Genomic DNA, 115,343 nt, shown 5'->3' with positions numbered 1-115,343 from the left:
AGCAGCGTGGGACATATAAAGCTTTTTTATTATTCAACAATTCATCAGCTAAGCTAATACCAACATTACCAGCACCAATAATAGCTATCTTAATCTTCTGGGTATCACTAATTTGTTCTGTTCTTACTCTTTTACCAGCAACGATACGAATACAGAAACGTAAGAACCTTCCTATTTTATTATCTGCTCCACCAAACTTATATGCATATCTATATAGCATTCTAATAGAAAGAGAGCCTAAACAGTTCATTGAACAAAATGCTACTAACTGAATAAATGGAATATGTGGAATTGGAAGAAGACGTTCAATAAATAGGTAAAGAATTCCACTAATAGTGTCACAGATTAATAACCTGATGTAGCATTGTATTCCACCATAACGCCATATTTGGCGATATATTTTTCCAACAAATCTTGTTGAAAATATTAATACTAAAGCTAAACCAAATTGATAGAGGAATCCATTTCTAGATAAATAAGAAGCTCCCTTATACCACCAAAATAGAGCAAATGCTACCAATGAAAAAATTATTAAATCATAAAATGCTAATGACAATCTGATTTTCTTATTACCCATTTCTCCCCCAATTAGCATGTTGGTAATAATTACATGAAAAATAAATATTTACAATATATATTTATATAGAAATTAAAACGATTACCAATCTAAATTATTAAAAATGATAAACTCTTATCATTAGGGTATACCTCCCCCTTACCCCAAAATAAGAAAAAAATATCCCTCGGGGCAAAAATAATGGACGAACCGATATTTATTTTTATTAATTGGTAAAAATCCCATCCCCTCAGTATTTGTGTTAATTCTACCATTTAAAATTATTTATGTACACTATGAAACATATTAAGGTATACATAGGTTACACTTATATTTTATAACATTAGCTTAGTTTATTAATATCGATCTCATGTAAAATACAGGATAACGGCTTATTAAGTATTAGCTTAGCTTCACAAAGATTAAAAATAGTAAGGCCACAATTCTTTTTAGCATTACACCTTAATCTATATAGTAAATCCTTCCCTTCTGGAATATTTAATAATAGAGGAATAAGATCATTATTCTTAAACTCACATAGAGGAGTTTTAAAAGTATATTTACTATTATCAATTTTATAAATCTCTCTTTCTAAATCAAGGAATGACCAATTAATAATACTTAAGCACTTATCTAAAGCTCTTAAGGTAATATTATAGCAATCTACTTTATAATTAATTCTATAAGCCTTTTTCCATAGATGGTTACTGTGATGCTTATTTTTTAATTTCTTTGCATTTAATCTAAATAAAGTTACTAAAAAACTATTAATAGCTTTTATTTCCGATAACAAACTTTCATATAAATTGCTTAGATCCATAGCCTTCCCTTGCAATTCTGTTAATTTCTTAACAGTAGAACACATCCCTAAGAGTAGTTTTTACTCTTAAGCCAATTACTAAAGGATCCTTGAACGTATATAGTGTACCACTAATTCATTATATTGCAACATAAATTAAAATTAGAGGGCCCCCTTTTTATAAAAAATTACTCTCCAACTTATATGTGTACAAGATTAATTTCCTCATATCAATCTATAGCAAAGGAGGATAATTGATATGAAAAAACTATTAATTATCATTTTAACAATCGTATCACTGGTAGCTCTTGCCAGTTGTAACATTCCAATCCCTGAACCTCCAGTACCAGACGAGATAAAAGATGTACTAGAGCAGGAACCGGCTATAAATCAAATAGACAAAGTGCTAGATAAGATTTTTATTGCAGATGGTTCCCCTGTAGCGTTAGAAGGATATCCAGTTATAAGTTTTAAAATATTAAAGGACATAAGTTATAATTATACGCTGGAAGTTCAAGATGAAGGAAATAGACATTCTATTTCAATAACTATTGAAAATAACAAATATTATTGTGGTGATTTTGAATTAAAAATTAAAGAAGAATTAGATACCATTAATATTACTATTGGCGGAAAAGTGTATGGACCAGCAGAATAAGCTAAAAAAGATTATTCTTACCCTTACCTTTGTAGTAATACTCTTTATCGCAGTTTACTTGCTAGGAATATTTAATAAGGTTACAGATCCTAATCCTCCACAGTTTAAGGAGGAAGAGAAGAGTGGGTGGTACCCCACTCTCTCAGCCTCCTACTGGGTGGTAGATGAAGTGAGTAAGAATACTAGGATAAGAGAATTTTCTTATTCAACTATTAGTGCTATTCAATTCTCAGAATATGATGGCTTTAATGATTTAACACTTACTCTAAAGGGTGAAGAGATTAACTACTTTGGAACTATTACAAAGGGAGATAACACTTTATTACTAGATGTTGATGGAGCAATACTTGAGCTCTGGTATAGCGTTAGTGAAAGTAATACCTACCCTACTGTAACGATTAAGGGAAAAGAAGAAAAGTTATTCTTTGTAAAAGAGGAATAAAGTAAGCTTGATGGGAGACGATGAATCGTCTCTCATCTGCTTTAAAAAATTCGTTTAATAATCTTTTTTGAAAGCTTCGGAGCAAAATAGAAAAACCGAAATAATATACTATAAGGGAAAGCAGAATGAATTAACATTTTCCTTTCACTATCAAGCCAATTATCAATTAACTCATTTTTCTCTTTTAAATATATATGAGCCATAATTGCAACAAACCCAGTTGTTGCATAAGAAAGCTTAATAAGACTTGGGTAATTATTATTAATAAATTGAAGTTGCTCAGATCTCAGAATAAAAAAATCATTAATCTTTTTATCATTACACCACCACTTATTTGATATACTCCCATTCCTAAGCTCATAGTTATATGTAATATTACTAGAAATATAGATAGTATTTGCTTTATCAAAGATTTTGTATGTAGTACCTACATCCTCAAATACCATACCTTCTGGATATTTAATATTATCAAATAACTCTCTCTTATAAGCCTTATTCCAAGCAAGACTATTAATATATCCATCGATTAGAGTTCCCTTTAAAGCTTCTTCTTTAGAAATGATTCTTGATTTCTTACAATGCTTCTTTATTATCTTATTTGTATCAACAAAAATATTATTAAAGCCGAAGATTACTACATCTGCATTATGATTAAGAAAACCATCAACACCAACTGAACAAAAATCAGAAGTAACATAATCATCACTATCTACAAAGAAAATATATTCACCCTTAGAAAGCTTAAGCCCTGCGTTCCTTGCCGATGATAATCCACCATTTTCTTTATTTATAAGCTTTATTCTAGAATCTCTATTTAAATATTCTCTACATATAGCTTCACTACTATCGGTAGAACCATCGTTAACTAAGATTATCTCAATATTTTGATATTGCTGGCCAGTTAAACTATCAATACAACGTGGAAGTAATGCTTCCACGTTATATATAGGAACTATTATGGAACAAAGAGGTTCTCTCATTTCTTTGCAACAACCTTTTCCTTTATTTTATAAATCATTATCAACCAAGATGGAAGAACAAATAGTGTTGCAATCATCGCAGCAGTTAATGCGAGGAACATTAAAGCTCCAAAGAATTTTATTGGATTAAAGGAAGCAAAGAGTAGCATTACTAATCCAGCATCAACACTTACAGTAGTAAGTATTATTGGTCTTCCAGTATCAATAATATTCTGTTTAACTGCATCAATATAATTTTCATTAGGATTTTCTTTTCTTCTACTCTTCAGCCTTAATAAGAAGTGAATAGCATCATCAACACCAGTTCCTATTGCCACCGATGAAAATCCTATAGTTACCATATCAAAAGGAAGATTAAATAACCACATAAATACATAATTAATCATAACTGCAGTTAAGACAGGAATTAAAGCTGAAATACCAGATGAAAGGCTTACACATGCACATGATGCAAAAATCAAAATTAGTACCATCGAAATAAGTGTTGCCTTATTTTGATCTTCAATTATCATTTCGCTAGCCTTAAGTCCGCTTGAAGCTCCAGACCAAATCATACTAGTTGTTCCCTCAGGAAGCATATACCTATAGTAATCAAGAGTTTGTTCAATTCTTTTAGCACTAGCATTAGTTTGAATATCCTGTTCAACATAATCATAGTGTCTCATGGAAAGTGTAATTTCACTTCCATCATCACTGATGATAAAATTAAGAACATCAGAGCCAATTTGAGCTTTAATTTGCTTTAAAGTCCTTGAAAGATAATTTATTAAGCCCGCATTATCAGGAATACCCTTTTCACCATTATAGGTTTCATTTAAGAAGCTTACATATTGGCTAAAAGATAAAACCTGTACTAAATCTGGATTAGCAGCCATTACAGCACTTTCATATGCATAGATTAGCTTTAAGTTTTCAGACTTTAAGAAGAAATTTGCCTCATTATTTGGGGCTTTGATTGTTAGATAGTAAGGATCAGTTCCTCCTAATGTTTTAGCAAAATATATTGTATCCTGAACTATAGGATCACTAGATGGGAAATAGTTCATATAGTTTGAATCAAAGCTCATATCATCCTTTATCGCAAAGAAGAAAATTGTTAATAATACAATAACAATAAGCATTACCCACCAATATTTTACTATAAAGCTTGCACACTTACCTATGAGCTTATTTAAAACACCATTACTAATTTTCTTAACACTCTTCTGCTTAGGAGGCTTTGCAAGAGATAATATAGCTGGAATATATGTAAAGGATAAAATAGCACAGATTAATACACCGAAGGATATTGTAATACCGAACTCTCTAAAGAACTGCATTCTACAAATTAACTGTGATAGGAATCCTGAAACTGTAGTCATCATTGCAAAGAAAATAGTCTTAGTTATCTTTGAATAGTGTTTTGGTAAGGCTTCTTTATCATCCATCGCTTTAAAGTACTCACTAATCATATGGATTGAGTAGGAAGAACCAAAGGTAAGTACTAGGCATGGGGTTAAAATAGTTACAATAGTAAGATTGTAACCATACATAGCCATTATCCCTAAAGTCCAAATAATACCCATCAAAGATAGAGATGCTGGTATCAGCATTGATTTAATAGTTCTAAAGGAGAAGAAGAAAACAACCAATATAGCTATAAAGCACAAAACTGCAAGAACTATTAAATCTGTATTGATATACTTATATACTGCATTAGTTAATAGTCCTCCTCCATTAAGTGCAACACGTCCATATTGCCTTAATGGATTTACTATTGTATCAAGCTCTGCAATGGAAGCTTCATTTAGCCCTCGAGCACGATAATAAATCATTATTGTTGTGCCATCAGAGGAGTAAAGATAGTCCTTAGCCACGCTATCATTCATTAATCTTCTCTTAAAGACTTCAACATCATCATCTGTCCAAATCTCTCCAGCCTTTACTGGAGCAATTGGAACTAAACTAAGTCTTGTACCCTTTTTCTCAACAGTTACATAGTCAAAAGGTGATAGGCACTGACCAATTTCCCAACGCTTAGAAAGATTATCTCTAACCTCATAAATAGCATTTAGAACCTCGGTAGTAAACATATTTTCAGAAGAGAAAATTATTACATAGCCATCCCAATAACCTGTATTATTATCTCTATCCGTTGGATAAATATAATCAGGAATCTCCTTTTCCTCATACGGAATAGGATTGATGAATTCACCATCATCAAAGGTATTAGGATTTCTTTGATACTCTACAACTTCCCCTTTTTCAGGAATTTGAGTAATTGTGCCAATCTTTTTTAATTTTAAATATTCTTCCGGCTTATCTTTGGGAGTGAGAACAAACACAGGTGGATCTGCTTCACCTGCAAAAGCAAATATATTAGCATCAATTCTTACATCCTTAGCATGATAAGCAAAAAAAGCAGTAATAACTAATAGTAAAAAGATTACAAGCTTCGCATGCTTTATAATAAGCTTCATTAAGGACTCAATAATATTAAATTCTCTTCTCATATTTATGAGGATAAATTAATAAATTGGCAAAAACAATATATAAATTAAATCCTGATTTGTCATTTTTTTAAATATAGTTATAATTACTCAATAGGAGCATTAATGAAAGTTATTTGTATCTATGCTAATCGTGGGGAAGAATATAAAGCTACAGCTGAATTAATTTGTAATGAATTAATAAAAGCAGGTCATCAAGCTGTAGTTGAAGAGCTATTTGATTACTTAGATATAAAATGGCTAGATACATTTCTTAGTTTTACTATAAAACTCTTTTCAAAGCTAAGATTTAATAACCAAATTAAATCAAGTTCACGTGAGCTTGATACCTTATTAAAATTTGCAAAAAAACACGGTTATCGCGCTTTTCAATCAAATCTAGAGGAAGCTCCTACAGATTTATTTATCTGCATCCATCCATATACAAGTCAGTTAATTACAGCCTTAAGGGATAAAACTAACATTACTGACATATCTGTTTACTACTATGAAACAAGATTCTTTTCTCTAAGTAAGAGAGCTATAAATAATGATTTAGATAAGTTCTTTATCTCAACTAATAAAGGGAAAGAAGAAGCACTTGCTTTAGGTCAAAAGAAAGAAACAATATCTTTTGCTCCTATTATATCTGCATATATATACACCTTAAATGTTAATAAAGTAGAGCGAAAAGATAATAGGATAAAAATACTCTACGATACTAAGGATGATAAAATTAATCTTTCTAAGCTAATAAGAAAAGATATTAATGCAGATTTTCTTTTAATTAATTGTAGTCAAGAGAAATTTAAGAAAATAAATGCTGAAGCATCTAAATGCAAAAATTTAAAGCTTTATTCCTCTAATAATAGTAATAAATTTGATTTATTTTCGAGTGTCGATATCATTATTGGACCACCAGATAGAAAGAGTATGCTAATTGCTCTCTATTATAATAAAGCTTATTTCTTAACAGAGAAAAAGAAAAAAGCAGCAGATATTACAGATTATCTTTTAGCAAATAAGCTTGGGCTTGTATTATCAAATAATAATGATAAGCAAGCTGAAGAGATAAAAACCTATTTAAAAGAGTATGATCCAAGTAGAGCTAATAACTTAAATTTTAATTTAGAAGAATTCATACAAGAGCTTTCAAATTAAGTCTAACTTTATTTTAATAATTTTGTATGTTACCATTTTCTAGGGGACAGCTAATGGGATATTTATGGCATGTAAAAAACTGGTTTCGTGTTGGTAAGAATTTTTCTTGGAAGCTATCATTTAATACCTTAGCAGGCTTTATTGGCTTAAATGATAATTTAAGAAATAGCTTCTTAGTTAAATGTGCCGATAAAAAGCATGAAATAATATTATCTTTCCTAGAAACAGAATTTAAAGAGCTTATAGATAAATATAAAAACATCCCAGAACCAGAAGAAAAGAATAAAGAAAATATAATATGGATTTTATGGTGGCAAGGACTAGAAAATGCTCCCCCATTAGTTAAAGCTTGTATCAATAGCTCAATTAAACATAAAGGAAGTGCTAAAGTAATTTTAATTACAAAAGATAATATTGATTCCTATATAAAGGTTCCACAATATATAATCGACCTACAAAGCTCTGGAAAAATGTCTATGGCAAATATGACAGATTTAATTAGAGTCATGCTATTAAGTAAATATGGTGGTATATGGCTTGATTCAACTATATTTACTTCAAATGAAATACCATCTTCATTCTTTGATTTACCATTCTATTCTCTGCATACAAAATACGATCATAATTGCTATGTACAGCATAACCTTTACCATATTTTTATTTTAGGAAGTGCACCTAATGGTAAACTAACTTCTTTTGTAAGAGATCTTTTTCTTGAATACTGGAAAAGATTTGATTACATCATCGACTATTTCCTTCTTGATTACACATTAATGGTTGCTTACAGAAACTTTCCTGATATCAAAGCAGAGATTGATACCTTACCATATTCTAGTGAACGACTATATGATTTAGTTACAATTTTATCTAAAAAGTATGATAAAAACTATTTTGATACTTTAATGAATGAGTGTCTTTTCTCAAAGCTAGACTGGCATAAAAACTATAAAGTAGTAAAAAATGGTAAAGAAACCTATTATTCACACCTTATTGGCAAAGTCTAAAGCTCAATAATTACTTTATATAATAAGTTGTAATATGATATCATTTTTCATTAGGAATACATTATGAATAGTAGAAAAAAGATGAGAGGTGGACCAAAAAAATTTAAGAAATTAGAGCTTTACTCTCGTATATCTTTTTTATATCTCAATAAAGCGTTTAAAAATCCTTTAATATTAAAGGTTGCAGAAAGAAAGCATAAGCTTGTTTTTAAATTTTTAGAAAAAGAACAAGCTGATGTGATAGCAAAATACAAAAATCTTAAAGAAAAAAAACATGATGAAGTAGGAGTAAGATATATTTGGACACTTTGGTGGCAAGGAGAAGACCTTGCACCAGAGGTTGTAAAACTATGCCTTAATCAATTAAAAGAGAATTCTAATGGAGCTAAGGTTGTACTTATTACTAAAGATAACTATAAGGATTATATCGAGCTTCCACCATATATCTTAGAGAAGAGAGAAAAAGGATATATAACCTTTCAACAGCTTTCAGATATTATTCGCTTTACACTACTTGAAAAGTATGGAGGTCTTTGGCTCGATTCGACAATATATACCTCAAAACCAATACCAAAGGAATACTTTGATTATCCTTTTTTCTCGCAGCATACAAAATGGGCTGATACCTGCTTTGTGCAGCACAATTTATGGCATGGATTCTGTATTGGTAGTAAAAAAGGAGGAAAGCTAGTTTCTTTTGCTAAAGAAATGTTCTTTGACTATTGGGAGAATCATGATGTGATAGTTGATTATTTAATGATTGACTACATCCTTATGATTGCATATAACCACTTTAATGACATAAAAGAGGAAATAGATAGCCTTCCTTACTCTAGTGAGAGACTCTATGAGTTAGTCACTATATTAAATAATGAATATGATGAAAAATACTTTAATTCTTTAATGGAGGAATGTATCTTTTCAAAGCTTGATTGGCATAAAGAATATAAATTATCTATCAAAGGGAAGGAAACCTATTACTCACATATTGTCAATTTACAATAATTTTGATTAATTAGTTTTATTAATTATGGATAAGAAAGAAGCTAGGAATCTAAAAAGAATAGAGAAATCAAAGATAAATACTACCGTTGCACTCTTTACAAATATAGTAATGGGTGTATTATCTTTTGCAGAAAGAACAGTATTTAACCATTTCTTCACAGAGGATTATCTAGGCTTATATAGCTTCAATAATAATATAATTGGTATTCTTACACTATTTGAGCTTGGCTTAGCATCTGCTGTTGCTTATGCACTATATGCGCCACTTGAATATAATAATAAAGAACAAATAACGGCTATAATGAAATTCTTTAGAAATGCATATTTCATTATAGGTTCTTTAATTCTTATTTCAGGCTTAATCTTATTACCTATACTACCTAGAATTATTAAGACTACAGTAGAGATTTCTCATGTACAAATCTATTTTGTACTATTTTTAATTGGAAATGTATCAAGCTATTATATTAACTACAAAAATATATTATTTAATGCCAATCAGGAACAATACAAGGTCACAATGGTGACTAATATTTCCTGGACTGTATTATATTTAGTTGAAATATTAATTGCTGTTTTTACACAAAGCTTCTTACTTTATTCAATTGCTATAATGATTGCTAACCTAATTAAGAACTTCGTTCTAAATATATTAGCAAGACGAGAGTATCCTTATTTAAACTTCAAAGATAAAAATATTAAGCTCGATTCATCAATAAAAAACAAAATAATAAAAAACACTAAAGGACTTATTCTTACTAGAGTAGGTATTGCAATGGTATCATGTACCGATTCAATGCTTATTTCAGCTCTTGTAGGAACTGCAACCTTAGGAAAGTATTCTAACTACCAAATTATATATTTAGGTCTTCTAACCTTAGCTATTTTACTTCCACAGAATATTACAGCAAGTATAGGAAATGCAGGTGTTACTGAATCAAAAAGAACTATGAGTAGAGGTTTTTCAATCTTAGATTTATCATCCTTTTTTATCTATTCTGCATTTGCTATCATGCTATTAAATGTAGTAAATCCAATTGTTTCAACATTCTTTGGTGAAAATAGAACCCTACCTCTATCTACTGTTGCTATAATATGTGTTAATTTTTATTTCCAAGCAATGAGAGAGCTAATACTCTCATATAAATCATCATTAGGCTTATATTGGGAAGATAGAAAAAGACCATTGATTGAGGGCATAACTAATCTAATTACATCGATAGTTTTTGGTTATTTCTGGGGCTTGAATGGTATTTTGATTGGCACAATGATTACATCTATATTTGTTAATTTTATGCTTGAACCGGTAGTAATATTCCACTATGGATTTACGCGCTCAGCATATGGCTTTTATTTTTCTAATACCCTTAGATTTATCTTAGTTATTATAATTGCAATTATTACATATTATATTAATGCTAAAATAAATATTAGTAGCTATATTAATGCAACTCTTTCTATTGGAACCTTTAAATTAAATCTAGGCTCATTTGTTGAAATTATTTTCAATGCTATAGTTTCACTTGCTATTACAAATGGCATATATATCTTAATTTTTAGAAAAACAGAAAGTGCTGCAATAATTAAAAAGACATTGATGAAGAGAAAATAATTACTATTTACAATATTCTTCCATAAGACATTCAACATGCTTTGTTACTGACTCTGTATCAAAGCCTGCTAAATATGCATCTTTATATCTATCGGCTCTATTATTTTTTACTTTTAGCATCATCTCAATAGTATTAGCCCAATTACAATAATTTGATTCTTTTTCTTCTATTGGTAAAAAGGTTACCCAATCACCAATTTTTATTAATCTTGGTACAGTATCACTAGCTAAAGAAGGAAGCCCAGATATTTGAGCTTCTAGCCCTGTTAAGCCAAAGCCTTCTGCTTTACTTGGAAATAAAAGAATATCAAAGGCACTATATATATCAGAAATATCATCCCTATTTCCTAAGTGAATATAGCTTTCTTCTAATCCTAACGCTTTAACTCGTTTATTAATATTCTCTAACTCATATTCCATACTAACCCCACCAGCTAAGATAAACTTAGAATTAGGATTTAGCTTACGATATTTATCAAACACATTAAGAGCAAATGGGATATTCTTTATAGGATCTATACGAGCAACCATTCCAACGGCTATAGTATCATTACTTAAATTAAGTTCTTTTCGAATCTTTATTCGATTTTCTTCATTAAATTTAAAGTAATCGATATCTACAGAGTTCTTTATAATCTCAAAGTTATCACCGTTTTTAAACATAAAGTGACCTGCTGGCTCTGAGACGGCCCATTTCTTTACTTTTAAATAGTGAAGCTTTTGCTTCAAGTAAAAGCCTGTAATTGGCGTAAACATAGTCATATACCATGGCATTGAATAAGCTGCACAATGGCTATGTATAATTATTTCTTTAAAGCCTCCTCTTTTCTTTACTAAATTTAGAGGAAGAAATATTGGATTAGAGGTATGAAATATTAATAAATCATATTCTCCATAGTGATCTTTTAAAAAGCTTTTCCAAGCTTTTCTATTTGGTAAATAGTATACAACAGAGCCATTAGAATTAAGCTCATCCTCATATGCAATTCGCCCATGCTTATAATGGTATATTAAGTCAACATGAATTTTATTTTTATCAAAGGTTCTAACCTGGTTCATAATATAATTTACTATTCCACCACCAGAATAGGAACCCATTCCAAAAACTAAAACTTTAATCACTATAGCTCATCCCTTAATTAAATCTTTTTCCATGCTTAAGCGCTCTATTTCAATGCTGTTATACATAAGAAATACTATAAAGGCATAGGGTATAAATGAAGAGAAGGTGTAAGACTCAAATAAATCACTTACTAATAGTCCTAATAGGAAAGCGAAAAAGAATGAAACTCTTTTTATTGATTCTGTGTCTTTTGATGTAAAAATAATTTTTAAAGAATTAATAATAGTAAAAATGATAATAGCTAGGTAAATAAGAAATGAAGGTATACCATGAATTGTCATCAAACCAATATAGACACTATGTTGATGATAATAATAAGTACCTAAATCACTTATCGTTTTTTGATGGAAAGTATCATTATTAACACCAGTTATAGGGCTTTCTGAAATTAAATCAAAGCAAGCTTCCCAAAGAGTAAGTCTACCAGAACTAATTCTATCTATTATATTTCTTATTGATCCAGAGCTTTCATCAACTACATTACGCTTTATTATAAAGCTAAATACTATTCCTACAATTAGTAAGCTAATTAGAATAAATAATACTAAAATAAATAATTTATTAAATTTCTTTCCAAACACAAAGAAAGCATAATATGCTAACATAACTATAATAAATGTTGCAAGTAAAGTTAGGGGAGTTCTACTTTCCGTTTTAATTAATGTAAAGATATTAATTAAATCACATAATAATACAATTAAATTAATTAATGATATTTTATTTTTTTTGTTAATTAACCAATAGGATCCAATTATAGATACACAAGCACATGAAGCAAGAGCATTTCTATTAATTGTAATTCCATCTAGATTATTATCTCTAAAAATCACTATTAAAGAAAAAATACTTAGTAAAGTTGAGCATACTAAGCACACATAAAAATTATATGTAAGGGACTTTATATTATCCTCTTTATCATTAAGGAAAAAGGAAAAGAAATAACAAAGTAAGAAGCAAGCGATTGCCATATAGCAGTCAAAGGAAGAGAAATTTGCATTGATTACATCTGTAAGTAGCATATAACCAAATAAAATAATAAATGCAGTAGGCATAAAGGATAGCTTAAACTTCTTATATATACCAGATAACAGGAAAAGCATAATTGCTATTCCTATAAGGAAATAAGAATAAATAACTAGCTTTTCTGCATATATTTTTAAAGTGCACAAATAGAAATTAAACATAATAATACATTGTGCAATGATATACAGATTTACATTTATTTTTTTATTAAGCATATTAGTCATACCCCCTGTCAAACTATATATGAATAAAATAATTATTGCTATAAGTAATTATCACTATCAAGAGCTAAAGAATCTTAATAATGTATCCAATGTAAGGCTTAAGATTATTTTTATCTACCCAAACCTTCAATAAGCGTTCAGATAAGAAACCAAATATTCTTTTTTGATAATTATCACGATTTGAGATATCTACCCTCTTTTCTACTTCAAATAGGATATCAAATAACCACTTTGAATATGAATCAAAAATATCCTTAGAGGTATATATCATATTAGCTAAGTAGAAGCTATCACTATTAAGGCAGCTATTAAATGCTTCTAAATAATCAGGATATATTTCTGCAATTACATCCCTAGTACACATTAAATCAGATAAAATATGCTGAGAAGCATAATAATCATATCCAGAACATCCTTTATGAATATGCTCTCCTACTATTAAATCATAGTTATCTAATATCCTTTCTATCTTTTCTTTTTTCAAAATAAAAGGATACTTTTTAACTGTGTAGCTTAAAGCCTCACTTAGATATCGATGTTTAGTAAAATAGCGTCTATAATGACAGAGTCCTTTGATATCGGCATTTGAATATTTCCAAATATGATACATAGCAGTAAGCTCACAAAAGGATGCATTCTTATTTGAAATATTGTCTTTAAACATATCATCTGTTAATGGAAGAAAATGATCTTTTCCTGCGGCTCCAGCTTGTATCATTTTATATATATTATCTTTTGGAATAAGCTTACAAGGCTTATGTGTTATTACAAATATTTCTGTCGACTTCAAGTTGTACTCCAGTAACATTAATTAAGTATATTTACTAATACTTTCTCAATATGCTTTATTTCTTTTTCCATAACAAAGCCATTACTAATAATGGCATCGTATCCTAATTCTCTATCAATTTTTGCATTTTTTATATCTTTTAGAGCATCAAGCCAAAGAGGAATAGATTCATCATTAATAGGTAGGAATTTACAATACTCATTTACACAAACTTGCTTTGATATCTTATCACTAAATAAACAAGGGAGTCCTGAGTCTTGAGCTTCAACTCCAACTATTGGTAATCCTTCATAAAGGCTTGGTAAGATGAATACATCCATCGCTTGATAAAGTCTATCAGCATCATTCCTAGGACCAAGAAAGATTACTCTATCAGATATATTATTTTCAGCTATTTCCTTTTTAACACTATTTACAATAGCTTCATTTAATAAAGGTCCTGCTAATAATAGCTTCGCATCTTTATCTATCTTAGAGTATTGAATAAAAATTTTAATCAAGTATTCATGATTTTTTTGAGGATCAAATCTTCCAATATGACCAATGCAATAATCAGAGCTATGTAATCCTAGCTCCTTTCTAACACACTCTCTTACACTATTTGAAAATTTAAATTTCTCAGCATTTATACCATTCTTGATAAACTCATATTGCTTATTTTTCCCAAACATCCATTCAGCTGCTCTATCAGAGCATGCCCAACGAATAATCGGGAGATGAGAGAGCTTAAAACGTTCATATTTCATTGTAAGAGGTATTATTGGTTTTAAAAAGCTTGGAAGATCGACAAAGCCATTATGACTATGTACGATTACAGCCTTAAAGCCACCATATTTACAGCAAACTCTTATTTGATGAAAATATGGTGCAATAATATTAAATATTATCGCATCATATCTTCCCCTATTCTTCTTAAGAAAATCCTTCCACTGTTTTTTTCCATGAAGGTGATAAATGTTACTTCCTTCGGCCAATATCTCTTCTTGGAATGCAATATCATCTCTTACCTGGTCATTAATAAAATCTATGTGAAAAATACTTTTATCGATATTTCTAAATACACTTCTGATGTAGGTTTCAACACCACCTACATTGAATGACATTCCACTAATTAAGATTTTATATGATTTACTATCCAAAATTCATCTCCATGAGAAATACAAACAAATTATAACATGTTTGATTACTAATATGTATATAGTATTTAATTACAAATAGAGTAACATAAGTTCTGAAATAAAATAATTTTATTATTTTCTTTTAAGATTTAGGGCATAATTATGAGTAGATCTTTTATGAATTTACAATTTTTATTTATTGAAAGAGCTTGATTAACTCGCTTAAAATACTACAGAATTGTTCACATTCTTAAAAGATAATGTTAATATTGTTACTACTGTCTGTTTGGAGTGTTTAATTAGTTAATGAGAATTGCTTTTGGCTTTGACATCTTTTATCCAGAAACAAATGGTGTCATAACAACTACAATAAATTTAGCTAACAACTTGGTGGCCCTAGGCCATGAAGTTTACTTCTTTGTACCTGAAGATAAACAATTCACAGATACAGTAATAGAGAATAATATTCATATTATTCGTGTTAAGGCTCTTTCAACACCAATATATAAGGGAATTAAAGTATTACCAGTTCAGAGCTGGTACTTAAAGAAATATTTCTTAAAGTATAAATTTGATGTCATCCATTGCACCTCTCCATGGCTTGTGTGTCAAGCGATGAACCATTGTGCAAGAAGAATGCACATTCCTGTATTAGCAACTCATCATACTTTAATTGATAACCCTATTTATATTAAATACGCACTTAAGAGCACTGCTCTTGCTAACATTGCTCAAAAACCAATTTGGCCAATTGTCTTTGATCCATTCTTCCGCTTAGTTTGGATGGTAACAGCTCCTAATAAGGAAACCTGTAAGAATATTAAGGAACATCTTCCAGATTTAGAGGTTAGATATGTATCTAACGGTATTGAAATTGAAAGATTTAAGAAAACTCCATCAGGAACTCCATTAAAGGAAGTACCAGAGGGCTTTATCGATGAAAATACCTTTATATACATCGGAAGGCTTGGATATGAGAAAGCAATCGATGTAGCCATTAAAGGCTTTGCTAAGGCAATAGAGAAAAACCCAAAGCTAAAGTTCTTAATTATTGGTGAAGGACCAGCTCATAAGGAGCTCATCGAGCTTGTACAAGAATTAAACTTAGATGAAAAGAATATTTATTTTACAGGCTTAATTGATAACCACCGTCTAATTGACAGTGGAGTATTAAAAAAGGCAGTTGCCTTTATTACTGCTTCCCTCTCAGAGAACCAAGCAATAACAGTAATAGAAGCTCTATGCTCTGGATGTCCTGTAATATGTGCTAACGTCTTTAATATGACAGCCCTAGTAGATAAAGACTCTGGATGGTACTTTGAAGGTGGAAACATCGATGATTTAGCAGAAAAGATACTTTATGTTTCATCACACAGAGAAGAAAGAGACCAAAAGAGTGCTAATGCAATTAAATCAATCGATAAGTATGATGGAAAAAAGATTGCAAAAGAGTTCGAAAGCATTTATCTTGAACTTATAGAAAAAAAGAAACAGGGCTTTTATGTAGTAGACGGAGAAAAGAAAGCTATCCAATACGAAAATAATTAGTCCCAAGGAGAACTGATGCATTTCTTATGCGTATATGTTGATGGTGGAAAAGGCCATTACATCCCTGCAAAAGCAGTTCAAGAACAGCTTATCGCCATAGGTCATGAGGCAACATTAATTGAGTTCTTTGATTTATTTAAAATCAAATGGATCGGAAGGATTAATAAAAAGGTTTGGCGCTTAATGCTACGTTCTCCAAAAATAGAGAACAATCTTTCAAAACACAATGACCAAGATTCAAATGGAATGGAAATAGCAAGCAAGGCTGTAAAGTTTTGCTTGAAAAGAAGCTTTAAAAAAACAATAAAGAAATTAAACCCTGATTTAATTTTCACAACACACCCATATCCAGATGTATTTATATCTGAGATGGTAGACAAGCTAGGCTTAAACATCCCTGTTACCTACTATGCAACAGATGTATTCTCAGCACCTGTTGCTACGATTTGTAATAAGCTAACTAAATACTATATTTCAACACGCGAAGGCTTAGAGATAGTTAAAGGCTTAGGACAAGCTGAGAGCACTCTTGAATTAGCACCATTTCCTCTTCAAAAATCTTGTGCTGAAAATACTATTAAAAGCAAAGCAGAGGCTAGAAGATTATTAAATCTAAAGGAAGATATATTTACTCTCCAGATTAACTATGGTGGTGAGGGACTTGGTACTAACTCATTATTAAAGTCTTTAGAGTATATTAATACTGAGCTTCAGGTTGTAATTCTAGGAGGCATGAAGGAGACTACAAAGGATAGCTTAAGATTAATTAGTGCTAAGCTTCCTGAGAATATTCATGTCCACATTGTAGGCTTTACAGATAAAGTAAATCTATATGCAATAGCATCAGATATAATCGCGGGTAGAGCAGGAATTAATACAATATTAGAGGCTTTCTACTTAAGAAGACCATTCCTAATTACAGAGCTTGTATATACTGTAAAGGCTAGCGCAGCATATATTGAAAAATATAATGTTGGTTGGAATGCTCACTTAGATCCAGAGAAGCAATTTGAGATTATAAAGAGCTGTATCAATGATAAATCGATCTTAGAGTCAATGGATAAGAACTTTGATTTAATTCCAATAGAATATGGCGCAGATAAATTAGCAAAACGATTAATAGATTTGGTAAAATAAAGCTAATATGTATGATTATTTAATAGTTGGTTCAGGTTTATTTGGTTCTGTATTTGCTCATGAAGCAAAAAAGAAAGGCTATAAATGCTTAGTAGTAGAAAAGAGAAACCATATTGGTGGTAACATCTACACATATGAAAAGGATGGAATAAACATCCATAAATATGGTGCTCATATCTTCCATACCTCAAGCCAAGAGGCTTGGGATTACATTAATCAATTTGCAAGCTTTAATAACTTTATTAACTCCCCTATTGCTAACTATAAGGAAGAAATATATAACCTACCTTTTAATATGAATACCTTCTCTAGGATGTGGAATATAAAAACTCCTAAGGAAGCTCAGGAAATTATTAGTAAGCAAAGAAGTGAAATTAAAGAAATTAATAACCTTGAGGACCAAGCTATTAGCTTGGTGGGTCATGATATATATGAAAAGCTTATTAAGGGTTATACAGAAAAGCAGTGGGGACGCTCATGTAGTGAGTTACCACCAGAGATAATAAAGAGACTTCCTGTAAGATATACCTATGATAACAACTACTTTAATGACCGCTATCAAGGAATTCCAATTGGTGGGTACACACAGATTATTGAAAAGCTTTTAGATGGTATTGAAGTACGATTAAATACAGATTTCTGTAAGGCTAAGGAAGAGCTATCAAAGCTTGCAAAGAAAATTCTATACACAGGTGCTCTTGATGCTTACTTCGACTACTCTCTTGGGTACCTTCAATATCGAAGTGAAAGATTTGAGCTTGAAAGAGTTGAAGAAGAGAACTATCAAGGTGTTGCTGTAGTTAACTATACAGAGAGAGAAATTCCATATACAAGAATAATTGAGCATAAGCACTTTGAGAAAAGCTCCTCTCCTGTAACTTATATTAGTAAAGAGTACCCTGTTGACTACAAGGAAACTGGAGAGCCTTATTATCCAATTAATGATAAAGCTAACATGGAGCTTTATAATAAATATAAAGAATTAGCTAAAACAGATGAGAAGCTAATATTAGGTGGTCGCTTAGCCCTCTATAGCTACTTCGATATGGATAAAACTATTTTAGCTTCTTTAGAGCTTTCAAAAAACAGCCTCAAATGAGGCTGCTTTATTTATATACTCCATTTAACTCCAAATGCACATTGTGGTAAGAACCTAAACTCTGTGTTATTCATTAAGTCCCACCTTCCTTGTACACTTAATCCACCATATATACTTACTATTTCTGTGTAATACCAATTTACTATGTTATCCCACTGTAGATATAAGTACTTCTTACTTACTGGTGTTATTAATTGATCTGTATAAGCTCTATCATTTGATACCTTAATAGTAATATTAGACTTTAGCTCTATATTCTTTTTATAGAAATCAAAATCACTTCCAAGTGTAAGAGCTATTACACCAGGGCCGCCCTTATAGCCAGCCCACTCAAGATCTCCTTGTGTTAATCTTCTCCAATAGCCTAATGCCCAATCGTAATTATTCTCTTTTTCTCCATTTGTAGTTTTATAATTCAAATAGAGTACAGATGATGTATATACTGCTTCTGCCCAGAAATCCACATCAAAATCTTCAAAGGATTTCAAGTATGATGCTCCTATCATTTCACCGATTGCATTTGGTAAAGTTGAGCCAGTCTCAAATATTGTCCTAAATTGGTCAACAACAAGCTGTATATGTAATTCTAATCTTGGAAGTGGTACATATTCAAATTCAAATCCCATTATGTTATTTGCTTCATCATAGTTATTAACTGTTGTCTCTGTGGTTTCTTCATAATTAAATAAGTTATGAGACATAAATACTGGGAATAAATATCTGAAATCAAATGGATTATCTGTATAAATAACATTTCCAAGATTAAATGCAACTCTAAAATCATCTTCTAATATTGCATCAAATCGGTTCATGATTCTTATTTGCTGTTTAGGCCCACTATATCGTGTATGCTCAATTATACCATTCTTATTCTGTGAGTCGAAGTGAGTTAAGTTCAATGAATATGTAAAAGGCTTTGTAAAGAACGAGAAATCCATTGCTTCTTGGAATCTATAGTTATCACCAACTACTAGGTTAGCAGTTCTACTACTACCCATTTGCTGCCTAGTTCTTCCTATTACAACATTCATCCATCTTCCACCAATTGCTCCTCTTGCAACAGATGGAGTCTCTCCATATACAGATATTCTATTATCATTAATAGAATGAATAATATTATTTCGATAATCAATAAGGAAGGAAAAGGATGATAAAGGAATGCCTTTAATAACAGAATAACTACCCTCCTCTTCAGTAACTCCTATTGCACTAGTACTCATTAATTCAAAGCTAGTCTCTAAAAATGCAGAATCTCCATATTCAAACTCTAATCCAAAGTAAACTAAAGGATCTTGATCATTAAATGGAATAAAGAATTCCTTTTGCTCAATCTTTTCATAGTCCTTTGAGTAGAATATTTGAGGTGAGATTGCAAGGTCATAATCAAATGAGAAATCATCATTTGATTTTAGCTCTTGATTCACACTATCTAATAGAGCTTTATAGTGGCTATCAAGCTTATTTACATCTATTCGCTCTATAGCCATTTTAAGCTCATCTGCTGTTATTGGAGTTGCTGAGGATGGTCCTACTACTCCTGATACTCTACAAAGTGTAACTACATCCTTATATACAGGAGAGAAAGCATCATATAGCTTTTGATTACCTGCAAATAGACTCACACCTATAACTAACAAAAAAATAACTGTTAATAATTTCCTATTCACACAATGAATATAATATTTAGCATTAAAGAATTCAATTGCAAAGCTTAAAACAATTACTTTTAATTAAAGACAAAAACAGCCTCAAATGAGGCTGCTTTATTTATATACTCCATTTAACACCAAATGCACATTGTGGTAAGAACCTAAACTCTGTGTTATTCATTAAGTCCCACCTTCCTTGTACACTTAATCCACCATATATACTTAATTTTTCTGTGTAATACCAATTAACTATGTTATCCCACTGTAGATATAAGTACTTATTACTTATTGGTGTTATTAATTGATCTGTATATGCTCTATCATTTGATACCTTAATAGTAATATTAGACTTTAGCTCTATATTCTTTTTATAGAAATCAAAATCACTTCCAAGAGTAAGAGCTATTACTCCAGGGCCGCCCTTATAACCTGACCACTCAAGATCTCCTTGAGTTAACCTTCTCCAATAGCCTAATGCCCAATTATAGTTATTTTGTTTTTCTCCATTTGTAGTTTTATAATTTAAATAAAGTACAGGTGATGTATATACTGCTTCTGCCCAGAAATCTACATCAAAATCTTCAAAGGATTTTAAATATGAAGCTCCTATCATCCCACCAATTGCATTAGGTACACTTGAACCATTCTCAAAAACTGTCTTAAATTGGTCAACAACAAGCTGCATATGTAATTCTAATCTTGGAAGTGGGACATATTCGAATTCAAATCCCATTATATTATTTGCTTCATCATAGTTATGTTTTGTTGTCTCTGTAGTTTCTTCATAATTAAATAAGTTATGAGACATAAATACTGGGAATAAATATCTAAAATCAAATGGATTATCTGTGTAAATAACATTTCCAAGATTTAATGCAAATCTAAAGTTATCGATTAGTGTTGCATCAAATCGATGCATTATTCTTATTTGCTGTTTTGGCCCACTATATCTTGTATGATCTACTATTCCATTCTTATTCTGTGAGTCAAAGTGAGTTAAGTTCAATGAATATGTAAAAGGCTTTGCAAAGAATGAGAAATCCATTGCTTCTTGGAATCTATAGTTATCACCAATAACTAGGTTAGCAGTTCTACTGCTACCCATTTGTTGTTTAGTTCTTCCTATTACAACATTCATCCATCTTCCACCTATTGCGCCTCTTGCAATAGCAGGGAAATCAACATAGTTTGGGATTCTATGGTTTAAATCATTTGATAAAGTTAATTTTCCTGATCTATAGTCTATGATAAACCCAAAGGAAGACAAAGGAATACCAGGAATAACAGAATAACCATTCTCAGTTTCTATTACACCCATAGGAGTATTATTCATAAACTCAAAAGCTGTTTCAAAGAATGCAGAATCCCCATATTCTAGATTTAACCCTAAATCTAATAATGCATCTTGCTCATTAAAAGGGATGAAGAAATCTTTTGGTTCAATTTTCTCATAGTCCTTTGAATAAAATATTTGAGGAGAGAGCGAAATATCATAACCAAAGGAGAAATCATCATTTGATTTTAATTCTTGATTTACCCTATCTAATATAGCTTTATAATAACTATCAAGCTTATTTATATCTATTCGCTCTATAGCCATTTTAAGCTCATCTGCTGTTATTGGAGTTGCTGAAGATGGTCCTACTACTCCTGATACTCTACAAAGTGTAACTACATCCTTATATACAGGAGAGAAAGCATCGTATAGCTTTTGATTACCTGCAAATAGACTCATACCTATAACTAGTAAAATAATAACTATTAATTTCCTCTTCATCATACGGATGAATATATTATTTTAAAATAAAAAGTACAACTAAAAGAAATAGTAAGTCTTTGATATTAAAATATTAAAAAAGCAAAAAGGCGGGTCTTTTTGGATCCGCCTCTATTTGTTTTAATGAAAAATTAATATTTAATTGTTAATCCAGCGTTAACTTGGATATCGTATGCAACTGGAGCTTTATAATTTCCTTTATTCCATACAGAAACAAAGTCAACACCAATATTTAATGGTAACCATGACTGAATATAGAAGGTAAGATCAAGGCCTGCAGCTAATGTATATTCTTGAACACCACCCTTATCTTCTCCTGTTCCAAGAGGGTTAGATGTACTAGGAGTCATCGTAATAGCCTCACTACCAGTATATTGTCTAATACTACTGTACTCATCAATAACACCATGAGCCATTAAGAATAAATTAGCTGAAATATCAAATAATCCAATCTTCTCTATTCCTGCACTAAAGGAAGCTGCAATAGCATCAGAACCAAATGGGAATGAGAGATAACGCTCTAAGAAGCTCTGCCCTGATATCATATATCTAGTAGATGACACAAAGTATAGCTCTCTAGTAAATGTATCTTCATGCTCCATTGCTCTATGATACATATATGGAGTTGTATAAACTAACTCACCATTTCCATGGAATAAAAATGTTCTTGTAAGAGGTTTTCTATATCTAAAGCCTAGCATTAGACCAAGACCATCTGCAGATGAACCTGCTTCATTAGGTCTAGGCTCTCCAATAATAGCATAGTCATCCAAGCCAAACTGAGCATAAATAGATACAAATTGAGTAGGTGAAAACTCTATTTCTAATGATGCAAGAGAATTTGAGTTTCCTGCCATATAACCATTATGTAAGAAGAACAAAGGATTCAATACTCTTAAATCAACATAGTTATCCTTTGATTGATACATAATTGTATCATTTAAAGCTAACATTAGCTTTCCATTAAAGAGTGAGAATTCAAATCTATGTCCAAGGAAGAATCGTAAACCGTTTAATGGCATTCTATCAGTACTACTTTTATTTGTAACATTTAATTTATTTATTGAATGAGAGAAGAAGCTTGATAATAATTGGTATGTGAATTTATTACTTCCATTGAAGGTTAGAGAAATATAATCATGATATGGAAGAGTATTTCCAATGATCATGTTTCCCAATACACCGTTGCCCCACTCGACCTGTCCCCTTCCAGAAACTAATCTAAAAGCACTAGTACCTACAGCTAAGTAAGCATTATTAGGGAAATTCATAATATTTAGTGGATCCTTAAGGTAAGGAATATTAGTTCCCCATTTTGAATAAAGTCTATTATTAGTATTATCTATTTTAATTAATTTTTCATTAACGACATTGAATGTATGAACATCTGATGGAGTAACACCAACAGATAAATCCATATATAAAGCTACATTATCTTTATATTTATAACCAAACCCTAATACAGCTACTTGTTTATCAAGTTCATCACTGCTTGCGATATATTTAGCACCCTTAAAATCCTCATTTGTATGGTAGAAGAATTGAGGATCTAGAACCGCATTAAAGATAAATCCATCTGATTCTTTAATATATCCATTAATATGATTCCATAGCTCTTTAGAGCCATCATAAGATGGTGTAATACCATCTAATAAGCGTCGTACATCGGCTTGAGTCCAAGGCTTTGCTCCCATCGGGGAAGCTTTACCTTCCATAACGTACAACGCTTCTAATTCATCATATACAGGATGAGATAATTCAAAGAGCTCCAATGATGCAGCAAAGATCATTGAACTACAGAACGCAAAACAAATTAATAATACACAAATTTTAGATATAGCTTTCACACAACCATTCTAACATGTAATTATTTTTCTTTATACAAAAATTATATGATTATCCACCTTAAACCAAAGGAAGTTTGAATACTATACTTTGTTTCACCTTTGATATTATGATAGTTCCACTGCATTCTATTAAGTACTGAACCATTAAATGAAAGGTCATTATTAAGCTTATAGCTTCCAGAAATAGTACACTCTACTGTATGCTCAGCTACACCAGATGGAGTAGAAACTTCTTTTCCAATCTCAACAGCATTTGATTGATTCTGCTTTGGCCAGTAGCTATACTCTATTCCCTTTTCTCCGTGGATCTTATATAAGAGTGAAGCTGAAATATCGTAGTTACTGTTAGAAATAAACTCTGTACCAATAGAGATTGCAATTGTATCAGGACCAAATGAGTGCCCTAAATAATTAAGCTCACCCTTTCCGCTTTGTGCCCAGTAATAGCCTGCAATATGGTCAAGACCATAATCAGGATTTAAACTATCTGATTTATAATTAAGATAAAGATATGGATTTGTATAAACTAGCTCAAGCCAAGAGTCAAATATTCCATTCTTTACAGGAGTAATATATTTAGAATTAACTAATACTCCAAATGCAGATGGAACTACACTTTCATTTTCAACAGGTAATCTAAATTGGTCAATTGCTACTTGAGCTGTCAACATTATTTTTCTATTTATTATCCATTCTGCTTCTAGGCCTAAAATATTATTGATCTCATCTCCTGGAGCTAGTACAGTTTTCTCACTATTATTATTCCAGTTATGGACAAGCATCATTGGCATTATCATTCGCCAATCAAACATTGAGTTTGAATAAATATGAGCACCAATATTAATAGCAAATCTTAATTTGTTATTAATATTAAAGTCTAATCTTTGAATTGTTCTACTTTGATGCTTAGTATCAAATCTAAAGGATTCGCCCTTTTCTGCATTATCATAGTGTGTTAATGATAAATGATAAGAGAAAATGTTAGTAAATACACTTAATTTAGCAACCTCTTGATATGTAAAGTTGTCTCCAATAATTAAGTTTCCTGTAACACCATTTCCAAAGGCTTGTCTTGTTCTACCGATAAATAGATTAAAATAATCATTACCAAAGGAACCACCAACCTTAGTTGGCTGATATGAAAAGATACGAGTAACTGTATTACCTTTATTTCCAGAAAATAATCCAGTTATATCATTATTCATCGCAACATTAAAGAAAGTTGCAAAATTACTAAAGTTATGGAAGTAATAACCTGTAATCTGTTTACCATCACTACCTAAGTCAAAGGTTGTAGGAGTATCCATAAAGGAATAATGAAAATCTAAATAGATATTATCATAGATAGAGGCTTCTAAATCTATTGATAGAAGCTGGTCCCTATCCTTATATTGCATAAAGAATTCTTCCCCATAAGTATTATTTGTATTATTAAATAGATAAATCTGAGGATTAATTGAAATAGAAGGATCTAAGGTAAGCTTCTCATCCTTATAAGCCCACCCCTTTGTAGAATCAAGCTTAGCTACAATTCTATCGTATAACACTTTACTATCATTATTTAATTTATTGTAATCTAAACGAGAAAGAGCTGTTAGTAGCTCTGCTTCAGTTGAAGGCGAAATAGGTGTTGGACCAAGCACTCCATTCATCCTACATATCTTATCAACCATCTTCCATACATCATCACTCATGAGATAGGTCTTTTGACCATTGTTAGCAAATAATGATGATAAACAAACTAAAGCTAATAAAAATACTAAAACAGCTTTTCTCATTTTATTATAGTCCTCTATAAAATATTAGAAGCAGAAACCGCCACCTGCAAAGATATCAAGTCTCCAGCCATCGTTTTTTGTATATGAACGAGGCATTTCATACTTAAAGCCCATTTTAAAGTAGCTATGCTTCATCTTAGCAAGGAATCCAATACTTGCATTAATTCCAGATTCCTCTAGCTTTGTAATTTCAAATACTTCATGCTTATCATTTTTTTCATTACTAGTAGCAAAACTATAAGTCTTCTTATAGAATCTTGCATCAGCAAAGAAGCCCCAAGTATCATTACTAAATAGTTGGTAATATGCTAAGCCATAGCTATATTCAAAGCTATTATCAAAGTGGCGAGAGATATATCCTTCAAATCCCTTTCCTTCAATATCTTTTCCTATTGTAATACCAATTTCTGCAGAACCTACTGCACCAATTCTAAACTGTGAAAAAGGGAATAATGCTATATCAGCACTTGGACCAAGCGTATTAATTCTCTTTACACCATTATACATTGGGTTAACTGTTAATGCTTCCTTTAACTCAGATGAAAAGTAGTTCCTTCCAGAGGTTAATGAAATTCCGCCCCAGACCTCTGGTGCTGCTACTAGAGGTAATAATGTAAATAGAATTAATAGTAAACAAATTATCTTTTTCATTTTCAACCTCTTTCTCCCAGCTTTATTCCAACGCCAACAAAAGCACCCATCGAAATAGCTGTATAACCATCCTTAAACCATAAATCTTCGTGCTTAGTATATAAGTACATAAGATGTGCATCAAAGTAAGCACCAATATTTAAGAATATAGAGTCATTAAAAAATACATTAACATAAGGCTCTGCTTGAATACCTACTATTACACCATCCACGAACAAATCGAAGCTACCAGCGGAACCACGTAATGCAATACCTAAATCAAATTTTCCAAACTGCGCTCTAAATATTGGTCCAATAGACAGAAAAACCTTAAGCTTTTCATCTTCTAAGCCATCATGCTTAACATACTCCCAGGTTGCAGAACTAAAGTCTCCCTCTGGAATAAAGTCATCGCACTTAAAGGCATTTCCTATCTTAGCATTAATTGATAACCCAGTTCTTCCCTTTGGAGAGAAATATTGATCTACAGTTAATGATATTCCGTGGTTTAATCTTTTAAAATATGGCTCACTAACCTTGCCATTTAACCAATTGACATCTGCATGTCTTGGAAGAGGCTCAGAATACACATTACTATCATAAGAAATATCATAGTCTACTTTGAAATACGTTGAAGGAGCTGCAAATAACACCGTAGAAATAGATATCAAAAATAAAATTGTAATTAATCTCTTCATATTACTATACTCCTACTGTAATTCCAAATTTAGCTTGTACTTGGTAAGGACTATTATTAAATACATTTTTATAAACATATCCTATTTCATAGAATATATTTGCAAAGTTATAAATAACTAATTCAGCCTTAATACCATAGCTTAATGCATATTCTTTTATTACTTCATCTTCTTGGCTATTAATTACTCTACCCTTACTTAATGCAAAATCATTAAATATTGTAAAAAATGGATATAAATCCTTTGCCTTAATTTGTGGTCCAAATATTGTTAAATATAGTCTACCATAAATATTTTGTTCTGTTCTTGGTGGAATGATACCAAATATTTCCCCACTTGTAGCATAAGCAGGAACAATACTACCCTTAATATTTCTATATGTTACATCAACTCCAATAACAGTACTGCACCAGCTATAGCCATTTGATTGCTTAATAGTAAATAAAGTAAGAGCTCCTTCAAGCTTTACTGTTAATCTATTAAAGTCAGCCTTTCCATCACTAAGTGGTAAGCTCTTAGGAGAATATCTATATTCAGCAGAAAGCTTAATTCCATTTTTCTTTACAATTTCATCTCTTAATAGATTGATATCAAACCCACAGTTTAAGAAAGTTGTCAATGTTGAACGTAGACCATCATCCTTTTTAGCTAATTCTGGATATGCGTTCCATACTTCGGATGGAAATCTTGGAACATTATAAGAACTATTAAAAACACCAGAAGTATTATCTTCGTTATACATAAAGAATAATCTTTCAAAAGCATTCTCAAATCTACCACCAAAGGAAGCTTCTATTCTAAATAAATCCTTATCAGAAAGAGGAGTTTTTAAAATACCTTGTGAGAATATAAGTGCAAACTCATCAAATTGAACACTATAATCTCTTCTCTGTCCCTCTTCAAAGCCCGCACTAGCTAACAGCTCAGGGTATTTTGAATAATACTTTCCTGTTACAGGATCTTGATCTAAAGATCTATAAATTAGTCCATTATCCAAACGGAAGGTAAGCTCTGTAATATTTCCACCAATAAAATCAGGAACAGGGAAATTAAATTGATATTTTATTGATGAAGGAAAAGTTCCATTTGCAAACTCTGGTTCACTTCTCACTTCAAGAATATGATAACCAAATCCAATTGAGAAAACAGGAAGAGCAAGAATTGTTAATAAAATAGTCAGTAATAGTATCTTTTTCATCTCTTTACTCCTCATACTGTAACATAGAATGATACTTCTGCAGCTTGCCACCAATATGGACCAGCAGCATAAAGACCTCTATTAAATACATAACCAAAGGAATAGTCAAAACGAATGAAGCCAAATAACCTTAAATGGAATAATCCATTAAGACTACTTTGTAGCTCAATTGATTTAGTTTTTTGGGATACTTCATTTACAACATTGCCCCAGTAAACTGTATTTGAAATTCCTAATTCAATATATGTGTAACAATCCCCAGCAATAAAATGAGGACCTGCAAAATGTAACCATATTCTATCTGAAAAAGTATTTCTCAATCTATCTCCAGGAATCTTATTTTCTGGAACAACATCTCCACCAACGTATGAATAGCTATTACTGTGCCCAACATACATTGTAGCCCAGTTCATTCCATTTTCTTGTCTAGTTGAGAAAAGAGTTAACTTTTCTTCTAAATATGCATAAGCTTTCCAGTAGTTTGAAATAGTTCCTTTTGGAGTAATTGTATTAGCAAGCCATGATGGACCATATTCTAGAGTTAACTCTGCATATGCACCGTCATATGCATCAGTTCCAGTCCATTTATTTAAATTCCAATATGTTGATAATGCTAAATTATTATTTACAGCAATTCTATTATCTTGGAGCCAAGGAATACTAGGAAGTGTTGTTCCAGGTCCAAATGGAGCTTTTGGAGTTCCATCTGGATTTACAAAGGAGAGATAATTTACATCTTTTAGGAAAGGATTTCCTTCTAGTGCTAAAGAATATTTAGTATTAAATGCAAGGCGTATATCAACTAAATTACCACCTTTAGCTACTGGATTAGTACCAAAGCCCTGTTGCAAATACAAGTATAAATTTCCTCTAGGATTAAAGTATCTTCCACTGACGAATGATGATGCTATTTCTGGAGACCATCTTTCATTAACAGTCATTGACCAATATGGGATACCACCATCATAGGTGTATGCATCTGGTATCCAGTTATCCCCAAATCCAAAATCTATCGATATATTAAATGTAGATGCTGGAAACTTTTCGCCTAATAGGGAGAAGGATTTAGCATGTGAATAGCTAGTTCCTAATGGGAACAACCCCTTTCCAAATCCGTTTGCTCCACCACTAACCCCATTTATTGAAGTACTAAATGTAAAAGAATCTGCAAAAACCAATAGTGGTAGCAGGCACACTAATATTATTGTTGTAAGTAATTTTTTCAATCTATTTCCCCGTTGATGGTATCAATGATACACCAATGCTACTATTAAGTCAAAAGTTGTTGTATTTTTATATATTTTATATAGAATTACTATATATTCAAAAATATTTATGAATATTGTGTACTTTTTATTTATTTTTCTTTTACAAAATATCTCGTATTTTGAATTGGTTAGTAAAAATATGTAAAAAAATAGAGACCTCAAATTAGATTTCTCTATTTTGAAGTCTCCATTTTGATTCTCTAAACTATTAGAAGTTCCAAAGAGCACCAACGTAACCAGCGAAGTCAAAACCAACTTTAAAATCAGTATTCTTAAAGAGTTGTACTCCTGGAGCTAAGCGTAAGTACAATGTGATAGGTACGTTAGAGAATGTGTACTCAATACCTACTGGTACTAAAACAGAGAGGTCAAAACCGAAATTATCACCAAATCTGAAGCCAGTCTTAACACCTGCACCAACTGTGATAGGGAACTGAAGGTTCTTTCCACCGTCGATTGTGTAAACGTTGTATGATGCAGCTACATCTCCTGAGAGTGTAAGAGGATTAAGCTTGAATAAATTGAGACCGATATTTGCGAGGATATCGAAATCACCCATTCCATAGCGGAAGCCAACACCAGTGTTAGTACCAAGGTTAAGACCAAGACCAACAGAATCCTTCTTAGCTACTCCTGAGTAATTGTCAGCTGCAAATACTGGAGCTACGAGACAAAGAGCAATAAGTGCTACTAATACTAATCTCTTTTTCATTAAAATCTCCTATTAAAAATAGTCTTTTTCAAAGATAATATCTTTTATCCATTAAGACAACGAATAAAAAATATAAAGGTTACACCTTTAATCTTATTTTTTACATTTTTAATTTATTTTGTCAACTTTAGCTAAAAATTCACAAAGTTTAATATAGTTGTTATAATTGCTTTAATTAAGAGGTTAATCATGAAAAGTTTATATGCTAAAGGTCCAGCTGAGTTAGTTAAAATATTAAAGCTTGAGAAGAGCTATCAAGCAAAGCAGATATATTCTTGGCTTATAAAGGGTGTAACAGATTACTCTCTTATGAGTGATGTCTCCAAAAAGATTAGAGATCGTTTAACAGAGGAATTTCCTAGTGTAATCTCATCTAAGATTGTAAAGACTCAAAAAGCCGATAGCGCAACTAAGCTTTTAATTGAGCTCCACGATGGCGCATTAGTTGAGTGTGTAATGCTAAGAGATGGAGATGATAGAAAAACTGCTTGTATATCATCTCAAGTTGGATGCGCGATGGGATGCTCATTTTGTAAAACTGGAACTATGGGGTTAGTAAGAAACCTAGAGGACTATGAAATAGTTGAACAAATGGTACACCTAAGAACATTAGCAGAGGATATTACACATATAGTATTCATGGGTATGGGAGAGCCTCTTCATAACTTTGGACCACTAATGAGTGCTATTTCAGAGTTCCACCGTCCTGAAGGCTTTAATATTTCTATGCGTAGGATGACTATTAGTACATCAGGACTAGTTCCAGGAATTAATAAGCTTACTGAGTTAAATCTTGGTATTAGACTCGCTGTATCTCTTGTATCAGCAAATAATGATTTACGCTCTAGAATAATGAAGGTTAATAGAAGCTATCCATTAACAGAGCTCAAAAGAGCTCTAATAGGATTCCAGCACGTAGCAGGTAAAAGAATTACATTAGAGTATTGTATGCTACATGGTGTTAATACTACTAAGGAAGCTGCTAAAGAGCTATCAAGCTTTACTAAAGGGTTAATGTGTGTAGTTAATTTAATACCTTGGAACCCTATTGATGAGCTTGAATATGAATCCCCTACTAACACAGAGATAAGAGAATTCACAAAAGAGCTTGATAGTCTACATATAAATTATACGCTCCGCATGCCTAAGGGTAGGAGCATAAGCGGAGCGTGTGGTCAATTAGCTACTTCGACTAAAAGGTAAAGCTAAAATAAGCCTTAGCTTCAGCTCTATGGCCGAAATCTAGTAGATAGGAGTATCTTAGATCAAGGCCAAAGCCCATATGCTTACTAAACATATATCTTACGTCAGCTCCTAATACTAAACCAAAGTGAGCATTATATTTTCCAATTGAGAAAATTCCACTATTTGGATTTTCATCAAATAGGAGTCTTGCACCTACCTTACCTGCAACTGATAGCTTTTGATTAATAAAATATCTTGCATTTAAGGTTAAATCTGTATGTATATTATTGTAGTAATCAAATAGCTCAAGACCAACATCTAAGCCAAGACCAACAGAGAGCTTATCAAAGGTAACAAGGTTCTCAAGCTCTAAGCCAAGACCTAAGGTAATACCATTAGATAGCTTATCAACATAGCTACCAACATATCCACCTGATACATATCCACTTAAAGCTATAGACTTATTGTCAGCAACTTTTTCAATTACTTCAGTGTTTTGTTCATCCTCTTTTAGCTCTGTGGTATCAACACTACTAATTACTTGTGCTGTAGGAAGTGGAGTTGCTGGCTCATATGGGATTTCAACAGGCTTGCTCTCAGCTACAGCTTCAGCAGGAACAGCTGTTTCATATACCTCTTGAGGTGCTTCATCAACCTTTACACTCTCATAGGTTCCATCATATAGCCATGATGCAAAGATAGGAATATCAGCGGCTAAAACATCTAAATATAGCCAAGTATCAAATTCGGTGAAGGTAGTAGGATAACTTAAAATAATTAAGTCCTTATCAAGAGCAAATGTAACATAGCTACACTCCTCAGGATAAGCTTCTGCAACCTCCTTAGCAACATAGAGGAGGAAATCAACAGGAACTAGCTCTGATGGATAAGTGATAGTGGTCATACCATCTGTTGAGGTAACAACACAATTATAACCATAGATATCGAGATTTTGGACGAATTTAAAATCCTCATAGTTAGGATCCTTAATTTCTTCAACTATAGCTGGTGGAGTATCAACTACTACTTCTTGTTCAGCTTTCTTTTCTATAACAGGCTTAGCCTCTTCAGTCTTTGAAGAAGTAGCTTCTTCCTTAACTGCTACCTTTGGAGCAGTAGGAGTAGTTGGAACAGTATGGGCTGTAGCATTAGTAGATTTACTAGACGTAGGCTTAGTCTCTTCTACTTTTTTAACTTCACTAGTAATAACTTGAGGCTCTTCAATATTAGTTTCTTTAATATTTAGCTTTGTATTTAAATATATAATTACAGTAATTGCTGCAATAGCAAAAACCGTAAAGACAACAAGAGCAACTATGGCTATTTTCTTTTTATTATCTTCCATCTTATTACCTCATTAAAATATTATACAATGAGATAAAGCAATACAACAAAAGAATTATGTACTTCTTGTGTTTCTCTTATGCCAGTTTTTTAATTAAATGCTCATATAATAAAAAGGACAGACCTTAAGATCTGTCCCTTGGATGTGTGAAGCGTTATCCAATTTATTTATTTATCTTTACTTCTATTCTCTTAGCTATAGCCTTCTCAAGCTTAGGAAGAGTAATTAGAAGAATACCATTCTTATAGTCGGCACTAATCTTTTCTTCATCTGTGCCATCAGGAAGTGAGAAGCTTCTTTCAAATGCAGGAAGTTTTATCTCTTCTGCTATCTTGCTAGTTCCTTCTTTAAGCTCCTTCTTAACCTCTTCACTACTAATTGTGAGGATGTGCTTATCTACACTTAGATTTATCTTATCATTATCATAGCCAGCTACTTCAGCTTCGATAATATATGCATCCTTAGTCTCATATACATCTACACTAGGATACTTTCTGCCACTACCTGTCCAAGTGTCAAATAAGTCATTAAATATTGTATCGATTGGGTCGTAATAATATCTCATCGTTTTCTCCTCCTTAGTTAATCTTTACTTCAATCTTCTTAGGCTCTACCTTTGGCATCTTTGGAATAAAGATACTTAAGATACCCATCTTATAGGATGCTGTAATGTTTTCTTCATTTGCATCCTCAGGAAGTGTAAAGCTTCTTTCAAAGGACTTTACTGAGCGCTCCTTAATTAAGTACTTTCTATCACTATTCTCTTTTGCATTCTCATGCTCATCAGATGCTATGTGTAGAACATGCTTTTCAGCAAAGATGTTAATCTTATCTTCATCATATCCAGCAAGCTCTGCTGTGATTACATAACCTTTATCATTTTCATAGATATCTACTGGTGGGAATTTTGATACACTAAAGAGTGTGTTAAAGATATCGTTGTAAGAGTTGTTATTATATTTTCTATCTGCCATTTTGTGGCCTCCTTATATTTTCTTTTTGTTATGCCAAATATATTGCAACATTGATGCCAACTTTTATAAGTCATTTAAATATAAGGATTTAATAATTTTGATAAGCTTTTTAAGTTAATTTACAACACCAACTTTGAGTCAAAATGATACATTGGAGTTATTTTGATACATTTTTTGAATCATTTTGGCTCAAAAGGAGAGAAAAGAGAGTTAAAAAGAGACTTTAATTACTCAAGTTCTAACTTTTTGCTCTCTTAATTGGTATAGCTCTGGATTTAAATATATTCCAATCTATGCCCTTTCAATTATACAGGTATGCTTTTTAGTTTTACTATCATAGCTAATACCAACAATTAGTAGATTATCTTTAAACTCCTTTAATGCCTCAGGATATTCCTTCCTCTTTATCTGATCAATTGCACTGTTTGGAGTCTTATCCTTTTTAAGCTCAATAATCATCGCTGGAACATCTTTTACATATGGTATAAAAGCTATATCCGCATATCCCTTTCCTGCAGGTAGTTCATTAACAATTGTGTAATAACTATCTGCATAAAAGTATGCAAGTCTTATTGCACTTTGAAATGATGCTTCATTGTTATACGAAAGATTACTAGTAACCTCCATATGAGTTTTCTCAACTATTTCAGCAACAATTTCCTCTTCTTTATTCCATGTTGCATTTAATAGTTCTCTTGAGCTATTTATATATTTCATTACTCTCTTGTATTTAGGGGAATCCTCTATTGAAATAACCCATTCTTTATTTATTTCATAATTTGGAATAAAGCATTCTTTTCTATCACTACTAATATATCTAAAGCCTAAATAACCCATATGTATTAGACATGTTAGAACTTCATCTTTACTCTCCATATTCCACACTGTATTTCTAAACTTCCTTGGGTTAACTAATACACTTTCACCAGCTATCATTTTAATGACATCTTCTTTAAGACCTTCTATATTCATCAAAATAAAGTCTTTAAGAGCATCATAAGATGATGTTTGTGTCCAATAATCATCACATCGTTTCTTTTCTATTGCTCTAATTATTGATATTGGAGAATATAGCTCTACACCATTAAGATTATATCCATCATACCATCTCTTTATCTCTTCAAAGTCCATATTGTTTTTATCAGCTAATGCCTTTACTTCATCTACTGTAAAACCCATAAATGGTGCCATATCCTCAGCATCTAGCATTGTATACTCTTTGAAGTTATTTAGCTTTGACTGTGTTTTTTCCCTTATTATTGGCATTATCCCTGTTAGATATGCTAATGCTATTGAACTCAATAGGGCATTATCTTTAAACAATCCATTTAATAATTTAAAAAAAAGTTTTAACTCTTTTTCATCCCTTTCCCTAATTAATATGTCATACTCATCTAAGATAATAATAAACTTTTCACCTAATTCACTATATACCGATAAAATAGCTTGAGCTAATGTACAATTATCTGAGAAAATAATATTTTGAAAGTTCTGTCTAAACTCTTTAACAACACTTTCTGTAATCATTTTAACTAAAGTATAATCATCAGGCTTATTATTATACATCCCAGCACAATCAATAAATAATACGTTATATTTATTGATATTCTCTTCAAATGAAGGGTCTTTAGATATCTTTAAATCAGAAAATACTTCATGGGAGTCACAACCTTTAGAGTAATATGCTGCTATCATATTTGCTGCCATAGTTTTTCAAAAGCGTCTTGGGCGGGAGGAACAAATTAAGCAATCACGTGTATTAAGCTTTTTATTTAAAGTTGCAATTAGCATAGATTTATCTACAAAGTTAATAAGCTGTTTATCTTCATTAAGGTTATTAAAGCCTGGATTTAAATATATTCCCATCTATTAACTCCCATTTATGCTTTTTTTATATCATAAGTCATTACAAAGTGTCATATTACAACAGAAAATGGTAAGTAGATGTTTAATTGTTTCATTAATAAAGTTGTTAGAGAAGATTTTAGGGTGAATCTTTATAAAAAAAAGACTGTGCATGGTTATTATTTTCATGCAACAGTCTCTCTTCTTAAAGAACTATTAAATTACTTTTCTAATACAGCTTTAATTCTTCTAACACCAGCTGAAGAAGATTGTTCCTTCTTAATTACAAACTTACCCATGTTGCCAGTATGCTCAACGTGTGGGCCACCACATACTTCCTTAGAGAAGTCACCAATTGAATATACCTTAACCTTCTCACCATATTTAGCATCGAACTGAGCAGCAGCTCCCTGTTCTCTTGCTTCTTCAAGTGTCATAGTCTCACAGATAACTGGTAAGTCCTTTTGGATCTGTTCATTAACAATATCTTCAACCTGCTTAATCTGCTCCTTTGTTAATGGAGCTGGATTATTAAAGTCAAATCTTAAGCGTTCAGCTGTGATATTTGAACCAAGCTGCTTTACATATCCACCAAGAACTACACATAGTGCTTTATGTAAGAGGTGTGTAGCTGTGTGTAAGGCTGTAGTTGCTTCACTATTATCAGCAAGACCACCCTTGAAGGTGCCCTCTGCACCTGCACGTGAGATCTGCTGGTGCTTTTCAAAGGCTTCAGCAAAGCCCTTTTCATCTACTGTGAAGCCATGCTCTTTAGCAAGCTCTACAGTAAGCTCAATTGGGAAGCCATATGTATCATAAAGCTTAAATGCTAAGCGACCTGAAATCTCTCTAGAGTTACCCTTTAAGAGGTTAGGAAGCATCTTCTCAAATTCCTTTTCACCCTTAACGAGAGTATCAGAGAACTTAGCTTCTTCCTTCTCTAGCTCAGTAAAGATGAAATCCTTATGCTCTTCAAGCTCTGGATAAGCAGCTGAGTAAAGCTCTAGAACTACCTCTGCAAGCCCGCTTAGGAAGTGCTCTTGGATTCCAAGCTTCTTACCATGTCTTACAGCTCTTCTGATTAAACGGCGAAGGATGTAGCCTTGTCCAACATTAGAAGGAGCCATACCCTTCTGGTCACCTAGGATAAAGCATGAGGTTCTAACGTGGTCAGCGATAATTCTAATTGAAATATCATCTTCCTCGTTCTCGCCATATTTTTTACCTGTTAAAGCTTCAATTTTATGGATAATTGGCTGGAATACCTCTGTTTCATATACGCTCTTCTTACCCTGTAAGATTGCGATAGTTCTCTCAATACCCATACCTGTATCGATACACTTTCTTGCCATTTCCTTGAAGGAACCATCGTCTTCCTTTCTATAGCCCATGAAAACGTCGTTCCAAATTTCAAAGTATTTACCACACTTACAGCCAGGCTTACAGTCAGGACCACAAGCTGGACGACCTGTATCGATAAACATCTCTGAGTCAGGACCACAAGGACCTGTCTCACCTGCTGGTCCCCACCAGTTATCCTCACGTGGCATGAAGTAGATTCTATCCTTGCTAATTCCAAGGCTTTCCCACTTAGCAGCAGCTACGTCATCACGTGGAACCTCATCATCACCCTTGAATACTGTTACTGATAATCTTTCAGGATCGATTCCAAGGTGCTTTGTTAAGAACTCAAAGCTATATGCGATAGCTTCTTCCTTAAAGTATGCACCAAGAGACCAGTTACCTAACATCTCGAAGAAGGTTAGGTGGTGTGGGTCACCTACAGCATCGATATCACCAGTTCTAATACACTTTTGATAGTCAACGAGCATATTACCTGCAGGATGCTCTTGTCCAAGGATATATGGAACAAGTGGGTGCATACCAGCGGTAGTAAAAAGTACTGTTGGGTCATTCTCCGGAATAAGAGAAGCACCAGAGATCTGGTGGTGTCCCTTAGATACGAAGAAATCAATATACATTTGTCTTAATTGATTTGCAGTTAATTCTTTCATAATGAAAAAAGTATATTCTTTTTACACTATTTATAAAAGTATATTATTCAATGAGTTTTGCAACATTCTCAGCTGCATCCTCACCTACTTTGTTATAGCTCTCCTGAAAGAAGTGAAATTCATCTTTCATAGGCTCATTAATTAGTATTGAAGATACGATTGTTACATCCTTAAGCTTTCTTTGAGCATTTCTTATTACATCATAGCGCTTTTCTTCGCCCTTGATGTTACATCTTCCAATTTCAATTAGAAAGAGCTTCTCAATGCCCGCTCTCTTTAACTCGCTATACATACTATTAAATAGGGCTATATACTCTTCTTCGCTAGTATTTTTGTCTCCATCGCTCTCGCCTTGAAGAAATAAAGCATATGTATGCTTTACTTCGTCCTTAAGAAAGCTTTTAGCTAATAAGAGTCTATTTATCGCATCCTTTAGATAGCCACACTCTGAATTTATTTGCCACTGAGAAATAGTGCTTCCACCCTTTGAAGCACTAACTCCTACTATAGGAGCTTTAGTTAATGAGTATAATTTATTCATAAAGGAAGTTACTAAGGAGCCACTTTTCTTTATTCCATCATCAATTCCACCGATGATGTTTTCATTTACTCCAAAGGGCTCCTCTACTGGATATAATCTTGTTGGGTCACTTATTGCTCTAAACTCATATAGGTTATTACTAATAGCCTTTGGAGCTTTTCTATAGTCTCCACGGCCTGCCATATTTGATTGCCCAATAAATAAAAATAAATTACTCTTCATTAAATAATCCTGGAGCTAAAACAGTTTCCTTTTTATTAAATCTTAAATGATATTTCTTAAAGAGCCTAACATAGGCACAGGAGGATGGAAGAGCTGCTGAGAAGGCAACTAAGAAGGGAGTTACCTTCTTACAGGTTTTCTCAACCTCAAAGCGATTATTATAGACCTTGCAAAGGTGTGTCTGCTTATCATAGTGCTCACATGGGTTCTCTATATCTAGTAAGAGATAATCTCCAGAGATAGCTTTTCTATGACAGCATAATCCACAGCGGTCACAAATATCCTCCCACTTAACCATTAAATAGCTCCATTGCTTCTCTTTGCTTTTCTTCATCGATAAGTGGAAGAACCTTTAAAACAGTTAATGAGATATCACCACCCTTAGAGACCTCGAAGTCATTATCAGCTGTTGGATTTGTTATAATCTTAGTAACATCTGCAGCTGCAGAAAGCTTAAAGGTAATGCTATCAGCTGTTTTCTCTACAGGAAGTGCTATATCTTGATATTTAAAGATTCCTAGTGTTGATGGAACTACTCTATCACTATGAGGCGTTGGGAAATTTAAATTAACTATTGAATCAGCTGTTGTTAGCTTAATTAGCTTATCAAGATTCTTAGCAACAAAATGTGATGCTGATTCAAAAGCAAAGCTTTTATCATCGTCGCTCTCACATGAAAGTGCTATAGCCGGAAGTCCCTGTAATACTGCTTCAGAAGCAGCTCCACAAGTTCCACTATATAGGATATCGGCTGAGCAATTGTAGCCATGATTGATTCCAGAGATAACAACATCAGGAAGACTTGGAAACACTCTTCCCTTAATTGAATATAAGATACAATCGGTAGGAGTTCCACTACAGTGGAAGTGGTTTTCCTTATACCTTGTAAGTGTTACTGGGGATAATATATTCATCGCATGGGATTGTGCACTTCTATTACCACTAGGTGCACAAACCCATATCTCATGGCCATAGGAAGCTAATACTCTCTCTAGAGTATTAATTCCCTCACTTTGATATCCATCATCATTTGTAAGAAGTATTATCAATTTTTGATTACCTTTATATTGCTACCAGGTGTAAATCTTCTAAATTCAGGATTAAAATCGAAAATCCTCTTATATTCATTTAGTACACCCATATACTCTTCTTCACCCTTTTTATCAAGTACTAAGAATATTGAGCCAGTTGCACCATTACTTACTAATGAGGCTCCATAGATACCATCTATTTCGCTTGCTCTTTTAATTAGCCAGTCAACCTCAGGACAGGTAATTTCAAATACATCTCTCATCCCGAAGTATATGCTTGAGAGCTGCTTTGCAAAGTTAACTGCATCACCACTCTCTAAAGCCTTCATACCACGCTCTGCGGCTTTTGTCTCTGTTATTACATACTCACAGGTTCTTCTCTCATGCTCAGAGAGCCCTGAGATAATGTGGCTCTTTAATTCCTTAATAGGATATGTTCTAAGCTTATATTCATTTGGAAGTGATGCTGATAGCTTTTTACAGCATTCGTGAGCATCTTGTCTCTTTTCCTCGATCTCCTCACGTAATATCTGAGGTGGTACATTAGGATCAACAACTAAGCAATAGATATCATCTGAAAAGGTAAAATCATGAAGAGCATAGTTCATAGTCTGAAGGTCAAAGCAAAATACCTTGCCCTCCTCTGCATTCATAAGTGTTACGATATCTCTAAAACGGCAATTAAGATTTGCAAACTTTGTAATAGCAGCATATGTAAGTCTTATAATTGCACTCTTATCGAGGTTTAAATTAAACTCACTATTTAATGCAGATATCATACCTGCTGTAATAGCAACAGATATAGTTAGGTTATCACAAAATAAGAGGGCTCCCTTTATTGTTATATCTAACCCCTGTAGAGGTAAGATATTTTGTTCAAGCAGGATGCTTATTGCACCCTTTATAAAGTTAGCCCACTTATCTTCCTTTCTATATTTAATTTGTGAGAATGTGAATTGCTTTTTATCATTTCGAGTAGCGTTATAAATTCTTACGCTATCATCATCTCTCTTTGAAATAGATATTCTAAGACCTAAGGTGCCAGTTCCTGTAATAGAATAGCCTTTGCAGAAATCAGAGAATGCTCCCATTAGGGTACAAACTCCTGGAACCTGACAAATAATATCAGGCTTTACTTTATAATTTTCCATATGGAAAGTAGCTATTTTATCCATACCGACCCTCAATTCACGTTATTCTTTGCAATAATACTATTTTAACATAATTTGTTGCAATATAAATTTTTTATACAATAAAACAAGTGATCTTAGAGTCTCTGTATGTGTTTTTCTGTCCTATTTTTGTATTAAGCTATAGTTAAAATTTATTGACGTGTTGTAGGTGAACGATTACTATGCAAGTAGGAAGTGAACTATCGAGAGACGATTTTCCACTCCAAGATATTTTAGCGATAAATCGCCACTATAAATTGAAGGGGATTAGTGGCGATTATTATTTTAGTTTCATAGCATTGTGATATTAGGATTTCTTCTTAAAATTTAAAGGAATGAATTAAACTTAAGTATCTCTTTATTTCTATGAGTATAGTTAAGAAAATAATTAAGCTATATTATTGACGTACGATAGTTGAAAGATTACTATTTTAATAGGAAGTGGCCTATCGATAGACGGTTTTCCACTCCAAGATTAAGAGACAAAAAAATCGTCACTAGAATTTGAAGTGGGCTAGTGGCGATTATTCTTAGTGATAGCTATTCCAAGCATTACTGCTGAAATAACTAATCCTGTTACTTTAATTATTAAATCAAAGATTTGATAATCATTCATAACTATCACCTCCTTATCATTAAGATTTGGAGGTTAAACCTCCATATCAAGGCGACATGGAGTGAAAACCGCCTACCGCTCTACGAGTTAGGCCACATCTCAATCTAATAACATAGCTTTATTAAAGGTCAATATTATAATCACAAAATTAAACACAAAAGTTGTTAATTATACTTAATTATAGAGTTAGATAACTAAATTCAAATTTTGTTGACTTTTAAAGCAAGTGTAGATAGCTATTTTGTATATATATTATCAATAATAAAAATAAGAGCTAGTTATATTATTAAAAAAAAATGAGATTAATAACCAAAATCTAATCTCTTTTTAAAGTTTTGAGAGATAAATAAAAATATTGAGTAAAAGAGATATTAGTGCTATATTTAATTTACCTCATAGGTAAATCCCAAATAGAGGTGATGGCTTGGATATTAAGTACAAGAACAACAGCATCAAAAAGATTTGTACAAATGCCACAATTGCAGAAAGAACCTACGGTCGAGAAATGGCCGATAAAATACATCAGCGTATAGATGAAATTGCTGCTGCAGATACTGTTGAGATGTTGATACAGTTCCATATCGGAAGGTGTCATCCTCTCACGCAGAATAGGAAAGGACAATACGCGATGGATTTGGTTCAACCGTACAGATTGGTATTCGAGAAGAATGGCGATGAAATCCAAATAGCAAATATTTTGGAAATAGTCGATTATCATTAATAGTCAAGGAGGTAGCAATATGGTAAGAAGTCATAGTTATATTGCAACGCCACCTGGGGCGACAATTAAAGAGCAGTTGAACGACAGAGGCATGAGCCAGAAGGAGTTTGCAGCCAGGATGGATATGTCTGAAAAGCATATCAGCAAGCTCATTAATGGTGATGTTCAGCTTACACCAGAGACCGCTATTAAGCTGGAGGTGGTTTTAGGTGTACCAGCTAAGTTTTGGAATAATCTTGAGGCAATTTACAGAGAGAAGATTATAAAGGCGGAAGCAGAAAACGCAATAGATGCTGATGATGAAATGGTAAAACATTTTCCCTATAGTGAAATGGCAAAATTTGGATGGGTTCCAAAGACTAGAGATGCTAAGGAAAAAGTTGTTAACTTAAGGAAATACTTTGAGGTTGTTGAACTCTCACTTCTTGAGAGTAAGCAGATTATGCGAATTGCTTGCAGACGTTTAGCGATTACAGAAAAAAGTGATTTAGCATTGATGGCATGGGCACAGGAGGCAAAGATTAATGCACGTAATATGCCGACAGCTCCAATAAATATCAACGGTTTGATTTCTTCTATACCTGAAATAAGAAAAATGACGGTTCTTAAACCAGAGGATTTTTGTCCACAGCTTAAGAAATTTCTTGCTGATTGCGGAATAGCTTTGGTATTTCTACCGCACCTTAAAGGATCATTCCTTCAGGGAGCATCTTTTATAAGTGGAAATAAGATTGTTGTTGGACTCACAGCTAGAGGTAAGGACGCGGATAAGTTTTGGTTCAGTCTTTTCCATGAACTTGGGCATATTGCTCTTGGACATGTTTGGCAACAAAATGGGACATCTGAAAATGATGAAAAGTCAGCTGATAAATGGTCTAGTGATACGCTTATTTCAGCTGATGCTTTTGAAACTTTCAGAAGTATTAGAGATTATTCAGAGAATAGTGTAATTCAATTTGCGAATGAAAATGGAATTGCACCTGGTATAGTAGTTGGAAGAATGCAGCGGGAGGGAATGATAAAGTACACCATGCTAAATAACTTAAAAGAAAAATACGAAATAGTTGTATAAAGGCACTATTCCCATAATATAGAGCTAAAACAAGCCCTAAGTCGACTGCTTCCAAAACTGATGGACGAAGAATTGAGGTATAAAGATGGTTAATCCTAATGTTTTTATTTCTTACTCGCATGATAACGATGCACACAAAGATTGGGTGCTAAAGCTTGCTACAGATTTACGCTCTCACGGAGTTAATGTAATTCTTGATCAGTGGGACCTTCGACTTGGTAATGACCTGCGATTCTTTATGGAACAAGGTTTAAATTCTTCAAATCTTGTTTTGTGTATTTGTTCAGAAACCTATGTCCAAAAAGCTAATTTGGGCCATGGAGGGAGTGGCTATGAAGCGATGATTATGACGCAGAGCTTACTGCGTGATCAACACCTCTACTTTGTGATCCCAGTAATTCGTAATAATTTGGGTACTCAAAAAACGCCATTGGCCTTCGGTTCCAAAAGTTACATTGACTTCAATGACGATGACAACTATTTAGCAAGATATCAAGAACTGTTGGAGCGTATATATGACGAGGATGTGAAAAGAAAGCCTGCATTAGGCGAAAACCCTTTTTCAGATAAAAACGCAAATTCTATTACAATCATGACAACTTTAGAAAAATCCAAATATCAAAATCCACTGATGGAAGGAACAGCTTCTTTTGATTTCAAAAATAATAGTGGGTGTTTTACTATTGGTACTGGTGATTATGAGTTTGTCACAAGTTGGAGCGAATGCGGCATTAATACAATATATGCGTATAGAGACAAAGTGAAACTTATAGGATATCGTTATGGGCAACATGTCATCCCCGATGATACTGACTTTTCAAGCTTTGATTTTACAAGTAGAACACGTGAAGTTTCTGTCGGAGAGGTGCTTGTCCTTATGAATCGGCACAATAAGTTTGCTGCTGTTAAAATCATAAACATTGAAATCCAAGTACGAGGAAAAAAAGCTCTGTTATCATTTGAATATAAGATTTATTCTTAAACATCTCTTGGAATTATAAATAATAAGTTTTTTGAAATATACTTGGAGAAAAACTTCTATTAGTACATCTAGTTATTTAATTAATGTTTTGAATTCAGATATTTATTATATTGATGATAAAAAAAGAGGTAGAAAGCTCTACCTCCTAATAGTTTAAATTTTATCTTAGTTATTCTTAGCGTATCTCTTATTGAAGCGTTCAACACGACCTGTTGAGTCTACGAGCTTCTGAGTTCCTGTAAAGAATGGGTGGCAAGCTGAACAAATTTCAACGTGCATGCTCTTAGCTGTTGACTTAGTCTTAATTACATTACCACAGGAACATGTAATCTCCTGTAACTGATAGTTAGGGTGAATATCCTTCTTCATATTGTCCTCCAAATATTATATCTTCTATCACCTGCTTTCACAGATGATTAACATCATTTTAACACGCTCATCGTCTGAGTCGCAGAGCTTACTGCAGCACCAGACATAGAGGCTAGGAACTCTTTATTATTGTGCGTTTTCTTCATCTTGTCAATTAGGAATACACTCATCTCCAAATCATCCATGTTAGAAACAGCATTTCTAAGTAACCACAATCTTGTTAGCTCATCCTTAGAGAGAATTAAGTCATCACGACGTGTTCCAGACTTTTTAATATTAATTGCTGGGAACTTTCTTGAATCAGCCATTCTTCTATCGAGAACTATTTCGTTGTTACCTGTTCCCTTGAATTCCTCAAAGATAACCTCATCCATTCTAGAGCCAGTCTCAATTAAAGCTGTTGAGATAATTGTTAAGGAGCCACCATTTTCGATATTTCTAGCAGCACCAAAGAATCTCTTTGGCTTATGAAGAGCATTAGAGTCAACACCACCAGACAATATCTTACCTGATGCAGGTACTGTTTGGTTATATGCTCTAGCTAAACGAGTAATAGAGTCTAGAAGGATTACTACATCCTTATGAAGCTCAACTAAGCGCTTTGCTTTCTCAATTACCATCTCTGCAACTTGAACGTGTCTAGTTGCCTGCTCATCAAAGGTTGAGGCTACAACCTCTCCCTTAACATTTCTTCTCATATCTGTTACCTCTTCAGGTCTTTCATCAACAAGAAGAACAAAGAGCTTAACCTCTGGATGGTTAGTTGTAATAGCATTAGCGATTTTCTGCATCAATACAGTCTTACCAGTTCTAGGAGGAGCAACGATAATTGATCTTTGTCCCTTTCCGATTGGACAGAAGAGATCAACTACTCTAGTTGCGATATCCATAGTATCTGGCTTTTCACTATCTGATACATATTGTAAATCTAATTTCTCATCTGGGAAAAGTGGTGTTAAGGTATCGAAAGGAACTCTGAGCTTAGCCTCCTGTGGAGTTTGATCATTAACCTTCATTACTCTAAACATTGAGTAGAATCTATCAGTATCTCTTGGAGTTCTAATTTGGCCATATACTGTATCACCAGTTCTTAGTCCGCACCCTCTAATCATACCAGCAGATAGATATACATCCTCACTTCCTGAGAGGTAGCTATTTATTGAATATCTTAAGAAGCCAAAGCCGTCAGGCAGGATTTCGATAGTACCCTCTACCATTAATGCTCCACCACTAAAGGAGTGTAAGCGGCACATCTCCTTAATTAGATCCTGCTTTCTGCAATCTAAGATTACATCCTCAGCAATACCCTTTTGGCGTGCTAATTCACGAAGATTATCAACTGGAAGAGTTGTAAGATATGAGACAAAAAGTAGTGGTGCATCTGGGTTTTCCTCAAGATTTACCTCTATAGTCTCTTCTCTCTTTGGCTTTTGATTTTTATTAAACTTATTTTTTTTGTTGAGATTTATTTGTTTATTTGTTTTTGAGCTATCTTCTTCACTCTTCTCTTCGCTTTCGCTCTCTGAAGGAGTCTCTGTATTAGCTTCATTTATAGCTTCCTCAGTAGGAGTTACCTCTTGAGTAGCGATCTCCTCTTGAGGCTTTTCTTCAACCTCTACAGGAGTAGGAGGTAATTCTACTACAGGCTCTGGAGTAATAGTCTCTACATCAATTAGTGTAGGCTGCTCCTCCTCACTCTTTACCTCTACCTCAGGATTTACTTTCTTTTTTGGTTTTCTTTGTACTTTACGACGTGGTTTTTCAACTTTCTCGGTCTCAGCGACACCCTGCTCCTCTATTGGTTCTTTAGTTTCCTCTACAGGTTCCTTCGCCTTAACCTTTACTTTGATCGTTCGCTTGGTCTTGACAACTCTCTTCTCTTTCTTTTCACCTTCATCGGTTGACTGAGTCGCTTCGAGCAGACCTTGCTCAAACAAATCTTCATCTGCCATGAAAAAATTTCTCCGAATAATTTATGTGAGTATATTTAAATCGAATGATTGTAATTCTTTTTGAAGTAATCAGAACGGTTTAAATATAATGCCACCTGCTAGTAATGTCAATAAGGTTCTCCTTATGCTCAATAAAACATCTAGCTAAAAGAAAAGCTGCAGTAGCACTCTTTCTTCTAATTGAAGCTCTTCCCCACGATGTAAACTTAAGCATTACACACTCACTTTCTCTATTTTTACCAGCAAAGCCAAAGCAAACAGTGCCAACGTCCTTACCTTCACTCTTATCAGGTCCAGCAACACCAGTAATTGAAAAGGCGTAATCACTATTTGTCTTCTTTAGCGCACCCTCTGCCATCTCAATAGCACACTGTGTGCTAACGGTTCCAAAGGTATTAATAGTTTCATTCTTAACTCCTAATACACCCTCCTTTACAGCTGGTGCATAGGAAACAACTGAGCCATTAAAATATACACTTGAGCCCGCTTCCTCTGTTAAGAGCATTGCACAAAGCCCACCAGTACAGCTTTCAGCTGTTGCTATAGTTAATCCATTTTCTCTTAAATATGAGGTTAATGCTGATAGTGCTGTAACATCACCTGGAACTATAAGCTCCTTACCACATCTATTTTGAAGCTCACCCATATCTCTTTCGCACTCAGCCTCATCGCCCTCAGCATATAAAGATATTCTATAATCCTGGAACCTTGTTCCCCAAGAAATGGAGCTATCAACATCGTTTGTGAGCTCCTCTAGCTTAGCCTCAGCAATTAAGAAGGTTGAGTACTCTAAGCGTGGCTTATACTCATGGCCTGTTAAGGAAGAGAGTAATGGTATTACATTTGTCCTAAACATAGGCTCCATCTCACGTGGTGGTCCTGGTAGTGATATTAAAAGTGTATTACCCGCATAGCCATAGAAGCCCTCAGCAGTTCCATTTGGATTTAAAATAGTCTCAAAACCCTCAGGAAAATAAGCTTGCTTCTCATTTGCTCCGTGGATACGCTCTCCAACTCTCTTATAAAGACGACTATAAGCTGCTTCATTCTTTACAAGCTTCCTTCCTGCTACATCGCTAATAGCCTGTCTCGTCATATCATCACTAGTTGGACCAAGTCCACCAGTGATGATTATTACATCATTTGATTTAAGTAAAGCATGTAAGATTTGCTCTATAGTTCCATCATCAGGGATGGCTACTATCTGAGATATATGGTAGCCAAGCTTAGTTAGCTCTCTAGAGACTAGCTGGCCATGCTTATCTGATATAATTCCGCGAGTAAGCTCGCTACCGATAACAATTAAGGAAGCTGTTGTATTATTCATTTTTTAATTCTTCTTAAAATATTTAATGCAAGGCCTACAATAAGTGCAATAGCACTGATATAAATCGATGCATAAGCTAAGTAATCTATGTGCTCTACATAGAAGGTGTGACCATAGGTTGCACTCTCATATACAGGCACATCATAGATGTGGTATGTCATCTTAAATTGCTCAACTGGGTCAACGATCTTACCAGTTGGAAGTATCATACAGGTTTGTCCTGAGTTAGTACTTCTTACTGTAGACTTTCTAGTCTCTACACTTCTTAGAGTTGCAATAGTTGCATGCTGTACTGCCGCATCGGCAGAGCCAGACCAACGGTCGTTAGTCATATTAACTATTACATCAGCACCATTTTTAACAAACTCTGCCGGAAGGTATCCAAATACATCCTCATAGCAAATTGGAGTTGAGAACTTTACTCCATCAGATTCAAATACTACAGGCTCATCACCCTTCTCCCACCAGTTGTAATCGAGAGCAACTAAGATGTTGTATAGCCATGGAAGCTGCTTTTGATATGGGAAGTGTTCAGTAAATGGTACTAGGTGCTGCTTATTATAGGTAGCCTTAATAGTTCCATCATCAAACAAAATAACTGAGTTATAATCTGTTCTATTAAGCTCTCCAGTTTCTAAGTCGATAGGTCCCTTTGTTGGGTCCTTTAATACACCTGTTGGGTTACCAGTTAATAGAGGCTTATCGAGCTCCTCTGCAAAGGAAACAAACTCCTTAACTAGCTCTGCTGTCTCAGCATTACCTAGAGTATCACCTGCACCCTCATAAGAGTAGTTCATATGCCAGCTTACAGATGGGACAAATGCAGTCTCAGACCAAACAACTATATCTGGGTTCTGCCTAATAGCTTCAAGTGATAACCTTCTTAGGTTAGAGAAGTTTCTCCTATAGGTTGTTAGCCCACCCTGCCATGAGTCATGGTTATGCTGTATGGTTGCAACTCTCCAGGTTCTATCCTCTTTTGCATTTTCCCAATAGCTTAGCTGGATAGTACCAGTTATAAGCCAAACGATAAATACAGCTACATAGATAATTGGGAATAATAAATTTTTCTTTACGTAAACTAAGAATCTATCGCCTTGTCTCTTAACTCTATCTGCAAGATTATTTGCAATATATGCTTGAGGCGCAATTATCATGTAAATGATAAACCAAATACCTGTGTACTCTGCAATTTGGATTAATGGTAAATATTGATATAGAGCGTAAGCAATTGTTCCATATGGATAACCTGCAAACCAGCTCTCAGATAGATATGCATAGCTAATCCAAATAAAGCCCTGTAATAGATATCCATGCTTCTTAAATAGAGTTACTGCACCCTTAAGAGCAAAGAAGAGCATTAGCATCTCTGTGCCCTTAATTACTGTAACAATTACTATTGCTCCCTTATGGAAGTTTGGAAGCCAGTAATTAAAGAAGCAATAAAAGGCAACACCAAATAAAAAGCCATGAAAGCCAACTGCCTTCCAAGAGGTATTCTTAATTACTATTAAAACTGGGATTATAGCAAAGAACGCTATAAAGCCTAATCCCTTCTCTGAGACAAAACCTGGAAAAGCAATAGAATATATAAATGCAGATATAACTAATAATAAAACCTCAGAACAAAAAGTCCCGAGGCTTCTCTTTTTATAAAGATCAATCAAGACGGATAACTCCTATAATTAATCTTCTGGCTTTGCATCTCTTAAATCCCAGATGCAATCTTTAAGTTCTTTTCCTGGGCGGAAAATTGCAACTCCATGAGTATCTACTGCTACTAGCTCACCTGTTTTTGGGTTTCTTGCCTTTTCTCTTCCCTTTCTAGTTCTAACTTCAAATGTACCAAAGCCACGAAGCTCAATTACTCTATCCTCTTTAAGGCCATCCTTAATCTCTTCAAATAATTCGTCAATAACACGGTGAATATCAGCACGTGAAAGACTGAGTTTATTGTGGAGACTCTCGATTATGGCAGCTTTTGTAAGTTTCTCTTCCATTATTTTATTCTCCTAAAAAGTTGTAGATCCCTTTAAAGGGGTAGAATTATGCAAGCTTCGCAAAAGCCTTATAAAGGCGAGACTTCTTTCTGCTTGCTGTATTCTTATGGAGTACACCCTTGCTTGCTGCGCTATCAAGAAGCTTGAAGCTAAGATCCATAGCAGTCTTTGCTGCATCCTTATCCTTAGCCTGTACTGCTGCATCGAATTTCTTAATCTGTGTGCGAACGCTACTCTTAATCATACGGTTGTGCATTCTGCGCTTTACATTCTGGCGCTCTCTCTTCTCAGCTGATCTATTAGCCACTTTATTCCTCCGGCTCTACTTGCGTAGATATATTTTTTAATTAAACTGCAGAATAAAACTGCGATTATCTAAACTAACACAAAGCATAACTTCGGTCAATATATGATTTTACAATATTCTATTTATTTTGATTTATCAAGAAGAGAATATCTCATCCTCCCACTCCTGACTTACGCACCAGTGCTGGCTTTCATCGTTGTAATAAACATCATCAAATGGTACATATAGCACTCTTCCATCAGCTCCCTGAAGTGATACACGTCTTGATAGAATATTAACCTCAGAAACCTTAAAGAGCTCATGATTAATCTTTATCTTTGAGCCCTCTGCTGGCATAGCAGCCTTTTCTTCAACGTAGTAATCATATTCATATGCAAGACAACATAAAAGTCTTCCACATGGACCTGATATCTTCATTGAATTGAGTGATAGATTCTGCTCCTTAGCCATCTTTATAGAAACTGGCTCTAGCTTATCTGTAATACAGTGACAGCAGTAGTCTCTTCCACAAACAGATAATCCACCAATTAATCTTGACTCATCTCTTACACCGATTTGTCTAAGCTCAATACGCATTCTAAATACAGAGACTAAATCCTTAACTAGATCTCTAAAGTCTACTCTCTCATCAGCGGTGAAGAAGAATATTACCTTTGGCTCCCCAAGTAAAAAGTGTGTTGTGATGAGCTTCATATTCAAATTATGCTTTTGAATCTTCTCTCTACATACGATGATTGCATCATCCTCTTTCGCACTGTTTTCATTGTATTTTGCCATTTCGGCAGGTGTTGCTAGGTGATCTAAAAATAGTACGTCTCCAGTTACTGTGACTTTCTTTGGTTCCTTTGTAACTTGACAACCCATACAATACTCACACTGGTGAATATCCTTTTCATTTATATCCTGAGCTTCATTCTCTGCTTCATCTTCTTTATCATTACTACCAAAGTGAATACATGCACCTCTTACTCCGGCGTAACCCGGAGTATATGTATTTTCTTCACTTGGAGCTGGTCCAACAATAAAGCCAAGATCAAGACCAAATCTTGTTTCATAAACAACTGGAGTTCCTGGATAAAGAACTGAATCCCAAGCTGCTAAGCATATATCATTATAGGAAGGGTTTTTAACAACATATACGTAAGCCTCTTCCACTTTATTTCTTTCTTTTTTTGCCATAATAAAAATTTATCATGTGTGATAATAATACTCAAGTAAGTTCAAAAAACGATTTAAATTGTATTTACGGTAAACAATCTAGATTAAGCTATTTAAAATAAATAATTGACGAGTATTAGGTGAAAGCTTACTATGTAAGCAGGAAGTGGATAATCGATAAACGGTTTTCCACTCCAAGATTATTCTTAGTAATAGTTATTCCAAGCATTACTGCTGAAATAACTAATCCAGTTATTTTTCACCTCCTTATCATTAAGATTCGGAGGTGGTTTCTTTATTTCAAGGCTAAATGAGAATATTAGGTTTTATTAGGATTTCTTCTTAAAATTTAAAGTAATGAATTAAACTTAAGTATCTCTTTATTTCTAAGAGTATAGTTAGTTATATTATTGACGTGTGATAGTTGAAAGTTTACTATTTAAAAAGGAAGAGAACTATTGCGCGATGGTTTTCCCCTCCTAAATTTAGCTTCAAAAAAAATCGTCACTAGAAGTTGAAGTAGTCTAGTGGCGATTATTCTTATTATTTTATTATAGAGCTATTGTTCATAAACTATTTCTTTTGATAATGTCTATGTTATGATTTTAGGAAATAAGGAAATAGCTGGTAATCTAATTCTAGCGCCATTAGCAGGATATTCTGATAGAGCCTTTAGAAAGGTATGTAGGGAAAATGGTGCAGCTATTGCAGTTACCGAGATGGTATCAGCAGAGGGCTTAGCAAGAGATAATGAGAAAACTGAAGAGCTTTTATTAAGATATGAGGGCGAAGACGAGCTTATCATGCAAATCTTTGCACCAGATAAGGATCCTGTTTCACGTTCTCTATCTCGCTTACTAGCATACAAGCCTACAGCAATAGATATTAATGCAGGGTGTCCAGTTCCTAAGGTTGTCAAAAATGGCTGTGGCTCAGCGCTTATGAAAACTCCTGAGAAAATCTATGAAATTGTAAGCTTTTTAAAGCAAAACACAGATGTTCCTATTACTGTAAAGTTTCGTCTTGGTTGGGATTACTCCTCAATAAACTATATAGAATTTGCTGATGCAGCTACCTCAGCAGGAGCCTCAGCCTTAACACTACATGCAAGAACTAGAAGTCAAAACTATTCAGGAAGTGCCTCCTATGAGGATATAAAAAAATTAAGAGACCATGTAGATAAGAGTATATTAGTCTTTGGCTCTGGAGATGTTTTTACACCTGAAGCGGCAGTTAATATGATAAATAGCTGTGGTGTTGATGGTGTAATGTTTGCCCGCGGTGCAATTGGTAACCCATTCATATTTAAACAAACTAAGGAGCTTTTAAAGGATGGCTCTTACTCGCCTATCTCTCTAGAGGAAAGATATGAGACTATGGTTTCACATCTAGATGATATGATTTACTACTTTGGAGAAGCATTAGCTGCTAAAGAAATGAGGAAGCATGCTGCGGCTTATCTTAAGGGAGTTAGGAATGCAAATAGAGTTAAATCTGCAATAGTTCAGGCAAACACTCGCTTTGATTACCTAAAGGCGTTAGAAGCTCTATTTTAAAAATTTTTTCTTTTTGTTTGACGCGGCACTTTTGGTAGTTTAGCATTTTAGTTAAAGGGGGCTGAGATGCGTGTATTAATCCTGGGTACAGGTGCAAAAGATCATGCTATCGCATGGTGGTTTAGCAGGAGCAATCTCATTTCAGAACTGTTCTATGCTCCAGGTAATTTAGCTACTTCCACAATTGCAACAAATCTGCCAGATGTTGATCCATCAGATAAAGAGGCTGTATATGAAGCCTGCTTAAAACATAAAATCCAACATGTATTTATCGGTACAGAGGAACCTCTACTTGCCGGTATGATTGACTTTCTACAGCGTAAAAGAATTAATGCCTTTGGTGCTCCTATAGCATCATTAAAGCTTGAGGGTGATAGAAACTTTGCTAGAGCCTTTACAGATCGTCATAATATACCAACACCTAGAAGAAATCTTTTTGAATCCTCACAGGCATTAAGGAATTTCTTAATGCGCCATGAGGGAGAGCACTTTGTACTTAAATCAAATACAATAGCACCATCTAGAATCATGCTTGATTCTTCAGATGCTAATGCTTTAATTTCTTTTGCAGAGGATTTATTTAAATTAGGTCCAGTTTTATTAGAGGAGCACTGTGCTGGTCTTCCTATTACTGTTACTGTCTTCTTAGACAATAATGGATACCTTGCTCTTCCTTTCACCTCTGATTATATGTACACCTCTGAAAATGAGGGTGTACCAACAGGTGGTATGGGAGCAATTTGTCCAATACAGCTGAAGCCACATTTAGTCTCCATGATAAAGGAACAAATTATTGAGCCAACAATATATGGCTTAAAGGTAGAACAGCTATCATATAAGGGTGTTCTTACCTTCTCTATTATCATGAAAAATGATAATCCAGTACTTGTTGACTACCATGTAAGATTTAATGACCCTGCGTCTCAAGCAATAATTCCTCTCATAAAAACAGATGTTGCTGAGATTATGAGAGCTATTGAAGAGGATAGAGTTTCTTCTATTGAATTAGATGTTTCTACCGAAAGCAGTGTTGCTGTTGTTGTTGCCTCTGAAGGCTATCCAATGAAGCCTGTTATAGGAAAGGATGTAAAGCTTGAATATCCATTCTTAATTCATAACCTATTACATAGAAATCCATTGATCTTTACCGGCCCTATAGCAGGTGATGATATTAATCATATTAAGACCAATGGAGGACGATGCTTTACTATCGTTGGTAGAGGTAAAAACATTAAGTCAGCAAATGAGAAGGTTTACCGCTACATCGATTCTATTAAGATTGATGGCTCCTGGTATCGTAAGGATATTGGCTATAAGTTCTTCCTTAGCGAGAACAAGGAGGATTAGACCTTCTATACTCATATAAGAGAATTCCTGTTGCAACGGATACATTTAATGAATCGATGTGTCCGTGCATAGGAATACTTGTGATGTGATCACAGTTCTTTCTTACGAGCTGACTAATTCCATCACCCTCAGAGCCCATTACTATTACTGTTCTTGGTGAGAATTTCTCCTCATAGGATGAGGTTCCTGACATATCAGCACCATAAATCCAGAAGCCATTTGCTTTAAGTGTATCTATCTCACGATTTAGATTTGTTACAACAGATAGGTTCACATATTGTGCAGCTCCAGAGGATACCTTTAATACTGTCTCATTAGCTTGAACACTTCTTCTTTCTGGTATTATTACTAAATCGACACCAAACTGGTCTGCAGAGCGAAGTATTGCTCCAAGGTTATGTGGGTCTGTTAAGCCGTCAAGGATTAAGACGAGGGCACCCTCATCCTCCTTTAGCTTTGCACAGAAATCACTAACACTAATTTCAGTAAGTCTTGATGCACCCTTTCTTGGACCACCAAGGTCTAATAAAGCTCCTCTATGGTCAATTCCAGGGACCATACGATCCATCTCTTGCTTAGAGATTTTCTTTACAGCAACCTTTCCTGTAAGACGTGCTTTTCTATCGAGTTCTTCGCTTCTCTCACGTTCTCCTCTAACTAAATATAGAGTTGAACCGTGTGAAGCCTTCTTTAATGCTTCTTCAATGGCATGATAGCCGTATACTTTTTCACCCATAATAGCGATATTCTTACTATAATTTTTTATTTAGTCAAGAAAAGCTTTATTTTTCCATTAAAATAGCTTTACCTGTACTCCCCAGCCCTGGTAACCGCTATATGATGGATAAAGCGGAGTTTGATAGAATAGACCTAATTCAATATTCCACTTTCCAATTAATCGCAAACCAATATTACACTCAGGTCTAATCATAATACCGTTATGAACTAGGTTGTATATTCCAGCATTAGAAGAGAGCATTATCCATTGCTGGTACCATCCTGTATTAATTCCAAGAGAGACATTAAATCTTGAAAGCTCATAGACTCTAACCTTAAAGGAAAGCCCTAACTCTCCCATTTCTTCTGCGGCTACTAGCTTCCCAGTATTAGAGCCCATTGGTCTAAATAGATGCTCAAATCGTAAATACGCTGATATAGAAACTGTATCTATGTTTAGCCCTAAATCGAAGGTGCCACCTAATGTAGGGTATCCATAAAGCATTACAGAATCGAGGTATATGTGTGATTTAAGCTTAACATCAAGCTTTTCATTATTATCTATTGCGAAAAGTGGAAGAGCTAAAACAAATAGAAGTACAATAGCTAATAGCTTTTTCATTTCTTTCCTCCATAGTAGTAGGTGCCACTATTTGAAAGGGTTATATACTCTGGCCCATCTATAGCTGTAGCTTTATAGTAAAAATTGTATTTCTCTACACTATTATCTTCATAGTAAAGAGTTAAAGTCCCATTACACTCTGTAATTGTATATGTTTTATATTGTACAGAGTAGGAACCACTCTTAGTTATGGTCCCTACTCCTGATATTTCAAGCTTGAACCTTTGCTCCTTGCTATCAAAGGTAAATTGACGAGTAAATTCATTATTTAATCTCTCTTCCTCACTATCAAAATATGCCCATTTACCATCTAGGTTATTTGGAAGAGTTGTATCAAACTTAGGAAGCAGGCTAATAACTGCATTTATATCATCACACCCTGTTAGCATAAAGAGTGAAAATATAAGCACACAAATAGTTAATATCTTTTTCATAGTTAAATCCTTACTCTATACTCTTCATCTCCATCACTATAGTGATAGGTAATTAAATAGGAGCCTATAAAGGCCTTTTTAGATACACTTATTTCTGCAAGAGAAATAAATGCTGGATACATACCACTTACAGTTAACCCACCTGTATTAGATGAAGCAGAACCAGTTCCTGAAGCATCTACATGCATCTCATAGTTACCTGTTAATGCGAAGTTCTCATTCTCACCGAAGCTATTATATGAGAAGTATATCTGTCCTCCAACACCTTCCATTGAGGCATTATAGCTAATTGTACCTCCTCTGAAGTGGTCCTGGTCAGAGGCACTTCCAAGCGCCTTCATCTGTGTTGATAGATCAGAAGCATTACCATAGGAAACTAGCTGTGCTATCTTACACTTCTTCCAATATTGCTTGTACTCAGCTGGTACATAGGTTTGGTTTTCAAATGGCTTCATTGAAACTGACTCTAATACATTAGCAAATATTGTAGGAGTAATTGCACCATATGCAGCTCCTGTATGCATAATAGGGCCAAGTGATCTTCCAAATACATCAGAGGTATCGATGTAGTAGTCGTAGATAACTAGGATATCACAGGTAGTATCTATAAATTGTAAACCACTTAAAATATTAAATTTCTTTACTGATCCATCAGAGCCCTTACGAGTAAGCACTCTCTCCCCAATGTAGTCTGATGTCCAGGTAACTGTAACTGGATATACTCCATAGCTATTTGGAGTCTCATTTTCCTTTGGCTTACTATTTTTATTTGCACTAATAGAGGTAACAGGCTCACTTAGCATTGGTATTCTATTAGTTATCTCTACACTAGACTCTAAGGCTCCACATAGAACCTTAACAACTCCATAGCTAACCTCAGCTAATTCACTTTCCTTAGTTATACTTCTACTTATTGGAGTAAAATCTTTTACATCACTTCCTTGATCATAGTATTTTGGAGAGCCCATCTGTTCTCCTGCCTTATTAAAGTATGTAATTTCATATCTGTAGCTATTTACTTTGCCGCTATCAGAGGAACCTACAGGCTCGTTAAACGATAGCTCATAGCCAATATTACTACCTCTAGTAGTAGGCTCTAGGGCAATATTTAAAACAGGAGAGAGAATATAACCAGTTACAACTGTTGCAGGTGAGGAGCCAATTTCATTGTAAGCAATGATAGAGTATGTGTACTCTACGTTAGCTTTAACATCTGTATCAATAAATGTGTAATAGCCCTCTGCATCTGCTTCAGGTAGCGTATTACCATATTCTTCAGAGAAAATAACTGTCTCAGAGGAGCCTGAATAGTACCTCTTTATAATATATTTAGTATCACTTCCTGTGCTTTTAAACTTAATAGAAATAGAGTCTGTGCTATCGGCTTTAGTGATATAAGGAACAGATGGAGCCTGTGGAGAGCCTGGTACGAATGTATACCCTGATCTAGGTAGGCTTATATCAGCTCTAACATTTGTAGGTCCAACACCCTCAATAGCAAAGTAAAGCTCCTTACCGCCCTCCTTAGCTAAATCTACCTTATATGAGTAAATTAAGTTTAAAGAGGTGCTTGAGGCTTGTACTCTATCAACAAACTCGCTATCTAGGCCACTAACATTAGGAAGTGTTGATTTATAAATTCTATATTCATCAACATTAGGCATCTGCTCCCACTCAATATCAATAGTACTAATACTTGTTCCCTTAGAAGCATCAATATTTAAAGGAGATGATAGTATAGTTCCTGTTGCCTCCTGAGAAGCTACACCAACCTTACCTTCAAAGGTATGAGCCTTAACTCTATATGTGTAATAAACTCCAACTTCAAGATTAGTTTCATCAACATAGGAGGTATCGAAGATACTCTCCTCTATCTCCTTCCAGGTTTTATTATCTGTAGGATTTTCAGGTGTTAGATGCTCACAGCGTTCAATAGTATAGTAGTCAGCATAATTTACACTACTCCAGCGCACATTAATTTGGTTAGTGTAATATGACTTAGTTGCATTAATGTTTTTAGGGGCATCCCCTTTAAAGCCACTTTCACTTATCACTGTGTCCTTTATATCTATATTATCATTTGGCTTTGTTAATTCCCCATTAGTCATTAATATCGATGCGTTACATGATATGAGGATAGATGTAATTAGTATTAATAAAAGCTTTCTCATCATAATATCCTAATCTTTGTGCTTGTTGCGTATACAGTTTGTCCTTCGCTTTCTGTACTCTTCGTTACTTTTGCACTTCCACCTGTTAAATCATTTTTAAAGCCTGAATATTCAACCTTATAGGTTCCAAGGTTATATGGCATTGTGATAGTTAAAGAACCACTAGCAAAGCCATCAAATGGATCAGCATCTAAATACCCAGGCCCTCCGCCGTCTGTAGCCATTGTTGATAAATTAGCACTATCTATTACAATAGAGCCACTTCTATAGTTAGATATTTTCACAGTTCCATATTGTTGATTTTTACTCCACCAATCACTATAGCTATTATTTGCTTTAATTTTTCCATCAGCAGATTCATATGTTCTAGATTTTTGATCTCCAATTTCTCCAGTTGTTCTTGCCCACCAGTCTCCCTCAAAGGCAGAATTTATAACAGCAAAAATATCTCTTAATGAATTATTAGCTAAATTAACTACTTCGTTTGCATTTAGAGTCTCTGCAACAATAGTAACAGGTGTATATTTTGACTCTACACTATCTTTATTTGAATTTATCTCTACGACAATAGAAACACCTGTGCTAAGGTCCTGCTTAGCAAAATAATATGTATAAAAGCCATTACTATATGTCAAATCACCTGACTCAAAATTAGACGTTTTAACTATTACACTATTTGGATTTATTGGAATGATTGTATTATCCCAGTTAGGAATACTTAAAGTGTAGCTAGTTGCAGCTTCTACCTTGTTAAAGCGAATAGAATAAAGACCATTTTTTTCATCAATTCCTGAGCAATAAATTGGTCTCATTAGTACATAGCCAATAGATGAATCTGTAACAAGAGAAGCAGGCCCCTCATTCATTTGGTTATCAAGAGTTGCAACACGATATTCAAATATATCTTCAACATCATATTGCTTACAGGAGGTAGAAAATACTGTAGTTGTATTCCAGCTATTTGAGCCTTGAACTCTGTAGTAAACAACATACGCATTTGCACCCTCTACGCTATCCCAAGTTATATCAATCATATCCTTATATGTAGCTTTGGTAGCAGCTACATTCTTTGGAGCAAGTAGCCAATGCCCCTCTATTCTATTTTCGGCCTTAGAGGACTCCTGACCTACATATGGGATAACAGAGAAGTAATATGGATTTGATAGTGGCTCAACAAGGCCTTCAATTGCTAGGACATCATCAGAAGTTAATTTAAAGCTTAAGGTACTACCTGCACTTACTATAGTAGAAATAATAGGCTCCTCTGCTTGTAAAGCTGTATATACATTTACTTTGTACTTTGTTGCACCATCAACAGCGTTCCAAGTAACATCGATATCCTTAGCATTTCCATTTACTGTTGGTGTAATACCTCCAAGTATCTTACCTATAGTAGTACTGCCATCACTCGATATTCTTTCCTCGCAGTCAATAGTCTTTACCTTAATTTCAATTTTAGTGCCATATCTATCTATTGGGATATCTGTAATTTCATATCTAGTATCTAAGGTTTCTACCTCTTTATCTAAATAGCAAACCTTATAGCCTTTAGCATTTTCAACACTATCCCAATTTAATACGATTTTATCGTTATATGTATTTTGTGATGCCTTAAGGTTAGTAACTAGATTTAAAGCACTACCAACAGCTGGTCCAGTTGTTGGGTAATCTCTTACATATTTGTTATCACTTGTATCACTATAGACAGGCTTAATTAAATATGAGAAGGATTCTCCTGGTTTTACATTTAATTCATATGAATGAGTTTCAAAAGGAATATTTTCTTCTTCCTTTGAATATGTCATATCAGCTGGATTTTGCTTGTAAATAGTATAAGTAACCTTAGAGGTATTAAAATCTTCAGGATAAAAACTTTCTACAGTCCAAGCTAATCGGATTTTATCATTTAAAGCATTAGCTCCTGTAGTTGCACTTAGAGAGCTAATAATTCTTGTAATCTCTAAGCCCTCAAAGGTAATAATAGCTTGTCCACTATTATTAGTTGCTACGTATGGGGATTCTAAATTAGTGCCATCATTATACTTTATAGAAATCGTATAAATGAAGCTCTTAGGGTCTATAGCTTCACTAGCTGTTAAGGTTATTGTGTCTTCAAAGACATTACTGCTTACATTATTAAATTCTTTATTTAATGTGCTTTCTATCTCACTTGATGATAATGTATTAATTAGCTTTCTATTAATTACAATAGAGCAATCCTCTGGAAGAGGATGGTATGTTTCCCATTTAAACTTTAACTCATAGCTTTTAGAGCCATCGGGAGCAGTTATTAGCCCACTTTGATTAGTATGCACAAAGGACTTTACTTTAGAATCGGTACGATAGCAATTACTTACTATATTGCTATCACTAATTGCTTCACTAGAATAATATTCGTTTTCACCATTTATTATTTTATAAACAGTTGAAATACGATATTGGTAATCACAATTTGAAAGAGCTGAGGTATCAACAAAGGACATTGAGAATTGCTCTACACTTAAATCATCATTATTCTCTGGCTTAAAGTACTCTTCATCGATTGTAGGCTTAATTATTTCCCAATTATTACTACCCTGCAATGCTCTTTCAACTAGGAATAAAATTTGTGTATTTTCAAGTCCCTTATTAATTCCAGGACTTATCCAGCTTAGATGTATTCCATCTGTTTTATTGTTTTCAACATTAATACTCTTTATATTTGCTGGGATATAAGATACATCAGAGGTAACTGTAACACTCTTTTTCTTTACAACCTTGCTATTACACATTAATACAGCTGTAATAGTTTTAGTCTCGTTTGAGCCAATAGAGAAGCTATCACAAGCCTCATCAAGGCTAGGAAGGTCAGACTGAGTATAATCGCCATCAAAATAAAGGATTTGACAATCTATAATATTACCATTTCCTAATATTGAAGAGTTCTTTGCAAAGGAAGAATAGAAGCTTAGCTTTGAGCTTTTAATATTTGTACTTACAGTAAAATCATCAACTATAGCACCCTCAAAAAGCTCACTACTCTCTGATTCAATTACTCTCGAGGTTTGCTTTGATAAAGCTCTTACTCGAAAGACAAATCTTTTATCGTTTGCATTAGGAAATGTCGATAGCGTAAAGGAATTATTATTTGTAACATATGTCTTCATCGCTTTATCAGAGAGATAGTCAGTTGCACTCTGATATTCGACTATATAATGTGTAGCGTTTGGAACTTCATCCCAAGATAATTCTATTCTACCATTTATACAGTCACTTATAACTAAAACATTTTTAGGAGCTTCTATATATTTTAAAGCAGGAGTAAGTTCCTTCCTTTCCTCTTCTTCTGGGGTTATAGCACAAGCTGAAAGAAGTAATATTAAAGCTATAAAAATTATATATTTAAGTCTTTTTATCATATTTGTTATATTCATAAAATAGCTGTATTAATATAATAAAAAAAGAGAGATATGAAAAGGTAAGATTATCACATTTTTTTGACACTTTGTAATAATCTGTAATTTTCAAATAATTATTTTTATTTTAAGAAATAAGATAAAAATACATGCTTGTAGATTACTTTAAAGTTCTTTCTCTCTTACCCCCTTTAAGTGCCAAGCTATTATGCGGGGGTAAAATAAATATAGTCTATCTATGAGTTTAAAATTCTCTCCAAGCTTCATTTATTTCACTATTCTTTATTCTGTAATAGCTGGTGTTTTACTACTACCATCGTATTTCAGTTTACGGAGGAGCACCATATAATATCACGCAATAGGATGAATTATGTTAGGATTTATGCCGTTATTCATTAATAAATCTCCAGAAATTTTTGTTTATTAAATTAGTCCAGCCCTAACTCACATAGGTATTCTTCCACATTCTTATACTCAATGCTGTTCTCTTCTGTATAAGTTTTTCCTCTGTAAAGAATACAGCGTTTTGTAATCTGTCCGAAGCGTTTTTCTGTTGCCTTAACAAAGTCTTCATTAACTAGATGTCTGTACTGATTCGGGAATGGTTCTGTAGTATGCTTGATTTCGTAAGCTTCACAGGTGTTTGTGTTAGCATCGTAAATCAGCATGTCATATTCGTGATTTTCAAATCGAATCTTATAAACTTCCTTTTTTGAATTTCTAGAGTTTTTTACAAGTCCGCGTTTGGTTTCAAAAATCACAATATCTTCAAGCATGTGGCCAAGCACTCCTTCAATTATTTTGTCTGTGATAAGCTGAATTGTTTTGGCATCAAGATTCTTGATCTGGTCATCTTTCATCAAAGAATAAACAAGAGCCTGTGCTTGACAGAACCGCATTCCAGGCTGAGTAAAAATTATATACTCTTCACGGCTGCCCTGAATGAAGTCAATTTCCAGAGTTTCAGTCAAATCAAGATGTTTGAGATACTGCTTAATTTCATTCACATGAACACTAGATACACCAATTTCCTGTTCTTCTTTTTCTTTAATATCCAGGATTTTTTTAAGGGTGTCTATGATGGCTGTTGTATCAACATCATCAAGAATATCTGTTCTTTTTTCCTCATCACGGGCAGAACGGAGCATCTGGGCTGTTGAATGTAAATCGTGACTCTTAAAGACACTTGTAATTACTTCTGCAGCAAACTTATGGTTTTCATCCTCGATAATTCTGTTGATGGCATTTGTAAGTTCATTTTTTTCATAAAGCTCACGAAGATGACGGAAGTAGCGCCCGTTTTCATAGCATCTTAAACTATGCTGAATGTTCTTGCAGATGGCAGTATCAATATAGCGTCTTGTAGCTTCATCATCACGGAAAGAAGCTTCTTCGGTGTTCAGTTCTGTATTTTCAAAATCAAGTACACCAGCTTTAAGGGTTCCCCCGTAACGGATGTATTCATCAATATCTGTAATGCCAAGAAGTCTTGAATGTTCTCTATAAGGGATGACTGTTGTGTGGATTGTTATTGCACGATCGTAAAGCTCCTGACCTTCTGCAAAATAAAAGCCTAATGAGTCAGCTCCTGAAAGAATAATCTTCATACCGGTAGCAGCATATACATCAGAGAACAATGAGGCTCCGTCAATGAAATCTTCCATCAGGGTTGCTTCATCTATGAAAAGATATTTGTATCCGGCCTTCTCAAGTTTCTTTATGTCTTTTTTTATTGAAGAAATTGTATCGGTTTTACGGGCTTTAATATAAACCGTATGTTTCAGCTGAGCTTCAGAGAAAGAAAGCATTTCCTGTTTAAGCATTGTAGTTTTTCCGGTTCTGCGAAGACCATAAACAACACATACTTTATCTGTAGTAGGACTATTTATATATTTGTCCAGACGTTCAATGCAGTCGCGGGTTTTATACTGGCTTGCACTCTGAATAAGTTCCTTAAGGGCATCGCCTACAGTTATATTGCAGTTGAACTGATCTTCAAACTCTGACATATCAGGAGTTATTTTTCTTACAAGCTTAAGTTCTTTTTCAAGCTTCTTGCGTTCTTCAATCTGAGCCTTCAACGGTTCTACTTCTTCTTCATTCAAAGTACGGCTTAAGTTTTTCCCGTTGCTTTTCCACTGATGATAATAATAAGGCTTATTGTTGATTACTTTTCGAGTTACATAACCTTCCGGCAAAGAGGAAATTTTCTCTTCTAAATCTGCAAGCTTATTCATAAAATAATTATAACCTTATTTAACCGCAAATTAAATGTAAATTGCGGTTAAAACTGGAAAATTTAGGTCCCACTACGATACCACCAATAAAGGGTCATCAAAAAACGGCTCTTCCGGCATAAATGTGGGTAGGAAGTAGCAGTAATTTCTTTTCTCATACTGCGATAATCTCCTCCTATGGCCTGTTCGGAAGTGGTATCTTCAGATTGGAACATGTGAGATATATCATATTCAGCATTGAATCGATGTTTCTGAACCCGTAGCTTCGCCTTATCAGAAGTTTTATCTTGTTGTTGGCAGCCTCAATTCTTGCATTACTTAGGTCATAGAAAATGGTGGAGCAAAATGAATTCCATGTTCCTTCTTACCTTCTTAGCAAGCTCTTTAAATGCCTCTATTCTAGAATGAGCTGCCCACCATAACCAAGATTTAAGTCTACTTTCAGCATCAAATCTATTTGTACACCTAAGTATTAATCTTAGAGACTCTTTCATCTCATACGCGCGGTAAAACTTTGAATTACCTCTACGTATGCTTTCCAGCGTTTCTCTCTACCTTTCATTAAGGTGCTTAGGTGCTTTACCAAGTGCAAAGGAAGATCCTTTTATATAGTAAGCTTCCTTTCTTGCATTGAGTATTTTCTGAACATTACGATTATCTTTTGCAGGTTTTCCTTTACCAATCTTACCATACTTTTCCTCTAAAGCTTTAACTATGGCATTTGCATCTCTCCAAGCATTTATTCGAACTTCATCAAGAGCAGCATTAGCCCATTCTACAACATGGAAGGAATCCATGCATCTAACACACTCTGGAGTATACTTCTCAACGCACTCAGTTATCCATCTTGCACCATCACCAGTAACTACCTTTATATTCTTACGCTGTTTATCAGAGAGTTCTTCGTAAAACTTTTCCAGTACAGACTTTCCATGTCCTTCATGAAGCCATACAACTCTGTTTTTATCATGGTCTACTATGACTGTAATATACTTAAAACCTTTTCTATACGATGTTTCATCAATTCCTATGAGAACAAGTCCATCGAGCCTTTTCTTTAAGTTAGGCTCAATATCATTCTAGCTCTTGCTATACATCTCCCAACAGTCTCCCAGTCTATCCTAAGAAACTCAGCAACAGCCTTCTTGGAAAGTTGACAGGCTAACCATGCTACAGTCATGTCAAATTCTTTAGTAAAACGACTACCTTCATATGCCCATGGAACTGATGGATATTGAACTCCGTAATCATTACAATAAATTCGAGCTTGGCTTGTTTCTATGAAAAGTATAAGTTCTCCTATATCAAGTGCTCTCCATCTTCTAACCTTATTACTTCCTTTCTCATATCCTGGACACTTCCTTCCACAGATTGGGCATCTATTTGCCTGTTTCTTATTTATTTTAGCTTCAACATAAATACAGGAGACTCCTTTTTCATTTGTTTCAATTCTCATATTTGTGAAGATAGCTGTATTGACATTTAGAAGTTTTCTGAACATGTATTAAGCGTAGCCATTATTTGTCTCCTGTGTTGGTTTGGTCGCTTAACACTTTAGATTAAATATATGGCTATTTTCAATAATTACCTTTTTTCTTATTTTTTCTCAATTCTACCCACAACAATCCCTAAAGCCTCTTATTTTCTTTTGGGTAAGACACCGCACTCAGTAAATATTTTTTTTACAACCTCGTTGATGGAAAGGGCGGGATTATCCCTGTAATACGAGTATCCGCATAGATTTACAGGTTTCTTCCCGTCCTTTCCATTCTGTTCAGCAATTTTGTCTGCTCTGCGTAAGGCATCTTTGACATCATTCAGCGACAGTTTTCCAAGACATCTTTTGAAGGCTGATTCCTGTTTGTAATGGTCAAGATCCTCGAACTTCTCTCCAAAAGCCTGCTGAATCGGAGCCAGATACTGCTTTCTGCTGTTAAATGGCCCAAAACAGTCCTTTTTGTGTAGAATCATCCAAAGCTCAAATGTAAAGTTGCTGTAACCAAGCTGATATTTTATTTTCTTCTGCCTGTCTGCCTCTTTCATCTCTTTGAGGATGTTTTCAAACTTTTCAATATGATAATCATCAGTACTTTCCACATCGCAGATATGGATTACTTCAGGCGTAACTTTTAAGTTTGTTCCTTTATAGAAACTCTTTGGGCTCTGCTGAACCCTTGGAACAATTGAAACATTATATGTACGACCTTCGAAACCGTTAATCTGATCCCTAAGCCAGATGAAATACCATTGTTCGGTTTCTCCTTCAACTGTAAGGACATATTTTTTAGTCTCCAGCATCTTTCAGTTTTCCCTACTTTGTGAAATGATTTTTTTAAGAATCGGACTAAAATCAATTTCTTTGATTGCACCATAGCGGCTGACAAAATAGTTGTTCATGTAATCCTCTCCCTTTCGGACTCCTTCAGCAGTTGAAAAATCAGAAAGAGCATAATGTGTACTGTGCTTTGTTTCCTGATCCCTCTCAACAAATTTGATCTCGTCTCTTCTGAACAGGGATCCATCCAGAAAGATTGGATTGTGAGTGTTAAAAATGAACTGGGCATGATTCATGTTAATTTCATCATTGTGGAAGATGGATATGATGTTCATCAAAGCCATCGGGTGGATGGAAGCATCAAATTCATCCATTACAAGCGTTCCGCCGTTTATAAGGGTTTTGATGATCAGCGGGAACTCATTTATGAAACGGATGGTGCCGTATGATTCAAATATATCTGCAGGTATGACAGCCTTATTGTTACTTAAGATGGAACAAAGTACCGCTTCATCACTTTCACCATCAGTTCGGTATCCCAGTGCATTGGAAGTGATGCCGAATTCCCTGGCTGCTTCAGTAAGTGTAGCTTCCACATGGATTGCCTTTTCCTTCGGTTCAGCAAACTTACGCATGACCTTGATAGCATCCGAGTGATATATGACCATGAATTTTTCAGCAAACCAGTTAATCATGACATCTGTAAGTTCTTTGGCGAAGATATTCTTGAAGCCATTTGTCAGAAACAGTTCCGTATCTGAAAGGCTGCTTTCCGCAATTTCCTTTGTCTTGGGTGTTATTCTTTTTATGCTCCTGCTGGTCAGGTGACGAATCACCTGAGGCAGGTACACTTCAAGATGTGTTCCACGTGAAAAGACTTCCTTATCATTAACGACAAGCTTTTCTTCAAGAATCTTTCTTTCATAATCCCGGTCAAGGAACCGTCCAAGATCAAGGATCAGAGAATACTGGAAGAGAAGACCCTTTTCGATAAAGGAAATCGAGAATTCAGCAGGCGAGCCTTCTGAATCACAGTTAGGAATGAGTTCCAGTGATGAGGAAGCAACATTCGGAGATATATCGGAATCACTGTTACGTATGTTTCCTCTGAGGATTATTGCCCTGAGCGTTTCCATTGCACCTATGATATTGGTTTTGCCGGAAGCATTAGGCCCGTAAATGACGGCTGAGCATAGTGCTTTATGCTTCCTGCTCCCGACTTTTTCACTAAGAATACTGTAATCCAGACCGGTCTGCTTCGGTGCCGGTACCATGGAGAATACCGTCTCATCGACAAATGATTTATAGTTCTTGATTCTGAATTCCAACAACATTGCGATTACTTCCTGCTTTCTTAAATAATAATATTAGTACTGTTAATCTTCAACGAAAATCAATATCCAATTGCGAATAATTTGCAAGATAATATCGAAAACTGTCATAAAACAAAGGTAATGGACTGATCACGTTTTAAATAGTGTCAACAATCACGCAATTTTCCGCTCTTCTAATCATTTGTCTCCTGTGTTGGTTTGGTCGCTTAACACTTTAGATTAAATATATGGCTATTTTCAATAATTACCTTTTTTCTTATTTTTTCTCAATTCTACCCACAACTATTCCTGAAGCCCCAATAAATATAGTCTATCTATGAGTTTAAGATCTTCTCCAAGCTTCATTTATTTCACTATCTATTCTTTGCTCTTTATAGCTGATGCTTTTTATAAGTTAGATACCTTCTATTATATTTATTCTGTAATAGCTGGTGTTTTACTACTACCAGCGCATTTTAATTCACCATCTGAGGATTTTCATAGATCAAATAATAGTGTTAATCAAAACTACCGGCTCAGCCGGTAGTTTGTACTGCGGGTGCAACCCTTTTCTACCGGCTGGCGCTGACGGCGCCCTGAATTGCACTTCCTTTCGCACCACCTTTACAGGCTGCTGCTAAAGCAGCTCTGGTCTTATGTTACTGCTAGAATTTTTCTTCCACCAGATTTTATTTCTTATTTTTATTGCCTTTATTTGGCTCTCCTGTAAATGGATCGAAAAGCTCATCCATCACCAGCTGCTCGGACAATTTGTCCTCAACTAGCTGGTTTCGGATGTACTTTTCTATTGCCGCTTTATTCCGTCCTACCGTGTCTACATAAAATCCTCTGCACCAGAATTTTCGGTTCCCATACTTGTACTTTAGATTCGCAAACCTATCGAATATCATTAGGCTACTCTTCCCTTTTAGGTACCCCATGAATGCTGACACGCTTAGCTTCGGCGGAATCGATACTAGCATGTGTATATGATCGGGGCAACATTCCGCCTCAACTATTTCTACTCCTTTCCTTGTACATAACTCTCTTAATATTTTTCCTATCTCTATTTTGAGCCTTCCATATATTACTAGTCGTCTGTACTTCGGTGCAAATACTATGTGGTATTTACAATTCCATTTGGTATGAGCTAAACTTTCCTCATCCATTTTTATTCTCCTTTATTGGTAGTGGTGCTATTTGGGAATGCAACACTTCCATTATTGGAGAATTTTTTATTTGTGTATAGCTAAAGCTTTTTTGAACCTCCAGCCGAGCTGGAGGTATTCGTTACACAAAAAAAGCTGCTAGTAGTTAGCTAGCAGCCTAAGCGATCAATTTTCAAATGGAATTGGGTCTGGGGATGTATTTTCACCCATAGCCTCAGATAGCTGTTTCATCAAAGCCTTAGCCTTAAAGCCTAAGTGCTTTGGTGTTTCAACGATTACTGTAAGGTACATATCACCTCTATCGCTCTCGCTACCTCTAAAGCGTGGAACACCTCTACCCTTTAATCTTAAGCTCTTTCCTGATTGTATTCCTGAAGGAATTGAGACTCTTACCTTACCACCTTCAATTAGTGGAACCTCTACCTCACAACCAAGTGCTGCTTGAGTAAAGGAAATAGGAATTTGTAAGAATACATTCATATCCTCACGAGCGAAATACTTATCAGGCTTTACGTTTACGTAAATGATTAAGTCTCCTGCAGGGCCACCGTTCTTTCCGGCATTGCCCTTACCTCTTAGAACAAGCTTTGTTCCGTTATCAGAGCCGCATGGAATAGATACAGAGAGCTTTTCCTGCTTTCTCTTTACACCTGTACCATGACATGATGAGCATGGGTTTTCGATAATTCTTCCACTACCGCCACAGGTTGGACATGTTGATGCCATTTGGAAAAAACCATTTCCTCTTGTTACTTGTCCTCTTCCTCCACAGGTTGGACAGGTCTTTGTACCACTTCCACCTGTTCCTGCACAGGTATCACAAGCCTCATCATGAGCATAAGAAACATCTACCTTTGTTCCAAAGGCTGCATCCTTAAAATCAACAGTAACATTGTACTGTAGAGAGCTTCCTCTCTGCTGTGCACTTTGTCCCGATGATCTTCTTGAAGAGCCTCCTCCAAAGAAGGATGAGAAGATATCCTCAAAGCCACCGCCACCAAAGATATCAGAGAAATCACGATAGACGTTCTGATAGCCACCAGCACCACCATCAACTCCTGCAAATCCAAATTGGTCGTAGTTTGATCTCTTTTCTTTATTTGAGAGGATTTCGTAGGCCTCACTAGCTTCCTTAAACCTTTCCTCAGCCTCTTTATCATTTGGGTGAGTATCAGGGTGGTTGGCCATAGCTATCTTACGATAGGCCTTCTTTATTTCTTCATCGCTAGCGCTCTTACTAACCCCTAGAACCTCATAATAATCACGTTTTGCCATAAATCCCTACTTACACAAACATGCTGACACTATGGCCAGCATGTTATTATTTGTTTGGACTAGTGTCCTTATTTTACTTCTTCGTAATCTGCATCAACTGCATCATCACCAGCAGAAGTAGAAGATGTGCTTTCACCTGTAGGACCAGCCTGCTGCTGTGCACCAGATTGATTTGCAGCCTGAGCTGCCTCATAGACCTTCTGTCCAAGCTCCATAGAAGCCTGCTGTACAGCATCGCTCTTAGCCTTAAGCTCTTCAGCTGTAGCATTCTGGTTAGCAAGAGTATCCTTAAGCTCCTTAACTGCAGCTTCGATCTTAGCCTTTTCACTATCGCTTACCTTATCGCCATAGTCCTTGAGAGCCTTCTCAGTTGCATATACGATATTCTCAGCATTATTTCTAGCCTCGATAGCTTCTCTAAGCTTCTTATCCTCAGCCTGGTGAGCCTCAGCATCCTTAACCATCTTATCGATTTCATCCTCAGAAAGACCAGAAGAGGTTTCAATTCTAATCTTCTGCTCCTTACCTGTACCAAGATCCTTAGCAGATACGTGTACAATACCGTTAGCATCGATATCGAAGGTTACTTCGATCTGAGGTACTCCTCTTGGAGCTGCTGGAATACCAACAAGGTCAAATCTACCAAGAGTTCTGTTCTGGCTAGCAAGCTCTCTTTCACCCTGAAGTACGTGAATAGATACTGCAGTCTGGCCATCTGCTGCTGTTGAGAAGATCTGGCTCTTTCTTGTAGGAATAGTAGTATTTCTCTCAATGAGCTTTGTATTAACACCACCGAGTGTCTCGATACCAAGTGAAAGTGGAGTAACATCAAGAAGGAGTACATCCTTAACATCACCCTTTAAGATACCACCCTGAATAGCTGCACCAACTGCTACTACCTCATCTGGGTTAACACCCTTGTGTGGCTCCTTCTTAAAGAGGTTCTTAACAAGCTCCTGTACACATGGGATACGTGATGAACCACCTACGAGAATAACCTCATCGATGTCATCAGCTGTAATACCTGCATCACGAAGTGCATTCTGGCAAGGAATCTTAGTTCTTTCAACAATTGGAGCGATCATCTGTTCGAACTTAGCTCTTGTTAAAGACATCTGAAGGTTCTTTGGACCTGTTGCATCAGCAGCGATGAATGGAAGGTTGATATCTGTTGTCTGAGAAGAAGAAAGTGTAATCTTAGCACTCTCAGCAGCATCCTTGAGTCTCTGAAGAGCCATGTTATCCTTTGTTAAGTCGATACCAGTTTCCTTCTTAAACTCATCAGCCATCCACTGAATTAATAGCTGGTCAATATTATCACCACCAAGGTGTGTATCACCGTTAGTTGACTTTACTTCGAATACGCCATCACCGAGCTCGAGAATAGAAATATCGAATGTACCACCACCGAGGTCATATACTGCGATTACCTCATCCTTTGAGCTATCCTTACCAAAGCCATAAGCAAGAGCAGCAGCTGTAGGCTCGTTAACGATTCTCTTTACATCCAAGCCCGCGATACGACCTGCATCCTTAGTTGCCTGACGCTGTGCATCGTTAAAGTAAGCTGGAACTGTGATAACAGCCTCTGAAACACTCTCACCGAGATACTCCTCAGCTGTCTTCTTCATCTTCATTAAGATCTCAGCACTGATCTCCTGTGGGCTTAAAAGCTTACCACGAATATCAACCTTGATCTCATCATTTGGGCCTGCAACGACCTTATATGGGGTGAGCTTAATCTCCTCACCTACCTCATGGAACTTTCTTCCCATGAATCTCTTAATTGAATAAACAGTGTTAGTAGGGTTAGTAACCATCTGGTTCTTAGCTGGCTTACCAACAACACGTTCTGTATCACTCTTATAACCAACTACTGATGGAGTAGTTCTGTCACCCTCAGAGTTTGTAATAACCTTTGGTTCATTTCCTTCCATAACTGCTACGCAGCTGTTAGTTGTACCAAGGTCGATACCAATAATTTTTCCCATTTTATTTATCCTCTTCTAATTATTTATCAAATTTATTTTGTTCAATTTTCTTGAACTGGATGTAATGTAATAATGTTTTATGAATTCGTCAATCAGCACTTTTTAATACTTTTACTTTTGCACTTCTAACGACTCTACCATTTACCTTATATCCCTTCTGGAGAATAAGCTGAACTGTCTCTTCCTTTGCGTCATCACTTACTTCCATCATACAAGCCTCATGCTCATTTGGGTTAAAAGGAACATTAGCCTCATCTATGATTTCTAAGCCCCAATTAGTCTTTAATAGAGTATAGATTCTATCCTCGATCATAGAGACACCCTCACGAATAGCTTCTACATTATCACTATTCTTAGCAGCCTCTAAGGCTCTTGAGAAATCATCAAGAGGTCCTAAAAGATCCTTAATAAGAGCGGTATTAGCATATTTAACTGCCTCCTCCTTCTCCTTAATTAAGCGCTTCTTATAGTTCTCTGTATCTGCCTGGTTTCTAATAAGCTTATCCTTTAGCTCATTAACCTCTTTCTCTTTTTCTTCAAGCTTTTCTTCTAGGCTAGAGATCTTTTCATCTCTCTCATCTGCCTTAGCTTCCTCTTTATTTTCGCATGGAGCTTCTTCTGTCTTAATATCATCCATGCTCTCAGCAACAACCTCTTCCTTTATCTCTTCTTCATTCTTTTTCTTACTCATAATAAACCTCTTTGTTTTAACACCTAAACTAAGTTAATAAGAGTTATGTTAATCGTCAATCCTCAGATAGCAGATCCTCTTCCTCTCCTAGAAGGAAATCATCAGGGAATGATTCAATCGTTACCTGACTTTTTTTACTCTTAGGAGCAGATAAAGGAGTAGAAGCTGGTTTATTATCATTTTCTATCTTCTTTCTGACTAACATAGCCTCCTCATCCATTCTCTCCTTTTTAATGGAATCGAGGCGCTTTTGCTCACTCTCAAATTTATCTGTAATTGCTAATAGCTCACGATTTACTTCACGATTTTGCTCTGTAAGGTTAAATAGCTCCTCCTTAGTCTCGGTAACTCTCTTTTGAGTTTCCTCAAGCTGAGCCTGCTTGTCAGCAATCTTTCGCTGTAAATCATTTAAGCGTTCAACTGTATTAGCGATAGTCTCATCTGCTCCCTGGTTAAGCCAAGATACACTCTCTTTGATATCAAGCTGACGGTTAGCTAGGTTCTCAATAGTTTCTAGTGCAATTTTATTCATTGCTCTATAAACTCCATCTATTCTAGTAACCTCACTATTTAATATCTCAGCGATCTTAACCTTATTTTGCTCGATGAAGGCCTTTGCTTCAGCATCCATAGTCTCAAACTCTTTTTGATGGATAGCAGAGATATCCTGAGAGCCCTTAAGACAAGCGTCCTCAACCTCTCTTTGCTTTGTATTAAGAGCCTTTATACTATCCTCTGTTACAAGAGATAGCTCCTTCTTAGTTTTCTCAAAGGATTCAGATAGAGAAGCTAGTGTGCTATCAAAGGAAGCTGTAACCTCAGATTTTACCTCATTAGCTCTATTTTCAACCTCATCTCTCTTAAGAGAAAGCTCACTAACCTTATCATTAACGCTTTGTTCAAGAGTCTTAAGCTGCTCAAATAGAGTGTTATAAGCACTATTAAGCTTCTCCTCAAGCTGAGTATAGATAATAGAGAGATTTTCACGAGCATTTAAAATACTCTCTTCGTTTCTATTAGCTTCCTCCTTAACACTCTTAATTCTCTCATCTAAGCTATCTAAGGCTTGGCTTTCTCTACTCTCAATATTTGAGGTTAAGTTATCGACCTGAATAAGAAGCTTATTTCTTTCATTTTGGAAGAACTCCTCAGCTTCCTTTTTTCTTTCATCGATATTACTCTCAATATTACTAGAGATATTCTTAAACTCCTCGTTCTTATCATTAATAAAGGAATCAAAATTATCTCTATCCTCAGCTAGCTTCTCCTGATACTTCTCAAGAAGAGCCTCAGCCTCCTTATCTTTTTCAAGGTAGTAGGTATTTAGTCTCTCCTCTTCATTCTTAAGAGCCTCACTTCTTTGGTCAAAAAGTGTAGAAAGCTCAGCCTTCTTACTCTCGATCTCATCTAAGCGACCATTAATGCCATTAGTAATTTGCTCTTCCTTCTCGCTAAGAGAAGCAATTGCATCAGCAAGCTGTGAATCAGCTTCCTTTCGCTTTAATGCTAAATCAGCTCTTGCTTCATCTAAGTAGGAGCCGAACTCCTCTCTATTCTTAGATAGCTCATCAGAAAAGAGAGATAGCATCTCTCTTTCCTTATCCTGATGCTCTTGAACTATAGCATCAAGATTTACTCTAGTTGTTGCAAGATATGCCTTAACAGACTCCTGCTGTCTTACTATATCCTCCTCAATTACTGCGGCATCGCTTTTAAAGGATTCTATAGTTGAATTCACGGATTCAGCCTTTCTAACCTCATCCTGAACAACACTAATTCTATTTTCAGCATGCTCTGTTTGGAGCCTTAACTTTTCAAGAGTAACCTCATAGCTCTTACAAATTGATTCAAGAGCAGCTAAATCTCTTTTGTGGTTCTTTAGGTTTTCAAGAGATAAATCTATATCATTAATTACTCTTGAGACCTCATTCTGCTTTGATTGAATTTTATCAATGGAATCAAGGCAAGTCTCCTGAACTCTCTTTACAGTTTGAGATGCTTCGTTTCGGAAGGTAACGATCTTCTCCTTAACGTTAGATAGACTCCTACTCTTCTTATCTTCAGCACGAAGAGCAAGTATTATTATCATTGTGATAACAAAAAGTGCTACAGGAAGTATATATACAAGCATGTCCATAATTCTATTCTCCTAGAATAACCTTTCCATCAATTCCATATAGTTTTTTATTACAATATCTGCAAGGGGGTATGAGCCCTTTTTATTAGTAATCATAACACTACTAAGTCCTGCATTCTTACTACCAACTACATCCTTAGAGTAGCTATCACCTACATATAGTATCTCTTTTGGCTCAACTCCCATTGCCTCTGCCATCTTAAAAAATGGTGTGCCATTAGGCTTTAAGGTTCCATAGTCCTCTGTTGAGGATGCAAAGCTCGCATAGCTCTCAACTCCTAGTACCTCAAGCTTATTTCCAAGTGGGAAATCTGATAAAAACCCTATCATATACCCATTTGCTTTTAGCTTATCCAAAAGCTCTATTAGGTTGTCAAAGCGAGTAAGCTTTTTATCATAGCGACACCATGGCTCATACATAAAGGAGTTATATCTTTTTTCATAATCCTCTATTTCTTTACCATAGATAAGACGTGACTCTCTTTTTCTAAACTCAGCTAATGAGGTTGCAGGAACAGGATTAATTTTATCCATCCTCCTGATTTCTCCCCTCATTTTATTGTAACGATAAGAAAAAATAGGATGTGCTATAGCTGCCTTTAAAAGATAAATATGAGTTTCATATTTAGGATAAAGGGTTCCATCTATATCGAAGCATACAGCCTTTATCTTATTATCGCTTAAGAATCCCATTACTATCCTCTTCTCTTTTGCTTTTGGTTTCTTACTATCTTTTCAGCTCTCTCTCTTTCCTTACCAAGGCGAGCCTTACCACCTGGCTTTTTAGCAATACCCTTAGCTAGAGTTGTCTTCTTACGACTCTCCTTAATTACCTTACTAATCTCAACCTCTTCCTTTTTAGGACCCTTTTCATAGAGCGAAGGATTTCTCCTTCTCTCTCTAAGAGAGATCTCAATAGGAATTGAGGAAAAGCCAAGCTCCTTTCTCATGAGGTTCTTTACATAGGATAAATAGCTTTCTGGGAAATCCTTAATTCTATTTACAAATAGTAGGAATCTTACAGGAGTAACACTAACCTGGGTTCCATATAAAATCTTATAGTGTCCTGAAGCACCTCTAGGTGGCTCATATTCCTCTCCCCACCTTCTAATGCAATCATTTAGGACATTAGTATCAATTCTCTTATTAAGCTGTCTCCATACAGCCCATACTGTATCAAGAAGCTTACCTATTTCGTCTCCCTCTAGAGCTGAGATAGGAACAAGTGGAGCAAAGTTTAATATAGGGAATAAGAATCTTACTCTATCCTTAATAGCCTCAAGCTCATTTCCAATTCCCTTAAGAGCATCTATTTTATTTAAAACTAAAACTACACCCTTTCCACGTCTAACAATTAGCTGTGCGATCTTCTTATCCTGCTCAGCTAAGCCTTCTGTAACATCTATCATCAATAAAACGACATCTGAATCATCGATTGTCTTAATAGCTCTATTTACAGAATAATACTCAACATCCTCTTCTACCTTGCTCTTTCTTCTAATACCAGCTGTATCGAGAACTGTATAATCGGTACCCTTATAGGTAAAGGTTCCTCTCATTACATCTCTAGTAGTACCTGCGATACTACTTACGATAGAGATATCTCTACCTGTTAAAAGGTTAGTTAAGGTACTTTTTCCTGTATTTGGCTTACCGAGGATAGCAATCTTAATTGTTTCTGCCTCCTCTGGCTCTTCCTCTTGACGCTCTAAATCGAGAAGGCCCAATAGAGTATCCTCTAGCTCCTCAATTCCAAGTCCGTGGGCTGCAGATATTCCAACTACCCTTTGATAGCCGTAGTTATAGTAGTTCCAAATTAAATCCTCACGGGTAACGTCATCGATTTTATTTACAGCAAGCACAACCTTATCTGTATAAGGTCTTAGCTCCTTTAATAGCATCTGATCCTCAGGAGTTACCTCCATACAATCCATAACAAAGATAATTACATCGCTTTGAGATAGTAATGAAAGACTCTTTTCTGTAACAGGACCATCTAAGCCCTCTTGGTCTAATTTTACTCCACCGCTATCGACTAAGGTTACACGGTTATTTCCAAGTAACCAGGTCTCAGGAATAGGGTCACGAGTAACTCCTGGAGTTGGATCGGTTATAGCCCTTCTCTTTCCAATTAATCTATTAAATAATGTACTTTTACCAACGTTTGGACGGCCAATAATACTGATAAGAGGTAAAGTTGTATCTATATCAGCTTTATTAACTATTTCAAGCTTTTGCATATAATTCCTCATAAAGGCATATTGCCCTTAATATTAAGTGTATTGTATTACTTCGTTCATGCCAATATAGATTAGCTTAACTTTTGTGTCAAACAATTGTTTGACTACCACGTGGAAAAAATATTGCTTGTACCAACTATATATTTTGGATAAAATTTTTCCATGATTGAAGATGATGATAAATTCAAGCAAAAAGAAAACCTTGATGTTGCTTATGAAAGAAATTTCATAAGACCTATTATTATCTTATTTATTCTAATTATATGGTGTGTTGGTCTATCTATTTTCTTTTATCCAAAGGTAAAGAGTGCTGTAATTGAAAGCGGAGTATTAGAGCTAATTGCAGATATGAATGAAGAGGAATTAATTCCTCAAAGAGGTATTAAGGCTATTTATTTTTCTCAAGCTGGTCCAAAGGTTTATTCTTTTGTGACAGATAAAAGAGGCTCAACATATTTACACGATACTATTGAGGCGTTAATACATGACTATCCAGTAGAAGCCTTAAAGGATGGATGTATTTCATTAGTATCAAGTGAAACTAAATTAATAGGTTTAACTGTTAGTAGAGGTATTTGCTATGTAAATCTCTCTAAGGAGTTCTTAAAGAGCTCTACATATAATGAAAACAATGCTTATGAACAGGTTGAAAAGACACTTTTACTAGATGAAAATATAGAAAAAGTCGTGATATTAATCGAAGGTGAAGTATTAGATCCTAACTATTTTTCATAACTAAAAAGTGCGATAGGACCGCGCAATCTAATAAAAAAAGATAGATTGCGCGGACTTATAATAATTATTTATCTTAAATTCTAACTATTTTTGTACAAAGACTACTATCTGTATCAACAGTTAAAAGAACACCCTGTATTTCACCAGCTTCATCTAAGATTTCACTCTTCATTGGAATTTGAGTAAGCTGTCTTTCAATTGAAATCTCAGGATTTGACCCAATTACACCTGTATGTACACCAGTTAAGCCTAAATCGGTGATGTAGCCACTTCCCTTAGGAAGAATCTTTTCATCCATAGTTTGGATATGTGTATGAGTTCCAACAATAGCAGAAACACTACCATCTAAAAAGAAGCCCATAGCTTCCTTCTCGATAGTGGACTCAGCATGAAAGTCAACTAGGATTACATCACTAGTTTTTTTAATTCTTTCAATTGTTTCCTTGACTGTTTTAAAAGGACAATCTGTAACAGGCATATCAACTCTGCCCTGTAATGATATTACACTATATGTAACTCCATTCTTTTTTACAGTACAAAGTCCATGCCCAATTACACCCTTTGGGTAGTTTAATGGTCTAAGGAGGTCATCCTTAGAGTCTAATAAAGGAAAAATTTCATTTTTCTGCCAAATATGGTTTCCACTAGTGATTACATCTGCACCATACTTTTTCATATTGTAGTAATCATCTTCACAGATGCCAAAGCCACCAGCAGCATTTTCACCATTAACGACGCAGAAATCAACCTTATATTTCTTTATTAAACCTTGAAGCCCTAGAAAGAGCGCACTCATTCCAGGACTTCCAGCTACATCTCCTAGCATTAGGATGTTTACTAACATTATCTAGCGTACTCCACGATTCTAGTTTCTCTGATGATTGTTACCTTAATCTTACCAGGGTATCTGAGCTCTGCTTCAATTCTCTCAGCAATACCTCTAGCAATATCCTTAGCACCCTCATCAGTAACTGTGGTGTTATTAACTAAGATTCTTAGCTCACGACCAGCTTGAATAGCAAATGCAGAATCTACACCCTCGAAGCTCTTTGCAATACCCTCTAGGTTTTCGAGTCTCTTGATGTAGTTATCTAAGCTCTCCCTTCTAGCACCAGGACGTGCAGCAGAAATAGCATCAGCAATCTGAACAATGATAGATTCGATACAATTAGTCTCGACATCACCATGGTGTGCTGCTACAGCATTTACAACTCTAGGATCCTCTCCAAGTCTCTTTACGAGCTCAGCACCAAGCTCTGCATGGTTAGCTTCACTCTCTGTCTCTGCGCCCTTACCGATATCGTGTAATAAACCACCACGTTTAGCAATTTCAGCATTAGCACCAACCTCTGATGCGATCATACCAGCTAAAATAGCTACTTCCTTAGAGTGGAATAGAACATTCTGTCCATAGCTTGTTCTAAAATATAATCTGCCAAGAGCTCTGATTAATTCTGGACCCATATTATGAATACCAAGGTCAAAGATTACCTTTTCACCCTCATCTACGATGATGCGGCCAACCTCTTTACTAACCTTAGCAACCATCTCTTCAATTCTAGATGGGTGGATTCTTCCATCCTGAACTAAGCGTTCAAGAGCTACTCTAGCAATTTCCTTTCTTACTGGATCAAAGCAAGATATTACAACAGCCTCTGGAGTATCATCGATAATAATATCAACACCGGTTAAGGTTTCGAGGGTTCTAATATTTCTACCCTCACGCCCAATGATACGACCCTTCATTTCATCTGATGGTAAAGATACAGATGATGTTGTGACCTCACCACTTACTTCAGTTGCAAGACGCTGAATTGATTCTACGATGATGTCACGTGCGACCTTCTCAGCTGTTAGCTTTGTTTCTGCTTCAATTTTAGCAACGTAAACATGGCCATCATGAGCTGCCTTTGCCTGCATCTGCTCAATAATAGAAGCCTTAGCTTCCTCCTGGCTCATACCTGCTATCTTCTCTAATTCTTTAATTAAAGAAGCCTCTTTTTCTTTTAGCTCTGCTTCTTTCTTAGAAACAGCTTCACTTCTATCCCCAAGTTGTTTTTTGACTACATCAAGCTCTTGCTGCTTGTGTTCGAGATTTTCTTCTTTCTGCAAAAGCCTTCTCTCTGTCTTCTGCAGCTCTGATCTTCTTTCCCTTGCCTCACGCTCATTTTGCTGCTGTTCCTTTAACAGCTTATCACGTGTTTCAAGCATTAACTCCTTTGCTTGAGCCTCTGCCTTGATGATTGCTTCCTGCTCTGTTCTAACTGCCTTCTGTTCAACAGAAGTAAGCTTAAACTTAGCATATATCCATCGGCCAGTATAGCCGAGGGCGATGCCAAAAATACAACATAGAAGGATTGTAATAATATTAATCATAACAATGTCCCCTATGATATTAATTATCATACTTATTGGAAATACAAAGGTCAAGCTAGATTTAATATATTCATAGTGTCAAAATAACTTAAATTCTTATAAAGAGGACACAATATACAGTGCTATTACCAATAAAATAACATAGTATTTCTTTATAATACATGAATTTAACATTATTTATTTAAATAATTGGATTTTTACACTCCATTATCATTAATAGTTAATAGTGTAATTATAAATTTAATGGAAAATTTATTTATTGTGTTATAAATATTTGTCAATATTTAATTTTTTGTCCGTATTATATAAAAGCAGATAGGCATTATACCTACCTGCTTATCGATACGATATTAGAACTGGTCAACGTTATCCTTTGTAATGACATTTACACCTGTATCAACGTATTTGTAGCCACCCATGTCAACGCCATTGAGGATATCTACTGCAGCCTTTACACCCTGATAACCCATCTGGTAAGGGTTTTGACCCATGATACAAAGAAGTGCACCTTTCTTAGCAAGAGCCTTGTTAGTATCAGAAGCATCAGAGCCACATCCACTATTTCTTACCTAACACTTAGGGACAAAAAATATTATAGGAATTGTGTTTAATTTAAAGCTTTTACACTTGATTATTGTCAATATATATTAGCTAAATGAAAAATAACCAGTGATTTACGAAGGAGCACCATATTAAGATGATAGAGGTTTTTGCAATAACTAAAGTAGACAATTTATTATAGATAATAGTACTGCTAGAGGAAAACTGCTTACAATGGTTGTGTTTTTTCCTTTGGCAACTATATAAAATGATAAAGTGTGGAATCATTTTAGAAATAATCAAGAATTTCATAAAATGATAATAGCTATGGAATGTTGAACATGCGAATCAAAAGAAAACTTTTAGAGGACTCTTTAAACAGCCAGAGTATGGATTATCATTGTTTACTAATCTAGATTCTTTAAAAAAAACTGTATTAAGGTTACCAGCATTAAAAGCCAAAACAAAAGCTTATGCAAAAGGTTTTACAACAATTATTCGAGGTGTCTCTACTAAAGAAAATAATCTGCATCATGTAGAATATTATCTTTATGATTATGAGAATAATAGTCCTAAGGATGATTTTAGAATTTATGAGGTACTAAAAGAACATGAGTGATAAAGAAATATTTATGTATGTAAAAGAATTAGGTAATCTTTATTTGTATGATGTATTACTAGAATTTATATATCCTCGTGTTTTTGTTTGTGAGGATTCATTTAATAGCAAGTTTTTATTCTATGAGATGAGTAGTAATCATGATAAAGATGTTTGGCTTGTCTCAAGAATAAGCAAGTTAGAATATTATGATTTAATAGATAGAAAAAAAATCGATTCAAAAAACATATGATGGAAAAGCAGGTTTTAATTTGTTTTCTATTACAAAAAATTATAAGACCGACGGTGATGAAATTGAACTTTCTTTGAATGCAAAGGAGTGGATTAAAATGTTACCTTCGGAGCCTGTTTTTTCAGAAAAAGAAATAGTTGATGATATTAATGATGAGACTTTGCAATTTGCTAGAGAGAATAATGTTACTACTGTTGCTATTCGATTGTTCGCTGGTTCAGATAGACATCACATTTCATGTAATTTTATTAATGATGTAAGTTCAGCATTTACTTCTCTTACTAATTCAGTCTCTGGTATAAAAAGAAAGCAGCCATTAGAAGTTTTTATGAAAGCAGGATCTTGTATTGTTAATTTATTTTTCCCTGACCAGATCAATCTCTTTAATGAAAGTGATGCTATTTATGAGATGGGTATTGTAAATGAAGTATTGGAATCAAAAAACCTATCTGAAGGCTTATCAAAGGTAAAAGACCAAAAAAAATTCATTGAATCTTATAAGAAGATGTTAGATGCAATTAGAAAAACAGGTAGTTGCGTACAATTTACTACTGCTTCACCTAATTCAACAAAGACTAAGAAAATTGAATTGTCTAAAGAAGAAGTATTAAGACGCTATGATTATATAAAAGATATAAATCATATTGAAAAAGAGACTTTGCAAGTAAAAGGCAAGCTTATTGCTATGGATGTTAAAACTAAACGTTTTAAATTGCTATTAGACGATGGTTCTATAAAAGCAGGAGAAGTAGGAAATGAGCTTCTTGAATCAACCTCTTTTGAATTACCAAATAGCTATGATGCTAAAATAGATGTTGAAAAATATATTGATATTAAACAGAATTGTACAAAGGAAAAGGTTGTTTTAAAAACTCTTGTTAAGAGTTTTTGTTAGTTACTTTTTACTGTAAAAACTCATATAACTATTCTTGAAATTGAAGTTGCAAGGCATATATAGTGTCTAATTTAAAATGGAAGAAATTATACAATTTCGGAGACTTAACAAGTGCCTTGTTTGTATCAAATGCATCAGAGCCACATCCACTATTTCTTACCTAACACTTAGGGACAAAAATTATTATAGGAATTGTGTTTAATTTAAAGCTTTTACACTTGATTATTGTCTTAATATATTAGCTAAATGGAATTGTGGCATAGCTAGAAAAACGGTAGCGGCATTAGTTACCTCAGAAGGATTACATCCGTAAGGGGGAACAATGGCTTCCTCTAATCTAACGGATGAGAGGAGGTGATGAATCATGCTAGAAATGATTTTAGAGATTATACTCTGGAGTATAAAGATCTGCACATCTGTGATAGAGCTTATTTCTACAATGAAAAAAACATCCCGCCATTCTGGTACCAACAGGAAGCGGGATTAATTTTCTGCAATTCTGAGGTAACTAGCCGTCTATCGGCTATGCCACTCTATATATTATTCTATCTCTTTTTAATTTATAGTCAATATTCCTTATCTATTTTATATGAGCTAAATATTTTACTAAAAAACTCTACCCATCTGTGATAGAGCTTATTTCTACAATGAAAAAAAACATCCCGCCATTCTAGTACCAACAGGAAGCGGGATTAACCAATCCATATTTCTGAGGTAACTAGCCGTCTATCGGCTATGCCACTTCAACTATTATTCTATCTCTTTTTAATTTGTAGTCAATATTTCATTGATAAGCTTTCTTTTTTGCATAGGAAATAGCATTTAAAAATCATGAATATAAGCATTACGCTCCAGCCAATTGCACAAGAAAATGCTATTCCCGATATTCCAAAAATAGGAGCGAGGATAAAGGTTGCAACAGTTCTTATTGAAGCTTGAATAAATGTATTTAATGCAGAAAGCTTCATCCTACCCATACCTCTAAAGAAGCCTTGCATACCATTAGTTAAGCCTGGAAGGATATAGAAGAATGCCATGTACCCAAGATATTGAGTTCCAAGTGCAATAACACTCTCAGCACTTTCACCTGTTACAAACATTGAAATAATTGGCTTTCTAAAAAGATATGTAAAAACTAATATGATGGCACCATATATAGCTTCAAGTAATAAACCTGCTTTTAAACCCTTTAATAGGCGATCTTTCTTATTTGCTCCCCTATTCTGAGCTTCATATGTTGATATCGCTGAGCCAATTCCCTGCTCAGGGATACATGCAAAGTCATCAAGCTTAGTTGCTGCATTATATGCTGCAATTGATGAAACTCCAAGCATATTAACTCTACCCTGTATTAGGACCTTACAAATTGGTTGAATTGCTTGCTGTAGTGCTGAAGGAGCTCCATATGCAAAGATTTTTTTAATTTCTTCCTTATCAAATTTAAAGGATGAAATATTTGGACAAATTGCTTTTTCCTTAAACCATATGTGGTAAATAGCAAGGATCGCAGAGACTCCCTCTGCAACTACAGTTGTCGTAGCTGAGCAAATAATTCCAAAGCCTAAAAAGCCGATAAAGATAACATCTAACAGTGCATTTAATATTGCTGAGAAGGCTAAAAACTTAAGAGGAGTTTTAGTGTCACCTGCGCTCTTTAAGCCCGCTGCGAGTGTATTATATATAAATGTAAAGGGTGTTCCTAAAAATGTTATAGCAAGGTATGAGGCGGTTATTTCCTTTATCTCGCTTGGAACCTGAAGTAAATTAGTAATATTAGCTGAAAATATAAAGCCAAAGGTTGAAATAACTAGAGCTGAAATAACACCAAGAGAGAGTGTCATAGCTAAGGTTGCTTTAAGCTTATCTAAATCCTTAGCGCCAAAGGCCTCACTCATTAAAACACCAGAGCCTATACACATACCCGATACACCTAAAATTACTAGGTTCATTACAGGACCAGCAATACCCTCTGCTGCTAATGCCTCAGGACCAATAAAACGTCCTGCGATTATTGAATCGATAGCGTTATAAGCAAGCTGAAGCCAATTACCAAGCAGCAATGGAAGTGCATACTTCCAAAGATGTGTATAAGCTCTACCAGTTGTCATATCACGCATAAGTGTGATGATAAGACAAAATATTTTGCTTCTTCAAGAGTGCATTCACTCAACCTTTAGCATTCTATAGCCAATTCCGCTGTGTTTGGATGTACCCAGGGCTATCAGGAGTTGGTTCAAGCTTCTTTCTTAGAGTTGCCATAAATACACGAAGGAATGCAATGTAATTATCCCAGCTTCTACCCCATATATTTTGAGTTATATAGGTATGAGTTAATACCTTTCCCAAATTATGTGATAGCAAGCATAAAAGCTTATACTCTATCGGAGTTAAATGAAGCTCCTGTCCATCTAAATAAGCACACCCTGAAGCATAATCTATCTTTAGCTTACCATTTTCAAATACAGAGCTTTCGCCTACTCCCTTTGATGCCATATATGATAATCGTCGTTGAATAACACGTAGTCTAGCAAGTAGCTCCTCAATTGAAAAAGGCTTTGTAAAGTAATTATCAGCTCCAGCATCAAGAGCTTCAATTTTATCACTATCCTCACTTCTTGCACTAATTACTATTATAGGAAGATTAGACCAAGAGCGAACCTTTTTAATTACTTCAACTCCATCTATATCTAGAAGTCCTAAATCAAGGAGCATAATATCAGGGTTATGAGAAAAGGCCTCTATAATAGTCTCCTCACCATTTACTGCTACAAGATATTTATAATCATTGGTTTAAAGTGTCGTTGTAATTAAGTTTCTAACAATCCTTTCTAGATGCTCTGAGAATATCTGCTTGGGCCTTACCACGCCCCTCTGCAACAGATTCATCAAAGTTTGCAAATAAAACTGTAAACCAAAGGATTATAGCAATTGTAAAGGTATATCCACTTTAAGCATCCTTAATTCCAAATAAAGAGACAATCTAAAGTATTGTTGTTAATATAGCTGATATAAATACCAAGAACATTACTGGGTTAGGCTTTATATCCATCTTCTTAAATGAATCGACAATAGCTCTGGTAATTATCTTTTTATCGGCTAAACTATTATTTTTTTCATAAACTAATACTCCTTAAACACTAAAGAATTCAGCTAAAGGTCCTAATGATAGAGCAGGAAAGAAGCTTAAAGCACCAATTAGTAAGACGACAAATATTAGTAAAAAAATAAATAGTATATTACTAGTTGATAATATTCCGGAACTGGATTTAATCTTCTTTTTACTATATAGACTTCCTGCTATAGCTAAGGTTCCAACAGAGTTGACTTACCTGAATATGCTTGCCAGTTAGTATTTGTTACAAAGCTTGCAGCTGTATTGAAGGCTAAATCCCACTTTACATTTCCAAGTTTATCAGGGTTTAAAGGTAGATAGTATTGAGCTATCTGCAGCATAAAGAGGAAGATAAGACCAAATAGAGAGAACGCTAATACACTTAAAAGGTATTTTTCCAATCCATCTCCTCACTTGCATCAACTCCAGTGATACGGTAGATAAGTGCTTCTACTGGATTAAGAAATCTTGAAAGAATGGTCTTTTCACCAAACATTACCTTCTTTATGTATTTTCCAAGTGGTAGAGCAATTACTACTAGGATGACTGGATAAAGACAATATTGAATAATACTCATCATTATTTTTCATCTCCCTTAAGTAATAATTTCAAATACCAGAGCAATAAAGCTGTCATAACAAAGCCAATTAAATAAACAACGATATGCATTTTATACTCCTTCGAAAGGTATATTATTTCTTTTTGTTTAAAAGCGACGTTAAACAATCATGAAAGGTCTAAATATGAAATAAAGATTTTAAAACACAGAAAATAGAATATTCATAATCACCATTGTAGAGATGCAGACAGCTGAAAGTACAAATAGTGGAACTAATACAAATAAGATAAAGAATCCTATGACTGTATGGTTTTTAGCAAACATAGCAATTTTATAATCTATCCTTTGCTCAGTTCTTCTAAGGTGTCTTAAGACATGCATTATTAAACATTTACTACCTTTGATGTTAGAAAGGATATATATTTTGGGATAAAGTGTGTTATAAGGTATTTTTGCTCGTATCAAGATTGTATTAAGATGAATTTTCTTACCTAATAGAAGGAATATAAAATAATAGCTAAATTTTTATATATTTTACTTACAAACGATAAAAATTTATCTTTATCTATAATAAAATTTAACTATGAGTAAGCTTAAAGACGCTATTTATGGATTCGCAATTGGTGATGCATTAGGAGTTCCTTATGAATTCAAAGAGAGAGGAACCTTTAATTGTCAAACAATGATAGGTCATGGAACGTGGAACCAAAAGGCTGGTACCTTTTCTGATGATACATCCTTAACTCTAGCAACCTGTGCATCTATTAAGAAGTATGGAGTTATAAAATATCAAGATATAATGAAGCGCTTTACTAGATGGTACATCGATGGTGAGTATGCAATAGATAGAGTAGTATTTGATATTGGAAATACTACAATGTCTGCTATACATAAATTTGATGGAATTAATCCATTTTGTGGCGATACAGATGCTTGGTCAAATGGAAATGGCTCATTAATGAGAGTCCTTCCTTTAGCCTTTGTAAATAATATTACAGATGATGAGATCGCAAATGTTTCACGCTTAACTCATGCAAATAAGCTAAGCATCGATATTTGTATTAAATATGTTCGCTTAGCACAGGATATTATTAATGGAAATGCTGTAGAGCTTTCATATGAAGAGCCTATAAAGAGTACAGGCTTTGTTAAGGACACCTTTAATAGTGTTATTTATGCTTTTTCAACTACCTCATCCTACAAGGAATGTGTCTTAAAGGCTGTAAATCTAGGAGGAGACACAGATACTATTACTGCAATAGCAGGAGGCTTAGCTGGTATTAAGTATGGCTATGACTCAATACCAAGAGAGTGGATTAAAATACTCAGAGGTAAGGATATTATTGATTCTTGTTTGTTCTAAAGGTAAAAAAAAAACCGCCACCTACTGTGACGGCTTCAGGAATTAAATCCTGTTTACAAAGCTCTAGGATTAGACTTATTTATCTTCCTTATCAGCTTTCTTCTCAGCTTTAGCATCCTTCTTTTCTGTCTTTTCTACAAGCTCGAGGATTACCATTTCAGCTGCATCCCCTAGACGATTACCTGTCTTGAGGATTCTTGTGTAACCACCCTTACGTTCAGCGAACATAGGAGCGATCTCCTTGAAGAGCTTAGCTACGATTGCTTCATCGTAGATATCTCTTGCGATGATTCTGCGGTTGTGGACACTATCTTCCTTAGCGCGAGTAATCATCTTTTCAGCCATTCTCTTAACTTCGAGGGCCTTTGCTTTAGTGGTCTCGATTCTCTCATATCTGAAGAGTGATGTGACCATGTTGCGCTTAAGCGCCTTGCGCTCGCTAGAATTACGTGAAAGCGCATTGAAACCAATTCTATGCTTCATTTTCTTCTTCCTTGTTACCTGGAACTTTTATAGCAGTCTTTAAGATACTGTAATCAGTCATGCCGAGAGAAAGATTCCACTCCTTGAGCTTATCCTTAATCTCAGAAAGAGACTTCTTACCGAAGTTTCTTGTCTTGGCAATTTCTTCTTCAGTCTTCTTGGTCAGATCTCCAATCGTTCTGATGTTAGCATTCTTGAGACAGTTAGAGGAACGAACAGTGAGTTCGAGCTCTTCTACAGAGGTATCGAGAATCTTTCTAATTCTAGCTTCCTCCTCGTCGACCTCTTCATTGTTATTTACAAGGCTTTCATCGAAATTAATAAAGATTGAGAAATGCTCCTTGATAATCTTTGCAGCTTCTGCAAGAGCATCATCTGGAGAGATTGTACCATCTGTATAGATTTCGAGGATAAGTTTATCGTAATCGTTTCTCTGACCTACTCTAGTTGGTTCAATAGAGTACTTTACTCTCTTTACTGGAGAGAAGAAAGCATCAATTGAAATAACGCCGAGGTCTTCAGAATACTTCTCATTGAGTTCGGATGGAACATAACCACGACCGAGATTGATGTCTACAACCATTTCTAGATCACAATCATCCATCATTGTGAAGATCTCAAGATCCTTGTTAGTAATTGTAACATGATCCTTTTCGAAATCAGCACCAGTGATAATTCCAGGTCCCTTGCATGAGATTGTTAAGGTTGTTCCTTCGCAATCCTCAGGCATAGCAATCTGAAGTTTCTTTAGAGCAGCGATGATATCAGCAATATCCTCACGAACACCTGGGATTGGTTCATATTCGCTTGTGATAATATGTGGCTCACGTCCATCGTTTGAGAAGGTTGTGAACTGTACAGCTGTAACCGCATAGCCCTGAATGGATGAGAGTAGAACACGTCTAAGAGTGTTACCGACAGTAGTTCCAAAGCCTCTCTCAAAAGGATAAGCTACGAACTTACCATAATCCGGTGTCAACACATTCTGGTCATAGGAAATACCGGTAGGTTTTTTAAAACCCTTCAGTAGGTTTTTACGTGCCATGATTACTCCTTATACTTAAATATTGTGTTCAACGAACACAAAAAACCCTGGGAGCCAAGCTGGCCCCCTCTTTGGATCAGACACGACGTGTCTTTCTTGGGCGGCACCCGTTATGTGGAATAGGGGTAACGTCGCGAATTGATTTAACCTTGAGTCCGAGAACACCAAGAGTTCTAATTGCACTTTCACGACCAACACCTGGTCCCTTAACGAATACATTAACTTCCTTGAGACCGAAGTCCATAGCCTTCTTAGCTGCTGTCTCACATGTTGTCTGAGCTGCATAAGGAGTACTCTTCTTAGCACCTCTAAATCCGAGACCACCTGCTGAAGCCCAGGAAAGTGCGTTGCCACCAAGGTCTGTAACAGTGATGATAGTGTTGTTGAAAGTTGCCTGAATATAGACATTACCTTCAATAACTGTCTTCTTAGCTTTTCTTTTTACATTAGCCATACTATTTACCTAACCCTTATTTCTTCTTTCCTGCAACGGTCTTTTTCTTACCCTTGCGTGTACGTGCGTTGGTCTTAGTTCTCTGACCACGAACAGGAAGACCCTTTCTGTGTCTGAGACCACGGTAACAACCGATATCCATCAGACGCTTGATGTTGAGTGCAACTTCAGTTCTGAGGTGACCTTCAATTTTATATTCTTCTTCAATCACCTTTCTTAAAAGTGCGATATCATCAGCGGAAAGAGTATTGATTCTAACTTCCGGATCGATATTTGTTTTCTTACAAATCTCTTCAGCGGAAACTCTACCAATGCCATAGATATAAGTCAGGGCAATCTTGACTGCCTTATTAGGCAAGTCTACACCTGCAATACGTGCCATATATTAAAGGCCTCCTAGATTATTTTTGTCTCTGCTTGTGCTTTGGGTTTTCACAGACAATGCGTACAACTCCTGCACGTCTGATGACCTTGCACTTGTCACAAATCGGTTTAACACTTGCTCTTACTTTCATAGTTAAAGCTCCTAAATTTTTTTGGTCTTGCGGCCTGAGCCGACAAATCCGTCGTGGTGATGCATCTTCATGAGACCATCAAGCTGTCTAACAGTGTCAAGGCATACACCAACCATGATGATAAGTGATGTACCGCCGAAGAGCATTGCTACTGCAGCAGGGAAGTTGAAGAACTTCTGAATCAGTGTTGGGATCAGAGCGATGAAAGCAAGGAAAATTGCACCAGGAAGAACGATTCTGTTGAGAACCTTAGTAAGATATTTCTCCATGTTCTCGTTCTTGACGCCAGGGATTGAACCACCGTTGTCTCTGATGTTCTTAGCCATCTCGATCGGATTTAAACTGATCTGAGTATAGAAGAACGCAAAACCTATAATCAGCAGGGTGTAGATAATTAGATAAGGGGCACCCTGAGGATCTAAGAAATTAGCGACTGACTGCAACCATCTTACATTATTTCCTAGGGATGATGCAATCTGAAGCGGGAAGGTAAGTAGCGCAGAAGCAAAGATAACTGGGATAACACCTGATGGGTTAATCTTAAATGGAATATAAGATGAACCTGCACCGTACATCTTTCTACCTACTACTCTCTTTGCATAGTTTACAGGAATCTTTCTCTGTCCCTGTTCCTCGAATACAACCATGATTACTACTAATACAAACATGATAATAACAAGGATAAGTGCTACAGGGTTGAGTGTACCTGCTGAGATGCTACTAATTAAAGTACCAAATGCAGAAGGCATTCTTGCTACGATACCTGCAAAGATTAAAAGAGAAATACCGTTTCCGATTCCGTGCTGAGTAATCTTATCACCGAGCCAGATGAGGAGCATTGAGCCTGCTGTTGTACTGATCATAGCAACAATAGTGAATAGAACTGTGCTATCGATAGTTACAATGTTAAATCCATAGCTTTCTATTGACTTTGCATATACAGTAACGACTAGGGCCTGAATCATACATACGAGGATTGTACCATAGCGTGTATATTGCTGAATCTTCTTGCTACCATGAGGATCCTGAGCGAGCTTCTTAAGAGAAGGTACAACTAGCATCAAAAGCTGAACAATAATCTGTGTACTGATATAAGGCATTACACCGAGCATGAACAGTGAGAAGTTACTAAAAGCACCACCTGAGAAGAAGTTCAGGTACTCCGCAAATCCAATTGTTGAGGAATTGCTCTGGAGCATGAAGTAGTTCTCGAGAACGTTAGGATCAATACCAGGAATTGGAATCACTGTTCCGATACGGCTTACAACAAGTAAGCCGATCGTAATAAGTACTTTAGTTCTGATGTCCTTCATTCTCATCATATCTGTGAGTGAATTTGACATGATTACCTTCTTTTATTATTTTACGGAGCAACCTGCTGCCTCGACAGCTGCCTTAGCAGACTGAGACATCTTTACTCCTTCAAAAGCGACTTTCTTTGTAAGGCTGCCGTTTGACAAGACCTTAACCTGAACACCTACACCCTTAACGATACCCTTCTCTTTAAGAGTCTCGAGGCTAACTGTCTCTCCATCAGCATAATTTGCGCTGATAGTATCAAGGGAGATAACTTCATAAGTTACCTTAAATGGTGCATTAGAGAAGCCGCGACGTGCAACACGTCTGTAAAGAGGCATCTGTCCACCTTCGAAACCAAGGCGAACACCACCGCCTGAACGGCTGTTCTGTCCATCATGACCGCGACCGCATGCTCTACCCTTAGAAGAAGCGCCACGACCAACAATGGTCTTTTTTGCATTTGCACCGTATGGTGCGTTAATCTGTCCCATCTTACATCTCCTCAACTTTTACTAAGTGAGCTACAGTGCGAACCATACCGAGAGTGGCAGGTGTTGCAGCATGAACAACAGAGCTGTGCATCTTACCAAGGCCAAGAGCCTTAACAGTCTTTCTCTGCTTTGGAAGACTGCCTGCAACTGAATGGATGAGTGTGATTTTGATCTGTTTTTCTGCCATGATTAACCCCACATTTCCTTCAAAGATTTGCCTCTGTTAGCAGCAACCTTCTTTGCATCAAAAAGATTTTCAAATGCATCGAAAGTAGCCTTTACAGTATTGATAGAGTTCTTAGAACCAAGAGACTTACTAAGCATATCCTTGATTCCAGCTGCATCAGCAACAGCACGAACAGCACCACCAGCGATAACACCTGTACCAGGAACTGCTGGGCGAACAAGAACACTTGCGCTCTTGAACTTACCAAGCATTTCGTGTGGGATTGTGTTACCCTTCAAAGGTACTGTGATGAGGCTAGCTTTAGCCTTATCTGTTGCCTTTCTAATAGCATCTGTTACGTCGTTAGCCTTACCAAAGCCGTAACCTACTCTACCGTCACCATAACCTACAACTACAAGAGCAGCGAAAGAGAATCTTCTACCACCCTTAACTACCTTAGCAACACGGTTGAGTTTGATAAGTTTTTCTACGTATCCGTCTTTAACTTCTTTTTCTCTAGCTTTTTCCATATCAAACTCCTTAGAACTTAACACCAGCTGCACGAGCACCGTCAGCGATAGCCTTTACGATACCATGGTAGATATAACCATTACGATCAAAAACTACTGCATCGATATTCTTCTCAAGAAGTCTCTTTCCAACAACTTCACCGAGCTTTGTAGCATCAGCAACTGTGTTCTTAAGACCTTTGAGGTCAGCTTCAACTGTAGAAGCAGAGACAAGAGTCTTTCCTGCAACATCATCGATGACCTGAACATACATATGAAGATTACTTCTGAAAACAGTCATGCGTGGTCTTTCTGGAGTACCAGAAATTCTCTTTCTGATGTGTGCCTTACGCTTAGCTAATTTGCGATTTTTATCGACAATCCTGTTCATTTGCTATACCCCTTATTTCTTACCACCGGACTTACCAACCTTGCGGCGGATATTCTCGGTTTCATACTTGATTCCCTTACCCTTATAAGGTTCAGGAGCTCTGAGGGAACGAATCTCGGCACAGACCTGACCGACCTTTGCCTTATCGATACCGAAGATAGCAACCTTAGTACCATCGACCTTAGCTGTAATGCCTTCAGGAATGATGTAATCGATAATTGTTGAGTAACCGAGGCTGAGAGTAAGAACATTATCCTTAAGCTCTGCTCTGTAACCTACACCATTGATTACAAGAACCTTTGTAAAGCCCTGACTTACACCAATAATCATATTATGGATTAGCTGGCGATAAAGTCCGTGACAGCTTCTTGATGCCATCTCGTCATCATGACGTGTAACGATGACTTCGTTATCCTTTACCTCGATAGCGACTTCTGATCTAGTTGGCTGTGTGAGCTTGCCTTTTGGACCTTCTACTGTAATTAATCCATCAGCAACTGTGACCTTAACACCAGCAGGGATTGCAACAGGTAATTTACCAATACGTGACATTTATTCCTCCCTTACCAGATAGTGCAGATCAATTCGCCACCAACCTTGTTCTCAGAGGCTTTTTTACCTGTGATAACGCCAGTTGAAGAAGAGACTACCACAACACCATGGCCATTGTAGACACGTGGCATATCCTTGTAACCGCTGTAAACACGGCGACCAGGAGTGGAGATACGCTCAAGACCATGAATGACTGGTGCCTGAGCATCATCGTACTTAAGGTATACTCTGATAACTGATTGGTTATCCTTTGTAACCTTCTTAAAATTCTTGATGAAACCTTCATTCTTCATGATCTTAATGATCTGGAGTTTCATCTTGCTACTTGAAATATCAACTTTCTCGTGCTTAGCCAGACTAGCATTTCTGATCTTAGTCAGCATATCAGCAATTGGATCACTTACTGCCATATCTCTCTCCTACCAGCTAGATTTGGTAACGCCAGGGATCTGGCCTTCACTTGCAAGCTTGCGGAAACAAACTCTGCACATATCAAACTTGCGCATATATCCACGAGGACGTCCACAAATTCTGCAACGATTATAAGAACGTGTGCTGAATTTTGGGTCCTTATTACATTTAACGATTAAAGACTTCTTTGCCATTACTTAAGCTCCTTATTTCGCAAAAGGCATGCCGAGCTTCTTAAGCAGGGCAAATGCTTCCTCGTCAGTTTTAGCAGAAGTGACGATTGCAATGTTGAGGCCACTTACTCTCTCAATTTTATCAAAGTCGATTTCTGGGAAGATAATCTGTTCTGTGATACCGAGTGAGTAGTTTCCGTGTCCATCGAATGCATTAGGATTTACACCCTTGAAGTCCTTGACACGAGGAAGTGCGATGCTGATGAGTCTCTCGAGGAAGTACCACATGTTATCACCTCTGAGTGTAACCATAGCACCAATTTCCTGTCCCTCTCTAACCTTGAAGTTAGCGATTGACTTTCTAGCTCTTGTCTTTACAACATGCTGGCCAGAAATCTGCTCGAGTTCCTTTACAGCTGCATCAAGAAGCTTTTTGTTAGTTGTTGCTTCACCAACACCAACAGAAAGTGTGATCTTCTCAATAGCTGGGATTTGCATGACAGATGAGTAACCGAACTCCTTTAAGAGCTCAGGTGCAACTGTTTCAGTGTACTTAACTTTGAAATTAGGGATAAATTTATCAGCCATTTTTAGAGTACCTCACCTGTCTTTTTTGCATAACGAACTTTTTTATCGTTATCAAGCTTGTATCCGATCTTAGATTCCTTATCCTTGCTTACTAAAGCAACGTTAGAAACATGAATCGGAGCTTCAACTACCATGATACCGCCCTTATCCTGCTGGCTCTTCTTTTTCATGGTCTTTGAAACCATGTTAGCGCCCTGGACGATAACCCTTTCGGTTTCTGGGTCGATCTTCACAATCTTACCGATCTTGCCTTTATCCTTACCTGCAATAATCTTGACTGTGTCGTTTTTCTTTAGTCTCATGTCTGTTCTCCTACAACACTTCCGGTGCGAGTGAAACGATCTTCATATAGCCATCACGAAGCTCACGAGCTACTGGGCCAAAGATACGCTTTCCGCGTGGGTTATTGTTGGCATCGATGATAACACAAGCGTTGTCATCGAACCTGATATAGGTACCGTCAGGTCTGCGGTATTCCTTCTTTGTACGAACGATAACTGCCTTCAAAACGTCACCCTTTTTGATAGTTCCGTTTGGAAGAGCATCCTTAACAGCAACTACGATGATGTCGCCTACTGAAGCAACATATCTATGGCTACCGCCAAGGACCTTGATGCACTGCACACGCTTTGCACCACTGTTGTCCGCTACATTCAAATAAGTCTGCATCTGTACCATAACAGTTCTCCTTAGCGTGCTCTTTCGACGATCTTCTCAAGTCTCCAGCACTTGTCCTTGCTGAGGTGACGACACTCTACTACTGTTACTGTGTCGCCTACATGAGCATCATTCTTCTCGTCATGAGCCTTGATCTTCTTAGTACTGTTAACGTACTTCTTGTAGAGAGGGTGAAGGGTTCTATTGGTAACCTCAACAACGATGGTCTTGTCCATCTTGTCGCTCACTACAATACCGTTAAAAGATTTCTTTCTAGCTTCCATTTCTAGCCTCTCTACTTAGATGCCTTGGCAATGCCAATATCTGCTTGGTGAATAAGTGTGTTCAAGCGTGCAACGTCTCTCTTTACTGTTCTAAGTGCGAGAGGGTTGTCAATGTGACCAAGGACCTTCTGCATTCTAAGATTGAAAAGTTCCTTTCTTAACTTATCACGCTCTGCACAAAGCTCGGCGTAGTTCATTTTCTTAATGTTCTTTTTCATTTTCTACTCCTTACTCCTGTGCAGCTCTTGAAACAAACTTTGTCTTAATTGGGAGCTTGGATGCTGCAAGCTGAAGAGCTTCTCTTGCGAGAGTCTCATCGACACCGCCCATCTCAAACATAATTGCACCTGTCTTAACAACTGCTACCCATCCTTCTGGAGCGCCCTTACCATTACCCTGTCTTGTTTCAGCAGGTTTCTTTGTGTAAGGCATATCAGGGAAGATACGGATCCAGACTTTACCACCACGCTTTACGTGACGTGTCATAGCGACACGGGCAGCCTCAATCTGACGGTTGGTGATCCAAAGTGGCTCTGTAGCCATGAGGCCATATTCACCAAATGCCAGTGTGTTGCCTCTGTGAGCAACTGCATCACGAGTACCGCGCTGCTTTTTTCTGTATTTAATTCTCTTTGGACTAAGCATGACTTAACTCCTTGAAGCATCATCGGTCTTCTTCTTGAGAACACCGCCTGCATCCTCTTCATTAGATGCGTGATCATAAATCTCGCCGTTGAAGACCCAAACCTTGATACCGATAGCACCGAAAGATGTGTTAGCAGTAGCAAAACCGTAGTCGATATCTGAGCGGAGAGTGTGGAGAGGTACACGACCTTCCTTCATCCACTCTGAACGAGCGATTTCAGCACCACCGAGACGTCCTGAGCACTTAATCTTAATACCCTGAGCACCACCAGCAATAGCACGTGAAACACAGTTCTTCATTACACGGCGGAAAGCACCTCTATTCTCGAGCTGCTTAGCAACTGAGAGAGCGATAATCTGAGCATCAACTTCAGGCTTCTTGATCTCTTTGATCTTGATCTGAACCTTCTTATCTGTAAGCTTCTGCATTGCTTCGCCAATCTTCTCAACGTTAGCACCCTTAGCACCAATAATGATACCAGGACGAGCTGTTGCGATAACGAGTGTAATGCGCTGTGGCTTACGAACAATCTCAACATCTGCAATATCTGCACCCTGTACTTCAGGGCATGCGAGAAGTGCCTTTCTTAATACGAGATCCTCATGGAGAGTGTCAGCGTATTCCCTTGGGTCTACATACCACTTTGACTTCCATGTCTTGTTTACACCAAGTCTAAGTCCTATTGGATTAACTTTCTGTCCCATTACTTACCTACCTTAACTTTCTCGTCTACTACAACGGTAATATGAGACATTCTCTTTAAGAGGATGTCGCGCTTTCCATGGGAACGTGCCCATACTCTCTTCATACGTGGACCGTCATCTACTAATAGAGCTGCTACATAGAGAGAATCCTCATCTAGCTTTCTGTTAGTATTTAAAGCGTTTGCACCTGCGGACTTGAGAACTTTCAGAATAAGGCGAGCGCCTTTCTGTGGCATTGCTTCAAGAATGGCTACAGCTTCTGGATATGCCTTGCCTCTAACTAAGTTAGCAACAGGACGTACCTTTGAAGGTGAAACCAGTAAATACTTAGCAATTGCTTGATAACCTTTCTTAGTTTCCATCATTTTTACCTATTATTTACCCTTCTTGTCAGATGCATGGCCACGGAAAACACGTGTAGGAGCGAACTCACCGAGCTTGTGACCTACGAGGTTTTCAGTAACGAAAACTGGGATCCATGTCTTACCATTATAAACTGAGATAGTAAAACCAACCATATCTGGGATGATTACACTACTTCTTGAGTAAGTCTTGATCATTTGCTTCTGACCAGCTTTATTTGATGCTTCCACCCTTTTAAGAAGACTCTCGTCTACAAAAGGGCCTTTCTTAATTGACCTTGCCATTTGTTTCTCCTACTACTTGCGCTTCTTAACAATAAATGAGTTAGAAGGGTTCTTCTTAGAACGAGTCTTCGCACCCTTGGTAGGTTTACCCCAAGGAGTAACAGGATGACGTCCAGCAGCTGTCTTACCTTCACCACCACCATGTGGGTGATCGATTGGGTTCATAACAACACCACGAACTTTAGGTCTCTTTCCGAGGTGACGTGATGCACCAGCCTTTCCGAGGGAAACGTTCATGTGATCTTCATTTCCAAGCTCACCAATAGTTGCCATGCATTCGCCGAATACCATTCTCATCTCACCTGATGGGAGACGGAGTGTAACATAGTCACCTTCCTTAGCAACGACTGTAGCACCAACACCAGCTGATCTTACTAACTGACCACCACGACCGAGTGTTAACTCTACGTTGTGAACAAGAAGACCGAGTGGGATGTTCTTAAGTGGAAGTGCATTACCAACTGTAAGAGGTGCATTTGGTCCAGCAACAACTGTCATACCAACTTTGAGTCCCTTTGGTGCGATGATGTATCTCTTTTCACCATCAGCATAGAATACGAGAGCGATGTTAACGCTTCTATTTGGATCGTATTCAATTGTCTTTACAACACCAGGTACGCCAGCCTTGCTACGCTTAAAGTCAATAACACGATAAGCTCTCTTATGACCGCCGCCTCTGCGTCTAACGCTGATTCTACCGAAAGTATCACGACCTGCTGTCTTATTAAGGCTGGTTGTGAGTGACTTCTCTGGCTTAGTAGCTGTTATTTCAGTGTTAACCAAAACGGTCTTCTGGCGAAGGCCTGGAGTATTAGGTTTATATGATTTTAAAGCCATTTTTAACCTCTCCCTTATACGCCTTCAATGGCCGAAATGGACTGACCCTTGGCCAAAGTTACGACAGCCTTCTTCCAAGAAGCTGTGGTTCCCTTAATGTAACCGCCCTTACCTCTTGAATACTTTGGCTTGCCTTTCATATTCATAACATTACAAGAAAGAACTTCTACTTTGAAGATTTCCTTCACAGCAGCCATGATCTCAAACTTATTAGCCTGTGGATCAACGCGGAAAGTATACTTCTTGCATTCATTCTCACGAGCGATAGTAGATTTTTCGCTCACAATTGGTTCAATGATTACTTGATCTGCTCTCATCTTACTCACCCTTATCTCTCACCATAGAACTTACCAAGTTCAACAGCTGCACTCTCAAGAACGAGAATCTTTCTTCCGTAAAGAAGCTCTTTAGCGGAAAGCTTGTCATAAGCAAGAACATGTAAGTAAGGAATGTTTCTTGCTGAACGACGAATCATTGCATCATCATCCTTCATAACAATAACTGTTCTCTGGTTCTCTGTCTCAAATGCTTTCATGATCTGAGCAAGATCTTTAGTCTTACCATTCTCGCTAGTGAAATCCTCAACTACTACAAGGCGGTCTTCCTGTACACCAAGACTTAAAAGACTCTTATAAGCAAGACGCTTAACCTTCTTTGGTGTTGTGTAGGAGTAATCGCGTGGTTTTGGTCCAAAGATTGTACCACCGCCAACCATTACTGGGGACTTCTTATCACCGCGACGAGCGCTTCCTGTACCCTTCTGCTTGAAAGGCTTTGTATTGCTGTAGTTTACTTCAGCACGTGTCTTTGTGCATGCAGTGCCAACACGACGGTTAGCGAGTTCGTTTTTTACAGCATAATAGATAGCACCATCAGAAACCTCTCTTGCGAAGACTTCCTCATTGAGCTCGACAGTGCGGATCTCTTTAGCTGATGTTGAATAAACTTTTGCTTCCATATGTCGCTCCACTACTTCTTAATCGCTTTTCTAACGATGACAGTACTCTGAGTAGGTCCTGGGATAGCACCCTTAACCATGAGAACCTGCATTTCACTGTCAACTGCAACCACTTTCAAGTTCTGAACTGTGGTCTTCTCATTTCCCATATGACCGGCCATTCTGTGACCCTTAAAAGTACGGGAAGGTGTTGATGACATTGCTGTACCACCAAGATCTCTGTGGAACTTAGAACCGTGAGTTGCACGACCACCACCGAAACCATAACGCTTCATACCGCCCTGGTAACCCTTACCTTTAGAAGTACCAGTTACGTCGACGAAAGCAATATCCTTAAACATATCTACACCGAGTACATCACCGACTTTGACATCAGAGTCAAAATCTCTCATTTCCATAACAGTCTTCTTTGGATCACAAACTTCACCAAATTGACCAGCATATGGCTTTGAAGCACGGTCTTTCTTCATGTCGCCTGTAGCCAAAACAGCTGCGGAGTAACCATTCTTCTCCTCTGTTCTGTTAGCAACAACAACATTGTCCTCTATTTTAATTACTGTCACAGGAGTTAAAACGCCTTTAGCATCAAATACCTGTGTCATTCCTATTTTTTTGCCGATAAGCCCTAACATCTCTTACCTCAACTTCTCACTGTTTAATTTCAACGTCCACACCAGCTGGGAGTTCGAGTTTCATAAGGGCTTCCACAACCTTTGGTGTAGGCTCCAAAATGTCAATCAATCTCTTGTGTGTTCTCATCTCGAACTGTTCGCGAGCCTTCTTATTTACATGAGGTGATCTCAAGACAGTATACTTATTGATACGTGTTGGAAGAGGCACTGGACCGGATACTTTTGCACCGGCTTTAACAACTGTTGAAACAATACTTTTTGAGCTCTGCTCAACGAGTTCAACATCAAAGCCTCTGAGTTTTACACGAATTCTTTCATTAGCCATTTTCAAAAATCTCCAAAAATCTAATCTTGTCTGGGGTCTCTTGACCCCGACAAGCTATAAAAAACTAATCAGTCCTGGATCTCAGTTACCTGACCGGAAGCAACTGTTCTACCACCTTCACGAATAGCGAAGCGGAGACCCTTATCCATAGCAACCTTGTGGATGAGCTCTACGTTGATCTCTGTGTGGTCGCCTGGCATTACCATTTCCTTACCTGCTGGAAGTGTAACTGTACCTGTGATATCAGTTGTTCTGAAATAGAACTGAGGTCTGTAACCTGAGAAGAATGGGGAGTGTCTACCACCTTCATCCTTGCTGAGTACGTATACAGTACCTGTGAACTTTGCGTGTGGTGTGATTGACTTTGGCTTAGCAAGAACCTGACCACGAACAACTTCCTTCTTATCAACACCTCTGAGGAGAGCACCAATGTTATCACCAGCCTGACCTTCATCGAGGAGCTTGTTGAACATTTCAACACCAGTTACAACAGAATCCTTAGTTTCCTTGATACCTACGATAGATACTGGATCGTTAACATGGATAACACCAGATTCAACTCTACCTGTTACTACAGTACCACGACCTGAGATTGAGAAGATATCTTCGATAGGCATTAAGAATGGCTTATCAACTGCTCTCTCTGGGAGTGGGATGTAAGCATCCATTGCATCAAGAAGTTCGTCAATACACTTTGTAGCAGCTGGATCGTCTGGGTTTGTCATTGCCTGGTAAGCACTACCTCTAATAACTGGGCAGTTAGCACCATCGAAACCATACTCTGTGAGAAGGTCTCTCATTTCTTCTTCAACGAGGTCGATAAGTTCAGGATCGTCAACCTGATCGCACTTGTTGATGAATACGATGATACATGGTACACCAACCTGTCTAGCGAGGAGGATGTGTTCCTTTGTCTGAGCCATTGCACCATCTGTAGCAGCAACTACGATGATAGCGCCATCCATCTGAGCAGCACCTGTAATCATGTTCTTGATGTAGTCAGCGTGGCCCGGGCAGTCTACGTGTGCATAGTGGCGGTTCTTTGACTGATACTCTACGTGTCTTGTGTTGATGGTGATACCACGAGCTTTTTCTTCTGGTGCGTTATCAATTGCATCGTAAGCAAGAGCCTTATCACCGAACATTCTAGCACAGTGTGCTGTGATAGCAGCTGTGAGAGTGGTCTTACCATGGTCTACGTGACCAATAGTACCTACGTTTACGTGTGGCTTGGTTCTCTCGAATTTTTCCTTTGCCATCAGTTCCTCCTTGTGACTCATATGTCACAAATTCAATATTATTGTCATAAAGGCCCAAGCCTTTACTAATTTCCGAGGTACAAACTGATTGCGTTTTTCTAGTGAACTAAAAAGAGGATCCAGAGGTCGACAATGTACTTGTCAAAGCCGACATACGTTTAAGCTATCAAAAAACTTATCATCTGGAACCACCCTACCATCACTATCAAAAGTTGCAGTCGGTTTGGCTCTCAAAAACGCACTAGGACATGACCGTAGTGCGGACACTTTAAGTAATATATTTCAAAGATATTTTTTTGTCAACACTCTTTTTCTCTTTTATTTCCTTTTATTAGGGTAATTTAATTAGATGAAAAAATGTTGGTTTTGTGCAAAAAAAGTATGCAAAAATAAAAAAGCTCATAGTCTTAATAGAGCTACGAGCTTTTAGCGTAATTTTAGCTTAACTATTTAATCTTAGGAGCTGGCTTAGTATCAGGCTGGTTAACCTCTCTGCTACTAACTCTACCCTCTGGCTTAATTTCTCCAGCCTGAGTAAGAGACCACTTAGTAAGTGTTGGGCCAACTAATTCGTAAATTAATACACCAAATAGAATGACACTTCTAAGCATTGTTCCATCTGCAAGGTTTGAAGCAGTTAATGCCATACCTAAGGCTACCCCTGCTTGTGGTAAAAGTGTAATACCAAGGTGTTGCTGAATTATTGGAGATGTATGCTCAAGCTTACATGAAATATATGCACCACCAATCTTACCAACAGAACGGAAGATCATATAGATAACACCAATCATGATAACAAGTGGGTTAGCAAGTACTGTTAAGTTAAGCTCTGCACCACTTAAGATAAAGAAGAGCATGTTTAATGGAGCTGTCCATCTCTCTACTCTGCTCATAAGCTCCTCACTTGTTTCACATATATTACAGAAGATAGTACCTGTAAGCATACAAACAAGTAAGAGTGAGAAGCCTACATGAACTCCTCCAACAACAAATGTCTTCTGTGAAATACCTACTGTAAGGAGTACAAATGCAACTGCAAGTGCAAGACGCTTACTTCTAGAGTGGAAATAAACCTCTAACCAATTAAGTAGTAGTCCTGCTGCAACACCTAATAGTACAGATACTCCAATTTCAATAAGTGGCTCAACTAATACTGTAATAATACTAATTGCACCTGTTTCTAATGCTGTAGCAATACCAAATGAAACAGAGAAGAGTACAAGTCCTACTGCATCATCAATAGCAACTACCATCAATAAGAGCTTTGTTAATGGACCTTCAGCTTTATATTGGCGAACAACCATTAGAGTTGCTGCTGGAGCTGTAGCAGCCGCAATAGCACCTAAGGTAATTGCTGAGGAGATAGATATAATTGAAGGGAAAATAAAATGTAGAGTAACAAGAGCAATATCTACAACTAATGTAGTAATTACAGCCTGGAGTATACCTACTGTTATAGCAGCTCTACCCATAACCTTTAAATCTTTCAACCTAAATTCATTTCCGATTGCAAAAGCAATAAAGCCAAGTGCTGTTTGGCTAATAATTTCAAGTGTACCTACTTGAGCTAGGCTTGTAAAACCAAGTCCATCAACACCTAGTTTTCCAAGACAGAATGGACCAATGATAAGTCCTGCGATTAAATATGCTGTAACAGCAGGAAGGTTAACAAGCTTTGCTAATCTTGACATCATTAAGCCTGCGATCAACGCAAAAGCGAGTGTAATAAGAATTGTATCCACATTAACCTCTTTAAATATATTTTAATAATTCCGACACATATAATAATGAGTTGTGAGTTTGTATACAACTAGGTAGCTAAAAAGTTTAACATTTGTTTGCTTAATATTTACAATTAATAAAGATAGTAATGTAAAAAATGGTATAAAGGATAAAAATTTACCATCCTCTCCTTGATTATATAGTCAAAACTATCTTACATTATTCTTAATTAAGGAGACAAATTATGGATTATCAGTATAGAACAAAAGGTACCTGCTCTCAGTTAATCGACTTTTCTATCGATGAAAATGGAAAGCTTCATAACGTAAAGTTTACAGGTGGCTGTAATGGAAACCTAAAGGGTATCGGTAAGCTTGTTGAGGGTGAGGATGCTTTAGCTGTTGCCAATAAGGTTGCTGGAACTACATGTGGCTTTAAACAGACAAGCTGTCCTGACCAGCTTGCAAAGGCAATCTTAAGCGTATTAGAAAAGTAAATTATTTTATTTTTAAGTAGGGTCTACATCATCTGTAGACCTTATTTTTTTACAAAAAAAAAGAGACAGAATTTAATCTGTCTCCTTTCATTTTCAAGGTAAGAAAAACTACCATCTGAAATGAGTAAATGCCTTGTTGGCATCTGCCATTCTGTGTGTATCTTCCTTCTTCTTGAATGCAGCACCTGTTGAGTTATATGCATCTAAGAGTTCGTTAGCGAGCTTTTCAGCCATGCTCTTACCAGAACGAGCTCTTGCAGCAGCGATGATCCATCTCATTGCAAGTGCTTCTCTTCTTGGCTCTCTGATCTCAGTAGGAACCTGGTATGTTGAACCACCAACACGGCGACTCTTTACTTCTACCATAGGCTTTACGTTATCAAGTGCCTTGTTAAAGACATCGATAGCAGCTTCACCACTCTTCTCAGCAACTGACTCTAGTGCGCTATAAATAATCTTTGAAGCAACACCCTTCTTTCCATCAACCATCATGCGGCAGATGAACTTCTCAATAACCTGGCTGTTGTAAACAGCATCTGGTGTAACAACTCTAACAGGAGTTTTTGAACCTCTTGACATTCTACTACCCTCCTATCAAGCCTTTGGCTTCTTAGCACCGTACTTAGAGCGGCTTCTCTTTCTATCTGCAACACCAAGTGTATCCTTAGAACCACGAATGATGTGATAACGTACACCAGGAAGGTCCTTTACTCTTCCACCTCTGATAAGAACAACAGAGTGTTCCTGGAGGTTATGACCGATACCAGGGATGTATGCAGTTACTTCGATTCCATTAGAGAGACGAACACGAGCAACCTTTCTCAAAGCTGAGTTAGGCTTCTTAGGTGTTACAGTCATTACTCTAGTACATGTGCCTCTCTTCTGAGGGCATCCTTCAAGAGCTGGGGACTTAGTCTTGTTCTTAAGACTTGTTCTACCCTTTCTTACAAGCTGATTAATAGTAGGCATCTTACGATACGCTCCTTAATTTATATCTCTAGGACCTTCCTCACAAGGTCCTAGAATATGCCGCACAAGCGGCATACTTCATAAAAGCTGCAGTCAGCATGAGACTTTAGCAAAAACCTCAAGATTAATGTGCCAACAGGCTAATCAATCGTCGAAGCCCTCATCGATTTCAACAGAGTCGATGTCTGCTACGTCTCCTACAACCTTCATATCTGCTAATGTTTCAGTATCAAGCTCATCATCGTCAATTTCTTCAACCTTTAGATTTTTCTTAGCCTTATCAACTGACTTCTGAAGCTCGAGTAACTTTTCGTCATCAAGGTGAATCTGTCGGTATTTCTTCATACCTGTACCAGCAGGAATGAGGTGACCGATAACAACATTCTCCTTAAGTCCTCTAAGTTCATCTTTACTACCAGCAATTGCCGCATTTGTCAAGACCTTTGTAGTCTCCTGGAATGAAGCAGCTGAAATAAATGAGTCAATAGAGAGAGAAGCTCTAGTAATACCAAGGAGAATTGGTCTTGCAACAGCTGGCTGACCACCTTCCTTAATAGTTCTTTCGTTCTCTTCTAAGAACTTATGCTTATCTACTTGCTGCTGGAAGATAAACTTTGTATCACCAACATCAAGGATCTGAACCTTTCTAAGCATCTGGCGGATAATGATACCAAGGTGCTTATCATTGATATCTACACCCTGCTGTCTATAAACCTGCTGTACCTCATCAACTAAGAAGGACTGAAGTGCATTTTCACCTAAGATATTAAGAATATCATGTGGGTCCTTAGCTCCATCACAAAGTGGTTCAGCAGCTACTACTGTATCTCCATCACGAACTAGGATGTTAGAGCCCATTGGTACGACATGCTTAAATACCTTACCAAATGCATCCTTAACATTGATAATTCTCTTACCCTTAGTAACAGCACCAATTTCAACGGTACCAGAAACCTGAGCAAGAACAGCTGGATCCTTTGGCTTTCTAGCTTCGAAGAGCTCTCCAACTCTTGGAAGACCACCAGTAATATCCTTTGTCTTTAAGGAAGCCTTAGAGAGCTTAGCAAGAACAGTACCAACACCAATCTTAGCACCCTCTTCTACCTGGAGGTATGCACCACCTGGGAGTGAGTATGTAACATCAGAGCCATCTGCTGTTCTGATAACCATTCTAGGCTGGAGGTTCTCAAGGTTATGCTCAGTAATCTTTCTTTCGACGTTACCAGTTTCCTCGTTAACCTCATTGATAAGAGTTGAACCCTCCTTGATATCAGCAAAGAGAACAGTACCTGCAACTTCACTGATGATTGGCTCACTGAATGGGTCGAATTCTACAATTGCTTCACCAACGTTAACAATTTGACCTTCCTTAACACATAAGAATGAGCCTGGAGCTACCTTATGTTCAACTGGGTTACCCATGATGAATACTCTATCACTATTTTCCATGATAATACCGTTAAATGCAGATGTGCATACGATACCATCCTTCTTATATAGCTCAGAGCCCTTAGCAACTAGAGAACCTGGCTGAGCGATTAGCTCATCGTAAAGTCCTGTAATCTCCTGGAGTACACGAGAAATCTCAACTGAACCCTTTCTTGGGAAGATCTTTCTTCCATCGAGGTCACTTGTGATTAGCATACCAGAGATCTTTCCAACAATTACAAGGTGGTCGAAGGAAAGCTTGTTAGCTTCACTTGATGCTGTAGCAGTACCACCGACGTGGAAGGTTCTCATTGTAAGCTGAGTACCTGGCTGACCGATTGACTGAGCTGCGATAGTACCAACTGCTTCACCAATATCAACTGGGCGGTTATTAGCAAGGTTTCTACCATAACACTTAGCACAAACACCATATTTAGCTTCACAGGTGAGTACAGTTCTTAAATATACTCTCTCAATTCCAGCGTCCTCAATCTTCTTAGCTGTCTCATCATCGATTTCAACGTTAGCCTTTGCAAGTACAACTGGCTTACCATTCTCATCACGAAGGAATGGGTGTACTACATCATCAACTGGGCAACGACCTGTAATTCTATCTGCAAGGTGCTCAATAATTTCATCACCTTCCTTAATAGCAGAACGCCAAATACCGTTGATTGTGTGACAGTCATCGATATTTACAACAACATCCTGTGAGATATCTACAAGTCTTCTTGTAAGATAACCAGCCTCAGCTGTCTTAAGAGCTGTATCTGAAAGACCCTTACGAGCACCGTTTGTTGAGATGAAGAACTCGATGATTGAAAGACCTTCCTTGAAGTTTGACTTAATTGGGAACTCAATGATATCACCACTAGGACGAGCCATGAGACCACGCATTGCACCAAGCTGTCTAATCTGAGTCTTACTACCACGCGCACCAGAAACAGCCATGAGGTAGAGTGGGTTAAATCCATTCTGGCTCTTTTCAAGCTGATCCATAAGTGCATCGGTAAGTTCATCATTTGTCTTTGACCAAAGACCGATAACACGGTTATATCTTTCTTCCTGTGTAATCTGACCAGAACGATACTGGCTGATAATCTGGGACTGTTCTTCGTTAGCCTTAGTAACAAGCTCCTTCTTTACATCAGGAACAATCATATCTGAAAGACCGATTGTAGCACCAAATAGGGTTGCATACTTATATCCGACATCCTTAATGGAATCGAGAAGCTCGATAGCAACAGATGCCTTATTATTCTTAATAGTTAAGCCGATAACCTTCTTAAGCTGCTTATCACCGAGGAGGTAGTTCTGGAATGGAACCCCTTCAGGAAGAGCCGCATTGAAGAGGATTCTACCAGGGGTTGTATCAAACCATGTTTTACCATCACTGATAACTGAATTACCATCCTTATCTACAATCTCAAGTCCCTTCTTGAAGCGGAACTTAATCTTTGCATTGTAGCTAACTGCATTCTGGTCAATTGCAGCTTCAATTTCAGCGATATTATTGTAGTGGTGTCCCTCTCCATGAGCGCCTGGCATATCCTTAGTTAAGTAGAAGATACCAAGTACCATATCCTGGTGAGGAGCTACAATAGGCTTACCGTTAGCTGGGTCAAGGAGGTTAGTTGCAGAGAGCATAAGTGTCCAACACTCGAGCTGAGCAGCCTGAGTAAGAGGAACGTGAATAGCCATCTGGTCACCATCGAAGTCTGCGTTGAAGGCCTGACATACAAGTGGATGGAGCTTTAAAGCCTTACCATCAACAAGTACAGGTTCAAATGCCTGAATACCTAAGCGGTGAAGTGTAGGAGCACGGTTAAGCATTACTGGGTGCTCTTTTACTACCTCATCGAGGATAGACCATACTTCTGGTGCCTCACTCTCAACTAATGTCTTAGCTCTCTTAATATTTAGAGCAACATCCTTTTGAACTAAGCGGCGCATGATAAATGGCTTATAAAGCTCAAGAGCCATCTTAGAAGGAACACCACACTGGTGAATTCTTAATTCTGGTCCTACTACAATTACAGAACGACCGGAATAGTCTACACGCTTACCAAGAAGGTTCTGACGGAATCTACCCTGCTTACCCTTAAGCATATCAGATAGTGACTTTAATGGGCGGTTTGAAGCACCCTTAACTACCTTCTTTCTCTTAGAGTTATCGAAGAGCGCATCTACAGCCTCCTGGAGCATTCTCTTCTCGTTTCTGATAATGATATCAGGAGCGTGGAGAGTAATAAGGCGCTGTAAACGGTTATTTCTGTTAATAACACGTCTATAAAGGTCGTTAAGGTCAGAGGTTGCAAATCTACCACCATCAAGCTGAACCATAGGTCTTAAATCTGGTGGAATTACTGGGATTACAGTAAGAATCATCCACTCTGGGCGGTTACCTGAATCTCTGAAATCCTCACAAACCTTAATTCTCTTTAAGAGACGAGCATCCTTTGTGTCCTTCTTTTCCTTCATCTGAGCTCTGAGCTCTTCAGAAAGGGCAACAAGGTCAAGGTTAGCAAGTAAGGTTCTAATAGCATCAGCACCCATACCTGCCTTAAAAGCATCCTCACCATACTTATCTACTGCTTCAGCATATTCCTCTTCGCTTAAGAGCTGCTTCTCTTTAAGCTCAGTGTCACCTGGATCGGTGACTACATACTTCTCATAGTAGAGTATGCTCTGAAGATTACTCTTAGAGATATCTAGTAATAGAGACATTCTTGAAGGAACGCTTCTATAATACCAAATATGTGATACAGGAGAAGCGAGATTAATGTGACCCATTCTCTCTCTTCTTACCTTTGTATTTGTTACTTCAACACCACAGCGGTCACAGACCATACCCTTATAACGGATGGACTTAAATTTACCGCAATAGCATTCCCACTCCTTAGTGGTACCAAATATTCTTTCACAGAAAAGACCATCTTTTTCCGGGCGGAGTGTACGATAGTTAATTGTTTCTGGCTTCTTTACTTCGCCATATGACCAAGCTCTGATTTGCTCAGGGGAAGCAAGTCTGATCTGTATGCTGTCAAAATCTTGAATCTCTTTCATCCTATCCTCCTAGATGGATCCCTTTTCCTTCTTGTCGAGAAGCTCTTCCTCACGCTCTGTAAGTGGAACCTGTCTACCGTTTGAATCATAAACGCTCATATCGAGAGCAAGACCTCTGATTTCCTGAACGAGTACATTAAATGCCTCAGGCATACCTGCATTCTGAGCTGGTTCACCCTTAACGATAGATTCATAAATCTTTACTCTTCCGTTCATATCATCGGACTTAATAGTCAAGAGCTCCTGTAGAGTATTAGCAGCACCATATGCTTCAAGTGCCCATACTTCCATTTCTCCGAGTCTCTGACCACCGAACTGAGCCTTACCACCAAGAGGCTGCTGAGTAACAAGTGAATAAGGACCTGTTGAACGAGCATGCATCTTATCATCAACGAGGTGGTGTAGCTTGAGGTAGTAGATGTAACCACAGAATACTGGGTTTACAAATGGAACACCAGTACGACCATCCATAAGCTTAGTCTTACTTGTTACAGGAAGACCTGCTTCCTTCATCTTATCCTCGATCTGCTGCATTGAAGCTGACTGGAATACTGGTGATGAATACCACTCATCAAGCTTAACAGCTGCCCAACCAAGCTGAGTTTCCATGAGCTGACCGATGTTCATTCGTGATGGTACACCGAGAGGGTTGAGACATACATCGAGTGGAGTACCATCTTCCATGTATGGCATATCCTCTTCAGGAAGAATTCTTGAAACGACACCCTTATTTCCGTGACGACCAGCCATCTTATCGCCCTGAGTAAGCTTTCTCTTAATTGCGATTAATACTGTAACAGTCTCATCAACACCAGGAGGAAGCTCATCCTTCTCACTCTTCTTCATTCTATGGATATCAATAACTGTACCCTCTGTACCGTGAGGAACCTTAAGAGAGGTATCTCTTACCTCCTTAGCCTTCTCACCGAAGATAGAGTTTAGAAGCTTAAACTCTGGAGTTGTATCTGATTCACTCTTTGGAGTTACCTTACCAACAAGGATACTACCTGGGCGAACATAGGTACCAATTGTTACAATACCCTCACTATCGAGGTTAGCAACTGCTCTCTCGCTAGTATTAGGAATATCGCGTGTAAGTCTTTCTGGACCAAGCTTTGTCTCACGAATATCGATAGAGAACTCTTTAATATGGATAGAGGTATAAATATCCTCTCTAACAACACGCTCACTGATTAATACAGCATCCTCGTAGTTATATCCGTTCCAAGGAACGAATCCTACAAGAATATTGCGTCCAAGAGCAAGCTCACCATTTTGAGTAGCAGGACCATCTGCGAGGACAGTACCCTTCTCTACCTTCTGACCAACAGATACGATAGTCTTCTGATTTAAGCAGGTATCGTTGTTTGTTCTCTCGAACTTATGGATGTGGTATGTATCTACCTCACCCTCGATCTCACATTCAGCCTTATTAACCTTAATTCTTATCTCAGTAGCAGAAGCATAAACAACCTCACCACCTCTCTTAGCCTTAACTAAGACGCCAGAGTCATAGGCTGACTTACCTTCCATACCTGTACCAACACGTGGAGCCTCAGGGAATACAAGTGGTACTGCCTGACGCTGCATGTTTGAACCCATGAGTGCACGGTTAGCATCGTCGTGTTCAAGGAAAGGAATTAAGGATGCAGCAACTGAGATTACCTGCTTTGGTGATACGTCCATGAACTGTACGTCCTTTGGAGAACGTGTTGAGTAATCACCCTGGTGACGAACAGGAACTTCCTTATCGATGAAGTTACCATCCTTATCTACCTTAGCAGAAGCCTGAGCGATGTAGTATTTCTCTTCATCATTAGCATCGAGGTAGCATACTGTCTTTGTTGCAATACCATTCTCAACCTTGCGGTATGGAGTCTCTAAGAAACCATATTCATTAATTCTTGTATAGTTAGCAAGAGAAACGATAAGACCGATGTTTGGACCTTCAGGTGTTTCGATAGGACACATTCTACCATAGTGGGTATAGTGTACATCACGAACCTCGAAGCCTGCGCGGTCTCTTGAAAGACCACCTGGACCAAGAGCATTAAGTCTTCTCTTGTGAGTAAGCTCTGCAAGTGGGTTTACCTGATCCATGAACTGAGAAAGCTGTGATGAACCAAAGAACTCCTTAATTGCAGCAACAATTGGCTTAATTGAGATTACTTCCTGTGGCTTTACAGATGATTCATTCTCAAGATTCATTCTCTCACGAGCAATTCTCTCCATTCTTGAGAAAGCAGCATTAAGCTGTGTCTGTAAAAGCTCACCTACAGATCTAACACGTCTATTTCCAAGGTGATCGATATCATCAACGTTTGCCTCTCTATTATATACCTTAATTAAGAAGCCCATTGTGTTAACAATATCCTGAGGAGTTAGAACTGTAAGGTCTGTATTCATCTCCTCATCAGGAGATGCAAACTTCTTATAGAACTTATAACGACCAACCTTACCAAGATCATATCTCTTTTCAGAGAAGAACATCTCAGGTAGATCTCTTTCAGCTCTCTCCATAGCGATCATTTCGCCTGGCATGAGAACCTGATAAATTACAGATAAGTACTCTTCCTTAGAAGGCTCGTCCTCACCTTCACTTGTATATTTTGTTGATTCATACTCGAGACAGTTGAGGATAATCTCTGAGTGGAGAGTATCATCACTCTTCATATCTACGACATCAACAGATGTGATACCACATGCAAGGAGGTTATCAATTTCGTGTGGGTGTAGCATATCACCAGCACGTACAATCTTCTTTTCCTCTCCATCTACAACTGCATAGATATCCTTATAGGAATAGCGGTTCTCCGCTTCCTCTCTATTTTCACTACTTAAAGCAATAGTTTCGCTCTTATAGAATGCGCTAACGATCTTCTCTCTAGTATCAACACCAATAGCTCTCAAGAAGAGAGTACCGAGGATACGCTTCTTTCTATCGATCTTCGCACAAATGATATTCTTCTTCTCATCAATTTCAAATTCGAGCCATGAGCCACGATATGGGATGATTCTTGAAGAATAAACACCCTTTTCTACCTGGAAAATAACACCAGGAGAACGGTGGATCTGAGAAACGACAACTCTTTCAGCACCATTAATGATAAATGTGCCTCTGTCTGTCATGATAGGGATATCACCAAAGAATATCTCCTTCTCTCTAATTTCTCCATTCTTAAGCTCTAGATTAATTCTAGCCTTAACTGGTACACAATATGAACGGCCCTTTTTCTTACACTCATCCTCAGTATACTTAATACCATCAAAATCTAGTGTATATCCATCGTAGCCTAAAGTCATCTCACCATTCGGACTTACGATAGGAAAGGTGTTCCTAAAAACTGCCTCAAGGCCAAATCTTGGATCAGGTTCTGCACCTTCCTTAAGTTTATCCAGTTGCAGGAATCTCTCATAACTATCTAGCTGAACTCCGATAAGGTTCGGTAGCTCACAGACTTCCTGGAAATCGGAACCAATATATTTACGTTCAATGACTTTGCCTCTGGCAACCATCAATGTACCCTCCAAAATTGGTGGAAAAACCACCTAAATTTAACTGTTTATAAAAGACAGATTATGCCACCAAGGGTATTTCCCCCCGATGGCACCTCCAGTAGAGGCTCGTAGTTAGAGCCTCCATAAGGATAATTATTTTACTTCGATTACACAGCCAGCAGCTTCGAGCTTCTCTTTCATAGCCTTAGCTTCGTCCTTGCTGACACCTTCTTTTAATACACCGCCGTTCTCGCAGAGTTCCTTAGCTTCCTTGAGGCCAAGACCTGTAATAGCACGAACTTCCTTGATACAAGCGATCTTCTTAGCAGCGTCAACACTCTTAAGAGTTACGTTGAACTCTGTCTGCTCTTCAACAGCCTCAGCAGCTGCAGCAGCAGGACCAGCAGCAACTGCAGCAGCTGCTGCAACAACGCCGAACTTCTCTTCCATCATCTTGATGAGATCAGCAACTTCCATTACTGACATCTGTGCAATTGATTCCAAAATTTCTTCTTTAGTAGCCATATTATCTTCTCCTATAAGATATTTTTCACGATCTAGCAGGTTACGTATTAACGAAGACTATGATCGTATTATTCGTTGTCAGAGGTAGCAACGCCACCCTTTGATTCGACATACGCAAGCAATGTAGCAGCGAGCTTCTGAACTGGAGCCTTCATTGTACCCATTAAGGAAGCAATAAGCTCGAGCTTTGTTGGGAGCTTGCTGAGTGCTTCAACTTCATCTACACTCATGAGTTCGCCATCAATTAAAGCGCCTTTAACTTGCATAGGTGCACCATTCTTGATTGCTTCGAAAAGTGCTTTAGCAACTACGTTTGATTCATCACCCTTTGCGAGAGCGACAGCAGTTGGGCCAACCATCTGCTCTTCAGCGCCACCCTTACCAAGATCCTTCATTGCAATCTTTGCAAAGCGGTTCTTAATAACGCGGTACTGAGCATCGTTCTTTCTGAGAGCTGTCCTAAGCTCTGTAATCTGAGCTACAGTCATACCTCTATAATCTGTAAAGATATAACCGTTGTATCCCTCAAATTCATCCTTAAGAGCCTTTACTGCATCTTCCTTAGCAGGGGTAATACGTGTCTGATAATTTTCCATACGTTTTCCTCCTTACTTGCTCTGAAGAGCTTTAAAGTCAACATGAACACCAGGGCCCATGGTTGAAGAGAGTGCTACAGAGAGAACAAATTCACCCTTAGCATCAACAGGCTTCTTTCTCATGATTTCATCAAGTGTTGCCTGAGCGTTTTCAGCAATCTTCTCTGCGTCCATGTTTACCTTACCGATAGCAAGGTGAACAACACCTGTCTTATCAGCGCGGAACTCTACACGACCTTTATTTAATTCAGCAAGAGCTTCCTTAATATCAAATGTAACTGTGTGAGTCTTTGGGTTAGGCATTAAACCACGTCTACCAAGGATAGGACCGAGACGACCTACATCCTTCATCATGTCAGGAGTTGCGACAGCGACATCGAAATCCATCCAACCTGAGCGAACCTTTTCGATAAGCTCTGTATCACCTACATATGCAGCACCTGCATCGAGGGCTTCCTGAGCCTTATCACCCTTAGCGAAGACGAGAATCTTCTTCTGAGCCTGGAACTGGTTTGGAAGAACAACGGTATCACGGACTGTCTGGCTCTTCTTGAGCTGAAGACAAACTGAAATCTCAACTGTTTCCGTGAACTTAGCGAAGGAGCAGTCCTTGACTAATTTTGCAGCATCTAAGAGAGAATAAAGCTGATTTCTATCTACCTTCTTAGCTGCTTCCTGATATTTCTTACCTCTTTTCATCTTACTTCTCCACCTCTACGCCCATTGAGCGTGCTGTACCTGCAACGATCTTCTTTGCTGCTTCAATATCGAATGCATTAAGATCAGGAAGCTTTGTAGTAGCGATCTCTGTAAGCTGAGCCTGAGTGAGCTTTCCTACCTTTGTCTTGTTAGGAGTACCACTACCGCTCTGTAAGCCAAGGGCTTTCTTAATGAGAACAGCTGCTGGTGGTGTTTTGAGGATAAAAGAGAAGCTCTTATCCGCATAAACTGTAATGATAACTGGGAGGATAAGTCCAGGTTCATAACCTTTAGTCTTGTCATTGAACTGCTGAACAAACTGTGGGGCACTGACACCATGAGGGCCGAGAGCCGGTCCGATTGGTGGTGCCGGTGTAGCCTTCTGTGCAGGACACTGCAACTTAATAACTGCAGTAACCTTCTTCTTTGCCATTTTCTTTCTCCTTACGTCAGAGTCTGGTCTGAGTTGACCGATATAAGCGGGACTCTGCGCTGGTATTAACGCCAGTCATACGATCTGGCTCCCACCCGGTTGAGCTATTGCCCAAGCGGGGAGTAAACGATTTTAGCTTGACGATGTCAAAAAACAAATGTAAGACGGCGTCAAGAACCCGTCTTAGCAATGATATTTAGAGAACTACCTTCTCAACCTGTAAGAATTCAACCTCTACAGGTGTTGAACGACCAAAGATTTGGACAGAAACTCTGAGCTTATTCTTTACAGAATCAATCTCTTCGATGGTACCAGAGAATGATTCAAATGGACCATCAACAATCTTAACCTCTTCTCCAACTTGGAAGTTCTGTTTTGGCTTAAATACCTTTTCTGTAGGTACTTCACCTGTCTTCTGCATGATGTCCTTCATCTCTGCAGCAGAAAGTGGCTGTGGTTTTCTGCCATCCATAGCACTAACAAAGCCGGTAACACCTTGGATTCTCTTAATCTTTGAATATGTATTCTTCCAAGTAGCATCTTCAGGGAAATCAATCTCAACGAGGATATAGCCAGGGAGGAGCTTATGCTTAACCTCCTTCTTCTTACCGTCCTTTATTTCTGTTACAGTTTCCATTGGAACCTTAACATCAGTTACGATAAGAGCGAAGTCATCATCCATCTCGCGTAATTTCATGATTGTTCTCTGGATCTTCTGTTCATATCCGGAGTATGTGTGTACTATG

Annotated in this window: 116 protein-coding genes and 3 pseudogenes (2 of these 119 cut by a window edge); 21 read left to right on the top strand and 98 right to left on the bottom strand. The window is 36.5% G+C overall.

Annotated features, from left to right (window positions below; translation table 11 throughout):
• Together FYJ80_RS02120 and FYJ80_RS02115 are read right to left on the bottom strand one after the other, a co-directional pair.
• Positions 1-577: the 5' end (the start) of a polysaccharide biosynthesis protein gene (locus FYJ80_RS02120; RefSeq protein ID WP_154424474.1), read on the bottom strand. Its footprint begins 1,331 nt before the window's first position; 577 of the gene's 1,908 nt are visible here — the first part of the coding sequence; its start codon is at positions 575-577; the stop codon falls past the left edge of the window.
• A gap of 322 nt (positions 578-899) precedes the next feature.
• Positions 900-1,376, bottom strand: coding sequence for a hypothetical protein (locus FYJ80_RS02115; RefSeq protein WP_154424473.1), 477 nt, complete (start codon positions 1,374-1,376; stop codon positions 900-902).
• A 238-nt stretch (positions 1,377-1,614) separates the two neighbouring features.
• Here FYJ80_RS02115 and FYJ80_RS02110 point away from each other — a divergent pair, with 238 nt between their 5' ends.
• Positions 1,615-2,013, top strand: coding sequence for a hypothetical protein (locus tag FYJ80_RS02110; RefSeq protein ID WP_154424472.1), 399 nt, complete (start codon positions 1,615-1,617; stop codon positions 2,011-2,013).
• Complete coding sequence (locus FYJ80_RS02105; protein ID WP_154424471.1) at positions 1,997-2,455, top strand: hypothetical protein; 459 nt, start codon at positions 1,997-1,999, stop codon at positions 2,453-2,455. The genes FYJ80_RS02110 and FYJ80_RS02105 overlap by 17 nt, the downstream gene beginning before the upstream one ends.
• Positions 2,456-2,496: 41 nt before the next feature.
• Here the strand turns inward: FYJ80_RS02105 and FYJ80_RS02100 are convergent, their stop codons facing one another.
• Both FYJ80_RS02100 and FYJ80_RS02095 read right to left on the bottom strand, forming a co-directional pair.
• Positions 2,497-3,435: a glycosyltransferase family 2 protein gene (locus tag FYJ80_RS02100; RefSeq protein WP_154424470.1), complete on the bottom strand. Its 939-nt coding sequence runs from the start codon at positions 3,433-3,435 to the stop codon at positions 2,497-2,499.
• Positions 3,432-5,927 carry an efflux RND transporter permease subunit gene (locus FYJ80_RS02095; RefSeq protein WP_154424469.1) on the bottom strand — a complete coding sequence of 832 codons (2,496 nt, stop codon included), beginning with the start codon at positions 5,925-5,927 and terminating at the stop codon, positions 3,432-3,434. The genes FYJ80_RS02100 and FYJ80_RS02095 overlap by 4 nt, the downstream gene beginning before the upstream one ends.
• Positions 5,928-6,029: 102 nt before the next feature.
• Here FYJ80_RS02095 and FYJ80_RS02090 point away from each other — a divergent pair, with 102 nt between their 5' ends.
• The 4 genes from FYJ80_RS02090 to FYJ80_RS02075 all read left to right on the top strand — a co-directional run bounded on the left by FYJ80_RS02090 (position 6,030) and on the right by FYJ80_RS02075 (position 10,685).
• A complete protein-coding gene (locus FYJ80_RS02090) occupies positions 6,030-7,064 on the top strand; it encodes an MGDG synthase family glycosyltransferase (RefSeq protein WP_154424468.1) in 1,035 nt (344 codons plus the stop codon).
• A 53-nt stretch (positions 7,065-7,117) separates the two neighbouring features.
• A complete protein-coding gene (locus FYJ80_RS02085) occupies positions 7,118-8,068 on the top strand; it encodes a capsular polysaccharide synthesis protein (protein ID WP_206360921.1) in 951 nt (316 codons plus the stop codon).
• Positions 8,069-8,131: 63 nt separating this feature from the next.
• The gene (locus tag FYJ80_RS02080) at positions 8,132-9,073 is read left to right on the top strand and encodes a capsular polysaccharide synthesis protein (protein ID WP_154424466.1); all 942 of its coding nucleotides are present in this window, start codon (positions 8,132-8,134) and stop codon (positions 9,071-9,073) included.
• A gap of 25 nt (positions 9,074-9,098) precedes the next feature.
• Positions 9,099-10,685: a lipopolysaccharide biosynthesis protein gene (locus tag FYJ80_RS02075; RefSeq protein ID WP_154424465.1), complete on the top strand. Its 1,587-nt coding sequence runs from the start codon at positions 9,099-9,101 to the stop codon at positions 10,683-10,685.
• 3 nt (positions 10,686-10,688) lie between these two features.
• Here FYJ80_RS02075 and FYJ80_RS12135 read toward each other — a convergent pair whose 3' ends face one another.
• The 4 genes from FYJ80_RS12135 to FYJ80_RS02055 all read right to left on the bottom strand — a co-directional run bounded on the left by FYJ80_RS12135 (position 10,689) and on the right by FYJ80_RS02055 (position 14,984).
• On the bottom strand, positions 10,689-11,807 hold the full coding sequence (locus FYJ80_RS12135; RefSeq protein ID WP_154424464.1) for a glycosyltransferase: 1,119 nt from the start codon (positions 11,805-11,807) through the stop codon (positions 10,689-10,691).
• A 6-nt stretch (positions 11,808-11,813) separates the two neighbouring features.
• Positions 11,814-12,908, bottom strand: coding sequence for an O-antigen ligase family protein (locus tag FYJ80_RS02065; protein WP_206360920.1), 1,095 nt, complete (start codon positions 12,906-12,908; stop codon positions 11,814-11,816).
• 211 nt (positions 12,909-13,119) lie between these two features.
• On the bottom strand, positions 13,120-13,863 hold the full coding sequence (locus FYJ80_RS02060; protein ID WP_154424462.1) for a DUF4422 domain-containing protein: 744 nt from the start codon (positions 13,861-13,863) through the stop codon (positions 13,120-13,122).
• Positions 13,863-14,984 (bottom strand): glycosyltransferase, encoded by a 1,122-nt coding sequence (locus tag FYJ80_RS02055; RefSeq protein WP_154424461.1) that lies wholly within the window; start codon positions 14,982-14,984, stop codon positions 13,863-13,865. Before FYJ80_RS02055 ends, FYJ80_RS02060 begins: the two co-directional genes overlap by 1 nt.
• A 285-nt stretch (positions 14,985-15,269) precedes the next feature.
• Between FYJ80_RS02055 and FYJ80_RS02050 the strand changes: the two genes are divergently transcribed.
• From FYJ80_RS02050 to glf, 3 genes are read left to right on the top strand one after another with little or no spacing between them, the layout of a single operon-like run.
• Positions 15,270-16,511 (top strand): glycosyltransferase, encoded by a 1,242-nt coding sequence (locus FYJ80_RS02050; RefSeq protein ID WP_154424460.1) that lies wholly within the window; start codon positions 15,270-15,272, stop codon positions 16,509-16,511.
• A gap of 15 nt (positions 16,512-16,526) precedes the next feature.
• The gene (locus FYJ80_RS02045) at positions 16,527-17,648 is read left to right on the top strand and encodes a glycosyltransferase (RefSeq protein WP_154424459.1); all 1,122 of its coding nucleotides are present in this window, start codon (positions 16,527-16,529) and stop codon (positions 17,646-17,648) included.
• A gap of 7 nt (positions 17,649-17,655) precedes the next feature.
• Positions 17,656-18,747, top strand: coding sequence for a UDP-galactopyranose mutase (gene glf / locus FYJ80_RS02040; protein ID WP_154424458.1), 1,092 nt, complete (start codon positions 17,656-17,658; stop codon positions 18,745-18,747).
• 11 nt (positions 18,748-18,758) lie between these two features.
• On the opposite strand, the gene FYJ80_RS02035 is transcribed toward glf, so the two are convergent.
• From FYJ80_RS02035 to FYJ80_RS01995, 9 genes are all read right to left on the bottom strand, one after another.
• The gene (locus tag FYJ80_RS02035) at positions 18,759-20,414 is read right to left on the bottom strand and encodes a hypothetical protein (RefSeq protein WP_154424457.1); all 1,656 of its coding nucleotides are present in this window, start codon (positions 20,412-20,414) and stop codon (positions 18,759-18,761) included.
• Between the two features lie 100 nt (positions 20,415-20,514).
• The gene (locus FYJ80_RS02030) at positions 20,515-22,176 is read right to left on the bottom strand and encodes a hypothetical protein (protein ID WP_154424456.1); all 1,662 of its coding nucleotides are present in this window, start codon (positions 22,174-22,176) and stop codon (positions 20,515-20,517) included.
• A gap of 128 nt (positions 22,177-22,304) precedes the next feature.
• Positions 22,305-24,020, bottom strand: coding sequence for a hypothetical protein (locus FYJ80_RS02025; RefSeq protein WP_154424455.1), 1,716 nt, complete (start codon positions 24,018-24,020; stop codon positions 22,305-22,307).
• Between the two features lie 41 nt (positions 24,021-24,061).
• Positions 24,062-25,798 (bottom strand): hypothetical protein, encoded by a 1,737-nt coding sequence (locus tag FYJ80_RS02020; protein ID WP_154424454.1) that lies wholly within the window; start codon positions 25,796-25,798, stop codon positions 24,062-24,064.
• Between the two features lie 24 nt (positions 25,799-25,822).
• Entirely contained in the window at positions 25,823-26,449 is a 627-nt protein-coding gene (locus FYJ80_RS02015; RefSeq protein ID WP_154424453.1) for a hypothetical protein, read from the bottom strand.
• A gap of 2 nt (positions 26,450-26,451) precedes the next feature.
• The gene (locus FYJ80_RS02010; protein ID WP_154424452.1) at positions 26,452-27,126 is read right to left on the bottom strand and encodes a hypothetical protein; all 675 of its coding nucleotides are present in this window, start codon (positions 27,124-27,126) and stop codon (positions 26,452-26,454) included.
• A 4-nt stretch (positions 27,127-27,130) separates the two neighbouring features.
• Positions 27,131-28,324, bottom strand: a complete 1,194-nt coding sequence (locus tag FYJ80_RS02005) for a hypothetical protein (RefSeq protein ID WP_154424451.1) — start codon at positions 28,322-28,324, stop codon at positions 27,131-27,133.
• Between the two features lie 11 nt (positions 28,325-28,335).
• Positions 28,336-29,550, bottom strand: coding sequence for a hypothetical protein (locus tag FYJ80_RS02000; protein ID WP_154424450.1), 1,215 nt, complete (start codon positions 29,548-29,550; stop codon positions 28,336-28,338).
• A gap of 250 nt (positions 29,551-29,800) precedes the next feature.
• Positions 29,801-30,304 carry a hypothetical protein gene (locus tag FYJ80_RS01995; RefSeq protein WP_154424449.1) on the bottom strand — a complete coding sequence of 168 codons (504 nt, stop codon included), beginning with the start codon at positions 30,302-30,304 and terminating at the stop codon, positions 29,801-29,803.
• Between the two features lie 189 nt (positions 30,305-30,493).
• On the opposite strand from FYJ80_RS01995, the gene rlmN reads away from it, so the two are divergent.
• Positions 30,494-31,507 (top strand): 23S rRNA (adenine(2503)-C(2))-methyltransferase RlmN, encoded by a 1,014-nt coding sequence (rlmN, locus tag FYJ80_RS01990; protein WP_154424448.1) that lies wholly within the window; start codon positions 30,494-30,496, stop codon positions 31,505-31,507.
• On the opposite strand, the gene FYJ80_RS01985 is transcribed toward rlmN, so the two are convergent.
• The 10 genes from FYJ80_RS01985 to FYJ80_RS01940 form a co-directional block, all read right to left on the bottom strand.
• Positions 31,497-32,834: an outer membrane protein gene (locus FYJ80_RS01985; RefSeq protein WP_154424447.1), complete on the bottom strand. Its 1,338-nt coding sequence runs from the start codon at positions 32,832-32,834 to the stop codon at positions 31,497-31,499. The two genes, rlmN and FYJ80_RS01985, sit on opposite strands and share 11 nt — an antisense overlap.
• A 163-nt stretch (positions 32,835-32,997) precedes the next feature.
• A complete protein-coding gene (locus FYJ80_RS01980; RefSeq protein WP_154424446.1) occupies positions 32,998-33,399 on the bottom strand; it encodes an Hsp20/alpha crystallin family protein in 402 nt (133 codons plus the stop codon).
• A gap of 13 nt (positions 33,400-33,412) precedes the next feature.
• Positions 33,413-33,808 carry an Hsp20/alpha crystallin family protein gene (locus FYJ80_RS01975; RefSeq protein ID WP_154424445.1) on the bottom strand — a complete coding sequence of 132 codons (396 nt, stop codon included), beginning with the start codon at positions 33,806-33,808 and terminating at the stop codon, positions 33,413-33,415.
• A 291-nt stretch (positions 33,809-34,099) separates the two neighbouring features.
• Entirely contained in the window at positions 34,100-35,515 is a 1,416-nt protein-coding gene (locus FYJ80_RS01970) for a PD-(D/E)XK nuclease domain-containing protein (protein WP_154424444.1), read from the bottom strand.
• Between the two features lie 6 nt (positions 35,516-35,521).
• Positions 35,522-35,674 carry a hypothetical protein gene (locus FYJ80_RS01965; RefSeq protein WP_154424443.1) on the bottom strand — a complete coding sequence of 51 codons (153 nt, stop codon included), beginning with the start codon at positions 35,672-35,674 and terminating at the stop codon, positions 35,522-35,524.
• A 200-nt stretch (positions 35,675-35,874) separates the two neighbouring features.
• Positions 35,875-37,671, bottom strand: coding sequence for an alanine--tRNA ligase (locus FYJ80_RS01960; RefSeq protein WP_276998204.1), 1,797 nt, complete (start codon positions 37,669-37,671; stop codon positions 35,875-35,877).
• A 40-nt stretch (positions 37,672-37,711) separates the two neighbouring features.
• Entirely contained in the window at positions 37,712-38,431 is a 720-nt protein-coding gene (locus FYJ80_RS01955) for a sialate O-acetylesterase (protein WP_154424441.1), read from the bottom strand.
• Positions 38,421-38,729, bottom strand: a complete 309-nt coding sequence (locus FYJ80_RS01950; protein WP_154424440.1) for a CxxCxxCC domain-containing protein — start codon at positions 38,727-38,729, stop codon at positions 38,421-38,423. The genes FYJ80_RS01955 and FYJ80_RS01950 overlap by 11 nt, the downstream gene beginning before the upstream one ends.
• Positions 38,722-39,480: a 5'/3'-nucleotidase SurE gene (gene surE, locus FYJ80_RS01945; RefSeq protein WP_154424439.1), complete on the bottom strand. Its 759-nt coding sequence runs from the start codon at positions 39,478-39,480 to the stop codon at positions 38,722-38,724. The genes FYJ80_RS01950 and surE overlap by 8 nt, the downstream gene beginning before the upstream one ends.
• Positions 39,477-40,637 carry a galactokinase gene (locus FYJ80_RS01940; protein ID WP_154424438.1) on the bottom strand — a complete coding sequence of 387 codons (1,161 nt, stop codon included), beginning with the start codon at positions 40,635-40,637 and terminating at the stop codon, positions 39,477-39,479. Before FYJ80_RS01940 ends, surE begins: the two co-directional genes overlap by 4 nt.
• Positions 40,638-41,674: 1,037 nt before the next feature.
• Between FYJ80_RS01940 and FYJ80_RS01935 the strand changes: the two genes are divergently transcribed.
• The 3 genes from FYJ80_RS01935 (at position 41,675) to FYJ80_RS01925 (ending at position 44,025) form a co-directional block, all read left to right on the top strand.
• Positions 41,675-41,971, top strand: coding sequence for a type II toxin-antitoxin system RelE/ParE family toxin (locus tag FYJ80_RS01935; RefSeq protein ID WP_154424437.1), 297 nt, complete (start codon positions 41,675-41,677; stop codon positions 41,969-41,971).
• 19 nt (positions 41,972-41,990) lie between these two features.
• On the top strand, positions 41,991-43,043 hold the full coding sequence (locus FYJ80_RS01930) for a HigA family addiction module antitoxin (protein ID WP_154424436.1): 1,053 nt from the start codon (positions 41,991-41,993) through the stop codon (positions 43,041-43,043).
• Between the two features lie 85 nt (positions 43,044-43,128).
• Positions 43,129-44,025, top strand: a complete 897-nt coding sequence (locus FYJ80_RS01925; RefSeq protein ID WP_154424435.1) for a toll/interleukin-1 receptor domain-containing protein — start codon at positions 43,129-43,131, stop codon at positions 44,023-44,025.
• A gap of 165 nt (positions 44,026-44,190) precedes the next feature.
• Here FYJ80_RS01925 and rpmE read toward each other — a convergent pair whose 3' ends face one another.
• The 7 genes from rpmE to FYJ80_RS01890 form a co-directional block, all read right to left on the bottom strand.
• On the bottom strand, positions 44,191-44,394 hold the full coding sequence (rpmE, locus tag FYJ80_RS01920; protein WP_154424434.1) for a 50S ribosomal protein L31: 204 nt from the start codon (positions 44,392-44,394) through the stop codon (positions 44,191-44,193).
• A 53-nt stretch (positions 44,395-44,447) separates the two neighbouring features.
• Entirely contained in the window at positions 44,448-46,346 is a 1,899-nt protein-coding gene (gene rho, locus FYJ80_RS01915) for a transcription termination factor Rho (protein WP_154424433.1), read from the bottom strand.
• Between the two features lie 79 nt (positions 46,347-46,425).
• A complete protein-coding gene (locus FYJ80_RS01910) occupies positions 46,426-47,673 on the bottom strand; it encodes a CinA family nicotinamide mononucleotide deamidase-related protein (protein WP_154424432.1) in 1,248 nt (415 codons plus the stop codon).
• Positions 47,670-49,340 carry an apolipoprotein N-acyltransferase gene (gene lnt / locus FYJ80_RS01905; RefSeq protein ID WP_154424431.1) on the bottom strand — a complete coding sequence of 557 codons (1,671 nt, stop codon included), beginning with the start codon at positions 49,338-49,340 and terminating at the stop codon, positions 47,670-47,672. The genes FYJ80_RS01910 and lnt overlap by 4 nt, the downstream gene beginning before the upstream one ends.
• 18 nt (positions 49,341-49,358) lie before the next feature.
• Entirely contained in the window at positions 49,359-49,676 is a 318-nt protein-coding gene (locus FYJ80_RS01900) for an HU family DNA-binding protein (RefSeq protein WP_456236610.1), read from the bottom strand.
• Between the two features lie 43 nt (positions 49,677-49,719).
• On the bottom strand, positions 49,720-49,980 hold the full coding sequence (gene rpsT / locus FYJ80_RS01895; protein ID WP_276988724.1) for a 30S ribosomal protein S20: 261 nt from the start codon (positions 49,978-49,980) through the stop codon (positions 49,720-49,722).
• 135 nt (positions 49,981-50,115) lie between these two features.
• Entirely contained in the window at positions 50,116-51,159 is a 1,044-nt protein-coding gene (locus tag FYJ80_RS01890) for a PSP1 domain-containing protein (RefSeq protein WP_154424429.1), read from the bottom strand.
• Positions 51,160-51,737: 578 nt separating this feature from the next.
• Between FYJ80_RS01890 and dusB the strand changes: the two genes are divergently transcribed.
• On the top strand, positions 51,738-52,694 hold the full coding sequence (gene dusB, locus FYJ80_RS01885) for a tRNA dihydrouridine synthase DusB (RefSeq protein ID WP_154424428.1): 957 nt from the start codon (positions 51,738-51,740) through the stop codon (positions 52,692-52,694).
• Positions 52,695-52,760: 66 nt separating this feature from the next.
• The gene (purD, locus tag FYJ80_RS01880) at positions 52,761-54,041 is read left to right on the top strand and encodes a phosphoribosylamine--glycine ligase (RefSeq protein WP_154424427.1); all 1,281 of its coding nucleotides are present in this window, start codon (positions 52,761-52,763) and stop codon (positions 54,039-54,041) included.
• Here the strand turns inward: purD and rlmB are convergent.
• The 18 genes and pseudogenes from rlmB to der form a co-directional block, all read right to left on the bottom strand.
• On the bottom strand, positions 54,019-54,777 hold the full coding sequence (gene rlmB / locus FYJ80_RS01875; RefSeq protein ID WP_154424426.1) for a 23S rRNA (guanosine(2251)-2'-O)-methyltransferase RlmB: 759 nt from the start codon (positions 54,775-54,777) through the stop codon (positions 54,019-54,021). The genes purD and rlmB overlap by 23 nt on opposite strands.
• Positions 54,778-54,834: 57 nt before the next feature.
• On the bottom strand, positions 54,835-55,380 hold the full coding sequence (locus FYJ80_RS01870; protein WP_154424425.1) for a hypothetical protein: 546 nt from the start codon (positions 55,378-55,380) through the stop codon (positions 54,835-54,837).
• Complete coding sequence (locus FYJ80_RS01865) at positions 55,377-55,814, bottom strand: hypothetical protein (RefSeq protein WP_154424424.1); 438 nt, start codon at positions 55,812-55,814, stop codon at positions 55,377-55,379. Before FYJ80_RS01865 ends, FYJ80_RS01870 begins: the two co-directional genes overlap by 4 nt.
• A 2-nt stretch (positions 55,815-55,816) precedes the next feature.
• Complete coding sequence (locus FYJ80_RS01860; RefSeq protein ID WP_154424423.1) at positions 55,817-57,985, bottom strand: fibronectin type III domain-containing protein; 2,169 nt, start codon at positions 57,983-57,985, stop codon at positions 55,817-55,819.
• Positions 57,985-61,383, bottom strand: coding sequence for a phage tail protein (locus FYJ80_RS01855; RefSeq protein ID WP_154424422.1), 3,399 nt, complete (start codon positions 61,381-61,383; stop codon positions 57,985-57,987). Before FYJ80_RS01855 ends, FYJ80_RS01860 begins: the two co-directional genes overlap by 1 nt.
• A gap of 425 nt (positions 61,384-61,808) precedes the next feature.
• Positions 61,809-63,617: an AAA family ATPase gene (locus FYJ80_RS01850; RefSeq protein WP_154424421.1), complete on the bottom strand. Its 1,809-nt coding sequence runs from the start codon at positions 63,615-63,617 to the stop codon at positions 61,809-61,811.
• A gap of 175 nt (positions 63,618-63,792) precedes the next feature.
• Entirely contained in the window at positions 63,793-63,951 is a 159-nt protein-coding gene (locus tag FYJ80_RS12215) for a transposase (protein WP_407921429.1), read from the bottom strand.
• A pseudogene (locus FYJ80_RS11865) lies at positions 63,941-64,642 on the bottom strand (ISL3 family transposase). Before FYJ80_RS11865 ends, FYJ80_RS12215 begins: the two are co-directional and overlap by 11 nt.
• A gap of 32 nt (positions 64,643-64,674) precedes the next feature.
• Entirely contained in the window at positions 64,675-65,073 is a 399-nt protein-coding gene (locus FYJ80_RS01830; RefSeq protein ID WP_206360918.1) for a helix-turn-helix domain-containing protein, read from the bottom strand.
• Between the two features lie 182 nt (positions 65,074-65,255).
• On the bottom strand, positions 65,256-65,915 hold the full coding sequence (locus FYJ80_RS01825) for an RloB family protein (protein WP_154424418.1): 660 nt from the start codon (positions 65,913-65,915) through the stop codon (positions 65,256-65,258).
• Positions 65,916-65,918: 3 nt separating this feature from the next.
• On the bottom strand, positions 65,919-67,226 hold the full coding sequence (locus tag FYJ80_RS01820) for an AAA family ATPase (RefSeq protein ID WP_154424417.1): 1,308 nt from the start codon (positions 67,224-67,226) through the stop codon (positions 65,919-65,921).
• 668 nt (positions 67,227-67,894) lie between these two features.
• Positions 67,895-68,374, bottom strand: coding sequence for an IS200/IS605 family transposase (gene tnpA, locus FYJ80_RS01815; RefSeq protein ID WP_154424416.1), 480 nt, complete (start codon positions 68,372-68,374; stop codon positions 67,895-67,897).
• Between the two features lie 165 nt (positions 68,375-68,539).
• A complete protein-coding gene (gene dnaJ, locus FYJ80_RS01810) occupies positions 68,540-69,649 on the bottom strand; it encodes a molecular chaperone DnaJ (protein ID WP_154424415.1) in 1,110 nt (369 codons plus the stop codon).
• 68 nt (positions 69,650-69,717) lie between these two features.
• Positions 69,718-71,640, bottom strand: a complete 1,923-nt coding sequence (dnaK, locus tag FYJ80_RS01805; protein WP_154424414.1) for a molecular chaperone DnaK — start codon at positions 71,638-71,640, stop codon at positions 69,718-69,720.
• Positions 71,641-71,728: 88 nt separating this feature from the next.
• On the bottom strand, positions 71,729-72,331 hold the full coding sequence (locus FYJ80_RS01800; protein ID WP_154424413.1) for a nucleotide exchange factor GrpE: 603 nt from the start codon (positions 72,329-72,331) through the stop codon (positions 71,729-71,731).
• 55 nt (positions 72,332-72,386) lie between these two features.
• Entirely contained in the window at positions 72,387-74,468 is a 2,082-nt protein-coding gene (locus tag FYJ80_RS01795) for an LA_3659 family protein (RefSeq protein WP_154424412.1), read from the bottom strand.
• 12 nt (positions 74,469-74,480) lie between these two features.
• On the bottom strand, positions 74,481-75,161 hold the full coding sequence (locus FYJ80_RS01790) for an HAD family hydrolase (RefSeq protein WP_154424411.1): 681 nt from the start codon (positions 75,159-75,161) through the stop codon (positions 74,481-74,483).
• Between the two features lie 2 nt (positions 75,162-75,163).
• The gene (gene der / locus FYJ80_RS01785) at positions 75,164-76,708 is read right to left on the bottom strand and encodes a ribosome biogenesis GTPase Der (protein WP_154424410.1); all 1,545 of its coding nucleotides are present in this window, start codon (positions 76,706-76,708) and stop codon (positions 75,164-75,166) included.
• A gap of 162 nt (positions 76,709-76,870) precedes the next feature.
• On the opposite strand from der, the gene FYJ80_RS01780 reads away from it, so the two are divergent.
• A complete protein-coding gene (locus FYJ80_RS01780; RefSeq protein WP_154424409.1) occupies positions 76,871-77,443 on the top strand; it encodes a GerMN domain-containing protein in 573 nt (190 codons plus the stop codon).
• A gap of 73 nt (positions 77,444-77,516) precedes the next feature.
• Here the strand turns inward: FYJ80_RS01780 and FYJ80_RS01775 are convergent, their stop codons facing one another.
• From FYJ80_RS01775 to FYJ80_RS01765, 3 genes are all read right to left on the bottom strand, one after another.
• Positions 77,517-78,287: a TIGR00282 family metallophosphoesterase gene (locus FYJ80_RS01775; protein ID WP_154424408.1), complete on the bottom strand. Its 771-nt coding sequence runs from the start codon at positions 78,285-78,287 to the stop codon at positions 77,517-77,519.
• Positions 78,287-79,816 (bottom strand): ribonuclease Y, encoded by a 1,530-nt coding sequence (rny, locus tag FYJ80_RS01770; RefSeq protein WP_407711864.1) that lies wholly within the window; start codon positions 79,814-79,816, stop codon positions 78,287-78,289. The genes FYJ80_RS01775 and rny overlap by 1 nt, the downstream gene beginning before the upstream one ends.
• A 353-nt stretch (positions 79,817-80,169) precedes the next feature.
• Positions 80,170-80,310, bottom strand: a complete 141-nt coding sequence (locus FYJ80_RS01765) for a hypothetical protein (protein WP_154424406.1) — start codon at positions 80,308-80,310, stop codon at positions 80,170-80,172.
• 449 nt (positions 80,311-80,759) lie between these two features.
• Between FYJ80_RS01765 and FYJ80_RS01760 the strand changes: the two genes are divergently transcribed.
• From FYJ80_RS01760 to FYJ80_RS01750, 3 genes are read left to right on the top strand one after another with little or no spacing between them, the layout of a single operon-like run.
• Positions 80,760-80,978, top strand: coding sequence for a hypothetical protein (locus FYJ80_RS01760; RefSeq protein WP_154424405.1), 219 nt, complete (start codon positions 80,760-80,762; stop codon positions 80,976-80,978).
• Positions 80,971-81,210, top strand: a complete 240-nt coding sequence (locus FYJ80_RS01755; RefSeq protein WP_154424404.1) for a hypothetical protein — start codon at positions 80,971-80,973, stop codon at positions 81,208-81,210. Before FYJ80_RS01760 ends, FYJ80_RS01755 begins: the two co-directional genes overlap by 8 nt.
• Positions 81,211-81,229: 19 nt before the next feature.
• Positions 81,230-82,105, top strand: coding sequence for a hypothetical protein (locus tag FYJ80_RS01750; protein WP_154424403.1), 876 nt, complete (start codon positions 81,230-81,232; stop codon positions 82,103-82,105).
• Between the two features lie 776 nt (positions 82,106-82,881).
• Here FYJ80_RS01750 and FYJ80_RS01745 read toward each other — a convergent pair.
• The 5 genes and pseudogenes from FYJ80_RS01745 to FYJ80_RS11700 all read right to left on the bottom strand — a co-directional run bounded on the left by FYJ80_RS01745 (position 82,882) and on the right by FYJ80_RS11700 (position 85,713).
• On the bottom strand, positions 82,882-84,222 hold the full coding sequence (locus FYJ80_RS01745) for an MATE family efflux transporter (protein ID WP_154424402.1): 1,341 nt from the start codon (positions 84,220-84,222) through the stop codon (positions 82,882-82,884).
• A gap of 64 nt (positions 84,223-84,286) precedes the next feature.
• Entirely contained in the window at positions 84,287-84,598 is a 312-nt protein-coding gene (locus FYJ80_RS12360; protein WP_268878547.1) for a winged helix-turn-helix domain-containing protein, read from the bottom strand.
• Between the two features lie 39 nt (positions 84,599-84,637).
• Positions 84,638-84,874, bottom strand: a pseudogene (locus FYJ80_RS12355) (response regulator); the annotation flags it as partial.
• A gap of 361 nt (positions 84,875-85,235) precedes the next feature.
• Complete coding sequence (locus FYJ80_RS12205; protein WP_407921427.1) at positions 85,236-85,376, bottom strand: potassium-transporting ATPase subunit KdpA; 141 nt, start codon at positions 85,374-85,376, stop codon at positions 85,236-85,238.
• A gap of 32 nt (positions 85,377-85,408) precedes the next feature.
• A pseudogene (locus FYJ80_RS11700) lies at positions 85,409-85,713 on the bottom strand (potassium-transporting ATPase subunit KdpA).
• Between the two features lie 646 nt (positions 85,714-86,359).
• Between FYJ80_RS11700 and FYJ80_RS01725 the strand changes: the two are divergent.
• A complete protein-coding gene (locus FYJ80_RS01725) occupies positions 86,360-87,139 on the top strand; it encodes an ADP-ribosylglycohydrolase family protein (protein WP_154424401.1) in 780 nt (259 codons plus the stop codon).
• Between the two features lie 75 nt (positions 87,140-87,214).
• Here the strand turns inward: FYJ80_RS01725 and rplQ are convergent, their stop codons facing one another.
• The 29 genes from rplQ to FYJ80_RS01580 form a co-directional block, all read right to left on the bottom strand.
• Positions 87,215-87,622: a 50S ribosomal protein L17 gene (gene rplQ, locus FYJ80_RS01720; protein ID WP_154424400.1), complete on the bottom strand. Its 408-nt coding sequence runs from the start codon at positions 87,620-87,622 to the stop codon at positions 87,215-87,217.
• On the bottom strand, positions 87,612-88,667 hold the full coding sequence (locus FYJ80_RS01715) for a DNA-directed RNA polymerase subunit alpha (RefSeq protein WP_154424399.1): 1,056 nt from the start codon (positions 88,665-88,667) through the stop codon (positions 87,612-87,614). Before FYJ80_RS01715 ends, rplQ begins: the two co-directional genes overlap by 11 nt.
• Before the next feature lie 76 nt (positions 88,668-88,743).
• A complete protein-coding gene (gene rpsK, locus FYJ80_RS01710; protein WP_154424398.1) occupies positions 88,744-89,121 on the bottom strand; it encodes a 30S ribosomal protein S11 in 378 nt (125 codons plus the stop codon).
• Positions 89,122-89,137: 16 nt separating this feature from the next.
• The gene (gene rpsM, locus FYJ80_RS01705) at positions 89,138-89,503 is read right to left on the bottom strand and encodes a 30S ribosomal protein S13 (protein ID WP_154424397.1); all 366 of its coding nucleotides are present in this window, start codon (positions 89,501-89,503) and stop codon (positions 89,138-89,140) included.
• A gap of 19 nt (positions 89,504-89,522) precedes the next feature.
• Complete coding sequence (gene rpmJ / locus FYJ80_RS01700; protein ID WP_154424396.1) at positions 89,523-89,636, bottom strand: 50S ribosomal protein L36; 114 nt, start codon at positions 89,634-89,636, stop codon at positions 89,523-89,525.
• 11 nt (positions 89,637-89,647) lie between these two features.
• Positions 89,648-90,979: a preprotein translocase subunit SecY gene (gene secY, locus FYJ80_RS01695; RefSeq protein WP_154424395.1), complete on the bottom strand. Its 1,332-nt coding sequence runs from the start codon at positions 90,977-90,979 to the stop codon at positions 89,648-89,650.
• Between the two features lie 15 nt (positions 90,980-90,994).
• On the bottom strand, positions 90,995-91,426 hold the full coding sequence (gene rplO / locus FYJ80_RS01690; RefSeq protein WP_154424394.1) for a 50S ribosomal protein L15: 432 nt from the start codon (positions 91,424-91,426) through the stop codon (positions 90,995-90,997).
• Between the two features lies 1 nt (position 91,427).
• Positions 91,428-91,613: a 50S ribosomal protein L30 gene (rpmD, locus tag FYJ80_RS01685; RefSeq protein WP_154424393.1), complete on the bottom strand. Its 186-nt coding sequence runs from the start codon at positions 91,611-91,613 to the stop codon at positions 91,428-91,430.
• 2 nt (positions 91,614-91,615) lie between these two features.
• Positions 91,616-92,122, bottom strand: coding sequence for a 30S ribosomal protein S5 (rpsE, locus tag FYJ80_RS01680; protein ID WP_154424392.1), 507 nt, complete (start codon positions 92,120-92,122; stop codon positions 91,616-91,618).
• A 10-nt stretch (positions 92,123-92,132) separates the two neighbouring features.
• A complete protein-coding gene (gene rplR, locus FYJ80_RS01675; RefSeq protein ID WP_154424391.1) occupies positions 92,133-92,492 on the bottom strand; it encodes a 50S ribosomal protein L18 in 360 nt (119 codons plus the stop codon).
• Between the two features lie 12 nt (positions 92,493-92,504).
• Positions 92,505-93,044 carry a 50S ribosomal protein L6 gene (gene rplF / locus FYJ80_RS01670; RefSeq protein WP_154424390.1) on the bottom strand — a complete coding sequence of 180 codons (540 nt, stop codon included), beginning with the start codon at positions 93,042-93,044 and terminating at the stop codon, positions 92,505-92,507.
• An 11-nt stretch (positions 93,045-93,055) separates the two neighbouring features.
• Positions 93,056-93,454 (bottom strand): 30S ribosomal protein S8, encoded by a 399-nt coding sequence (rpsH, locus tag FYJ80_RS01665; RefSeq protein ID WP_154424389.1) that lies wholly within the window; start codon positions 93,452-93,454, stop codon positions 93,056-93,058.
• Between the two features lie 9 nt (positions 93,455-93,463).
• On the bottom strand, positions 93,464-93,649 hold the full coding sequence (locus tag FYJ80_RS01660) for a type Z 30S ribosomal protein S14 (protein ID WP_154424388.1): 186 nt from the start codon (positions 93,647-93,649) through the stop codon (positions 93,464-93,466).
• A gap of 12 nt (positions 93,650-93,661) precedes the next feature.
• Positions 93,662-94,216, bottom strand: a complete 555-nt coding sequence (rplE, locus tag FYJ80_RS01655) for a 50S ribosomal protein L5 (protein ID WP_154424387.1) — start codon at positions 94,214-94,216, stop codon at positions 93,662-93,664.
• Between the two features lie 2 nt (positions 94,217-94,218).
• Positions 94,219-94,518: a 50S ribosomal protein L24 gene (gene rplX / locus FYJ80_RS01650; protein WP_154424386.1), complete on the bottom strand. Its 300-nt coding sequence runs from the start codon at positions 94,516-94,518 to the stop codon at positions 94,219-94,221.
• Between the two features lie 10 nt (positions 94,519-94,528).
• A complete protein-coding gene (rplN, locus tag FYJ80_RS01645) occupies positions 94,529-94,894 on the bottom strand; it encodes a 50S ribosomal protein L14 (RefSeq protein ID WP_154424385.1) in 366 nt (121 codons plus the stop codon).
• An 11-nt stretch (positions 94,895-94,905) separates the two neighbouring features.
• On the bottom strand, positions 94,906-95,157 hold the full coding sequence (rpsQ, locus tag FYJ80_RS01640; protein WP_154424384.1) for a 30S ribosomal protein S17: 252 nt from the start codon (positions 95,155-95,157) through the stop codon (positions 94,906-94,908).
• An 11-nt stretch (positions 95,158-95,168) separates the two neighbouring features.
• Entirely contained in the window at positions 95,169-95,375 is a 207-nt protein-coding gene (gene rpmC, locus FYJ80_RS01635; protein ID WP_154424383.1) for a 50S ribosomal protein L29, read from the bottom strand.
• A 10-nt stretch (positions 95,376-95,385) separates the two neighbouring features.
• Positions 95,386-95,802 carry a 50S ribosomal protein L16 gene (gene rplP, locus FYJ80_RS01630; RefSeq protein WP_154424382.1) on the bottom strand — a complete coding sequence of 139 codons (417 nt, stop codon included), beginning with the start codon at positions 95,800-95,802 and terminating at the stop codon, positions 95,386-95,388.
• 3 nt (positions 95,803-95,805) lie between these two features.
• Entirely contained in the window at positions 95,806-96,507 is a 702-nt protein-coding gene (gene rpsC / locus FYJ80_RS01625; RefSeq protein WP_154424381.1) for a 30S ribosomal protein S3, read from the bottom strand.
• On the bottom strand, positions 96,507-96,869 hold the full coding sequence (gene rplV / locus FYJ80_RS01620) for a 50S ribosomal protein L22 (protein WP_154424380.1): 363 nt from the start codon (positions 96,867-96,869) through the stop codon (positions 96,507-96,509). Before rplV ends, rpsC begins: the two co-directional genes overlap by 1 nt.
• Positions 96,870-96,881: 12 nt before the next feature.
• Positions 96,882-97,154 (bottom strand): 30S ribosomal protein S19, encoded by a 273-nt coding sequence (gene rpsS / locus FYJ80_RS01615; protein WP_154424379.1) that lies wholly within the window; start codon positions 97,152-97,154, stop codon positions 96,882-96,884.
• Positions 97,155-97,166: 12 nt separating this feature from the next.
• Positions 97,167-97,991 carry a 50S ribosomal protein L2 gene (rplB, locus tag FYJ80_RS01610; protein ID WP_154424378.1) on the bottom strand — a complete coding sequence of 275 codons (825 nt, stop codon included), beginning with the start codon at positions 97,989-97,991 and terminating at the stop codon, positions 97,167-97,169.
• A gap of 14 nt (positions 97,992-98,005) precedes the next feature.
• Positions 98,006-98,308 (bottom strand): 50S ribosomal protein L23, encoded by a 303-nt coding sequence (rplW, locus tag FYJ80_RS01605; RefSeq protein ID WP_154424377.1) that lies wholly within the window; start codon positions 98,306-98,308, stop codon positions 98,006-98,008.
• Between the two features lie 11 nt (positions 98,309-98,319).
• Positions 98,320-98,949, bottom strand: coding sequence for a 50S ribosomal protein L4 (gene rplD, locus FYJ80_RS01600; protein WP_154424376.1), 630 nt, complete (start codon positions 98,947-98,949; stop codon positions 98,320-98,322).
• Between the two features lie 11 nt (positions 98,950-98,960).
• Positions 98,961-99,581 carry a 50S ribosomal protein L3 gene (gene rplC / locus FYJ80_RS01595; protein ID WP_154424375.1) on the bottom strand — a complete coding sequence of 207 codons (621 nt, stop codon included), beginning with the start codon at positions 99,579-99,581 and terminating at the stop codon, positions 98,961-98,963.
• 16 nt (positions 99,582-99,597) lie between these two features.
• Complete coding sequence (gene rpsJ, locus FYJ80_RS01590) at positions 99,598-99,906, bottom strand: 30S ribosomal protein S10 (protein ID WP_154424374.1); 309 nt, start codon at positions 99,904-99,906, stop codon at positions 99,598-99,600.
• 68 nt (positions 99,907-99,974) lie between these two features.
• Entirely contained in the window at positions 99,975-101,165 is a 1,191-nt protein-coding gene (gene tuf, locus FYJ80_RS01585) for an elongation factor Tu (RefSeq protein ID WP_154424373.1), read from the bottom strand.
• 446 nt (positions 101,166-101,611) lie between these two features.
• Positions 101,612-102,907 carry a cation:proton antiporter gene (locus tag FYJ80_RS01580; protein ID WP_206360914.1) on the bottom strand — a complete coding sequence of 432 codons (1,296 nt, stop codon included), beginning with the start codon at positions 102,905-102,907 and terminating at the stop codon, positions 101,612-101,614.
• Positions 102,908-103,131: 224 nt separating this feature from the next.
• Between FYJ80_RS01580 and FYJ80_RS01575 the strand changes: the two genes are divergently transcribed.
• Complete coding sequence (locus tag FYJ80_RS01575) at positions 103,132-103,383, top strand: TIGR03905 family TSCPD domain-containing protein (RefSeq protein WP_154424372.1); 252 nt, start codon at positions 103,132-103,134, stop codon at positions 103,381-103,383.
• Between the two features lie 108 nt (positions 103,384-103,491).
• Here the strand turns inward: FYJ80_RS01575 and rpsG are convergent, their stop codons facing one another.
• The 9 genes from rpsG to nusG all read right to left on the bottom strand — a co-directional run.
• Positions 103,492-103,962 carry a 30S ribosomal protein S7 gene (rpsG, locus tag FYJ80_RS01570; protein WP_154424371.1) on the bottom strand — a complete coding sequence of 157 codons (471 nt, stop codon included), beginning with the start codon at positions 103,960-103,962 and terminating at the stop codon, positions 103,492-103,494.
• A gap of 15 nt (positions 103,963-103,977) precedes the next feature.
• Positions 103,978-104,352, bottom strand: coding sequence for a 30S ribosomal protein S12 (rpsL, locus tag FYJ80_RS01565; RefSeq protein WP_154424370.1), 375 nt, complete (start codon positions 104,350-104,352; stop codon positions 103,978-103,980).
• 144 nt (positions 104,353-104,496) lie between these two features.
• A complete protein-coding gene (rpoC, locus tag FYJ80_RS01560; protein ID WP_154424369.1) occupies positions 104,497-108,846 on the bottom strand; it encodes a DNA-directed RNA polymerase subunit beta' in 4,350 nt (1,449 codons plus the stop codon).
• A 9-nt stretch (positions 108,847-108,855) separates the two neighbouring features.
• Positions 108,856-112,362: a DNA-directed RNA polymerase subunit beta gene (gene rpoB, locus FYJ80_RS01555; protein ID WP_154424368.1), complete on the bottom strand. Its 3,507-nt coding sequence runs from the start codon at positions 112,360-112,362 to the stop codon at positions 108,856-108,858.
• Positions 112,363-112,497: 135 nt separating this feature from the next.
• A complete protein-coding gene (rplL, locus tag FYJ80_RS01550) occupies positions 112,498-112,869 on the bottom strand; it encodes a 50S ribosomal protein L7/L12 (protein ID WP_154424367.1) in 372 nt (123 codons plus the stop codon).
• Between the two features lie 68 nt (positions 112,870-112,937).
• Positions 112,938-113,465: a 50S ribosomal protein L10 gene (gene rplJ / locus FYJ80_RS01545; protein ID WP_154424366.1), complete on the bottom strand. Its 528-nt coding sequence runs from the start codon at positions 113,463-113,465 to the stop codon at positions 112,938-112,940.
• A gap of 12 nt (positions 113,466-113,477) precedes the next feature.
• Positions 113,478-114,164, bottom strand: a complete 687-nt coding sequence (gene rplA, locus FYJ80_RS01540; RefSeq protein ID WP_154424365.1) for a 50S ribosomal protein L1 — start codon at positions 114,162-114,164, stop codon at positions 113,478-113,480.
• Position 114,165: 1 nt separating this feature from the next.
• A complete protein-coding gene (gene rplK, locus FYJ80_RS01535) occupies positions 114,166-114,597 on the bottom strand; it encodes a 50S ribosomal protein L11 (protein ID WP_154424364.1) in 432 nt (143 codons plus the stop codon).
• A gap of 196 nt (positions 114,598-114,793) precedes the next feature.
• Positions 114,794-115,343, bottom strand: the 3' portion of a protein-coding gene (nusG, locus tag FYJ80_RS01530) for a transcription termination/antitermination protein NusG (RefSeq protein WP_154424363.1). It continues 17 nt past the right edge of the window; 550 of the gene's 567 nt are visible here — the last part of the coding sequence; the start codon falls outside the window, past its right edge — the gene reads right to left on this strand; its stop codon occupies positions 114,794-114,796.

The sequence above is a fragment of the Bullifex porci genome (genome assembly GCF_009695635.1).
In the GTDB taxonomy this organism is placed as follows: Bacteria; Spirochaetota; Spirochaetia; order Sphaerochaetales; family Sphaerochaetaceae; genus Bullifex; species Bullifex porci.
This window is presented reverse-complemented; position numbering and strand designations above follow the sequence as displayed.

What these genes read in the sequence shown, in the direction of transcription:
- FYJ80_RS02115 (WP_154424473.1), bottom strand. Translation starts at nt 1,376, where the DNA reads ATGGATCTAAGCAATTTATATGAAAGTTTGTTATCGGAAATAAAAGCT.
- FYJ80_RS02110 (WP_154424472.1), top strand. Translation starts at nt 1,615, where the DNA reads ATGAAAAAACTATTAATTATCATTTTAACAATCGTATCACTGGTAGCT.
- FYJ80_RS02105 (WP_154424471.1), top strand. Translation starts at nt 1,997, where the DNA reads ATGGACCAGCAGAATAAGCTAAAAAAGATTATTCTTACCCTTACCTTT.
- FYJ80_RS02100 (WP_154424470.1), bottom strand. Translation starts at nt 3,435, where the DNA reads ATGAGAGAACCTCTTTGTTCCATAATAGTTCCTATATATAACGTGGAA.
- FYJ80_RS02095 (WP_154424469.1), bottom strand. Translation starts at nt 5,927, where the DNA reads ATGAGAAGAGAATTTAATATTATTGAGTCCTTAATGAAGCTTATTATA.
- FYJ80_RS02090 (WP_154424468.1), top strand. Translation starts at nt 6,030, where the DNA reads ATGAAAGTTATTTGTATCTATGCTAATCGTGGGGAAGAATATAAAGCT.
- FYJ80_RS02085 (WP_206360921.1), top strand. Translation starts at nt 7,118, where the DNA reads ATGGGATATTTATGGCATGTAAAAAACTGGTTTCGTGTTGGTAAGAAT.
- FYJ80_RS02080 (WP_154424466.1), top strand. Translation starts at nt 8,132, where the DNA reads ATGAATAGTAGAAAAAAGATGAGAGGTGGACCAAAAAAATTTAAGAAA.
- FYJ80_RS02075 (WP_154424465.1), top strand. Translation starts at nt 9,099, where the DNA reads ATGGATAAGAAAGAAGCTAGGAATCTAAAAAGAATAGAGAAATCAAAG.
- FYJ80_RS02065 (WP_206360920.1), bottom strand. Translation starts at nt 12,908, where the DNA reads ATGCTTTTCCTGTTATCTGGTATATATAAGAAGTTTAAGCTATCCTTT.
- FYJ80_RS02060 (WP_154424462.1), bottom strand. Translation starts at nt 13,863, where the DNA reads ATGTTACTGGAGTACAACTTGAAGTCGACAGAAATATTTGTAATAACA.
- FYJ80_RS02050 (WP_154424460.1), top strand. Translation starts at nt 15,270, where the DNA reads ATGAGAATTGCTTTTGGCTTTGACATCTTTTATCCAGAAACAAATGGT.
- FYJ80_RS02045 (WP_154424459.1), top strand. Translation starts at nt 16,527, where the DNA reads ATGCATTTCTTATGCGTATATGTTGATGGTGGAAAAGGCCATTACATC.
- glf (WP_154424458.1), top strand. Translation starts at nt 17,656, where the DNA reads ATGTATGATTATTTAATAGTTGGTTCAGGTTTATTTGGTTCTGTATTT.
- FYJ80_RS02030 (WP_154424456.1), bottom strand. Translation starts at nt 22,176, where the DNA reads ATGATGAAGAGGAAATTAATAGTTATTATTTTACTAGTTATAGGTATG.
- FYJ80_RS02020 (WP_154424454.1), bottom strand. Translation starts at nt 25,798, where the DNA reads ATGAGAAAAGCTGTTTTAGTATTTTTATTAGCTTTAGTTTGTTTATCA.
- FYJ80_RS02015 (WP_154424453.1), bottom strand. Translation starts at nt 26,449, where the DNA reads ATGAAAAAGATAATTTGTTTACTATTAATTCTATTTACATTATTACCT.
- FYJ80_RS02010 (WP_154424452.1), bottom strand. Translation starts at nt 27,126, where the DNA reads ATGAAGAGATTAATTACAATTTTATTTTTGATATCTATTTCTACGGTG.
- FYJ80_RS02005 (WP_154424451.1), bottom strand. Translation starts at nt 28,324, where the DNA reads ATGAAAAAGATACTATTACTGACTATTTTATTAACAATTCTTGCTCTT.
- FYJ80_RS01995 (WP_154424449.1), bottom strand. Translation starts at nt 30,304, where the DNA reads ATGAAAAAGAGATTAGTATTAGTAGCACTTATTGCTCTTTGTCTCGTA.
- rlmN (WP_154424448.1), top strand. Translation starts at nt 30,494, where the DNA reads ATGAAAAGTTTATATGCTAAAGGTCCAGCTGAGTTAGTTAAAATATTA.
- FYJ80_RS01985 (WP_154424447.1), bottom strand. Translation starts at nt 32,834, where the DNA reads ATGGAAGATAATAAAAAGAAAATAGCCATAGTTGCTCTTGTTGTCTTT.
- FYJ80_RS01980 (WP_154424446.1), bottom strand. Translation starts at nt 33,399, where the DNA reads ATGAGATATTATTACGACCCAATCGATACAATATTTAATGACTTATTT.
- FYJ80_RS01975 (WP_154424445.1), bottom strand. Translation starts at nt 33,808, where the DNA reads ATGGCAGATAGAAAATATAATAACAACTCTTACAACGATATCTTTAAC.
- FYJ80_RS01970 (WP_154424444.1), bottom strand. Translation starts at nt 35,515, where the DNA reads ATGGCAGCAAATATGATAGCAGCATATTACTCTAAAGGTTGTGACTCC.
- FYJ80_RS01965 (WP_154424443.1), bottom strand. Translation starts at nt 35,674, where the DNA reads ATGGGAATATATTTAAATCCAGGCTTTAATAACCTTAATGAAGATAAA.
- FYJ80_RS01955 (WP_154424441.1), bottom strand. Translation starts at nt 38,431, where the DNA reads ATGAAGAGTAATTTATTTTTATTTATTGGGCAATCAAATATGGCAGGC.
- FYJ80_RS01950 (WP_154424440.1), bottom strand. Translation starts at nt 38,729, where the DNA reads ATGGTTAAGTGGGAGGATATTTGTGACCGCTGTGGATTATGCTGTCAT.
- FYJ80_RS01940 (WP_154424438.1), bottom strand. Translation starts at nt 40,637, where the DNA reads ATGGATAAAATAGCTACTTTCCATATGGAAAATTATAAAGTAAAGCCT.
- FYJ80_RS01930 (WP_154424436.1), top strand. Translation starts at nt 41,991, where the DNA reads ATGGTAAGAAGTCATAGTTATATTGCAACGCCACCTGGGGCGACAATT.
- FYJ80_RS01925 (WP_154424435.1), top strand. Translation starts at nt 43,129, where the DNA reads ATGGTTAATCCTAATGTTTTTATTTCTTACTCGCATGATAACGATGCA.
- rpmE (WP_154424434.1), bottom strand. Translation starts at nt 44,394, where the DNA reads ATGAAGAAGGATATTCACCCTAACTATCAGTTACAGGAGATTACATGT.
- rho (WP_154424433.1), bottom strand. Translation starts at nt 46,346, where the DNA reads ATGGCAGATGAAGATTTGTTTGAGCAAGGTCTGCTCGAAGCGACTCAG.
- FYJ80_RS01910 (WP_154424432.1), bottom strand. Translation starts at nt 47,673, where the DNA reads ATGAATAATACAACAGCTTCCTTAATTGTTATCGGTAGCGAGCTTACT.
- FYJ80_RS01890 (WP_154424429.1), bottom strand. Translation starts at nt 51,159, where the DNA reads ATGGCAAAAAAAGAAAGAAATAAAGTGGAAGAGGCTTACGTATATGTT.
- dusB (WP_154424428.1), top strand. Translation starts at nt 51,738, where the DNA reads ATGATTTTAGGAAATAAGGAAATAGCTGGTAATCTAATTCTAGCGCCA.
- purD (WP_154424427.1), top strand. Translation starts at nt 52,761, where the DNA reads ATGCGTGTATTAATCCTGGGTACAGGTGCAAAAGATCATGCTATCGCA.
- rlmB (WP_154424426.1), bottom strand. Translation starts at nt 54,777, where the DNA reads ATGGGTGAAAAAGTATACGGCTATCATGCCATTGAAGAAGCATTAAAG.
- FYJ80_RS01870 (WP_154424425.1), bottom strand. Translation starts at nt 55,380, where the DNA reads ATGAAAAAGCTATTAGCTATTGTACTTCTATTTGTTTTAGCTCTTCCA.
- FYJ80_RS01865 (WP_154424424.1), bottom strand. Translation starts at nt 55,814, where the DNA reads ATGAAAAAGATATTAACTATTTGTGTGCTTATATTTTCACTCTTTATG.
- FYJ80_RS01860 (WP_154424423.1), bottom strand. Translation starts at nt 57,985, where the DNA reads ATGAGAAAGCTTTTATTAATACTAATTACATCTATCCTCATATCATGT.
- FYJ80_RS01855 (WP_154424422.1), bottom strand. Translation starts at nt 61,383, where the DNA reads ATGATAAAAAGACTTAAATATATAATTTTTATAGCTTTAATATTACTT.
- FYJ80_RS01850 (WP_154424421.1), bottom strand. Translation starts at nt 63,617, where the DNA reads ATGAATAAGCTTGCAGATTTAGAAGAGAAAATTTCCTCTTTGCCGGAA.
- FYJ80_RS01830 (WP_206360918.1), bottom strand. Translation starts at nt 65,073, where the DNA reads ATGAGAATTGAAACAAATGAAAAAGGAGTCTCCTGTATTTATGTTGAA.
- FYJ80_RS01825 (WP_154424418.1), bottom strand. Translation starts at nt 65,915, where the DNA reads ATGCTGGAGACTAAAAAATATGTCCTTACAGTTGAAGGAGAAACCGAA.
- FYJ80_RS01820 (WP_154424417.1), bottom strand. Translation starts at nt 67,226, where the DNA reads ATGTTGTTGGAATTCAGAATCAAGAACTATAAATCATTTGTCGATGAG.
- tnpA (WP_154424416.1), bottom strand. Translation starts at nt 68,374, where the DNA reads ATGGATGAGGAAAGTTTAGCTCATACCAAATGGAATTGTAAATACCAC.
- dnaJ (WP_154424415.1), bottom strand. Translation starts at nt 69,649, where the DNA reads ATGGCAAAACGTGATTATTATGAGGTTCTAGGGGTTAGTAAGAGCGCT.
- dnaK (WP_154424414.1), bottom strand. Translation starts at nt 71,640, where the DNA reads ATGGGAAAAATTATTGGTATCGACCTTGGTACAACTAACAGCTGCGTA.
- FYJ80_RS01800 (WP_154424413.1), bottom strand. Translation starts at nt 72,331, where the DNA reads ATGAGTAAGAAAAAGAATGAAGAAGAGATAAAGGAAGAGGTTGTTGCT.
- FYJ80_RS01795 (WP_154424412.1), bottom strand. Translation starts at nt 74,468, where the DNA reads ATGGACATGCTTGTATATATACTTCCTGTAGCACTTTTTGTTATCACA.
- FYJ80_RS01790 (WP_154424411.1), bottom strand. Translation starts at nt 75,161, where the DNA reads ATGGGATTCTTAAGCGATAATAAGATAAAGGCTGTATGCTTCGATATA.
- der (WP_154424410.1), bottom strand. Translation starts at nt 76,708, where the DNA reads ATGCAAAAGCTTGAAATAGTTAATAAAGCTGATATAGATACAACTTTA.
- FYJ80_RS01780 (WP_154424409.1), top strand. Translation starts at nt 76,871, where the DNA reads ATGATTGAAGATGATGATAAATTCAAGCAAAAAGAAAACCTTGATGTT.
- FYJ80_RS01775 (WP_154424408.1), bottom strand. Translation starts at nt 78,287, where the DNA reads ATGTTAGTAAACATCCTAATGCTAGGAGATGTAGCTGGAAGTCCTGGA.
- FYJ80_RS01765 (WP_154424406.1), bottom strand. Translation starts at nt 80,310, where the DNA reads ATGGGTCAAAACCCTTACCAGATGGGTTATCAGGGTGTAAAGGCTGCA.
- FYJ80_RS01755 (WP_154424404.1), top strand. Translation starts at nt 80,971, where the DNA reads ATGAGTGATAAAGAAATATTTATGTATGTAAAAGAATTAGGTAATCTT.
- FYJ80_RS01745 (WP_154424402.1), bottom strand. Translation starts at nt 84,222, where the DNA reads ATGCGTGATATGACAACTGGTAGAGCTTATACACATCTTTGGAAGTAT.
- FYJ80_RS12360 (WP_268878547.1), bottom strand. Translation starts at nt 84,598, where the DNA reads ATGGCATCAAAGGGAGTAGGCGAAAGCTCTGTATTTGAAAATGGTAAG.
- FYJ80_RS01725 (WP_154424401.1), top strand. Translation starts at nt 86,360, where the DNA reads ATGAGTAAGCTTAAAGACGCTATTTATGGATTCGCAATTGGTGATGCA.
- rplQ (WP_154424400.1), bottom strand. Translation starts at nt 87,622, where the DNA reads ATGAAGCATAGAATTGGTTTCAATGCGCTTTCACGTAATTCTAGCGAG.
- FYJ80_RS01715 (WP_154424399.1), bottom strand. Translation starts at nt 88,667, where the DNA reads ATGGCACGTAAAAACCTACTGAAGGGTTTTAAAAAACCTACCGGTATT.
- rpsK (WP_154424398.1), bottom strand. Translation starts at nt 89,121, where the DNA reads ATGGCTAATGTAAAAAGAAAAGCTAAGAAGACAGTTATTGAAGGTAAT.
- rpsM (WP_154424397.1), bottom strand. Translation starts at nt 89,503, where the DNA reads ATGGCACGTATTGCAGGTGTAGACTTGCCTAATAAGGCAGTCAAGATT.
- rpmJ (WP_154424396.1), bottom strand. Translation starts at nt 89,636, where the DNA reads ATGAAAGTAAGAGCAAGTGTTAAACCGATTTGTGACAAGTGCAAGGTC.
- secY (WP_154424395.1), bottom strand. Translation starts at nt 90,979, where the DNA reads ATGTCAAATTCACTCACAGATATGATGAGAATGAAGGACATCAGAACT.
- rplO (WP_154424394.1), bottom strand. Translation starts at nt 91,426, where the DNA reads ATGGGACAGATTAACGCACCATACGGTGCAAATGCAAAAAAGACCATT.
- rpmD (WP_154424393.1), bottom strand. Translation starts at nt 91,613, where the DNA reads ATGGCAGAAAAACAGATCAAAATCACACTCATCCATTCAGTTGCAGGC.
- rpsE (WP_154424392.1), bottom strand. Translation starts at nt 92,122, where the DNA reads ATGGAAAAAGCTAGAGAAAAAGAAGTTAAAGACGGATACGTAGAAAAA.
- rplR (WP_154424391.1), bottom strand. Translation starts at nt 92,492, where the DNA reads ATGAACAGGATTGTCGATAAAAATCGCAAATTAGCTAAGCGTAAGGCA.
- rplF (WP_154424390.1), bottom strand. Translation starts at nt 93,044, where the DNA reads ATGTCACGTATTGGTAAATTACCTGTTGCAATCCCTGCTGGTGTTAAG.
- rpsH (WP_154424389.1), bottom strand. Translation starts at nt 93,454, where the DNA reads ATGGCAGTAAGTGATCCAATTGCTGATATGCTGACTAAGATCAGAAAT.
- FYJ80_RS01660 (WP_154424388.1), bottom strand. Translation starts at nt 93,649, where the DNA reads ATGGCAAAGAAGTCTTTAATCGTTAAATGTAATAAGGACCCAAAATTC.
- rplE (WP_154424387.1), bottom strand. Translation starts at nt 94,216, where the DNA reads ATGGCTGATAAATTTATCCCTAATTTCAAAGTTAAGTACACTGAAACA.
- rplX (WP_154424386.1), bottom strand. Translation starts at nt 94,518, where the DNA reads ATGAGACTAAAGAAAAACGACACAGTCAAGATTATTGCAGGTAAGGAT.
- rplN (WP_154424385.1), bottom strand. Translation starts at nt 94,894, where the DNA reads ATGGTACAGATGCAGACTTATTTGAATGTAGCGGACAACAGTGGTGCA.
- rpsQ (WP_154424384.1), bottom strand. Translation starts at nt 95,157, where the DNA reads ATGGAAGCTAGAAAGAAATCTTTTAACGGTATTGTAGTGAGCGACAAG.
- rpmC (WP_154424383.1), bottom strand. Translation starts at nt 95,375, where the DNA reads ATGAAAAAGAACATTAAGAAAATGAACTACGCCGAGCTTTGTGCAGAG.
- rplP (WP_154424382.1), bottom strand. Translation starts at nt 95,802, where the DNA reads ATGCTTAGTCCAAAGAGAATTAAATACAGAAAAAAGCAGCGCGGTACT.
- rpsC (WP_154424381.1), bottom strand. Translation starts at nt 96,507, where the DNA reads ATGGGACAGAAAGTTAATCCAATAGGACTTAGACTTGGTGTAAACAAG.
- rplV (WP_154424380.1), bottom strand. Translation starts at nt 96,869, where the DNA reads ATGGAAACTAAGAAAGGTTATCAAGCAATTGCTAAGTATTTACTGGTT.
- rpsS (WP_154424379.1), bottom strand. Translation starts at nt 97,154, where the DNA reads ATGGCAAGGTCAATTAAGAAAGGCCCTTTTGTAGACGAGAGTCTTCTT.
- rplB (WP_154424378.1), bottom strand. Translation starts at nt 97,991, where the DNA reads ATGGCTTTAAAATCATATAAACCTAATACTCCAGGCCTTCGCCAGAAG.
- rplW (WP_154424377.1), bottom strand. Translation starts at nt 98,308, where the DNA reads ATGAGAGCAGATCAAGTAATCATTGAACCAATTGTGAGCGAAAAATCT.
- rplD (WP_154424376.1), bottom strand. Translation starts at nt 98,949, where the DNA reads ATGGAAGCAAAAGTTTATTCAACATCAGCTAAAGAGATCCGCACTGTC.
- rplC (WP_154424375.1), bottom strand. Translation starts at nt 99,581, where the DNA reads ATGTTAGGGCTTATCGGCAAAAAAATAGGAATGACACAGGTATTTGAT.
- rpsJ (WP_154424374.1), bottom strand. Translation starts at nt 99,906, where the DNA reads ATGGCTAATGAAAGAATTCGTGTAAAACTCAGAGGCTTTGATGTTGAA.
- tuf (WP_154424373.1), bottom strand. Translation starts at nt 101,165, where the DNA reads ATGGCAAAGGAAAAATTCGAGAGAACCAAGCCACACGTAAACGTAGGT.
- FYJ80_RS01575 (WP_154424372.1), top strand. Translation starts at nt 103,132, where the DNA reads ATGGATTATCAGTATAGAACAAAAGGTACCTGCTCTCAGTTAATCGAC.
- rpsG (WP_154424371.1), bottom strand. Translation starts at nt 103,962, where the DNA reads ATGTCAAGAGGTTCAAAAACTCCTGTTAGAGTTGTTACACCAGATGCT.
- rpsL (WP_154424370.1), bottom strand. Translation starts at nt 104,352, where the DNA reads ATGCCTACTATTAATCAGCTTGTAAGAAAGGGTAGAACAAGTCTTAAG.
- rpoC (WP_154424369.1), bottom strand. Translation starts at nt 108,846, where the DNA reads ATGAAAGAGATTCAAGATTTTGACAGCATACAGATCAGACTTGCTTCC.
- rpoB (WP_154424368.1), bottom strand. Translation starts at nt 112,362, where the DNA reads ATGGTTGCCAGAGGCAAAGTCATTGAACGTAAATATATTGGTTCCGAT.
- rplL (WP_154424367.1), bottom strand. Translation starts at nt 112,869, where the DNA reads ATGGCTACTAAAGAAGAAATTTTGGAATCAATTGCACAGATGTCAGTA.
- rplJ (WP_154424366.1), bottom strand. Translation starts at nt 113,465, where the DNA reads ATGGAAAATTATCAGACACGTATTACCCCTGCTAAGGAAGATGCAGTA.
- rplA (WP_154424365.1), bottom strand. Translation starts at nt 114,164, where the DNA reads ATGAAAAGAGGTAAGAAATATCAGGAAGCAGCTAAGAAGGTAGATAGA.
- rplK (WP_154424364.1), bottom strand. Translation starts at nt 114,597, where the DNA reads ATGGCAAAGAAGAAGGTTACTGCAGTTATTAAGTTGCAGTGTCCTGCA.